Genomic DNA, 112,658 nt, shown 5'->3' with positions numbered 1-112,658 from the left:
GGCCTTTCCCGTGTGCGGTTGTTCACGCCGCGAACGGCAGTGGTTGGTGGAGGTTGTTGCGCCTGGGTCTTCGGCGTTTGTCCAGGAAGGCCGGTGGCAGGAATTCGGGGAGGCCGTCGGCGGCGATGCGGACTTGCCAGCCCGAGCGGTGCAGCAGCCGGTGATGGTGAGCGCACATCAGGACCAGGTTGCCCAGCTCGGTGGGGCCACCGTCGGCCCAGTGGCGGATGTGGTGACCCTGGCAATGCCGAGGCGGGCGGTGGCAGCCTGGGAAGGCGCAGCCGCGGTCGCGTAGGTAGAGCGCTCGCCGGAGTGGGGTTGAGACCAGGCGGCGTTGGCGGCCGATGTCGAGAGGCTCGCTCTTGGTGCCCAGCACCGCGGGGATGAGCATGCAGTCGCAGGCGTGGATCCGGGCTTCGGCTGCGGAGATCGTGCCGAGGTCGCCGAGGGCGGCCCGACCGGCACCGGCCTTGGGCATGGTGCCGGTGCCGCCGAGGGCACTCCGACCGCCGCTGGCCTTGGGTACAGCGCCGAGGTCACCGAGAGTGCTCCAGCCGCCGGTCTTGGGCATAGTGCCGGCGCTGCCGAGGGCGTGCTGACCGACAGCCGGCTCGGGTGGGGTGCCGGTGTCGCCGGTGCCTGACTTCAAGTCCGCCAACGAAACTGCGATCATCACGTGGGCTCGTTCGCCGGCCTGCATCGGCAGGTCCGGGGAGTTGAAGGCCAGGTCGATCGCGTCAGAGAACGCGTCGCCGTAGCGTTCCTGCGGCGAACGCAAGTCCGGGCCCTCGTCGGTTGTGCGGCGTTGGGCCAACGAGTCCAGCAGGGCGCTGGCTCTGGCGCCGGTTTCATCGTCGAAGCGGCCGTTCAACTCCCAGAATCCGGTTCTCTTGCGACGCAACGACAGTTCGCGGCTGGGGGTGGCCGGTTCGGCCTCGTCGGGCTCGGCGCCGTCGGGATCGAGGTGGGCCACAATGCGCGCGCCCAATGCGGCGACCTGCTTGTGCCCAGCATCTTCGGCGAAGGTCAGGAGGTGCTGCTCGGCCTCGTCGCGATGCTCGGGCGAAAGTTGAGTCACTACACCAACGATCGTGTCGATCATCGGGGTGCTCAACCGACCATCCGCGGCGGCGACACCGGTGACGGGAGCAACTGCGGGGATGGGACTACCGTCGAGGTTGCAAGCAGGAGTGAGGGCCCGGGCTCGCTTCACCACAGCCTCGGCGGCGGGCTTGGGAATATCGGCGAGGTGCTCGAAGAGTCGTGCTACAGACCGGTATCCGAACAACTCCATCACACCGCGCGACTCGATTTCCACCAGCAGCGAACCGATCTCGGCCTCGGCAGACCGCACAACAGTGAGCAGCGCGGAGACACGGTCAGCCAAGGCCACCGCATCTGCTTTCCACACCGTTTCGCTGTCCACGCACCAAGATTACCGGCAGTCGAACGCACGGTCATCACACGACAGGGTGATCCACTATGAGTTCGGCAGGGGCACCGTTGCGTGGGGAATCGGCGCTCCCGCACCGAGCGGCAAGCAACAACAAGAAGCGCCGATTTCCCACGCCCCGGCGAAGCCGTATCTTGAAAACTGAGGGACCTGAAAGCCCTAAAGCGCCGTGAGCGTAGCAAGTTTCCAGTGACCATCCATCCGCTTGGCCGTCACGGCAAGCTGAGCCACGGAAGACGACGGCGCTCCCCCGCCCTGAGTGACAGTCTGCTGATCCAGGAACAACAACAGCGAAGCGTCGTCACCCACCAAAGTCCGCACCCCCACAGCCCGCACAGTCGTCGTCCGCACCAGCTTCTCCGCCGTAGCCCGCGTACGCGCCGAAGCGAACTGGGCCTGATACTGCCGGACCGCATCGCCGGTCAACACCTCGGAAGCCGCCCGCTCAGTGCGGGCCAGGTTCCCGTAGTCGTACGAGAAAACCGCCTTCACCGCGTCACTCACTTCGGACGAAACAGAAGCAGTCGCCGCAGTGTCGACCAACGCCTGGTTGTCGCCCGGGGAAAGGGAAGCCGTCTCGATGCCGAACCACACCGCGCAGCCCAGGGCCAGCGCCACGACCAAAGCCAGCACCCGGGTCATGAGCCCGCCGCCTGGACTCCTGCGATCTTCCAGCCGGAGTCGGCGCGCGAAACGTCGACCGTCAACCGGTTCAGGCGAGGCGAAACCGCTCCTCCGCTCGTCGAGACCCGCACGTCCAGCACCGCCAGCAGACGCGCCGTCCCGCGTGAAACGTCGATCTCCGTCACCGCGGCCTGGACCAACGAGGCGGAGGAAACAGTGCGCGCCGTAGTGGCCCGGTCGATCTGCACCTGACGATCGCCCGCGAGGTCCTTGCCGTACTGCCCGGCCGTTGCCGCGATCCAGCGGTCCACGTCCGCGCCCGCCGAGCGGTAGTCGATCGTGTTCAACGTGACCAGCTCCGGGCCCGCCGCCGCCAGCACCGCGTCGCGCTCCCGGCCACGAGCGGCCGAGTCGTCCGAAGCGGCCCGCCACCACGAGTAGCCCGTGAAACCGGCCGCCAGCAAGGAAAGCACCGCGGCCACGATCAGAACCTTCACGGCGCGCCCAGCAGCTTGCCCAGCCCACCCGCCGACGGCCCGGTCAGGAGGCTCAGCATCCCCGGCAGCTGGGCCTGCGCGGGCGCCGACGTGCTCTGCGAAGGCGCGGCCGGAATCGCCGGCGGCTTGCCCGCGTACGGCGCGTTCTGCGACCCGCGCACCCCGGTCGGGCTGCCCGGCGGCTCGGCGCAGTACGCGCTCATGTTCACCGGCGCCTCGGTCTCGTCGTTCGCCGGACGCTGCTTCGTCCCTTCGTAGCCCTTCGTGCACGAAGCCGGGTCGAAGAAGTTCAGCACCACGCCCAGGTGCCCGGTGCCGTCCGGGGACGTCGACGGCGAGAACGCCGAGATGATCGGGTACGCCACCAGCAGTTCCTCGATCGCGTCCTTGCGCGACGTCGTGATCTGCGCGGTCGTCAGCAGGTTCGCGAACAGCACGCCCAGGTCGGTCCCCGAAGCCGCGAGCACGTCGCTGATCTGCCGGCTCAGCTGCGGCGCCTGCGCGATCACCCGCCGCAGGTCCGGGTCGGACGTCTTGAGCTGACCCGCGATCGTCTTCAACCCGGAAGCGAAGTCGGTGATGTTCGCGGCCTGGCGTTCCTGCGTGTCCAGCACGACCCGCGAATTCGCCAGCAGGCCTTGCGTTTCCGGGATGTACTGCGTGGCCACGGATGTCAGCGAACTCGTGCTGTCCAGGAGCTGCTGCAGTTCCGGCCCCGCGCCGGCGAACGCGTTGTACGTCTCGTCGACGACCGTCCGCAGAGAATCCGGGTGCACGCTCGCGACCAGGTCGTCGAGGTGCGTGAGCACGGTGTCCGGCGACGGCGGCAGCGACGTCTTGTCCGCCGTGATCACGGACCCGTCCGCCAAGAACGGACCGCCGTTGTGCAAGGGCAGGAGGTCGACGAACTGCTCCCCCACCGCCGACCGGTTCGCCACCTGCGCGTGCGCGTCGGCCGGGATGTCCGGGGCGCCGGAGTCGATGTCGAGCGCGACGTCGACGCCGTGCTCGGTCAGCGTCAAGCCGGTCACGCGGCCGACCGTGACCCCGCGGTAGGCGACCTCGGAGTTGACGAAGATGCCGCCGGAGTCGGTCAGCTGCGCGGTGACGACGTACCCGCGGTTGCCGAAGAGCCGGTCCAGCCCGGCGTACCGGCCGCCCGCGTAAACGACCGACACCACCGCGATGACGACGAACGCGAGCAGCTGGATGCGGATCTTGCGCGTGGTCACTTGCCGCCCCCGATCAGGCCGAGCAGGCCGCCCAGCAGCCCGGTGCCGCCGGTCTGCCCGGAGGAACCCAGGTCCGGCAACGGCAAGGGCGGCGCGACGGTGGACGACTGGCCGCCGATGCCGGAAGGCAGCGCGATCGGCGGCTGGGAAGAGTTCGTGAAGTTCTGGATCAGCGTGTCCAGGTCGAGGTTCACGTTCGCTTCGACGTTCGCGTAGTCGCCCTTGATCACGTTGCCCGCATAGTCCGGGAACGGGTACGTGAGCAGGATCTGCAGCGCGTTCGGCAGGTCGGAACCGGCCTCGCCGAGCTTGGTCAGCGTCGGCTGCAACGCCTTGAGGTTCGCGACGAGCTGGTCGCGGCTCTTCGTGACCGTGTCCACCGCGACGCCGGAAAGCGTGTTCAGCGCGTTCAGCATGCCGACGAGCTGGTCACGCTGGTCGGTGACGATCTTCAGACCCGGCGCGAGGTTGTCGAGCGCGTTGGAAAGATTCTGCGTCTGGCCGGTCAAGGTATGGGACAGCTTCCCGAGCCCGTCGATCGCGCGCAGGATCTCGGTCCGGTGCCCGTCGAGCTGGGTCGCCAGTTCGTCCACTCGCGACAGCAGGGCGCGGATCTCCGGCTCGTTGCCCGACAGCGCGTCGTTCAGCTCGTGGCTGATCTTCTGGATCTGCTCGACGCCGCCGCCGTTGAGCAGCAGGGAAAGCGCGCCGAGAACCTCCTCGACCTCGGGGTTGCGGTTGGTGCGCCCGAGCGGGATCTGCGCGCCGTCGCCCAGCTTCCCGGTGGCCTGCTCGGCGGTCGGCACGCTCAGCTCGACGAACTTCTCGCCCAGCAGTGAAGACTGCTTCAGCTCGGCACGGGCGTTCGCGGGCAGTGCGATGTCGCCGTTGACGGTCATCGCGACCAGCGCGGACCGCGTGTCCGGCGTCAGCGTGATCTTGTCGACCCGCCCGACCGCGACGTCGTTGACCTTGACGCTGGACTGCGGCACCAGGTCGAGCACGTCGGTGAACAGCGCGCTGACGTGGTACGGGTGGTCGCCGACGTCCGCGCCGCCCGGCAGCGGCGTGCCGTAGAGGCCGTTGAACCCGCCGTCGCTGCAGGCCGCCAGCACGAGCACCCCGGCGAGCACTCCCGCGAGCCGCTTCACTTCGCACCCCCCGCGAGCTGCTCCATCACGTCGACGAGCGGGAGCGGCAGCGGCGGGAGCTCGCCGTTCTGCAGGGAGTTGAGCACCTGCGGGATCGTCGGCAGCTTCAGCACGCCGTCCAGCACCGGCGCGAGCTGCTTGCAGATGTTCCCCAGCGTGTCCGGGATTTCCTTCGGCGTGCCCGCGCTGATCAGCCGACACACGGTGAGGATCGGCGGGTTGGTCAGCTCGTTCAGGTTGTCGCGGACGGCGATCGTGCCCGACGCGGCGTCGTAGGAGTTGATGAAGTTGGTCGCGCCGGTCGGCGCGATGTCGAGGACCTCGGCGAGCGAGGCCCGCTGGTCGACCAGGACCTTCGACAGCGACGCCAGCTTGTCCACATTGGACTCCAGCGCGCCCTTGTTGTCGTTGACGAACTGCTGGACGTCGCCGAGTGCCCCGCCGAGCGACTGCAGCGCGGCCCCGACGTCGGAAGAGTCGGCGGCGAGGAACTGGCTGACGTCGGCAACGCGCCCGTAGAACTCGTTGAGCTGCTGGTCGCTCTGGGCCAGCGCACCGGTGAAGGAGTTCAGGTTCTGGACGGTCGAGAACAGGTCGTCCTTCGAGCCGTCGAGGGTCTTGGCGAGGTCGGCGAGCTGCCCGACCGTCGAGTTCAGCGAAGCACCGTTGCCCTTCAACGCGTCGGCGGCGGTGTCCAGGACGCCGGACAGCGCGCCGTCCTTGTTGGCCCCGTTGGGTCCCAGCGCCGTAGACAGCTTGTCCAGGCTGGAGTACAGGTCGTCCAGCTCCACCGGTGTCGCCGTCCGGTCCTTCGCCAGCACCGTGCCGGTGGCCAGCGTCGGTCCGCTGTCGTAGGCCGGGGTCAGCTGGACGTACCGGTCGCTGACCAGGCTCGGCGCGACGACGACCGCGCCGACGCCGGCCGGCAGCTGCACCTCGTCGACCTGCATGTCGACGCGCACCGCGTCACCTTGCGGCGTGACGTCGGTGACCCGCCCGACCGGCACGCCGAGCACCCGCACCGACGAGCCCGCGTAGAGCCCGACGGTCTTGCCGAAGTACGCCGAAAACGTCGTGCCGGTAGAGGCGCGGAACACCAGCCACAGCCCGGCGGTGACGACCAGCGCGACGATGCAGGCGAAGGCCAGCCACGTCACCAGGCTGCGCCCGCGATAGGTCCGGATGGTCATCGGCCGCCCACCCCCTGGTTCGGCGCCGCGATCGGCGGGGTGCAGCCTTCGGGGTTGATGTGCAGCCCGCCGGCGGTGATCGTCGGCGGCAGCAGCCCGCACAGGTAGCCCTCGAACCAGCGGCCGTTGCCGGTGGCGTTCGCGCCGACGCGGGCGAACGGCGCCATCAGCTTGAGGCTCTGGTCGAGGTTGCCCTGGTTGCGCTGCAGGATGTCGGTCACCTTGCTCAGTTTGTCCAGCGTCGGCTTGAGCTGCGCGCGGTTGTCCGCGACGAGCCCGGACAGCTGCTGTGAGAGCTGCTGGGTGCCGGTGAGCAGCGCGTGGATCGCGGTCTTGCGGTTCTGCAGCTCGGTGAGCAGCAGGTTGCCGTCGCTGATCACGCGTTGCAGCTGCGCGTTGCGGTCGGACAGCGTCTTCGACACCTGGCTCGTGTTGGCCAGCAGCGTGTGCAGGTCGTTGTCGCGGGAGGACACGGTCTTGGCCAGCGAAGACAGGCCGGTCAGCGTGTCCTTGAGGTACTGCGGGCTGTCCTTGAGGCTGTCGGACAACGCGGTGAAGCTGTCCGCGAGCTGCTTCGTGTCGATGTCGCCGACGGTCGTCGACAGCTGTTCGAAGGCGTCCTGCAGCTGGAACGGCGTGCGCGTGCGGGCCTGCGGGATCGTCGCGTCCGGTTCCTGGGCGCCGCCGCCCTTCGGGTCGAGCGCGAGGTACTTCTCCCCCAGCAGCGTCTTGATCTCGATCGACGCCGTCGTCGCGTCGCCGACCCGGACGTCCTTGACGCGGAAGCGCACGAGCACCTGCTTGCCGGCCAGCGCCACCGAGGACACCGTGCCGACCTTGACGCCGGCGACCTCGACCTCGTTGTCCGGCGCGAGCCCGGCGGACTCGCCGAAGTACGCCGAGTACGTCGTGCCGTTGCCGAAGAACGGGAGCTGGTCGGAGAAGTACGTCGTGGCTGTGACGAGCACGATCAGCACGAGCGTCACCGCGCCGACCGCGGCCTGGTTGCGATCCTTCAGCCGTTTCACGGACCACACCTCTCCGCGCGTTGCGTGCCGGGGATCGGGATGATCGGCAGGGTGATGTCGAGCGAGGAAATGCCGATGGTGCCGGTGATCCCGCACAGGTAGTAGTTGAACCAGCTGCCGTAGGACAGGGTCCGGGTGAACTTCTGCAGGTTGCCCGGCAGCACTTCGAGCAGGTGGTTGAGCAGCACGCCGGAGTCGCCGAGGTTCTGCGACAGCACACCGAGCTGCGCGACGTCGTCCTTCAGCGCCGGGCGCGCGTCGGCGAGCAGGCCCGTCGTGGACACCGCGAGGTCGCCGAGCGCGCTGACCGCGTCGCCGATCGGTTTGCGCTGCTCGGCCAGCCCGCTGACGAGCTTCTGCGTCTGCTCGATGAGGTCGCCGAGCTGCGGGCCGTGGGCGTTGACCGTGCCGAGCACGGTGTTGAGGTTCGCGATGACCTGCCCGATCACCTGGTCCTTGCTCGCGATCGCGGTGGTGAGCGACGCGGTGTGCTGCAGCAGGCTGGTGATCGTGCCGCCCTCGCCCTGGAAGACGCTGATGATCTCGGCCGAGAGCTGGTTGACGTCCTTCGGGCTCAGTGCCTTGAACAGCGGCTTGAACCCGTTGAACAGCACGGTGAGGTTCAGCGCGGGCTTGGTGCGCTCGGGCGGGATCGTGCCGCCCTCGGCGAGCGTCTTCTGGCCCGGGACGTCGGTGCCGAGCGCGAGGTAGCGCTGGCCGACGAGGTTGCGGTACTTGATCGTCGCGGTCACCGTCTCCGGCAGCCGGTAGGCGTGCTCGACGTCGAAGCGCACCTCGGCGAGGTTCCGCTCGCCCTCGACGACCTCGATGGCGTCGACCTGGCCGACCTTGACCCCGGCGATGCGGACGTCGTCGCCTTCCTTGAGGCCGGACGCGTCGGTGAACTTCGCCAGGTAACCGGACGTGTCGCCGAAGTTGGTGTTCGCGATGGTGGCCGCGAGGACGCCGGTGAGCAGCACGGTGACGACGGCGAACACGCCGAGCTTGATCAACGACGGGAGGAAGCTCCTCATTTCAGCTCCACCTCCGCTCCGCGGTAGAGCGGCCCGACGAGCAGGCCCGCCCAGCCGGGCACGTCGCCGGGCGACGTTCCGAGCGCGGGCGAGGCGAGCAGGTCGATCAGGTCCCGCTCGTAGGACGAGCCGACGATCGAGCCGTCGCCGCCGATGGCACCACCACCGGCGGGCAGCTCACCGGACGGCGACTTCGGCGGCGCGGGCTTGCTGGACCCGTCCTTGATCGCGCCGTCCGGCGGGTACTGCGGCCAGATCCCGGGCTTCGGGACCTGCGGGTAGCACCGCGGCCCGCGCTTGTCCTCGTACTTCGGCTCGTCGACGCCGGGCAGGTACTTGCCGCGGCTGGCGGCGAACTCGATGGTGACCCGGCTGACCTCGGGGTGCGCGGTGCCCTTGCCGAACGCCAGCTCGGCCGGCGCGACCTCGCCGGCGAGCTGTTCGAGCAGGCACGGGTACTCGGGCGCGTACTTGGCGAGCACGTCCAGCGTCGGCTGGACCGCCGTGGTGAGCCGGATCAGGTTGTCCTTGTTGACCTGCAGGAAGCTCGTCAGGTCCACCGAAGCCGCGGTGACGGTGGCGTAGAGGTCGGTCAGCTGGGCGCGCTGGTCGACGATCGTCCGGCTCGTCGTCGTCAGGTCGGACAGCGCCTGCAGCAGGTCCGGCGCCGCCTTGTCGTAGGTGTTCGCGACGTTCGCGAGCCCGGTGATGTCGGCCTTGACGTCCGGCAGCGACGGGTTGAGCTTGCCGAGGTAGTCGCTCAGCTGCACGAGGGTCTGGCCGAGCTGCTTTCCGCGGCCCTCGAGCGCGGTCGACACCGCGGTCAGCGTGCTCGACAGCTTTTCCGGCTGGACGGCCTGCAGCAGCGGCATCACGTCGTCGAGCACCTTCTGCAGCTCGATCGCGGTGCTGCTGCGGTCCTGCGGGATGACGTCGCCTGCCTCGATCGGGCCCTGCGACGACTCGGGCAGCTGCAGTGAGACGTACCGCTCGCCGAACAGCGTCTTCGGCAGCAGCCGCGCCGAGACGTTCCTCGGGATCACGTGCGTCAGGTCCGGGTCGAGGGCCAGCTCCAGCTCGGCGTGGTCGCCCTTCGCCAGCACCGACCGGACCTCGCCGACGAGCATGCCGCGGACCTTGACGTCGCCGCCGGTGCGCAGTTGGCTGCCGACGCGGTCGGTCTCCAGCTTCACCAGCGTCACCGGCGTGAAGGCCTTGTTGTAGACCGCGAGCGTGAACGCGATGAACAACGCGGCGACGAGCAGGAAAGCGAGCCCCAGCACCTGGTACCGGAGCCGCTGCCAGAGTGCCTTCCTCATCCGGAGATCCTCACCGTGGTGTTGGCGCCCCAGATCGCCAGGCTGAGGAAGAAGTCCAGCACCGAGATCAGCACGATCGACGTCCGCACCGCGCGCCCGACCGCCACGCCGACCCCGGCCGGGCCGCCGCTGGCGTTGAAGCCGTAATAACAATGGGACAGGATCACGAGCACGCTGAACACGATCACCTTCCCGAACGACCACAGGACGTCGCCGGGAGGCAAGAAGAGCGTGAAGTAGTGGTCGTAGGTGCCCGCGGACTGGCCGTAGAGCCAGATGGTGATCTGCCGGGACGCGAGGTAGCTCGAGAGCAGGCCGACCGCGTACAGCGGGATCACCGCGGCGACGCCGGCGAGCACCCGCGTCGTCACCAGGTACGGCATGCTCGGCACGCCCATGACTTCGAGCGCGTCGATCTCCTCGGAGATCCGCATCGCGCCGAGCTGCGCGGTGAACCCGCAGCCGACGGTCGCGCTCAGGGCGAGCCCGGCCGAGAGCGGCGCGACCTCGCGGGTGTTGAAGTAGGCGGAGATGAACCCGGTGAGCGCGGCCGTGCCGAGCTGGTTCAGCGCGGAGTAGCCCTGGAGGCCGACGATGAGACCGGTGAACAGCGTCATCCCGATCATCACGCCGAGCGTGCCGCCGATGACGGCGAGGCCGCCGGTGCCGAAGCAGACCTCGGTGAGCAGCCGCAGCGTTTCCCGGCCGTAGCGGCGGATCGTGCGCGGCGACCAGGCGAGCGCTTTCGCGGCGAAGGCGAGCTGCTTGCCCAGCCCCTCCAGGCTCTGGCCCGGACGCGCGATGTACTCGAGCGTCCGGTCGTGGTCCACGGGTTCCGCCGTCATCACATGGCCTTCGGCGGGACGATGCGCAGGTAGATCGCGGTCAGCACGACGTTGATCAGGAACAGCAGCAGGAACGTGATGACGACGGCCTGGTTGACGGCGTCGCCGACGCCCTTCGGCCCGGGCGGCGGGTTCAGCCCGCGGAACGCCGCGACCACCCCGGCGACGAAGCCGTAGAGGAGCGCCTTGATCTCGCTGACCCAGAGGTCCGGCACCTGCGCCAGCGCGTTGAAGCTGGCCAGGTACGCGCCGGGCGTGCCACCTTGCAGGACGACGTTGAAGAAGTAGCCGCCCAGCACGCCGACGACGCTGACCAAGCCGTTGAGCAGCACCGAAACGACCATCGCGGCGAGCACGCGCGGCACGATGAGGCGCTGGATCGGGTTGACGCCGAGGACCTCCATGGCGTCGATCTCTTCGCGGATCTTGCGTGCGCCGATGTCCGCGCAGACCGCGCTGCCGCCGGCGCCCGCGACCAGCAACGCGGTGATCAGCGGGCTGGCCTGCTGCACGATGGCCAGCGCGCTGGCCGCGCCGGTGAAGGACTGCGCGCCGATCTGCGCGGTCAGCGAGCCGAGCTGCAACGCGATCACCGCGCCGAACGGGATGGCCACCAGCGCGGTCGGCAGGATCGTGACGCTCGCGAAGAACCAGCACTGCTGGATCCACTCGCGGGTCTGGAAGGGGCGCTTGAAGATCGCGCGCAGGACCTCCCACGAGAGCGTCGCGAGACGCCCGACCTGGGTCAGGGCCGCGGTTCCCGGGAGCGTGCCCGTGCTCTCGCTCACCACACCTCCCAGTACGTCGTCACCAACCCCCGAGTCTTCTCCACACCCGGTGTCCGCTTTTCGTTAGCGGTGTTAACTGATCTCGGTCAGAAGCTTCAGAAGCTGAGGTTGAGGGCGTGCGACGCCGTGGCGCCGCCGTCCGCGACGAACTCCGCTCCCGTGCAGTAGGCGCTTTCGTCACTGGCGAGGAACAGCACCAGTTTCGCGACGTCCTCGGGTTGTCCGACGCGCCCGAGCGCGACCTTCTTCCCGACGTACGACATGTCGACTTTCTGCCCGCCGGCGGCGGTCTCGACCATCTGCGTGTCGATCGCGCCGGGGTGGACCGAGTTGACCCGGATGTGCTTCTTGCCGAGCTCCATCGCCGCGACCTTGGTCATCCCGCGGATCGCGAACTTGCTCGCGGTGTAGGCGACGAGGTAGGGCATCCCGGCCAGACCCTCCACAGAGGACACGTTGACGATGGAGCCACCGCCGGCGGCGGTCATCGGTTCAACGACCGAGCGCATCCCGAGAAACGCCCCGATCTGGTTCACCCGGATCACGCGCTCGTAATCGGCCAGCTTCGTCTTGCCCAGTTCCGAGAAATGGAGGATCCCCGCGTTGTTGACCAGCACGTTCGGCGCGCCGAACTCGGCGGTGACCCGCTCGAGGGCGATGACCCAGCCGTCCTCGTCGCCGACGTCGAGGTGCTGGTAGACGGCCTGCTCCCCGAGCTCGGCGGCGAGCTGCTTGCCCTCGTCGTCGAGGATGTCGGCGACCAGCACCTTCGCGCCCTCGGCGACGAACGCGCGCGCGGCGGCCGCGCCCTGTCCGCGGGCGGCCCCGGTGATCAGGGCGATCTTCCCGTCCAGCCTCATGACTCTCCCAGGATCTCGGTGGCGGCGAACATCCGGCCGGGGTCGCGCTCGGCGAAGAACGCGCTGACCGACGTCTCGAGCTCGTCGAGGGACCACCGCTGCTCGATCCGCGGCGCTTCGACGAGGGCGACCGTGCCGCCGTGGACCACGAACACCTGGCCGTTGACGTGCTCGGCCGCGGGCGAGGCGAGGTAGGCGACGAAGGGGGCGACGTGCTCGACCGAGAGCGGGTCGGCGCCCTCGGCGGGAGCCGCGCCGAACACGCCCTCGGTCATCGCCGTCCGCGCGCGAGGGCAGATCGCGTTGGCGCGGACGCCGTACTTGGCCAGGCCGCGGGCGGCCGACATGGTGAGCGCGGTGATGCCGGCCTTCGCCGCGGCGTAGTTGGGCTGGCCGGGCGAGCCGATGAGGAAGGCTTCGGACGCCGTGTTGACCAGGCGCCCGTACACCGGCTTCCCGTCCGCTTTGGACTGGTCCCGCCAGTACTTCGCCGCGTTGCGGGACAACAGGAAGTGACCGCGCAGGTGGACGCGGAGCACGGTGTCCCAGTCGTCGTCGGACATCGAGAAGAGCATCTTGTCGCGCAGCACGCCCGCGTTGTTCACGACGATGTCGAGCCCGCCGAGGTCGAGCGCGGCGGCCAGGAGGGCGTCCGCGGTGGCCCGCTCCCCCACGTCGCCGGCGACCGCGACGGCCTTGCCACCAGCGGCTTCGATCTCTTCGACGACGTCCTTCGGCTCACCGATGTCGTTGACGACGACAGTGGCACCCTGCCCGGCCAGGGCGAGCGCTTCGGCCCGTCCCAAGCCCGCGGCGGCGCCCGTGACGATCGCTGTCCTGCCGGTCAGGCTCACGCGCGGCCTCCTCATCGAGTCCTGTGATCGGGCCTACACTAGAATCTGTTCTCGTCGAGAGCAAGCCTTTGAGTGAACACCGCTAACTGGCGATGAACAGGGCGTTCTTCGGGCAACCTTTCACAGCATCTGTAACATGTTCTACCCGATCGTCCGGAACCGGTCCCGACTGGATGACGAGCTCTTCGTCGTCGTCCAGGTCGAAGACGTCCGGCGCGAACCCCACGCACACCGCGTTCGCCTCGCAGAGCGAGCGATCGACGCCGATCTCCATGCTTCCTCCGCCGCGTGAGTCCTGGTACAACTAGAACAGGTTCTACTATAACGCCGGATCGAGGTGACGGGTGCGGATCGACTACACACCGGAGCAGCGGGCACTGGCCGCGGAGCTCCGGGAGTACTTCGCCGAGCTGATGACGCCCGAGCGGCGGGGAAGCCTCCGCGCGGGCGACGAGTACGGCGACGGCTTGGCGTACAAGGAGATCGTCCGGCAGCTGGGCAAGGACGGCTGGCTGGCGCTCGGCTGGCCGGAGGAGTACGGCGGGCAGGGCCGGCCGATGCTCGACCAGCTCATCTTCACCGACGAAGCGGCCGTCGCCGGGGTCCCGGTCCCGTTCCTCACGGTGAACACCGTCGGGCCGACCATCATGCGGTACGGCACCGACGAGCAGAAGGCGTTCTACCTGCCGAAGATCGCCGCCGGCGAGCTGCACTTCTCGATCGGCTACTCCGAACCCGAGGCCGGCACCGACCTCGCGTCCCTGCGGACGCGGGCGGTGCGCGACGGCGACGAGTACGTCGTCACCGGGCAGAAGATGTGGACCAGCCTGATCGAGTACGCCGACTACGTCTGGCTCGCCGTCCGGACCGACCCCGACGCGAAGAAGCACCGCGGCCTGTCGATGCTGATCGTGCCGACGTCGGCTCCCGGGTTTTCGTGGACCAAGGTGCGCACGGTCGCGGGCGCCGGCACCAGCGCGACGTACTACGACGGCGTGCGCGTGCCGGTGTCCGCGCGCGTCGCCGAGGAGAACGCGGGCTGGCCGCTGATCACCAACCAGCTCAACCACGAGCGCGTCGCGCTGACGTCGTCGGCGCCCGTCCGCAAGGCGCTCGCCGACGTCCTGGCGTGGGCGAAGGAGACCGGCGCCATCGACCAGGAATGGGTGCGGCTGCACCTCGCGCGGGTGCACGCCGGCGCGGAGTACCTGAAGCTGCGGAACTGGCGGATCGCCTGGGCGGCCGCGGCGAGCGAGCTGGGCCCGGCCGACGCGTCGGCGACGAAGGTGTACGGCACGGAGTTCGCGATCGAGGCCTACCGGCTGCTGATGGAGGTGCTGGGCGCGGCCGCCGTCGTCCGCGACGGCTCGCCGGGCGCGCTGCTGGCCGGGCGGATCGAGCGGCTGCACCGCTCCGCGCTGATCCTCACCTTCGGCGGCGGCACCAACGAGATCCAGCGGGACATGATCGCCGCGACCGCCCTCGGCCTGCCCGTCACGCGCTAGGAGCCAGCCCATGGACTTCACCCTTTCCGAGGCGTCGGCCGACCTGGCCGCGCTGACCCGGCGGATCCTCACCGACAAGGTCACCCACGACCCGCACGGCACCGGCGGCTTCGACGCTCCACTGTGGACGGCCCTCGGGCAGGCGGGCGTGCTCGACGCGGCCCTGCCGTCTTCGCTGGGCGGCGGCGGGTTCGGCCTGCTGGAGCAGTGCGCGGTGCTGACCGAGATCGGCCGCGCGGTGGCGGCGGTCCCCTACCTGCCGTCGATCACGATGGCGGCGTCGGCGGTGGCCGAGTTCGGCACGCCGGAGCTGGTGGACCGCTGGGTGCTGCCGGTGCTGCGAGGAGAACGCGTTCTAGCGGTGGCCCTGTCCGGCTTCACCGCTTCGGCGGGAGTGCTCTCGGGCTCCCAGTCCGCGGTCGCCTTCGGCGCGTTCGCCCACGGCTTCCTCGTGGCCGCTTCCGACGAGGTCTTCCTGGTCGACGCTTCGGCGCCCGGAGTGACGGTGCGGCCGCAGCAGACGACCGACCACGCGGACGCCGGTCTGCTGGAACTGTCCGAGGTGCCCGGCGTTTCGCTGGGCGACATCGGCGAATGGCTGCGCCTGCGCGGGACTGCCGGGGCGTGCGCGCAGCAGCTCGGCGTCCTCGATCGGGCGCTGGAGCTGACCGCGGCGTACGCGGCGGAGCGGAAGCAGTTCGACCACGTCATCGGCGGGTTCCAGGCGGTCCGCCAGCGCCTCGCGGACGCGTACGTCGACGTGGAAGCGGTGCGGCTGACGTCGCTGCAGGCGGCGTGGCGGCTGGCGTCGGGCCTCCCGTCGGCGGAAGCGGTGGCGACGGCCAAGTTCTGGGCGGCGGAGGCGGGCCACCGGGTGGCCCACACGACGGTCCACGTCCACGGCGGCGTCGGCATCGACGTCGACCACGTCGTGCACCGGTACTTCACGGCGGCGAAACGCCTGGAGTTCCTGCTGGGCTCGGCGACCCCGCAGCTCCTGGCCCTCGGCGACCTCCTCGCGGTCGAACCCTGACAGTCGGCTCGCGTACCCGGACAGTCGGCTCGCTGGCCGACCCTCCAGGTACGCGAACCGACCCTTCAGGTACGTGAGCCGACCCTCCAGGTACGTGAGCCGACCCTCCGGGTCAGGCCGTGTGGGCCCAGAACTCGCGCATAAGGCGGGTCGGCTCCGGGCTCGTCATCTCGACCTGCGTCAGCAGGACCGTGACCGTGCCCGTCGCCGGGAGCACGTGCCAGGCCGTTCCCGCGCCGCCGATCCAGCCGTACCGGCCGGGCACGTGCCACGGATCCCTCGCCTCGACGTCGACCGAACCGCCGTAGCCCCAGCCCTGGCCGTCCAGGAACATCCGGCCGGCCTCGCGCTGAGCCGGCGTCAGGTGGTCGGTGGTCATCCGGCGCACCGACTCCGGCGTCAGCAGCCGGTGGTCGCCCACCGCGCCCTCGGCCAGCAGGAACCGCCCGAACGCGAGCAGGTCGTCGGCCGTCGAAACCAGGCCTGCCGCGCCGGACGGGAACTGCGGCGGGACGCTCCACTGGCCCTCCGGCGCGTCGATCAGCCGCAGCCCCGCCTCGCCGGGCCGGTACGCGCTGGTGAACCGGCCCAGCGCCGGGGTCGGCACGGAGAACCCGGTGTCGGCCATGCCCAGCGGCTCGAACAGCCGCTCCGCCAGGAACTCCGGCAGCGGCCGGCCCGACACCCGCGCGATCAGCACGCCCTGGATGCTCGAACCGGTGCCGTAGAGCCACCCCTCCCCCGGCTGGTGCAGCAGCGGCACCTGCGCCAGCGCGGCCATCCACTCGTCCGGCGACAGGTTCCGCGGCGGCGCCACCGGGTGGCCCAGCACCTGCAGCAGCAGGTCGACCGCGGGCAGCGTCATGTCCGCCGCGAAACCGTACCCGCAGCGGAAGGTGAGCAGGTCGGCCACCGTGATCGGGCGGACGGCGGGCACGACGTCGTCGACCGGCCCGGCCGGCGTCCGCACGACCATCGGCGCCGCCAGCTCCGGCAGCCACCGCGCGATCGGGTCGTCCAGCGCGAGCTCGCCGTCGTCGACGAGCAGCATGACCGCCGCGGCGACGATCGGCTTGGTCAGCGACGCGATGCGGAACAGCGAGTCCCGCGCCATCGGCACGGTGCCCCCGACGTCGGCCGAGCCCACCACGGCCACCTCGACCTGGTCGCCGCGCGCGACGAGGGCGACCGCGCCGGGCAGGTCGGCGGCGTGCCGGGTCAGCAGTTCAGTCAGCAAGGTTCAGTCCTGGGGGTTGATGGCGCGCAGGCGCCGCGGGCCGGTGTCGGGCCGCGACGGCGGCGGCCCCAGTACGAGACGGGCGTTGGCGACGAAGGCGCCGTCCGGCGACGCCAGGATCGGGTCGAGCACCAGCGACCGCACCTCCGGGTTGTCCTCGGCCAGCGCGGCGACGCGCAGCACCATGTCCTGCAGGGCGGCGAGGTCGGCGGGCTCGTCGCCGCGGTAGCCGGTGAGCAGCGGCGCCGTCCGCGGCTCACGCAGCAGCGTGGCCGCGTCCATGTCGGTGAGCGGCACCGCCCGGTAGGCACGATCGCCCAGCAGCGTGCTGACCAGCCCGGACAGCCCGAACGACACGAGCGTGCCGAACGACGGGTCGTCCTGCAGCCCGATCACGCACGACAGACCCTTCGGGGCCATCCGCTGGACGTACACGTCGTCGTCGCCGGAGATCTCGCGCAGCGTTTCGTAGGCGGTGCGCACAGCGTCCTCGGACGACAGGTCGAGCCGCACCCCGGCCAGGTCGGGCCGGCCGCGCAGCCGCTCGTCGACGGCCTTGAGCGTCACCGGGTGGCCCAGCTCGGCCGCCGCCGCGACGGCTTCGTCCACAGTGGACGCGACGCGGAACGGGACGACGTCGATGCCGTAGCAGCCCAGCAACCGCACGACGTCGGTGTCCGAGAGCAGCGTCGTCCGGCCGTTCTCGCTTTCCAGGAGCTCGCGGACGATCACCTGCGCCTGCTCGGTGTGGATCCCGCCCGGCGTCACGAGCGTGCCCTGCGGGCGCTGCCGCCACGCCGCGTACCGGATGACCCGGGCAAGAGCGGTCACCGCGCGTTCCGGGCTCGGGTACGACGGGATCGAGCCGCGCGTCGGGACGCCGTCTTCGGAGAGGACGGCCAGCTCGTCCGGCACGCCCTCGGCGGCGAGGAACGTCGAGACGATCGGCTTGCGCTGCCCCAGTTCGACCACGGTTTCGCGCAAGGCACGCGCGTACGACGTGCCGGGGATCGCCACCGGCGGCGCGAACACGACGACCAGCGCGTCGGTGTCCGGCGAGGTGAGCGCCTCGCCGACCGCCTTGGCGAAGTCGTCCGGCCCGGCCTGCGGGCCGACGTCCACCGGGTCGAACGCCAGCCGCAGGCCCTGCATCCGCGCGGTGTCGGCGGCCAGCAGCCCGATCGCGCTGGAGTTGCCGACGATCGCGACCCGCGGCCCGGCGGGCAGCGGCTGGTGGGCGAACACGAGCGCGGTGTCGAACAGCTGAGCCAGCGACTCGACCCGGACGACACCGGCCTGCTCGAACAGCGCCTGGACGCTGGCCTCGTCGATCTCCGTCGACGTCGCAGCCAGCTGCGGGCGGACCGCGTGCCGCCCCGACTTCACCGCGACGATTGGCTTCGTCCGCGCCAGCCTCCTGGCCAGCCGCGCGAACTTGCGCGGGTTGCCGAAGGACTCCAGGTACAGCAGGACGAGGTCGGTGTCCGGGTCGGTTTCCCAGTACTGGAGCAGGTCGTTGCCCGAGACGTCGGCGCGGTTGCCGGCCGAGACGAACGTCGACAGCCCGAGGCCGCGCGACTCGGCGTCGGCCAGGATCGCGGTGCCGAGCGCACCGGACTGGCAGAAGAACCCAGTGCGCCCGCGTACGGGCAGGCGCGGGGCGAGGGTGGCGTTGAGCCGGACGCCGGGCGCGGTGTTCAGCACGCCGAGCGCGTTCGGGCCGACGACGCGCATGCCGTGCGCCCGCGCCTCGCCGACCAGCCGCAGCTCGGCGTGCAGACCGTGCGGACCGGCCTCGCCGAACCCGCCGGAGACGATCAGCAGCGTCTTGACGCCCTTCGCCAGGCAAGCGTCCAAAACGGACTCGACGGCCTCGGCGGGCACCGCGACCAGCGCCAGGTCGACCTGGTCCGGGATCTCGAGCACCGACGGGTACGCGCGGACGCCGCGGATCGAGTGGTGCTCCGGGTTGACCGGGTAGACGGTGCCGGTGAACGCGGCGGCCAGCAGGTTCACGAAGGCGACGTGGCCGACCTTGCCCGGCTCGGCGGACGCGCCGATCACCGCGACCGACGTCGGGTGCAGCAGGTTGTGCACGCTGCGCGCCTCGGCGGCCTGCTCCCGGGAGCGCGCGACCGCGAGGGACTCCTCGGTCGGGTCGATGTCGAACTCCAGGTGCAGCACGCCTTCCTCGAACTCGCGGCTGACCTGGTAGCCGGCGTCGCGGAAGACCCGCACCATGGCGGCGTTCTCGGCGAGCACCTCGGCGACGAATCGGCGCAGCCCGCACTCCGCCGCGGCCGCGGCGAGGTGTTCCAGGAGGATCGAGCCGACGCCGCGGCCCTGGTGCGCGTCGCTGACGACGAAGGCGACCTCCGCCGACGGCCCGTGGTCGAGCCGTTCGTACCGGCCGACCGCGACGATGTCGTCGCCCAGGAAGGCGGCGAACGCGACCCGGTCGTGGTGGTCGACCGTGGAGAACCGCTTCAGGTCCTTCTCGGGGATCCGCGGGTAGGCGCCGAAGTAGCGGAAGTACCGCGTGCGCTCGGACAGCTTGCCGTGGAAGGCGACGAGGCCGTCGGCGTCGGTGGGGACGACCGGGCGCAGGTGGACGGTGCCGCCGTCGGACAGCACGACGTCGGCCTCCCAGTCACGGGGGTAGTCGAAGGGGTCCCGGCCGGCCATCGTCAGTCCCTGGGGTCGTCCGGGTCGAGGCCGTGCAAGGGGAAGACGGCCCGGCGGGTGTCCCGGACGGCGACGTCGACCGGGTCGTCCTCGCCGTCGCCCCACGGCTTGAACTCGGTTTCGCGGTCGTCGGTCATCGCCGTGGGCAGCTCGGCGTGCGGCGCGGCCTTGCTGACAGTGGAGACCCAGCCGGGCGGTAGCGGCGTCGAGGGGGCGACGTCCCGGTCGAGGACGGTGGCGATCAGGTGCGTCCACGACCGCGGGACGACCCGGATCAGCTGGTACCCGCCCCCGCCGACGGCGATCCACTTGCCGCCCGCGTAGGTCTCGGCGAGGTCGCGGAGGGTGGCGTAGATGGTGCGGTGCCCGTCGACGGACAGCGAGAGGTCCGCGAGGGGGTCTTCCTCGTGCGAGTCGACGCCGCACTGGGTGAACAGCAGCTGCGGCTCGAAGTCGGCCAGGAGCGAAGGGACGACGGCGGTGAAGGCGCGCAGCCAGCCGGGGTCCCGCGTGCGCGGCGGCAGCGGCACGTTGACCGCGGTGCCGTCGGCCTTCCCGCGGCCCGTCTCGGCGGAGTAGCCGGTGCCCGGCCAGAGCGTGAAGGGGTGCTGGTGCATCGAGATGGTGAGGACGCGCGGGTCGTCGTAGAAGGCGGCCTGGACGCCGTCGCCGTGGTGGACGTCGGTGTCGATGTAGGCGATCCGCTCGAAGCCGTGGTCCAGCAGCCACGAGATGGCGACCGCGCAGTCGTTGTAGACGCAGAACCCGGACGCCTGGTCCCGCATGGCGTGGTGCAGGCCGCCGGCGATGTTGACGGCCCGCGTCGCCTCGCCTTCGGCGATCTTCCGGGCGGCCAGCAGCGTCGAGCCGACGACCAGCGCGGAGGCGTCGTGCATGTCGGTGAAGACGGGGTTGTCGGCGGTGCCCAGCCCGTGCCCGACGTCCCACCCGACGAGCGGCGCCTCCCGCACGGCGGCGAGGTACTCGGGAGCGTGGATCCGGAGCAGCTCTTCGTCGCCGGCGCTGGTGGGGACGAGCAGCTCGACGTCGTCGAGCACGCCGAGCTCGGTGGCCAGCCGGACGGTGAGCTCCAGCCGGACGGGGTTGAACGGATGGTCCCCGCCCAGGTCGTAACCCAGCAGGGCGGAGTCCCAAACAACAGCCGGCGACATGCGACCGACTCTAGTGCCGATCCCGGAAATCCGTGGACCGGAAGCGGCGTGCCTGTTTCGCTGCGCGAGTGATCTCCTCGCCTCTTCACGTGACCGACCACGGCGGTTCCGGGCCCGCGGTGGTCCTCCTCCACGGCGGCGGCCGCGACAGCTCCGACTGGGACCCCGTGGTCGCCCGGCTCCGCGCGCTGGGCGCCCGCCCGGTGACGGCCGACCTGCGCGGCCACGGCTCGACCCCCGCGGCACCCTGGACGTGGGACCTGGCCCTCGCCGACGTCGCCGGGGTCGTCTCCGGCCTGTCGCTGGACCGGCCGGTGGTGGTGGGCCATTCACTGGGCGGCATGGTGGCGACGCTCTGGTCCGGGATCGCCGACTGCCCGCTGGCGATCAACCTGGACGGCCACGGCAACCCGACGTCCCCGGCCCACTACGCGGGCTTGGCTGACCCTTTGGCGGGCCACGTGGCGGTCCGGACGGCGTTGGACACCATGGCCGCCGGCCTCGACGAGGACTTCCGGGGCGTGCTGCGGGCGATCGACGCACTGGACCTGTTCGCGGCGTACCGGCGCGCCCGAGGTCCGCTGGTGGTCACCCGCGGGACGCACTCGATGGCGGGCTTGCTGCCGGAGGACGCGCAGGAGCCGTGGCGCGCGTACGAGAGGTGGACGCTCGCCGAGCTGCGCCGGACCGCCACGGAGGTGCCGACGTTCCGGTTGCAGGAGACCGACACGGGCCACGACGTGCATCTGGAGGACCCGGACCTGGTGGTCTCGCTCCTGGCGCCGGTTTTGGGCGGCTGATCGGGCGCCCGGCCCGGCTTCCCGCCGCTTGGGTGCGCCCGGGTGCCGGACCGAGGGCGAGGCCTGCGACCACCGGTGCCCGGCTGGCTCCCTCGGCTCCCGCTCAGCCGGGAAAGGCTGCTGCGCACCCCGAGGCAACCCGGGTTGCGAAGCCGGGCCAGATCACCAGGGCCCGGCTTGGCTCCCTCGACTCAGCCGGGGAGGGCGCTGCTCACCCCTAGACAACCCGGGTTGCGAAGCCGGGCCAGACCCACCAGCCCCCAGCGACTCCCCGGCTCAGCCGAAAGGCTGCTACTCACCCGAGACAACCCGGGTTCCGAAGCCGGACCAGACCCCAGCCCTCGGCGGCTCCGTCGGCTCAGCCGGGGAGGGTGCCCGTCGCCGCCGGGCGGTGTGGGTCTCGGGACCAGTGGGACCACGAGCCCGCGTACAGCCCCGCGCCCGGGTGGCCTGCCAGCTCCAGCGCCAGCACCACCGAGCTCGCCGTGACCCCCGAGCCGCAGTACGCGCCGACCGGCTCGCCCGGGCGCAGGCCCAGGTCCGCGAACCGGGCAGCCAGCTCGTCGGGCGCGTGCCAGCGGCCGTCGTCGGCCGTGTGGCCCGCGAACGGCGCGTTCACCGCGCCCGGGATGTGCCCGGCCCGCGGGTCGACCGGCTCGGTCTCGCCCGCGTAGCGCGGCGTGGCGCGGGCGTCGAGCAGCAGGCCGTCGCGGGCCAGCGCCGCCGCCTCGTCCGCGTCGAGCACCGGCATGCCGCCCGGGCGGACCGTGAGGTCGCCCGGCTCCGGCCGCGCCGCTTCCGTGCTCACCGGGTGGCCGCCGGCGGTCCACGCAGCGTAACCACCGTCGAGCACGGCCACCTCGTCGTGGCCGGCCCAGCGCAGCAGCCACCACGCCCGCGCGGCCACCGAACCGTCGGCGTCGTCGTAGACCACCACCGGCGCGCCCGCCCGCACGCCGGCCGCGCGCAGGTCGCGCTGCAGGTCGGCGGGGTCGGGCAGCGGGTGCCGGCCGCCTTCGCCCGGCTCGCCCGCGAGCGCGCGGTCGAGGTCGACGAACACCGCGCCGGGCACGTGGCCCTCCTGGTAGGACTCGGCGCCGGGCGGGCCGGCGAGCCGCCAGCGGACGTCGAGGACGGCGGGCCGGTCCCCCGCCGGGCCGCCGAGCGCGGCGGCGAGGTCGGTGGTGCTGATCAGCGGACGCATGCCTCCCATCTTCCAGCGGCCGCCCGCCCGGCCGCGGCGGGGTGCGGACATATCCGTCACCGGCGAGTTTTACCGATCCGGCCGAAAGCAGGCGGAGACGGACCGCAGCGGACCCGCCCGTGGTGCCGGGTTCCGCCGTGGCTGCCGGTCTGATCGGTAACCATCGGCGCGGTATCCCCAAGGGCCGCCGCCGCTGTCGGGGTCAACGACTACGATGAGCAACGCGGACGAAGGGGACAGCGTGAACGATCTCATCGACACCACCGAGATGTACTTGCGTACGATCTACGAGCTTGAAGAAGAAGGCGTCGTCCCGCTGCGCGCCCGCATCGCCGAGCGACTGCAGCAGAGCGGCCCGACCGTCAGCCAGACCGTCGCCCGCATGGAGCGCGACGGGCTGGTCGTGGTCGCCGACGACCGGCACCTCCAGCTGACCGACCACGGCCGCGAACTGGCCATCGCCGTCATGCGCAAGCACCGCCTGGCCGAGCGCCTCCTCGTCGACGTCATCGGCCTCGAGTGGGAACACGTCCACAACGAGGCGTGCCGCTGGGAGCACGTGATGAGCGAGGCCGTCGAGCGCAAGCTGGTCAAGCTGCTCGACCACCCGACCACCTCGCCCTACGGCAACCCGATCCCCGGCCTGGACAAGCTGGGCGACGGCGACCCGGCCCCGCCCGCGGAGGCCGACCTCGTCCGGCTCGACGAGTTCGCCCGCACCGGCGGCGGCCGCGTCGAGATCCGGCGCATCGCCGAGCACGTCCAGCTGGACGAGTCGCTGATGACCGAGCTCAAGTCCGTCGGCATCGTGCCGGGCGGCACGGTCACCATCGGCCGGGCCAACGGCAGCACCATCGAGGTCACCGGCGGGGACACCACCGCCCAGGTCGCCAGCTCCGCGCTGCACGCCGTCCTGGCGCAGGCCAGGTGAGCCCGGCCTCGGAGGCCAAGGCGGCGTTCCGCACGGTGCACGGCGTCGAGCCGGCCGGTGTCTGGTCCGCCCCGGGGCGGGTCAACCTGATCGGCGAGCACACCGACTACAACGACGGCTTCGTGCTGCCGTTCGCGCTGCCGCACCGCCTGGCCGCGGCGGCGTCACCCCGCGACGACGGTGTCCTGTCGGTGGCCACCCTGGGCGACGACGGCCAGCTCCAGCGCTCCGGCGAGCTCAAGATCGCCGACCTGGCGCCGGGCACGGTCGACGGGTGGGCCGCGTACCCGGCGGGGGTCGCGTGGGTGTTGCGCGACCAGGGCTTCACGGCCGGTGCCGACCTCGTGATCGCCGGGGACGTGCCGTCGGGGGCGGGACTCTCCTCCTCCCACGCGCTCGAGTGCGCGGTGTCGCTGGCGCTGCTGGGCCTGGCCGGGCTGGAGCTGGACACGCCCGGCGACCGCGTCCCGACCCGGCCCGAGGTCGCGCGGTGGGTCCAGCGCTCGGAAAACGACTTCGTCGGCGCGCCCACCGGCCTGCTCGACCAGACGGCGTCCCTCTGCTGCGCCGAGTCCCACGTCCTGTTCCTCGACGTCCGGTCGGGCGAGCAGGAGCAGGTGCCGTTCGGCCTGGCCGACGCCGGGCTGCAGGTGCTGATCATGGACACCCGCACGAAGCACTCGCACGCCGAGGGCGGGTACGGCGAGCGTCGCCGCGGCACCGAATGGGCCGCCGAGCTGCTCGGCGTCAAGGCCCTGCGCGACATCACCGTCGACGGGCTGTCGGCGGCCCTCGACCGGCTGCCCGACGACCTGGTGCCGCTCGTGCGGCACGTCGTCACCGAGAACCAGCGGGTCCTCGAAGTGGTCGAACTGCTGCGTGCGGGCCGCTTGGCCGACATCGGCCCGTACCTGGACGCCTCGCACGTCAGCATGCGCGACGACTACCGGATCTCCACGGCCGAGCTGGACCTCGCGGTCGACTCGGCGGGGCAGGCCGGCGCCCTCGGCTCCCGGATGACCGGCGGCGGTTTCGGCGGCTCGGCGATCGCGCTGGTCCGCGACGCCGACCTGGACGGGGTCAAGGCAGCCGTCGAAGCGGCGTACGAAAAGGCCGGCTACCGGCGGCCGCGGATGTTCACCGCGGTGCCCTCCCGCGGCGCCGGGCGCGACGAGCTCTGAGGCCGCGCGGGTCCGCTCGGGGCAACCCCCGCGCGGACCCGCGCGTCGCCTGGAGGGAAGACTGTGGCGCACAGTCACCACCCTCGACAGGAAGGCCTGGACGTGTCGGAGCAGAGCAACGCCCTGAAACTGGTCGTGACGGGCGGAGCCGGGTACGTCGGCAGTGTCTGCGCCGCCCGGCTGATCGAGGCCGGGCACCAGGTCACCGTCGTCGACGACCTGTCCACCGGCCACGCCGACGCCGTCCACCCGGACGCGCGGTTCATCGAGGGTGACGCCGCCGAGGTGGCGGGCAGCCTGCTGCGCGAGGGCTTCGACGGCGTGCTGCACTTCGCGGCCAAGTCGCTGGTCGGCGAGTCGATGCTGGAGCCGGCGAAGTACTGGGAAGGCAACGTCGTCACGTCGCTGCGGCTGCTCGAGGCCATGCGCGAGCACGGCACGCCGCGCCTGGTGTTCTCCTCGACGGCGGCGACCTACGGCGAGCCGGACCAGTCGCCGATCCCGGAGTCCGCGCCGGCCCGGCCGACCAACACCTACGGCGCGACGAAGCTCGCCATCGACCACGCGATCACCAGCTTCGCCGTGGCGCACGGGCTGGCGGCGGTGAGCCTGCGGTACTTCAACGTCGCGGGTGCGTACGGCGCGTTCGGGGAGCGCCACACCACGGAAACCCATCTGATTCCCCTCGTCCTCCAGGTCGCCACGGGCGACCGCGAACAGATCAAGATCTTCGGCGACGACTACCCGACGCCGGACCACACGGCGATCCGCGACTACATCCACGTCGTGGACCTCGCGGATGCGCACCTGCTGGCGCTGAAGCACGCCACGGCGGGCGAGCACCGCATCTACAACCTGGGCAGTGGCACGGGGTTCTCCGTGCTCGAGGTGATCGAGGCGTGCCGCGAGGTCACCGGCCACCCGATCCCGGCCGAGGTGGCGCCGCGGCGGGCGGGCGACCCGTCGGTGCTCGTGGCGGCCAGTGACCGGGCTCGGGAAGAGCTGGGCTGGAAGCCGGAGCGGACCGAGCTGACCGGGATCGTGCGGGACGCCTGGGAGTTCACCCGGGCCCGTCAGGGCTGAGGCCGCCGGCCGCGCCAGGCAGCGGCAGTCCGCCACCTGGCGCGGGAAGGGCGAAGCCGGTCGGATGCACGCGCCCGGTCACCCCGGCTTTGCGGCGAACTCCGAGCGTCCACACGCGACACCCGCCGGCAGCCATGCGTCGGGCTCCTCGAGATCCGCCGGCTCCAGGCCGAAGCCGGACAAACCCGTCGGGTCCGCGGTCAGCGCCAGGCCCAGCAGCTGGTCCGGGGGCAGGCCCTGGTTCAGCACCGTCTTCAGCAGCCCGGCCAGCACGTGGTCCGGCTTGGCCGCCAGCGCGTTCTCCAGTGCCATGCCCGCGAACGTGCCGTCGCCGCGCATGAACGCCGTGTAGCCCAGCAAGGTCGCCGCCTCCGCGCGTTCCGGGGCCGGCAGCTCCTGGACCAGCGTCAGCCACAAGCGCTCCGCCTCGCGCGCGGCCGGGGTGTGGGGTGGGACCGCCATCCCCAGGCACACGTCCCGGATCTCCGGGAGCGTCAGGGCCCTCGCGAGGGCGACCGCTTCCTCGTCCGTCGGCGGTCCCGCGCCGCGCAGCTGACGCTCGAACGCCGCCCGGATCGCCGATGCCGCCTCGGAGACGCACCTCGCGTCCGGCCAAGGCAAAGTCGGCAGCCGGGCCAGCGATTCGGCCCGGCGGGCGAGTGCTTCCGGGGATCGCGGGGCGAGCAGCGCCGCCAGCTCGTCGCGGCTGTCGAACGCCACCGAGCCGCCGCCCGTCGCGACCGCCGCCGCCACGGTCGCGCGGGGGTCCGGCAGCTCGCCGCCGCAGTCCGGGTCCGCGTAACAACCCCACGGTGCGCCTTCGCTGATGTCCGCCGCCCACATCGCGTGCAGCACCGGGAGGCCGAACTCGCCCAGGGCGTCCGCCAGCAGCTCGACGAAGCCCGCGTGCGGCGGCGGGCTGCCGGGTCTTCGCCGGCCGCCGACCACCACCAGCGTCACGCCCGTGTGCGGGGCCAGCGCGAAGCGCGGGGCTAGCGCCCGGGCCTGGTGGGCCCGGTCCGCCCGAGGCGGGAGGTCACCACGCAGCACCAGGCCCAGCCGGTTGCCCGCGGGTGCCCGGTGCCCGAGCAGGACGACGGAGTTCGCGGGCCGGAACCCGATCAGGTAAGGGAGCGCGGCCAGCAGCTGCGCGGGGCTTCGGAGGTCGACCGGCCGGCCGGTCGGGGTGGAAGTGGTCATGCCTCCACCGTGGGGCAAGACGGGGCCCGATGGGGCGGTGGCGGCAAATCTGTGGATCGGCGGGGCCGATGTGGACGAAACCGGCCGGCGGGCGGCCGGACGGCGGTTTCCTGTCGGTGGGGCGGGCTAGGCTGCCCGGCCCCACCGACCGGCCCGGCTCAGCCGCAGTGCTCGAAACCGCTCGTGTAGGTGTTGCTGCCGACCGAGCCGCCCCACTTCACGCAGGTCGCGCCGGCGGCCTTCTTCACCGGCCCGGCGTAGTAGGTGAAGCTGCCGGAGTCGGTCACCCGCGCCGAGCCCTGGACCTCGAGGAACGCCGAGACCGGGCTCGCCGTGCCGAGCGACGTCGCCTTCAGCGTCGTCACGCAGTTCGCCTTGGTCGAGGCGTTGTACAGCAGGTACGTCGTGCCGGACGACGCGGCCAGCGCCTGCTGGTCGACGACGGAGAAGCCCGAGCCGCAGACCTCTTCGGCGGAGTACGGGTTGCCGCCGCAGTTGTTCTTGCTCGTGAAGTTCGTGTGCCCGTAGTACGGCACGGCGACGCCGTTCAGCTTCGCCTTTTGCACCACGCTGTTCAGCCGCTCTTCGAAGTGCAGGTGCGGGCCGGTGACCCCGCCGGTCGCGCCCGCCTTGCCGATTTCCTTGCCGCCGGCGACCGACTGCCCGACCGAGACCTCCTGGGCCGACAGGTGCGCGTACCGGGTGCGCCAGCCGCTGCCGTGGTCCACCTCGATCCACTTGCCGTAGCTCGTGTTGCCCTCGTCGGCGACCCGCGTCACCGTGCCGGACGCCGCGGCCAGCACCGGCATGCCCGTGATGCCCGACTTCTGGAAGTCGACCGAGTACTCCGGGCTGTGGCCGCTGAACGTCGCCGCGGTCACGGTGACCCCGCACTTGAACGGCACCTGGAAGTTGGGCGCGGCCGACGCGGTCGCCGACCCGGCGAGGGTGAGGCCGAGCGCGGGCAGCGCCGCGGCGGCGGCGAACACGGCGAGCCGTCGCAACCTGGACATGGGGAAACCTCCTGACGAAGGGGACATCTCGACACCGCACAGCGAAGCCCTCGTCGGTACATTTTCCGTACAAGCACCCAGCGGAGGACGCGAAGATGATCACCAGACGGCTCGGGCGCCCCCAGGCCCAGGACTGGGTGCGCTGGGGGTTCGTCGCCGTGCCGATGTTCGCCGCGATGCCCCGGGCGAACACGCTCTCGTGGATCCTGATCGGGATCACCCTGGCCCTGTCGCTCCCGCTGCTGTGGATCTTCGGCACCGGCGGCCGCCGCTGGCTGCCGGTCGTGACGGTCACCGTGATCGCGGCCGCGGGCACCCTGTGGGCGATCGTGCCGAACAGCTGGGCGTCGGTGACGATGTTCAGCACCACGTTCTTCGTCGTGCTCTGGCTCTCGAAGCTGCCGATCATCCTCGCGGTCGGCATCGACCTGGCCGCGATCTCGTTCTGGGCGGGCTACCACCACGCCTGGGAAGGCGCGCTGCCGACGTACGCGATCGTCGCCGTGATCGTGCTGCTCGGGCTGAACCGGCGGACCCGGCTGGCCCGGATCGAGCAGACCGAGCTGGCCCTGGCCCGCGCGCAGACGGCGACCGAGGAGCACGCGCGCGCGGCCGCCCTCGCCGAACGCGCCCGCATCGCCCGTGAGCTGCACGACGTCCTGGCGCACTCGCTGGCCGGGCTGTCGCTGAACCTGCAGGGCGCGCGGCTCATGCTGGTGCGTGACGGGGCGAGCCCGGACGCCGTCACGCAGATCGAACGGGCGCAGAAGCTGGCGTCGGAAGGCCTCGCCGAAGCTCGCAAGGCCGTCGCCGCGCTGCGGGAAGACGCCGTCCCGGTCGAACGGACGATCGCGGACCTCCTGACCGCCTACCGGCTCGACAGCGGAGCCCGAGCGGACCTGACGATCGAGGGCGAGCCGCGCGAGCTCGACCCGGCGGTCGGCACCGCGCTGGTCCGCGCGGTGCAGGAGGCGCTGGCCAACACGCGCAAGCACGCGGCGCAGGCCGAGGTCGACGTCACCCTGGACTACGGGGGCGGGAGCGTCGCGCTGACCGTCGCCGACCGGCAGGGCAGGCGGCCGCCGGACGCGCCGGCGGCAGGCTACGGTTTGCGCGGGATGAGCGAACGGGTCGCGCTGCTCGACGGGCGGTTCGAGAGCGGGCCGGGGGAGGACGGATGGCGGATTCACCTGACGGTGCCGGCGTGAGCCTGCGCGTCGTGCTGGCCGACGACCAGGCGGTGGTCCGGGAAGGCCTGGTCACGCTGCTCGGGCTGCTCCCGGGCGTCGAGGTGGTCGGCGCCGCCGCCGACGGCCTGGCCGCCCTCGACCTCGTCGCCGAGCACCATCCCGACGTCGTGCTCGTGGACCTGCGGATGCCGCGCTGCGACGGCGTGGAGACCACCGAGCGGATCCGCGCCGAGCACCCGGGCACCGAGGTCGTCGTGCTGACCACGTACGCCGACGACGAGTCGCTGCTGGCCGCGTTGCGCGCCGGCGCCCGCGGGTTCCTCACGAAGGACGCCGACGCCGAGGCGATCGCCCGGGCGCTGCGCTCGGCGGCCGCCGGGCAGTCCACAGTGGACGGCGAGCTGCAGCGGCGGCTCGTCGAGGCCGCCACCCGCAGCACACCCAAGCGGGTCAAGGAGATCGAAGGCCTGACCGCCCGCGAGATCGAGGTGCTGCGGCTGATCGCGGCGGGCCTGTCGAACACGGAGATCGCGCGCACGCTGGTGGTGAGCGAAGCGACCGTGAAGACCCACGTGAACCACCTGTTCACCAAGGCCGGGCTGCGGGACCGCGCACAGGCGGTCGCCTTCGCCTACCGGGCGGGCATCGCGGACTGACTCACGGCAGCATTCGCTGGGTGAAGCCCGCCGCGGCCAGCCGGCCGGACGCCCGCGCCACCCCGGCCGGGACGTCCTGCGGGATCACGAAGCCGCGCGCGGCGTACGCGGTGATCCGCTGCGTCTCGCCGACCAGCATGCTGATCACCCGGTCCGCGTCCTCTTCGCCGGTGAGGTGGTCCTCGAACGACACCGCTTTCGACGCGCACACGATGTCGACGCCGGGCCAGAGCCGCTTCGCCGTCGCGTAGGCCCGTCGCTGCTGGTAGGGCCGCGCCACCAGCGTCACGGACCGGATCTCCCGCTCGGCGAGCAGCCGGCGGGTGAACTCGACGTTCTCCCCCGTGTTGCGTGCCGCGGGCTCGACCAGGATCACGTCGCCGGGCACGCCGAGCTCCAGCGCGATCTCGCGGTAGTGGACCGCTTCGCCACGCGGAAAGCGCTCCACCGTCGTCGGTGCGTTGGCCCCGGTGAACACCACGAGCGGGAACCACCCGGCGTGGAACAGCTCGGCCGTGTGGACGGCGACGCCGGGATCGCGGCTGCCCAGCCCGATCCCGACGTCGCAGCGCCGTGGCTCGTGCCGCAGGTCGTGGTAGTCCCACAACGTGCGGACGTCGTCCAGGTGCGCCGGCAGCATCAGCCGAACGCGGCTCGCAGGGCCGGCTTGCCGCCCGTGACCGGGAGCGTCACCGACGTCTTGGTCAGGTCGAGCGCCAGCCCCGCGCCCGGCTTCGGCCGCAGCGTGTAGTCGTGGTCGCTGGAGGCCAGCAGGAACTCCAGCCGGTGGCCCGCCGCGAGGACGTAGTCCTTCGGCATCAGCTCGACGCCGATCCGGTAGGTCTGACCGGGCGTGATCGGCTCGGTCCGGGCGGGTGACGTGCGGTTCTGCGGGTCGGTCCAGCCGCGGCTGATCACGTGGGACGTGCCGTCGGGGGCGCGGTCGAGCAGGATCGCGGAGACGTTCGCCGCGGGCCGGTCGAACGCCAGCGCCAGGTCGGCCCGCGCGGTGCCCGAGAGCCGGACGGACTGCTTCGCCGCCGAAGTCGCGTACAGCAGCCGGTTGCCCGACGATGCCAGGCCGGCGAGCTGCTCGATCGTCTTCGACGAGTCGTCGGCGAGGGTTTCGACGGCCGCCCTGCCCGGCACCGGGTTGCGGGTGTCGATGGTGCCCTTCGCCTTGCCGCCGGGCCACGGGTACACGCGCACGTCGGCCGTCGTGGGCGCCGGCCAGTCGGCTTCGTCGACCCACGAGAGGTCTTCGCGCTGGATCGTCGCCTTCGGCTCGTTCTGGATGCCGTTGTCGACGCCGTAGAGGTAGTGCGACATCCACTTGTTCAGCGTCGCGAGCCAGACGTCGCGCCGCAGCGAGTACGGGTCCGCGTGCCCGGACTGGTGCAGCCAGATCTTGTGCTCGACGCCGTGGGCCTTCAGCGCCTCGTACCACTCGCCGACCTGGTCGGTCTTGACGTTCCAGTCGTTGAGGCCGTGCACCGCGAGCACCGACGCGTGCACCTTCGCGACGTCGTTGCGGTAGTTGCGGACGTCCCAGAACGGCGTGTAGTCGCCGGTGACGCGGTCCTGGTCGCGGGCCAGCCCGTCGATCACCGAACGGCAGACCTGCCGGTCTTCGCGGGTGTAGACGTACTCGGCGAGCACGTCGGCGTCCTCGCCCTGGAACCCGCCGGCCGCGACGACGGCGCCGTCGTTGCGGTAGTACTGGTACCAGCTGGAGATGGCGGCGATCGGCACGATCGTCTCGAGGCCTTCGACGCCGGTGCTCGCGACGGCGTTGGGCAGCGTCCCGTTGTAGGACACGCCCATCATGCCGGTCTTGCCGGTGCTCCAGTCCGCCTTCGCCGCGGCGCCGGCGGCGTCACGGGCGGGCGTCCGGCCGTTGAGCCAGTCGACGACCGAACGCGCGCCGATCGTCTCGTTGACGTCACCCGTGGTCGGGCAGCCGGTGGAAAGCCCGCTGCCGAGCGACTCGCCGTACACGACGGCGAACCCGCGCGCGGTGAAGTAGTCCTGGTAGCGCCAGGTGATCGGGGTGGCCGGGCCGACGCCGTGCGCGGCGACGCGCGGGCCCTCCGGGGCGCGGGCGTGACCGGGCGCGTACAGCTCGACGTCGACGTCGTGGTTCGCGACGTCGTTGCCGCCGGCGTAGTACGGGCTGGCCTGGTAGACGACGGGGACCTTGAGGCCCTGCTGCGTCGCGCGCGGGCGCACGACCTGGGCGTGCACGAGGTCGTCCTGGCCGTCGTGGTCGCTGTCGACGGGCGCGGTGACCCAGACGTCCTCGCGGACGACGTCGGCCGGGTCGAACACCGGCTGCGCCTGGCCGCCGGTGAAGACCGGGCCGGGCGGGCCGGCGGCTTCGGCGGTGACCGCCGTGAGCGGCAGGGTCGCCAGTGCGAGGAGCAGGACTGCGGTTCGTGCGGCTTTCACTCAAACCCCCAAAGCCGGGCGAAGCGGACGACTGTCGAGACTTCCGCTCCGGCCGCGGGAGTGTCAAGAGACTAACGTCGGGGGCATGCCGACCGTGGAAGCGCCGATCGACGCCGTGACCGTCTACCCGCAGCAGGCCCGGATCACCCGCCGGGGCAAGGCACCGCTCGACGGCGGGCCGCGCCTGACCATCGCCGGGCTCCCCCTGTCCCTCGACCCGGCCTCGGTGCGCGTCACCGGGACCGGTCCCGCGCTGATCACGGGCGTCGACGTGCGCACCGAGCGGCACGCGGCGCCGGCCGATGCGGCGTTGCGGGCGCTCGTCGAGCAACGCCGTGCCGACCAGGCCACGCTCGACGGCGTCGTGGACGACGAAGCGGCCGAAGCGATGAAGGTGGATCTGCTGACTTCGCTCGCGAAGCGCAGCGGCGGCAGCTTCGCGAAGGCGCTGGCGGCCGGGACCGCCGAGCCGTCGCGCGTCGCCGAGGTGACGGACGCGCTGAGCTCGCGGCTGGCCGCGGCGTTGAAGTCCCGGCGGGTTCTCTCCGACCGGATCGCCCGGCTGCGCGAGGACCTCGCGGCGCTCGACCGCCGGATCGAGTCGCACAGCGCACGGTCCGAAGAGGACAGTACGTCGGTGGTGGTGGAACTGGAGATCTCCGATCCGTCGGGATCGGCGGAGCTGGAACTGTCCTATGTGGTCCCCGGCGCGAGCTGGGAGCCGGGCTACGACATCCGGGTCCGCGGCACGGACGTGACGGTGATGTCGTACGGCCTGGTCAGCCAGCACACGGGCGAGGACTGGCCGGAGTGCGAGCTGGCGCTGTCGACGGCCCGGCCGGCGGTCTCGGTGGTGGTGCCGGAGCTTTCGCCGTGGTACCTGGACCGCGTCCACCCGGCCCCGCCGACCCCCGCGGCGGCTTACGGTGGGTCCGGTGGTGGCGTTCCGGAAGTCTCGCGGATGCGGTTCGCGGCGGCGGCTCCCGCGATGGCGCCGAAGTTCGCCGCGGTCGAGCAGGGGACGACGGCGGTGACGTACCGGCCGTCACGTCCGGTGGCGGTGCCGTCGGGGGCCCAGGGGCACCGGACGACGTTGGCGCAGCTTTCGCTTGCGGCTGTGTTGGGTTACGTGACCGCGCCGGTTTTGGCGGAAGAGGCTTACTTGCGGGCCACAGTCGTGAACACGTCTTCCTCCGCTTTGCGGCCGGGGCGGGCTTCCGTGTTCCACGACGCGGAGTTCGTAGGGACGACTCGGTTGGAGCCTTGGGCCCCGGGTGAGGAGCTCGAGTTGGCACTGGGGGTCGACGACCGGATCCGGGTCGAGCGGGAGCTGGTCCGGCGGACCGCTTCGAAGGCGACTTTGTCGGGGCAGAAGCGGCGTGAGGCCGAGTATCGGATTTCGGTGGGGAACCATGGGCCTCGGGAGGCGGTGGTCACGGTGCTGGATCAGGCGCCGGTTTCGCGGGACGACACGGTCACGGTGAAGGACGTGAAGACGTCGCCGGAGCCGGTGGAGACGTCGGCGCTGGGCGAGTTCACGTGGAAGCTGACTTTGGCTGCGGGTGAGACCAAGACGGTGACGTTGTCTTACCGGGTCGATGTGGCGAAGGGCGTGGAACTCTCCGGCTGGCGGGAGTAAACGCCCCACTGAAAAGGGTGGCGGCCCGGTCCGGCCGCCACCCTTTCGTCAGCCCTGGGAGATGTACGCCTCCAGTTGTTCCTGGCTCTTCTCCAGCTCCTCCATCCGGTTCTTCACCACGTCACCGATGGAGATGATCCCTGCGAGACGGCCATCAGCCAGGACCGGGACGTGCCGGATGCGGCGCTCGGTCATCAGGATCGACAGCTGGTCCACCGAGTCCTCCGGTGAACAGCTCGCCACCAGCTTCGTCATGATCTCCGACACCGGCCCGTCCAACAGGCCGGGGCCGTGCTCGTTCAACCGGCGTACCACGTCGCGCTCCGAGACGATGCCCGCTATCGAGCCCTCCGGGGACACCACCACCATCGCGCCCACGTTGTTCTCGGCCAAGCCGGCCAGCAGCGCTGTCACCGTGGTCTCCGGGGTGACCGTCGCGACTGCCGACCCCTTCTTGCGCAGCAGATCCGCAATCCGCATGGCGATCCTTCCCGTCGGTGAGCTGGATCACCACAGGGTAAGGGCGGCGGGACGTGCGCGAAAGTCCGGCAAACGGGGCTTGTTCGTGGTATTCAAACCGATTCAGCCGAGACGTTCGGCCAGCCCGTCCAGCGCGAGGCGGATTCCGGCCGCGTAGTCGTCGTCGCCCAGGGCGTCGAGGCGGGTGCGGGCCAGCGCCAGCTGCTCGCGGGCCGCCGGGATGTCACCCAGTTTGCGGTAGTCCTCACCCAGGTTGAGGTGCAGTGACGGGTAGAACCCGCGCACGGCCAGCGACGAGTGGTACTCCTGCGCCCGCGAGTCGGTCAGGGAATCCGCCGCCGCCAGGGCTCGCAGGTCCCACTCGAGCTCCTCGGCCGGGTCGTCGCAGACGTCGGCCAGGTGGTGCGCCAGCGCGACGCGGTGCAGCGGGTCGCCGTCCGGTCCGATCGACGCCCACAACTGCGTGAAGGTCGCGTGCGCGCCCGCGCGGTCGCCGCCGATGTGCTGCCGCAGACCGGCGTCGATCGCCACCATCACGTCGTCGGTCATGCCGCTCCTTCGTCCGCCAGTGCCCGCAGCCGGGCCAGCCCCGGCCCGATCCGCTCGGTCGCGACCGCACCGTAACCGAACACGAGCCCGTGCCGCCGCTCCCCCATGGCGAAGTCTCCCAGTGAATACAGCCGGACGCCGTCGTGCCGGGCGCGGCGAACCAGGGACGAAAGATCCGCCGAAGAAGCGGCGCTCAGGTGCAGACCCGCGGAAGACGGCAACGGCGTCAAGAAATCCGCGAACAGATCGGCGAGCAACCCCGACAGCAGCTCGTGCCGCGCGCGGTAGACCTTCCGCATCCGCCGGATGTGCCGCGCGAAGCCGCCCTCGGCCATGAACGCCGCCAGCGCCGCCTGCTCGACGTTCGGCGCGTGCCAGTCGGTCAGGTACCGGGCCTTCACCAGCGACGGCACCAGCGACGGCGGCGCGACGAGGAACCCCAGCCGCAGCGCGGGCGAAAGCACCTTCGAGAACGAGCCGACGTACACGACCCGGCCGCGCGAATCCAAGCTGTGCAACGGTTCCAGGGGTCGTCCGGTGTAGCGGAACTCGGTGTCGTAGTCGTCCTCGACGACCACGGCGTCGTTCCGCTCGGCCCAGTCCAGCAGTTCGAGCCGCCGCTCCAGCGACATCGACAGCCCCAGCGGGTACTGGTGCGACGGCGTCACGTACACCAGCCGCGTCGCCGCCGGGATGGCGCTGACGACGATCCCGGAAGCGTCCACCGGCACCGGCGCGACCCGCACGCCGCGGGCGGCCAGCACCAGCCGCGGCGGCGGGTAGCCGGGGTCCTCGACCGCGGCCACGTCACCCGGCCGGAGCAGCACCCGCCCGACCAGGTCCGTCGTCTGCTGGGCCCCCGCGGTGACGACGACCTGGGCCGCGCTCGCCCGCACGTCCCGCGAGACACCGACGTGCCGCGCGATCTCGTCACGCAACTCAGCGAGGCCCTGTGGGTCGCCGTAGGTCATCAGGTCGGCCTGGCCGGCGCGCAGCCGCTGCGTGACGAGCCGGCGCCAGGTGTCGAACGGGAACCGGGTGAGGTCCGGGACGCCCGGCCGGAAGTCGAACTCCGGCGCCGGGGCGAACGGCGCGGGCGGCGACGGCATCGCGTCCCACTCCGGCAGCGGGCGGACACCCGAAACCAAGGACGGCGCGGGCCGGGTCAGGGAAGAAGCCGTGACGAACGTGCCCGCGCCGACGCGTCCGGCGAGGAACCCCTCGGCGGTGAGCCGGTCGTAGGCCGCGCTGACCGTCGTCCGGGAGACCGACAGCCGCTGGGCCAGCTCACGCGTGGGCGGCAGCGCCTCCCCGGAGCGGATCCGGCCGTCCAGGATCGCCGCGCGCAGCTGCCGGTAAATCGCGTCGCGGTGCCCGCGCGTCCCGGTCAGGTCGATGTGAACGTCCACGACTCCAGATTGGCACACCTGAAGTGGCGTGGAGTTGGCACTGTTCGTGGTCCGCTCCCCCGCCTAGCGTGCGAAGCATGGATCTCCGCGAACTCGACCGCCGCAGCCTGCTCGTGCTCGACAAGATCGTCGCCGCCGCCACGCCCGCCGACCTCGCGCGCCCCACGCCGTGCGCCGGCTGGACCCTGGCCGACCTGCTCCGCCACCAGGTCAGCGAGAACCACGCCTTCGCCACCGCGGCCCGCGAAGGCTCGGCCCCGGACTGGGAAGCCGGCGATCTCGGTGACGACGCCTACGCCGCGTATAAGGCTTCCGTCGACGACTTCCTGGCCGCCATGGCCGACGACGCCGTGCTGGACCGGCAGCTCACGATCAACCACTTCGGCACGTTCCCCGGCACGATCGCCGCGCACATGCACCTCGTCGACACCGTCGCGCACGGCTGGGACCTGGCCCGCACGCTCGGCCTGCCCTACGAGCCGGACGCCGAATCCGTGCACGCCGCCCTGCAGCTGGCCGGGCACATCCCGGACGAAGGCCGCGAGAAGAACGGCTCGTTCGCCCACAGCGTCGACGTCCCGGCGGACGCGAGCGAGCTCGACCGGTTCCTCGCCATCCTCGGCCGCGACCCGGCCTGGACCGTCAGCTGACCTCGGCGACCGGCGCGCTCCACGTGTTGCACGCCTTCGTGGTCTTGGCGTCGTAGCCGGCCTTCGCCCAGGACAGCTGGTGCTCGCGCGAGCCGTGGGTGTCGCTGTCGTTGGCGCGGCCGTAGTCGGCGACGGCGGCGTTCGCCAGCGACCGGCTGACCGAACCCGAGCCGGCGACCGCCGCCAGGAACAGCGCGCCGAAGCAGTTCGCCTGCAGCTCGATCCGGCGGACGACCTCCTTGTCGGCCGCGCTGTCCTCGTCCGGCGAGGTCATGTTGTCCGCCGCCGCGGACAGGATGCCGCTCTCGCGCTGCACGTGGTGGCCGTATTCGTGGGCGAGCGTCGCGACGTGCCGGGCCTTGTTGAGCCCGGCGTCCGACAGCATCCAGTCGGTCGGGGCGTAGATCGTGGTGTCGCCGCCGCAGTAGTAGGCGACGGCTTCGTTCTCCGTCGGCGCTTCGCCGCACGCGCTGTGCTCGGGCAGGGTCACCGAAACGGTCGCGGTCAGCGTCGGCTCTTTCGCCTTCTCCAGCGCCGGGCGCCAGGACTGCTCCAGGCACTCGACGAGCGCCCCGTAATAGGCCTTCAGCTGCGCGGCGGCCCGGCCCAGGTCGGGCAGTGAGCAGGTCGCCGGCCCGGGCGTGATGCCGTCGCCGAGCAGCGGGTTGCGGGCCAACTCCGGCACGGGTTTCGCGTCCGAGCCGCCGCTGAACGCGCGGCCGGTGTCGACGCCCTGCGCCACGACCGCGTGGCCGTCGACCCGGTGCGGGATGGTGGCCGCGATCAGCGAGATCGCCAGCACGACGATCATGACCCCGGCGACGGCGCCCCAGAGCCGGCTGCGCGGCGGGGCGATCGGGACGGGCGGCGCGGCGGCCCAGTTCGGCGCCCACGGGTTCGGCTCGGGTACCCACGCGGGTTCCGGGGACCGGGCCACCATCGGCGGCGGTGGTGGCGGCCCGGAGCGCCCCGGCGGAGCCGGTCCGTCGGTGTCGGTCACGTTCTCCCCCTGCTCAATGCGACCAGCATACGGACCCCCGCAGAGGGAAGGATCACGAAACGAAAACGCCGCCCGGTGGCCAGCGGGACCTGGAGCAGGCGAAACTGTGGTCATGAGTGTCGAGGACCCGTACCTGTGGCTGGAAGACGTGACCGGCGATGACGCGCTCGGCTGGGTGCGCGCCCGCAACGACGAGACGCTGGCCGAGCTGACCGCCGGCGCGCGGTTCGCCGAGCTGCGTGACGAGCTGCGCGAGGTGCTCGACGCCGACGACCGGATCCCGTACGTGCGCCGCCGCGGCGAGCTCCTCTACAACTTCTGGCAGGACGCGACCCACCCCCGCGGCCTGTGGCGGCGGACGACGCTGGAGTCCTACCGGCAGGCCGAGCCCGAGTGGGAACTCCTGCTCGACGTCGACGCGCTGGCCGAGGCCGAGGGCGAGAACTGGGTCTGGCAGGGCGCGACCGTGCTGCGGCCGGACTACCGCCTCGGCCTGGTCGAGCTTTCCCGCGGGGGCGCGGACGCCACGGTCGTGCGCGAGTTCGACCTCGACGCGCACGAGTTCGTCGAGGGCGGTTTCACCGTGCCGGAGGCGAAGACGCGGATCGGCTGGATCGACGAAGACCGCGTCTACCTCGGCACCGACTTCGGCGAAGGCACGCTGACCAGCTCGGGCTACCCGCGGCTGGCGAAGGAGTGGCGCCGCGGCACCCCGATCGAGGCCGCGACCGTGGTCTACGAGGGCAAGCCCGACGACGTCTCGATCGGCGCGTCCCACGACCCGACCGAAGGCTTCGAACGTGACTACGTCAGCCGCGCCGTCGACTTCTACCGCTCCGAGCTGTACCTGCGGACGCCCGCCGGGCTGGTCAAGATCGACGTCCCGGACGACGCGAGCGCGTCCGTCCACCGCGAGTGGCTGCTGGTGCGGCCGCGGACGGCGTGGACCGTCGGCGGCACCGAGCACCCGGCCGGATCGCTGGTCGCGATCCCGTTCGACGACTTCATGGCCGGCGACCGGGCGTTCACCACGCTCTTCACGCCCGACGAGCACACATCGCTCGACTATTGGGCCTGGACGCGCACCCACCTGCTGCTCGGCACGCTGCGCGACGTCCGCACCGAGCTGCGGACCCTGACGCCGGGACCGGACGGCTGGCGGGAGGAGCCGCTGTCCGGCGGGCCGGAGTTCGGCAGCGCGGACATCTTCGACACCGATCCCGACGTCAGCGACGAGTACCTGCTGAACTCCAGCGGCTTCCTCCAGCCGTCGACGCTGAGCTACGGCCACGTCGGCGAAGAGGTCGAAGTGCTGAAGCAGGCTCCGGCGTTCTTCGACGCTTCAGGAATGGACGTCGCGCAGTACTTCGCGACGTCGGAGGACGGCACGAAGATCCCGTACTTCGTCGTCCGGCCCGCCGGCGCCGAAGGCGGGCCGACGCTGCTGACCGGCTACGGCGGCTTCGAGGTCTCGCTGACGCCGTCCTACAGCGGGATGATCGGCCGCGGCTGGCTCGCGCGCGGCGGCACGTACGTCGTCGCGAACATCCGCGGCGGCGGCGAGTACGGGCCGAGCTGGCACACGCAGGCGATCAAGGCGCGGCGCCACCGCGTCTACGAGGACTTCGCCGCGGTGGCCGCGGATCTGGTGGAACGCGGCATCACGACGCCGGCGCGGCTCGGCATCCAGGGCGGCAGCAACGGCGGCCTGCTGATGGGCGTCATGCTGACGCGCTACCCGGACCGGTTCGGCGCGATCGTCAGCCAGGTGCCGCTGCTGGACATGCGCCGCTACCACCTGCTGCTGGCCGGCGCGTCGTGGATGGCCGAGTACGGCGACCCCGACGAGACCGCGGAATGGGACTACATCTCGAAGTACTCGCCGTACCAGAACGTCCACAGTGGACGCGCGTACCCGCCGTCGCTGTTCGTGACGTCCACGCGCGACGACCGCGTGCACCCCGCCCACGCCCGCAAGATGGTGGCGCGCATGCGTGAGCAGGGGCACGACGTCCGCTACCACGAGAACATCGAAGGCGGCCACGGCGCCGCGGCCGACAACGAGCAGCTGGCGTTCAAGTGGGCGCTGGTGTTCGAGTTCCTGTGGGAGCAGCTCACGAAGTGACGCGCGCGAGCACGACGCCGCCGACGATCAGGGCGAGCGCGGCCACCCGGCCGAGGCTCAGCGGGTCCTTGGCCACGACGACGCCGAGCACGATCGCGCCGACGGCGCCGATCCCGGTGAACACCGCGTAGGCGGTGCCCACCGGGACGGTGTCCATCGCGCGCGAGAGCAGGTAGACAGCGGCGGCGCCGAGCACGAAGCACAGGAGCGTCGGCCACGGCCGCGTGAAGCTCTCCGTCGGCTTGATGCTCTGCGACCAGGCTATTTCGACGAGCCCGGCGCAGACCAGTGTCACCCACCCCATCAGATGCTCTCGAGGGCCTGACGACGAGAAGCCGCGCGGTCGGCTTCTCGCGCGGCGAGGTGCGGGTCGACCAGGGCGTTGGTCAGCTCGGCGTGCACGAACCGGACGTCGTCGACGTCGTAGTGCCCGGCGATGAAGTCCCGCAGGTAGCGCTCGTGGTGGTCGAACGGCGCTCGCGGCGTCCCCGGCGCGTACGTCCCGCCGCGGGCGCCGGCGATGACGAACGCCTTGCCCTGCAAGGACATCCGCGGGAACGTCACCTGGTCGATCCACGTCTTGAGCGCGGCCGGGATCGAGAAGTTGTACATCGGCGCGCCGATCAGGACGACGTCCGCCTCGAGCAGCTCGGCCAGCAGCGGTTCGACGATCGCCCAGGCTTTCCGCTGCTCCGGCGTCTCGACGACGCCGGCGTAGTGCGCGGGATCGGTGATGCCGGCGGTCAGGAGCGCGTCGCAGATCTCGGTCCACGCCTCCCCGATCACCGGGACCGGATCGGCGGCGAGGTCGCGGTAGGTGCGGGTGCCCTCCCACATCGAGGCGTAGCGCGCGGACAGCTCGCGCGAGAACGACGTGCGGCGGGCGCTGGAGTCGAGGTGCAGCAGGTGGCTCACGGTTTCCTCCTCAAGTGGACACGGCGTCCGGTTGAGTCAACTGGACGCCGCGTCCGCTTATTCCCTAGGCTCCCGACATGCCCGAACGCGCCGACGCGGCCCGCAACCGCGCGAAGATCCTCGCGGCGGCCGACGAGCTGTTCACCGCCCACGGCGCGGCCGACGTGACGATGGAGGACATCGCGCGCACGGCCGGCGTCGGCCGCGGCACGCTCTACCGCCGCTACCCCGACCGCGCGTCGATCGCCGTCGCCCTGCTGGACGAGCACGAACGCCAACTACAGGAGTCGCTGCTGCGCGGCGACCCGCCACTGGGCCCGGGCGCGCCGCCGGCCGAGCGAATGGCGGCGTTCTACGCGGCGATGGTGGACCTGCTGGAGCGGCACGCGCACCTGGTGCTGGGCACGGAGGTCGGCCATTCCCGCTTCACGACGGGCGCGTACGGCTTCTGGCGCACGCACGTCCGGGTGCTGGCGGCGGGCGGGCCGGATCCCGACGTCCTGGCCGACATCCTGCTGGCGCCGCTCGCGCCGGAGCTGTACCTGCACCAGCGGGCGCGGGGCGTGTCGCCGGAGCGGATCACGGCGTCGCTGCGGGAGCTGGCCGGTCTCCTCTAGTCGAGCCCCCGCGGCCGGGCCCGCTTCGGGACGTACCGCGGCTTCGGTTTCGGTTCCTCGCCGCGGATCCGCGCGAGGGCGTCTTCGAAGGCCGTGAGCACGTCGACGACGAAGACGAGCCGTCCGACGCCGAGCCGGTGCAGCGCCGGGCCGTGATCGGCGGCCACGGTGACCGCGACGCCGAGCAGCAGCACCCGCCAGGCGCCGAACACCGCCGCGCGCGCCGGTTTGGCCAAGCCGGCGAACCCGGTCCGCAGCCGGTGGCAGTGGAAGGGCACGTGCCGCTCCTCGTCGGCGAGGATCCGGGCGGCGACCTGCGTGACGAGCGGGTCGCCGGCGCCGTCGCGCAGGGCGCGGTAGTACCGCAGCGCGACGACCTCGGCGATGAGCAGCACCATCAGCTCCAGCCGCAGCCCGAGGGCTCGCCGCAGCCGGACGAACACGGTGTCGGACCAGTGCGTCGCGATGGTGGGCACCCTGGCCGCCCCGAGGAGCTCGGCGAGCATCCGCGCGTGGTTCTGTTCCTCGGCGACGAAGAGCTTGACGGCGGCGAGGTACTCACCGCCGCCGGCCTTCGCGATGAGGTTGGCGCCGTCCCCGGCTTCGCCGACCTGGAACCGCTGCACGCTCTTGGCCACATCGGGGTGCAACCGGGCCCCGCGCTCCCAGGGCGGGTCCTCCCGGCCGCGACGGCGTTCGGCTTCCGCTTCGAATTCCCGCAACCAGTTCATCGAGCCCGATGATGCCGCGCGGCCGTGGATTTCGTGAGCGGCTCCGGTGGAGATCCAGTGAAGCTTGACGGGCTACCAAGTTAGAATGCTAGCATTCTGTCATGGCGGACAAGGACGTCAAGCAGTTCAACGTGTACCTCCCCGTGGACCTGATCCGGGAGGTCAAGCACCACGCCGTCGACACCGGACAGTCACTGTCGGCGCTCGTCACCGAGGCGCTTCGCCAGTACCTCGCCACCGAAGGAGACCAGGGATGACCACCACCGGGATCGACGCCGTGTACCTCGAGACGCACAACTGGGGGAAGGCCGCCAAGTTCTTCCAGACCCTCGGCTACGAAATCGACTTCACGACCGACCACAACTCGGGGCTGCTGCGCAACGGCGACGGGCCGTACCTGTTCATCGCCGAAGTACCCGAGAGCCAGCCGACCGGGATGAAGCTCGTCCTGAAGACCCCGAGCGACGCGACGCCCGACGTCGAGGTCGTCTCCCCCTTCGAGGACACCCACTTCGGGACCCGCGAGATGACCGTCCGCGATCCCGACGGACGGGAGTGGATCCTCCAGGCCGGGAGCTGACGCGCAGTCCGCTCGCCGTCGGCTGACGCCTCAGCGTCCGGACTGCGCGTCGATCGGGTTGGGGGCGAAGCGGAGCCGGCTGCGGCCGAAGGAGTGGACGAGGTTGTCCCAGAACCGCCCGAACGTCAGCGGCGCCCGCACCGAGTCGAGCATCTCGCGGATCTCCGGCCGGGCAAGGGACTTCCTCGCCGCCCCGATCGCCTCCGCGGAGACGACGCCGTTCCCCGCGCTCCCCGCGGCCGCGAGCTCCTCGGGCGAACCGGCCCCGGCGTCCGCGATCATCCACGCCACCGAGAGCTCCTTCTGGTGCCCCGCCGGCCGGCTGGCGATCGGGAGGCTGTGCGCGGCGAGCGGGCTGGCGAGCCCCAGGTCGTCGACCACGGTTTCGGTCCGGGGCAGGAGAAGTCCCGGGAACCCGAGCGCGCCGGGGCTGGAGATCACCGTGCGCGTCGCCGGGTACACCACCCACGTCCCGAACAGGGACACCACGACGACCGGCCCGGGCACCCGCGCCCGCGCCGCCGCGAGCTCGGGCAGGTAGCCGGGGATGAGCGCGGCGTCGTCCGCGGTGACCGGGTGTTCCTTGCCGGTCGAGTCCACCCAGAACACGCGCGCGTCGCTGATGCCGTACGCGCCGATCTTGTGCTGCTCGGCGGAGACCGGCCGCAGGCCGACGGCGCTGGTGACGGTCCAGGCCACGACGGCCAGCACGAGCGGCGTGGTCCACCGGGTCAGCGGGGCGACCATGACCGGCAGGAGCAGGCAGGTGAGCACGGGCAGGAGCATCCGGGCGTGCATGTAGTCGCCGCCGACCCGGGTGACGTACAGCCCGAGCACGATTCCGGCGACCACCGGGGTCAGCACGACCACGAGCCTCGTCCGGTCACGGTCGCGCAGGACGAGCACGGCGACGACGAGCAGCAGCGCGACCGGGACCAGCAGCCAGTAGGCGGCGAACAGCTCGACGAGGTAGAGCCACCCACGGTCCCAGCGGGCCTGCGTGGCTTCCTTGGCCAGCGCGGTGTTGGGCGTGATCAGCCCGTAGTAGCCCATCCGGAACACCTGGTACGCCACCGGAATCAGGCCGGTGAGCGCGAGCCAGCCGAGCACCCGGCGCCAGCCCGGCCGGACGACGAGCACCAGCGCGGCGAACGTGATCGCGGAGACCAGCGCGAACTCGGGGCGGACCAGCGGGCCGCAGCCGAGCAGCAGCAGGGTGGGCCAGATCCGGACCGGGCCGCCGGTCGCGTGCCGGACCAGCTGCCACCACACGAGCGACAGCCACAGCGTGACGAGCCCCGTCTCCAGCCCAGACGTCGCGTAGTCCCAGAAGGGCGGCAGCGCCAGCACCACGAGGGCGCCGGCCGGCACGATCCGCCGGTCCGGGAACAGGCGCCGGGCGCCGTCGAGCCCGAAGAACAGGCCGCCGAGGGCGGACAGCAGCCCGAGGACGACCGCCACCCACTCCAGCCGCAGCCACGGCTGCAACCCGCCGAGCGCCAAGACGTAGGTCCACAGCGTGCTCGTGTTGGCTTCGACCCGCTCGCCGGCGTTGAACACCGGCCCGTTCCCGTCGAGCAGGTTCTGCACGGTGCGCAGGACGATCAGGCCGTCGTCGCACACCCAGCGGCGTTGCCAGGCGAGGAAGGAGAAGATCGCGAGAACAATCCCGATCGACCACCAGTGTGAAAATGCCTTACCGCGCGAGGGTCTGTCGGTTTTCTGCGCAGGCTGATCGACGACGAGTGAGGCCATCGGCGGGTTCCCTCCCCGGTTTCCGCACGAAAAGTGCATCACGAAGGGGTCCGACGTTCGATCCCCCTGCCGGGAAGATTAACTCGAACGAGTGAATTCCCGGCGGGTGGGGGTCCAGACCACTCGCAGGAGCGACGCAATCCGCGAAAAATCAGCGAAAATAAACCCGAAAACGTGTGGGATGGCCGCGCGGAATGTGTTTTCCGCTCAGCGCGACGCTCGGGCCGCGATGCCATCCAGCACGCAGCCCAGGCCGAACTCGAAGACCTCCTCCGCGCTCCGGTCCACCCCCTCGATCACCCGGCGCGAGAACTGCGGGTACTCGCCGCTCTCGATGACTTCGCGGATGTACGGGCCGACGCTCGCCTGCCACTGCTCCTTCGTCAGCCCCGACCGGCGCTGGGCCTGCAGCTCCGCCAGCTCCTGCGTCACCGTCCCGAAGACGTACGCCAGCACCGCGTCCACCACCCCCGCCACGAACGTGATGTCGCCGGTCAGCGGCGCCGCCGCCGCGAGGGCGGCTTCGTGGCGACGCAGCGAGTTCGCCCCCAGCGCCGGGCGGCCGGGGATCGCCCCGCTCAGCCAGGGGTGCCGCAGCAGCGTCGTGCGGACCTGGCGGGCGACGCTCATCAGGTCGGCGCGCCAGTCACCCGTGACCTCGGCGTCCTCGGCGCCCTTGACCTCGTCGATCATCAGGTCCAGCAGGTCGTCGCGGCTCGCGACGTAGCGGTAGAGCGACGCCGTGCCCGAGCCGAGCTCGGCCGCGACCCGGCGCATCGAGAGCGCGGGCAGGCCTTCGGTGTCGGCGATCGTGATCGCCGTCCGCACGATCCGCTCGACGCTCGGGGCCTGGCGCCGCGGACTGCGCCGCTCCTTCGCCCAGACCAGCGTCGGCTCGTCCGCCATCGTCGTCCTCCCGAGGTTCGTTGCGAACAGCGTACCTGAGTGGCTACGGTGTATCCGTAGTGAGAACACTGTAGCCATAACCTGGGGGAACCATGACTCGCGTGCTCATCGCCGGCGGCGGCACCGTCGGCCTGTCCGCCGCCCTCTTCCTCGCCCACCACGGCGTGCCCGCGCTCGTCGCCGAACGCGCCGACAGCCCGTCCGCGCACCCGCGCGCCACCGGCCTGAGCTTCCGCACCCTGGAGTTCTTCCGCCAGGCGGGGATCGCCGACGCCGTCGAGGCGGTCGCCGTCCGGCGCACCGCCACCCTCGGCAAGATCTACGCCGCCACCCTGGCCACCGCGGACGTGCCGGACACGCCGCCCGCCGTGCCGAACAGCCCGAACGTCGCCGCGTCCCGGCACAGCCCGAGCGTGCTGCGCGGCACCTGCCCGCAGGACCGGCTCGACTCGGTGCTCCTCACCGCGGCCCGCGAACGCGGCGCGACCGTCGCGTACTCGACGTCGCTCGTCTCGTTCGAGCAGGACGCCACCGGCGTCACCGCGGTCCTCGACGGCCCGGACGGCCGGCGCACCGAACGCGCGGACTACCTGATCGCGGCCGACGGCGGCCGCAGCGAGGTGCGGGCCGCGCTCGGCATCGGCACGACAGGCCCGGGCGCGCTCGGGCAGCCCCTGCTCAACATCCTGTTCCGCGCCGACCTGACGCCGTACACGAAGGGCCACCACTTCGCGAACTGCACGATCACGACCCCCGACTCCCCCGGGATGCTGGTGACCGTCGATGCCGAGAAGGACTGGATCTTCCACACCGAGCTCGGCGACGAGCCGGTGGACGCCTTCCCGCCGGCGCGCTGTGCCGCGCTGATCCGGGCCGCGGTCGGCGTTCCGGACCTGGCCGTCGAGGTGCTGAGCGTGCTGCCGTGGCGAGTGCGCGGGCAGCTGGCCGACCGGTTCCGCGCCGGGCGGGTGTTCCTCGCCGGCGACGCGGCGCACACGGTGCCGCCGCTCGGGGCGTTCGGCGCGAACACCGGCATGGCCGACGCGCACAACCTGGCGTGGAAGCTGGCCGCGGTCCCCGGCGGCGCGGCGGGTCCGGCGCTGCTGGACACCTACGAAGCCGAACGCCGTCCGGTGGCCGCGCTCGCGCTCGACCAGGCGTTGCGGCGGCTCGAGGATCCCCGGCTGCACTGGGAGCAGGGCCCCGCCGCCGCGGCGGCCCGCGCGGCCGCCGGCGTCGTCAACGCCCCGGTCATCCACCTCGGCTACCGCTACGACTCGGCGGCGGTGCTCGACGCGCGGCCCGGGCTGCCGTCCACCGAGGACGTCGTGCTCGACGGGACGCCCGGGTCGCGGCTCCCCCACGCCTGGCTCGCCGACGATCTGTCCACTTTGGATCTCGTCGGCGACCGGCTGACCCTGCTCACCGGCCCCGGTGGTGGCGGAGTACCGGCCGGTGACTTCGACATCCACGTCGTCGAGGACGAAGAATGGCTGCGCGACACGGGAATCGCGGACGGCGGCGCGGTACTGGTGCGCCCGGACCACTTCATCGCGTGGCGAGGGCGCCCGGACGAGGCGGCCGGGGCGGCGGCGCGGGTGTTGGCCCGCTGACCGTTGTCCGCCGGCCTTCGCGGCGACGAATTCCGGGCGCTGCACGAGCGGCCCGGGCGGAGGTCCTCGCCAACGTACGGAAGATCGCCGAGGCGACGCCGCTGCCCGTGACGCGCCGATTTCCGAGCTGCAGCAGGCGTTCCGCTGACCCGGGTGGCGCCCACCCGGGTCAGCGGCAGCCGTCAGCTACAACCGGACGTCGCTCCGCAGCCTTCGCAGGCGTAGCACGACCCTGCCGGGCGCATCTTCGTTCCGCACGTCATGCACAGCGGGGCGTCCGCCGCCTTGCCGAGGCGGAGCTCCATCAGCTCCGTCGTCGTCTGGGCTTCGCGGTGCGGGTGCTCGGTCTCCTCCGCGTGCGGCTCCGGCGATGAGTCCACTGTGGACCGTAGGCCCACGACGTCGACGCTCGGGCCGCCGTAGTTCGCTTCGACCTCGGCCGAGCGCTCGTCCGCGGACAGAATGCCCAGCTGCGCGCGCTTTTCCTCCGGCAGGTAGTCCAGCGCCAGCCGGCGGAACAGGTAGTCCAGCACGCTGGTGGCGATCCGGATGTCCGGGTCGTCGGTCATCCCGGCCGGCTCGAAGCGCAGGTTGGAGAACTTCGAGACGTAGAACTCGAGCGGGATGCCGTACTGCAGGCCCACCGAGATCGACATCGAGAACGCGTCCATCACACCGGCCAGCGTCGACCCCTGCTTGCCGAGCTTGACGAAGATCTCGCCGAGGCCGTCGTCCGGGTACGAGCCCGCCGTCAGGTAGCCCTCCGCGCCGCCGACGGTGAACGACACCGTCTGGCTCGGGCGCTTCTTCGGCAGGCGCTTGCGCACCGGCCGGTACTCGACGACCTTCTCCGGCTCGGCCGCCGCCGTGCTCTTCTTGCCGGTGGACAGCGGCTGGCCGACCTTGCAGTTGTCGCGGTAGATCGCGAGGGCCTTGAGGCCGAGCTTCCAGCCCTGGAAGTAGATCTCCTCGACCTCTTCGACCGTCGCCGACTCCGGCATGTTGACCGTCTTCGAGATCGCACCCGACAGGAACGGCTGCACCGCGGCCATCATCCGGACGTGCCCGATCGGCGCGATCGACCGCTCGCCGACCGCGCAGTCGAACACCTCGTAGTGCTCGGGACGCAGCCCCGGCGCGTCGACGACGTGGCCGTTCTGCGCCACGAACTCGACGATCGCCTCGACCTGCTCGGCCTGGTAGCCCAGCGCCTCGAGCGCGCGCGGCACCGTCTGGTTGACGATCTGCATCGAGCCGCCGCCGACGAGCTTCTTGAACTTCACCAGCGAGAAGTCCGGCTCGATCCCGGTGGTGTCGCAGTCCATCATGAAGCCGATGGTGCCGGTGGGCGCGAGCACCGACGCCTGCGCGTTGCGCCAGCCGTGCTTCGTCCCGATGTCGATGCCCTGCTTCCACTCCTCCGTCGCCAGCTTGCGGACCGCGGCGTCGTTGGCGTGGTAAGTGCGGACGAGCTCGTTCGCCGCCGCGTGCTTGCGCATCACGCGCTGGTGCGATTCGGCGTTGCGCGCGTAACCCTCGTACGCGCCGACAGCCCGGGCCAGCTCGGCCGAGCGCCGGTAGGACACGCCGGTCATCAGCGACGTGATCGACGCCGCGAGCGCGCGGCCGCCGTCGGAGTCGTACGCGTGGCCCAGGGCCATCAGCAGCGCGCCCAGGTTCGCGTAGCCGATGCCGAGCTGGCGGAACTTCCGCGTCGTGTCGGCGATCGGCTCGGTCGGGAAGTCCGCGAAGCAGATGGAGACGTCCATCGCCGTGATGACGAACTCGACGGCGCGCGCGAACAGCGGCGCGTCGAACGTGCCCTCGGGCGTGACGAACTTGAGCAGGTTCAGCGAAGCCAGGTTGCAGCTCGAGTTGTCGAGGTGCATGTACTCGCTGCACGGGTTGGACGCGGTGATCCGGCCGGACTCCGGGCAGGTGTGCCAGTCGTTGATCGTGCCGTCGTACTGGATGCCGGGGTCGGCGCACTCCCACGCGGCCTGGGCGACGTCGCGGAACAGCGTCTTCGCGTCGGTCCGGTCGATCACCTCGCCGGTGAGCCGGGCGCGCAGGCCGAAGTCGGTGCCGTTCTCGACCGCCTGCATGAACTCGTCGGACACGCGGACCGAGTTGTTCGCGTTCTGGTACTGCACCGACGAGATGTCCGCGCCGGAGAGGTCCATGTCGAACCCGGCGTCGCGCAGGACCTTGATCTTCTCCTCTTCGCGCGCCTTCGTCCGGACGAACTCCCCGATGTCCGGGTGGTCGATGTCGAGCACGACCATCTTCGCCGCGCGCCGGGTGGCGCCGCCGGACTTGATGGTGCCCGCGGACGCGTCGGCGCCGCGCATGAACGAGACCGGGCCGGACGCGGTGCCGCCGGAGGTCAGCAGCTCCTTCGAGGAGCGGATGCGGGAGAGGTTCAGGCCGGCACCGGAGCCGCCCTTGAAGATCAGCCCCTCCTCGCGGTACCAGTTGAGGATCGACTCCATGGTGTCGTCGACGGCGAGGATGAAGCAGTTGTGGACCCGGAGGTTCCCGGAGAGGTACTCACCGGATTCCGTCTGGATGTCGTAGACGGGCATTTCGCCCCGGCTCCGGATCTCGGCGATCTCGAGCCGCTTCGTGTCCTTGGCCGCCAAACCCGGCTTTTCGAACGACGCTTCCAGCTTCGCGGTCTTCACGGGATCGATGAAGCCGATCTCGTCCGCGAAGATCCGCCGGTCACCGGCGTTCTGGATCCGGATGCCCCAGAGATCGTGCCGATCCGGGCGGCTCTCCTTCTTGCGGGCGACGCGGGCGAAGATGCCGAACCGCGCCAGCAGTTGCTGCAGGCCGCGGCTCAGTTCCTCGCCGATCATGTCCAGCGCGACCAAGGTGGACCGCTCGCGCTCCGAGACGTAGCCCTCGGCCTGGAAGATGCTCCGCAGGTACGCGGCCACGACCGGGAGGGGCGCCGTGTGCAGGTGCGCCGGCACCTCCATGTCGGTCCCCCGGGCGCGCAGCCCCCAGGCGTCGACGAAGTTTTCGAGAACGGTGCCGTAGAGCCGGGTGCGGCGGCAGTCGAGCGTTTCGTCCTGCGTTTCGACGGTGCGTTCCTTGCGGTGGACGTCCGGGAAGACCCGGTCGAGCGCAGTGCGCACCCAGGCCAGTTCCGCGTCGTTCACCGTCATCGCTTCGATGGTCAGCGAGCGGTTCGTCCCCTGGTACTGGCCGACGAATCCGTCCGACTGCAGCCAGCCGGCGAGCGCGGCCTCGGCCACGTCGATGTCACGGATTTCCTCTTCGCCGAAGGCACTCCGGCGGTGCCATTCGAGCTGGTCGCCCACGCGGAGGTCCCCGGCGGGCACGAACTTGCCGCCGCTCGAGCTCGCACGCCACACGAGGTGGTCCGCCGTCACGTCGAGGACGTGACCCGACTTGGTCGTGACCCGCAGGACCTCCTTCACGCCGTTCGCCTTGGTGGCGACGACCTTGGTCAGCCCGTGCGCGTCGTAGACCTTGGCGCCCACCGCGTTCAGCTCGACGAACCGGCCGATCGGCACGGCACCCCCGGGGGTGCTCACCAGCGCGTCGTAGGGCTGGCACGCGCTGACCTGCTGCTTCGACGGCGTGCCGACGTTGAACCAGACCGGGGAGTTGAAGCTGAAGACCTGGTGCAGCAGCATCCAGGTGAGCTCGTGCTCGAAGATCTCGAGGTCCTGCGGCGCGGCGAAGTAGCCGTGGTCGCGCGCGGCCTTGACGTAGGTCTTCACGACGCGGTCGATGAGCTGCTTGAGGCTGCGCTCGCGCTGCGGGCTGCCGACGGCGCCGCGGAAGTACTTGCTGGTGACGATGTTGGTGGCGTTGACCGACCAGGACTCGGGGAACTCCACGCCGCGCTGCTCGAAGTTGACCGAGCCGTCGCGCCAGTTCGTCATCACGACGTCGCGCTGTTCCCAGGTCACCTCGTCATAGGGGTGCTTCCCCTCGGTGGTGAAGACGCGCTTCACGCTCAGCCCGCCGGCGGTCTTGCTCTTCTTGCCGGCGGCCGCGCCGGTTCCGGTTCCCACGGTTTCGGTCATCGGTCGAACCCTCACTCCCGCAGCGGGACGGTCAATCGCCGTCTTCGCGCTGATCGCTCTCCTCCGGGGCAGCAGAACCCGCCATGGCCTCACGAAGATCGGCTATCTCCTTCTCGAAGTCCTCGACCGAGGAGAAGGAGCGGTAGACACTGGCGAACCGGAGGTAGGCGACCCCGTCGAGCTCACGCAGCGGGCCCAGGATGGCCAGGCCGACCTCGTGACTCGGGATCTCCGCCAGACCGGCGGAGCGGATCGACTCCTCCACGCGCTGCGCGAGCTGCTGCAGCGCGTCGTCGTCGACCGGCCTGCCCTGGCAGGCGCGGCGGACGCCGCTCACCACCTTGTCTCGGCTGAACTGTTCGGTGACCCCGGACCGCTTGACGACGGCGAGCACCATCGTCTCCGAGGTCGTGAACCGCCGTCCGCAGGACGCGCACGAGCGCCGCCTGCGGATCGCCTGGCCTTCATCCACCTCTCGGGAGTCGACGACCCGGGAGTCCGCATGCCGGCAGAACGGGCACCTCATCCGCCGATCACCTTCCCCTCATGGCCGGCCGCCCCGGTCGACGTCCCGCGGCCACCATGCACCCCTGCACCTGGTGATCGTTTTGTGGACATCCGGTGGGTAAGAGCCGACCAGCTGTGGACAACTGCTGTCCAGTCTACCCCAACCTGTGGACCAACTACAGCGGTGTAACTACTACATATAGCGGGCGAGCGTAGAACTCGGCGGGGGCGTGCGCAAGCGGCACGGCCGGGGCGGAACCCGCCCGGGTGAGGGCGAGCCGGCTCCGGTGGCGAGGCCGGGTCTGCTTCTTACGGGCTTGGGGCAGCGTCGACGGGGAGACTGTGGCGCCCCCTCCCTGGTGCGTGAGGGGACGCTCGTTCCGCGTGGCGCCTTCGGCCGCCGTCGCGAGCCGGGCGGCCGACGGTTCTATCGGGTCGGCGGGTTCACTGAGGCGGGTGATTCACGTCGGCCGTTCGCCAGGCTCGACCCCTGAGCCGACTCATGCCGGAGTTCCGCACTGCTCCATTCGTGTCACCTGGCCCACGGTCGAGCCGTCCCGGTTGGCGCATCGTGCGCGATGGTCGACCGCGCCCGGACGTCACCGCCGACTCCGCCCCCTTGCCGCAGGACCAAGCCGATGGGCGGACCGTTTCGTGCGCCGCCATCGCGTGGCCGGGCCGGCGGACAGCCCGTCACCGGTCGTCGGCAGCGTGCGCCGAGATCGCCTCGCGGCCGGACCTGGCGGACCGAGGCCGCTCCGGCCGAACCGCGGTTTCGCACCGGCACCGCCGAGGCGGGCGGGCGTCACGGCGTGGCGTCGGCGACCGGGACCGTCAGCGGCAGCCCGGGCACCAGGACGGCCTCGTCCAGGCGGTTGAGCTCCTTGATCCGGGCGACGACCGCGCTCGCGTCGCTCTCCGGCGCGAACCGCGCGGCCAGCGAAGACAGCGTCTCGCCCTGGCCTACCGACACCGTCGCCGTCCGTTCCGGCACCGGGGCGTTCGCGGCGCCGCCGCCGCCCAACAGGCCCAGCCCGGCGACCACGAGACAGGTCGCGACGGCGAGCCCGGCGAGCCACGGCCACCGCACCGGCACCCGGCGCGGCGCCGCGCACGGGGCACCGGCCGGGCGGCGGCCCGCGACGACCCGCGCGCGTGTCGGCGGCCGCTGCACCTCGCCGCGACGCCCGCGCAAAACGCGCACGGGACGGGGTGGTGCCGGGACCGGCGTCGCCGGGCGGGCGTGCCCGCGTTCGGCCAGAATGGACATCCGAACCTCCTCGAAACCCTGGTGTTCGCCTGTTTCCCCGGCCGGTGCCGGCCCGTGGATCAAGGTCGAACAAGCGTTCTATCGAACGCCCGTGCGAAGGTCTACCACCTACCACCGACAAAATCGAGCGGACACGGCGTGTCGATCGAACAGATGTTTGAAATCGTCGTGCCCGGGGGCTAACGTCGGTGACCAGGGCATCTGCCGGGCAGATGCCGCCGGCGAGGCTGCCCGCACCCGGCGGGCGGCAGCCGGCGCGCGATACGTGCAGCGAACGTCTGGGAGGCGACGCAGTGGCAAAGGAGAACAAGGCGGGCAGGACCAGTGGGTCCCCCGGGGGCAGTGTGCACTCCATGCCGGAGGTGTACGACGTGGATGAGACCCTCACCGTCCGCCAGCAGCAGGTTCTCGACGTGATCCGCGGCTGGGTGAGCCGCTTCGGCTACCCGCCCAGCGTGCGCGAGATCGGGGAAGCGGTCGGGCTGACGTCGACGTCGTCGGTGTCGCACCAGCTGCGTGCCCTGCAGCGCAAGGGTTATCTGCGCCGGGACGCGAACCGTCCCCGCGCGGTCGGCGTGCTCTCGGCGACCGACGACAACCCCATGGGCATCGAGATGGACCAGCAGCCGGTCATGCCGAAGGCGGCGTACGTGCCGCTGGTCGGCCGGATCGCCGCCGGTGGCCCGGTGCTGGCCGAGCAGTCCATCGAAGACGTGTTCCCGCTGCCGCGGGAGATCGTCGGCGAGGGCGAGCTGTTCCTGCTCAAGGTCACGGGCGACTCGATGATCGACGCGGCCATCACCGACGGCGACTGGGTCGTGGTCCGGCAGCAGCCGGACGCCGACAACGGCGAGATCGTCGCGGCGATGATCGACGGCGAGGCGACGGTCAAGACGTTCAAGCGCAAGGGCGGCCACATCTGGCTGATGCCGCACAACGAGGCGTACGAGCCGATCCCCGGCGACGACGCGACGGTGCTCGGCAAGGTCGTGGCGGTGCTGCGACGCCTCTGAGCGGGCGGACCCGGGCTTTCGCACAGCCCGGGAGGTTCACCAGATCGGATGATCTCGGCCGTGGGGAGCCGAGATCGGCAGTGGAGCCACCGCGGGCGTGATCCCGCCGGCGGGCAGGACGGGAAGCCCGGCCCGTCCCCCGCCGAGCCGGACGACGTGCTCGTGTTCGCCCCTCCGCTCGATGCGCAGGACGCGCGGCCGACAGGGCCGCGCCCCGCACCGCGCGGAGGGGTTGGTGATTTCGCTGCCGGATCGCGAGGGACTGCGAGCGGCGAGGACATCGACCTTGCAGCGCGTGAATCAGCCAAGCGCTCGGCAACGCAACGCCGGAATCAGCTCAGCCGCAGCCAAGCACCCGGCGATCGCAGCGCGAGAATCCGGGTGGCTCTTGCCCGGATCCCCCTCAGCCGCGGCGGCGGCGCAACCGGCTGAACCCGAACCACCCCAGGCCCACCACGGCGACCGCGATCCCCGCCGCGGGCAGGATCGGCACTCCCCCGCCGTCCGAGGGCCCACCACCGCTCGCGCTCGAAGCGGGGCTTCCATCCGTCGAAGCCGCGGCCGAGTCGGCCGCCAAAGCCGCCGCGCCCTTCACCGCGCGAAGCGGCTCGCCGACCCCTTCACTGCCCGACAGCAACGTCCCGTCGGGGTCGAACGCGATCGCCTCGCCCTGCTTCTCCCCCGGCAACGGGATGCGGACCGGCGTCCGCTGCAACGCCGCCAGCACGTCTCCGTCCGGGGCCGCGTACACGTAAGCGTCGGTGTAAGTCCGCAACGCGACCACGCTGCCGTCGGCTGAAGTCGCGCCGCCTGTCACGAGCACCGAACCGATCGATCCGACCGGGCCGCCCTGGGTGTCCGTCGTGGCGATCTTCACCGTGCCGACCTTCTCCAGGTTGGTCGGCCCGGGGCTGGCCAGCGGCCCCGAGGGCCGGTACACGCGAGCCTCGCCGAGGATGTCCTTGGTGATCAGGTACGGCGTCCCCGCCTTGTCCATGATCAGCGCTTCGGTGTCGTGCTGGCCGTCCGGGTACGTGAGCCGGTGCAGCGTGACCTTGCCCTGCGGATTCATCTCCAGCAGGGCGACCGTCAGCCGGCCCTTCTGGTTGTCCCCCGTGTCGGACAGCCACAGCCGGCCGTCCGGGGTGCGAGCCAGGTCTTCGACGTCGAACGGGTCCGTCTTGTCGGTCAGGACCTTCTGCACCTTGCAGTCCCGGCCGAGGACGAACACCTGGACCTTGGTGCCGCCGTCGTTGATCGCGTAGAGCTTCGAACCGTCGGAGACCAGGCCGGACAGCTCGCCGATCCGGGAGTCCTTCATCGTGCACAACGGCTCCGGGGCGGCCGGAGCCGCGGAAGCCGGGACAGGCCCGCCGAGAACGCCCAAAGAAACTGCCGCGAAAGCGACCACCCAGCGCACCCAGCCACCTCCGTAGTGTGCGATCCCCGTGGACCGCACACTACGGAGACGTCTCAGGCCCTGGTCGAGTTGGTCTCGTACTCGCGCAAAGCCGCGGCGAGGTCCGGGCGGACCCGCACCAGCAGGCGCGTGCCGTCCTCGGCGTGCTCCTCTTCGAGCACCTCGCCCTCCGCGTGCGCCCGCGCGACCAGCTCGCCGCGCGTGTAGGGCACGAGGACCTCGACCGTGACCTCCAGCCGCGGCAGGCGATCGGCGATCACCTCGACGAGCTCCGGGATGCCCGCCCCGGTCCGCGCCGAGACCGGCACCGAGCCGGCCAGCGCGTGCCGCAGCCGGGCGAGGCTGACCTCGTCGGACGCGTCGATCTTGTTGATCACCAGCAGCTCCGGCGGGAGCGGCTCCTTGCGCTTGCGGGTGATCTCGCCGAGCACCTCGCGCACGGCGCTGACCTGCTCCTCCGGCGCCGGGTCGGACCCGTCGACCACGTGCACCAGCAGGTCCGCGTCCGCGGCCTCTTCGAGCGTCGAGCGGAACGCGTCCACCAGCTGGTGCGGCAGGTGCCGCACGAACCCGACGGTGTCGGTCAGCGTGTAGGTGCGCCCGTCCGCGGTCTGCGTGCGCCGCGTGGTCGGGTCGAGGGTGGCGAACAGCGCGTCCTCCACCAGCACCCCGGCCCCGGTCAGCGCGTTGAGCAGGCTCGACTTGCCGGCGTTGGTGTAGCCGACGATCGCCACGCTGGGCACCTCGTTGGCCAGCCGCCGCCCGCGCTTGGTCTCGCGGATCGTGTCCATGGCGGCGATCTCCCGGCGCAGCTTCGCCACGCGCTTGTTGATCCGCCGCCGGTCGGTCTCGAGCTTGGTCTCACCGGGACCACGCAGGCCCACGCCGCCGTTCGCGCCACCCGCGCGGCCACCGGCCTGCCGGGACAGCGACGCACCCCACCCGCGCAGCCGCGGGATCAGGTACTGCAGCTGGGCCAGCTCGACCTGCGCCTTGCCCTCCTTGGACCGGGCGTGCTGGGCGAAGATGTCGAGGATCAGGGCGGTCCGGTCGATGACCTTGACCTTGACCTTCTCCTCGAGCTGCCGCAGCTGGCCCGGCGAGAGCTCGCCGTCGCAGATCACGGTGTCGGCGCCGGTGGACCCGACGATCTCGCGTACTTCCCGCACCTTGCCCGAGCCGATGTAGGTGGCCGGGTCCGGCTTGGTCCGCCGCTGGATGAGACCTTCGAGGACTTCCGAGCCCGCCGTCTCGGCCAGGCGCGCCAGCTCGGCCAGCGACGCCTCGGACTGCAGGGCGGTGCCCTCGGTCCACACGCCGACCAGCACGACGCGTTCGAGCCGCAGTTGCCGGTACTCGACCTCGGTGACGTCGTCGAGCTCGGTGGAGAGCCCCGCGACCCGGCGGAGCGACGCCCGGTCCTCGAGCTCCATTTCGCCGGTCGACAGGTCTGCGTCGTACCGGTCGTCGTCGTGGTCTTCGGTGTGTGTCAGTTCTGTCATCGTGCCTCCATGGTCCCACGATTCGCCGCGGGAACCGAACTTTTACGTGCTGGGATAGGTGGCGAGGTAGATCGCGGTGCGCTCGGCACCGGGACGGAGCGGGCGCGCGCGGAACTCCTCGAGCAGGGCGTTGAGCCGGGTTTCCAGCTCCGCTCGCTCCTCAGGGGCCACCTGGACGACCAGGCGCGACTGGTGCACGCCCTCGAATCCGGTTTCGGCGATCTCGGCCAGATAGGCCTCGAGCACCGCCTGTTCCACGTCCTTGTCACCGCATGAGTCGAGTGTCCACGAAAGGCCGGTCGAGAGATACGGAATTTCCTTCGCGCCCCGGGCTCCGCGGCGCGGCGGCTGCGCGGCCAGGAAGCCGGTCTCGACGAGCTTGCGCACGTGGTGCAGGGTCGTCGCGGGGTCCCGCCCGAGCCGCTCGGCGAGCTCCTTGTTCGTCAGCGCCTCCGAAAAGGTCAGCCTGATGATGCGCAGCCGTATTCCGGAGGCCAGCGCGGCGGCCTCGGCTTCGGTCGCGGCACGTCGTTTCGCAGAGAGCACGCGCACAGCCTAGAGCGAACAGTGATTGACACTTTCCAATCACTCGCGGCACACTCTTCGCCATGCGCAGGGGGTCACTGTTCTCGCACGCCGACTTCAGACGGCTCTGGGCCGGCGACGTCGCCAGCCAGCTCGGCACGTTCGTCGGGACCACGGCCGTCCCGCTGCTCGCGGTCGTGACCCTGGCCGCGACGCCGTTCCAGATGGGCCTGCTGACCGCGGCGGAGACGCTCGCGTTCCTGGTGCTCGGGCTGCCCGCCGGGGTGTGGGTCGACCGGCTGAGCCGCCGCCGGGTCATGCTCACCGCCGACTTCACCCGCTTCCTCATGCTGCTCAGCGTGCCGCTCGCCTGGTGGGCCGGGGTGCTGACGCTCGCCCAGCTGCTGGTGGTCGTGCTGATCGTGGGTACCGCGACGGTGTTCTTCGACGTCGCCTACCAGTCGTACCTGCCCGCGCTCGTCGGCCGGGAGCGCCTGCTCGAGGGCAACGCCAAGCTCCAGGCCGTCCAGTCGACCGCGCAGATCGCCGGGCCGAGCGCCGCCGGCGTGCTCGTCCAGCTGGTGACCGCGGCGAACACCGTGCTCGTCACCAGTGTGGGCTACCTGACGTCGGCGCTGTTCCTGCTGCGCATCCGCACGAAAGAACCCGAGCCGGACCGCGGCCGCCATGCCCGGCTGCTCCCGCAGATCGCCGAGGGGCTGCGGTTCGTCTTCTCCGACAAGCCGTTGCGCGCGATCGTCGCGACGACGTCGACGGCGAACCTCTTCGGTGGCGCGTTCGGCGCCGTGCAGGTGCTGTTCCTGACGCGCACGGTCGGGCTGCCCCCGGCCGCCGTCGGCGCGCTGATGGCCATCGGCGGCGTGGGCGGGATCGTCGGCGCGGTCTTCTCCGGCGCGCTCACCCGGCGGATCGGCCAGTCCCGCGCGATCTGGCTGGTCCCGCTGCTCACCTGGCCCTTCCACCTGCTGGTCCCGCTCGCCGCGCCGGGCTGGCGGTTCGGCCTCGCCGCGTTCGGCCTGGTCATCGGCGGCTTCGGGCTCATCACCTACAACGTCGCGCAGGTCTCCTACCGGCAGGCGATCTGCCCGGACCGGCTGCTCGGCCGGATGAACGCGAGCGTGCGGTTCGTCGTCTGGGGCACGATCCCGTTCGGCGGGCTGCTGGGCGGCGCCCTCGGCGAAGGGCTCGGGCTGCGCGGCGCGGCGTGGGTCGCGATCACCGGCGAGGTCGCCGCGGCGCTCTGGGTGGTGTGCTCGCCGTTGCGGCACCTGCGCGATCTGCCGACCGCGGCGAAATCCGGTTCCGGGGCCGCTTAGAGTTGCTTCATGAGTAGCCCATACGAGCGCCCGAGAGTCCCGGACAAGGTCGGTGTCGACGGTCTGGAGACCAAGTGGGTACCCGTATGGGAGTCCACCGGCGTCCACCGCTTCGACCGCACCAAGACCCGCGACGAGATCTACTCGATCGACACCCCGCCGCCGACGGTCAGCGGGTCGCTGCACATCGGGCACGTCTTCTCCTTCACCCACACCGACGTCCTCGCGCGGTTCAAGCGGATGCGCGGGCTCGAGGTGTTCTACCCGATGGGGTGGGACGACAACGGCCTGCCGACCGAACGCCGGGTGCAGAACCACTTCGGCGTCCGCTGCGAGCCGTCGCTGCCCTACGACCCGGAGTTCCGGCCGCCGGAAAAGCCCGGCAAAGATGTCGTCGCGATCTCGCGGCGCAACTTCGTCGAGCTGTGCGAATCCCTGACGGTGACCGACGAGAAGGCCTTCGAACAGCTGTGGCGGCAGCTCGGGCTGTCGGTCGACTGGACGATGACCTACCAGACGATCGGGCGCGACTCGCGGCTGATCTCGCAGCGCGCGTTCCTGCGCAACCTCGCCCGCGGCGAGGCCTACCAGGCCGAAGCGCCGACGCTCTGGGACGTCAGCTTCCGTACCGCGGTGGCGCAGGCCGAACTGGAGGACCGCGAACGCCCGGGCGCGTTCCACGACCTCGCGTTCACCGGGCCCGACGGCTCCGACGTCGTGATCGCGACGACCCGGCCGGAGCTGCTGCCCGCGTGCGTCGCGCTGGTCGCGCACCCGGACGACGAACGCTTCAAGCCGCTCTTCGGGAAAACCGTGCGGACGCCGGTGTTCGGCGTCGAGGTGCCCGTGGTGGCGCACCACCTGGCGGACCCGGAGAAGGGCCGCGGCATCGCGATGGTGTGCACCTTCGGCGACACCACCGACGTCACGTGGTGGCGGGAGCTGCGGCTGGCGACACGGGTGGTGCTGGGCCGCGACGGCCGTTTCCTGCCCGACGCGCCCCAGGGCGTGCCGGCCGAGGCGTACGCGCCGCTCGTCGGCAAGACCGTCCACACAGGACGAGAGATCCTGGTGCGCCTCCTGCGCGAAGCCGGTGCCCTGCACGGGGAACCGCGGCCGATCACGCACTCGGTGAAGTTCTACGAAAAGGGCGACAAGCCCCTGGAGATCGTCGCCAGCCGGCAGTGGTACCTGCGCAACGGCGGGAACGACGAGGCGTTCCGGGCCCGCATGCTGGCTCGGGGCGAGGAACTGAACTGGGTGCCGAAGCACATGAAGGTGCGCTACTCGTCGTGGGTCGAGAACCTGGCCGGCGACTGGCTGGTCAGCCGCCAGCGGTTCTTCGGCGTGCCGATCCCGTTGTGGTACCGGCTCGATTCCGCCGGCGAACCCGACTACGACGCGCGTCTGCTGCCGGACGACGCGGCGCTGCCCGTCGACCCGAGCAGCGACGTCCCACCCGGCTTCACCGAGGACCAGCGTGGGGTCCCCGGCGGGTTCGTCGCCGAAGCCGACGTGATGGACACGTGGGCGACGTCCTCGCTCACGCCGCAGATCGTCGGCCGCTGGAGCCTCGACGACGACCTGTTCGAGCGGGTCTTCCCGATGGACCTGCGGCCTCAGGCGCACGAGATCATCCGCACCTGGCTGTTCTCGACGGCGGTGCGCGCGGAGCTGGAGCACGGCGTGCTGCCGTGGCGGGCGGCGTCGATCGCGGGCTGGGTGCTCGACCCGGACCGCAAGAAGATGTCGAAGTCCAAGGGCAACGCGACGACGCCGGTGGACCTGCTGGAGCGCTTCGGCTCGGACGCGGTCCGCTACTGGGCGGCGAGCGCGCGCCCCGGCGTCGACACGGCGGTGGACGAAGGCCAGATGAAGGTCGGCCGCCGCCTGGCGACGAAGCTGCTCAACGCGAGCCGGTTCGTGCTGGGCCTCGGCGTGCCGTCCCCGGACGCGGTCGTCACCGAACCGCTCGACCGGGCACTGCTGGCCTCGCTGGCTGTCGTCGTCGAGCAGGCGACCGCGGCGCTGGAGGCGCTGGACTACGCGCGGGCGTTGCAGGTGACGGAGACGTTCTTCTGGACGTTCTGCGACGACTACGTCGAGCTGGTGAAGGGCCGCGCGTACGGCGACAGCGGTCTTTCGGGAGCGCAGTCGGCCCAGGCGGCGCTGGTGACGGCGTTGTCGGCGGTGCTGCGGCTGTTCGCGCCGTTCCTGCCGTTCGCGACCGAGGAAGTCTGGTCGTGGTGGCAGGAGGGATCGGTGCACCGGGCGCCGTGGCCCGCCGCGGTTGCGGTGGAAGGTGACCCGCAGCTGCTTTCCCTCGCCGGAGAAGTCATCGCGGCGGTGCGCCGGGCGAAGACGGACGCGAAGGTGTCGATGCGCACGGCGGTGGAGACGCTGACGGTGACCGGCCCGGCGGACGTGCTGACGCGGTTCGGCGGCATCGAGCCGGACATCCGCATCGCAGGCGCGATCGCGGAGGTCAAGACGAGCGAAGGCGACTTCGCGGTGAAAGCCGAGATCGGCTGACGCCGGTGGGTCGCCGTCAGGAACCGGCGGCGGCCCACCAGGCTTCGTCGATTTCGCCGCGCGCCACGATCTCCGCGGGGCCCGACAACGTCGAAGCGCCCCGCGACACCGTCACCTCGACGCGGCCGCCCGGGATGTCCACCGTGGACGCTCCCGTATCCGTGCCCGCGAGGTGCAGCGCCGCCGCCACCGCGGCCACCGTGCCCGTTCCGCACGCCCGGGTCTCCCCCACCCCGCGCTCGTGCACGCGCATCCGCAGCGCGCCTTCGCCGAGGCGGTTGACGAACTCGAGGTTGACCCCGTGCGGGAAGACGTCGTGGTCGAAGTCGGGCTGGTCGCGCAGGTCGAGGTCCGCGACGTCGTCGTCGATCAGCGACACCAGGTGCGGGTTGCCGACGTTCACCGCCACGCCCGAAAACGGCCGGCCCGCCACCACCGTCACGGAGGTGCCGGTGATCGTCGCCGGCCCCATCCCGACGGTCACCGAGCGGTCCGGGTGCACCACCAGCGGGCGGTCGCCGGCGCGGGTGCCGATGACGAACTCGCCCTCGGTCTCCAGGCCCGACTCGACGAGGTAGCGGGCGAAGACGCGGGTGCCGTTGCCGCACATCTCGGCGATCGACCCGTCGGCGTTGCGGTAGTCCATGAACCACTCGCCCTCGGACGCCTCGCCGAGCGCGGCGGCGCGGACGATGCGCAGCACGCCGTCGGCCCCGAGGCCGCGGTGGCGGTCGCACAGCGCGGCGACCCTCGCCTCGGTCAGGTCCAGGCGGCCCGCCGGGTCGGGGAGCAGCACGAAGTCGTTCTGCGTGCCATGCCCCTTGAGGAACTCGATTCCGCCCATAGGGGCAAGATTACCGCCCCAGGGTATCCAGGACGCGTGCGGCCAGCCCGGTCTCCGCGCCGTCGAACCAGTGGATCCGCTTGTCCCGCCGGAACCAGGACCGTTGCTTCCGGACGAAGCGCCGGGTGGCCTGCGCCGTCGCCGCGGCGGCCGCCTCGAAGTCGCCTTCGCCGTCCAGCTCGGCGAGCACCTGCTGGTAGCCCAGCGCCCGCGATGCCGTCTTCCCTTCGCGCAGGCCGTCCTTCACGAGCCCGCGGACCTCGTCGGCCAATCCGGCCTCGAACATCCGCCGGACGCGCTCGTTCACGCGCTCGTCGAGCTCCCCCGGTTCCCGGTCGACGCCGATCACGACGGTCCCGTAGCGGGCCGGACCGGGCTTCGGCAGGTTCGCCGAGAACGGCTCGCCGGTGATCTCGATGACCTCGAGGGCGCGCACGATCCGGCGCGTGTTGGTCGGCAGGATCGCGGCCGCGGCGGCCGGATCCCGTTCACCCAGCCGGGTGTACAACGCGGGGGTGCCGAGCGAAACCGCCTCCGCGTCCAGCCGGGCGCGCACAGCCGGGTCGGTGCCCGGGAACCGCAGGTCGTCGAGCACGGCCTGGACGTAGAGGCCGGACCCGCCGGCCAGCACCGGTACCCGGCCCGCGGCCAGGAGCCGCTCGATCTCGGCCCGCGCGTCACGCTGGTAGGCCGCGACGGACGCCGTCTCGGTCACCTCGAGCACGTCGAGCAGGTGGTGCGGGACGCCGCGCCGCTCGGCCTCGGTCGCCTTGGCCGTGCCGATGTCCATCCCCCGGTAGAGCTGCAACGCGTCGGCGTTCACGACCTCGCCGCCCAGCTCCAGCGCCAGCTCCACGGCCAGCGCGGTCTTGCCGGTGGCCGTCGGCCCGACCACCGCCACGGGACGGATTCCGGGCGGGGCGGCGGGGCTGGTCACGGCGGCTGACGATACCGGCGGGCCGCCACGGAGCGTCCACCGGAAGTAGGATCACGAGCTTCGAGTGGCCCATCCAGTACCACGGTGCGCGCTGAGCTGCTTGAATGCCGCGTGGGGCCGTAGCATCCGAGCACGGCCCGTGACGACCGCACTACCCGGCCCCGCTTCCGCGGCGGGGCGCCCGCACCAGCGGGCGTACAGGCGATAAGGAGCCTGCGATGGCCCAGGAGAACACTTCCACCGGTACCCCGGCCCCGCACCCGGTGCCGCACGCGCTGCACGCCGGGCACGCCGCCCCGCCCGTGCCGCTCGCCGAGACCACCCCGTCCACCTGGGGCCGCATCGACGACGAGGGCACCGTCTACGTCATCACCGCCGAGGGTGAACGCGCGGTCGGCGTCTGGCAGGCAGGCAGTCCCGACGAGGGCCTGGTGCACTACGCCCGCCGCTTCGACGACGTGCGCACCGAGGTCGAGCTGCTGGAGACCCGGCTGGCCTCCGGTGCAGGCGACCCGAAGCACGCCCTCTCGAGCGCCACCCAGATCCGGGACGGGCTGCCCGAGGCCGCGGTGGTCGGCGACCTGGCCGCGCTCGCCGCGCGGCTGGAGTACGTCATCGGGCACGCCGAGAAGGCACTGGCCAGCGCGAAGCAGGAGCGCGAGGTGGCCCGCGCGGCCGCCGTCGCCCGGAAGCAGGAGCTGGCCGAAGAAGCCGAGAAGATCGCCGCCGACTCCACCCAGTGGAAGGCGGCGGGCGACCGGCTGCGCGCGATCCTCGACGAGTGGAAGACGGTCAAGGGCGTCGACCGCAAGACCGACGACGAGCTGTGGAAGCGGTTCTCCAAGGCCCGCGAGGGCTTCAACCGTCGTCGCGGGTCGCACTTCGCCGAGCTCGACAAGCAGCGCGCCTCGGCCAAGACGCGCAAGGAAGAGCTCATCGCCGAGGCCGAGGCCATCAGCGAGTCCGAGGACTGGGGCGAGACCGCGGGCCGCTACAAGGACCTGATGACCGAGTGGAAGGCCGCCGGCCGCGCGCCCAAGGACAGCGACGAGGCGCTGTGGCAGCGGTTCCGCGCGGCGCAGGACAAGTTCTTCGCCCGCCGGTCCGCGGTGTTCTCCGAGCGCGACGCGGAGTTCACGCAGAACGCGACCCGCAAGGAAGAGCTGCTGGTCGAGGCCGAGAAGATCGACGCGGCGGCGAACTTCGAAGCCGCCAAGAACGCCCTGCGCAAGATCCAGGAGCAGTGGGACGAGATCGGCAAGGTCCCGCGCGAGCGCATCCGCGAGCTGGACGGCCGGCTGAAGGCGGTCCAGGACACGGTGAAGTCGGCCGAGGACTCCCGCTGGCGCCGCACGGACCCGGAGGCGCAGGCCCGGGCCGCGCAGTTCCGCGAGCGCGTCGAGCAGTTCGAGTCCCAGGCAGCGAAGGCGCGGGCCGCGGGCGACGAGCGCCGGGCCAAGAAGGCCGACGACCAGGCGGCCCAGTGGCGCGAGTGGCTCCAGGCCGCGGAGGCCGCGGTCGCCGACCGCTGAGGTTCGCCGGCCGGCTCGTCCACAGCGCCGCCGTGATGTCTTGAAAGACCCTTTCACCTCGTCGGACGAGGTGAAAGGGTCTTTCACAACGCTGCAAGCGGACGGTTAACTCGTCACCCGAAGCGGTGTGACGCACTGCACGACCGGGGGTCTTCCGGCGCTTTCCGCGGCCCCCGGTGCTCCACTTCGATCATGAGCAAGCCATCGAACCTCGTGTCCGCGCTGGTCATCGCCTGCACCGTCGCGCTCGCCGCCCCCACCGTCGCGCTGGCGGCCACCGGCCCCGCTCCCGCCGCCGTCCAAGGCAAGAAGAAGCACAAGGCCAAGCTCGAAGCGAAGGCCGAGAAGAACCGCGTCAAGGTCGGCGAAGAGACGAAGATCAAGGGCTCGTTCGCCGACCTGGGCGGGCAGGAGAGCGTCTCCGGCGGCGAGCCGGTGATCGTCCAGCAGCTCAAGGCCGGCGTCTGGGTCGACCTGACCACCGGCACCTGCAAGCCCAACGGCGTGTTCAAGTTCAGCGTGAGCTTCCGGATCCGCGCGAACGTCACGCTGCGGGTCTTCCACCCGGAGACCGAGCTCTACGTGGGCGTCGTGTCCAGCCTGATCGGCATCGTGGTGGTCTAGGACCGCGAGAACGCTGTCCGCATCCACGACACCGCGAGGCAGATCATCGCGATCCAGGCGATGATCAGGCCGTACCCGGGTCCGCCGCCCGCGGCGCCGCTGGCGTGCGACGACTGCTGCGACCAGATGGCCAGCAGCCCGTCCACCGAGGCGAACCAGCCGCCGGCGGCGCACACCCAGGCCAGCCACCACTGGCGCGTCACCAGCGCCAGCGCCGAGGCGAGGATGCCGACGGCGGTCGACGTCACCGCGAACAGCTGCGGGATGCCGCCGCCCTCGCCGGCCAGCACCTGCCAGCCCGCGTGCTCGCCGACCCACGGCAGGGCCAGACAGATCAGCAGCACGAACGTGAACAAGGCGATGGTGAACCCGCGGCGGCCCAGCTCGACCGTGCGCGACGCGCGGTCGCCCGCCTCGTCGATCTCGGCGGCCAGTTCGGCCAGCTCACCGTTGCCCTTGGACTCCGTCACAGCGCACACCCGCTCACCGGCTCAGGCTGGGCGGCCGGGGCACCGAAGCCCGGCAAGCCCAGCGTGACACCGCTCGTCTTCGGCCGGAGCCCCGCCTCCGCGTTGTCGCCGGCCCGCGTCCGCCGGTGGGACAGCAGGTCGCCGTCGGCGACCAGGTGGTGGGGGGCGCCGTAGGTCACGACCGTCTCGACGACGTCGCCGGGCCGGACCGCCCGGTCCACCGCCGCGCCGGCCGGCGTGAAGTGCACCAGGCGGCCGTCGCGGGCGCGGCCGCTCATCCGGTGCGTCTCGGCGTCCTTGCGGCCTTCGCCCGCGGCGACGAGCAGCTCGACCCGGCGGCCGACGATCTTCTTGTTCTCTTCCCAGGAGATCGTGTTCTGCAGCTCGACTAGCCGCTCGTAGCGCTCCTGCACGACCGCCTTGGGCAGCTGGTCCGGCATCGTCGCGGCCGGCGTGCCGGGGCGGATCGAGTACTGGAAGGTGAAGGCGCTGGAGAAGCGGGCCTGCGCCACGACGTCCAGGGTCGCCTGGAAGTCCTCCTCGGTCTCGCCGGGGAAGCCGACGATGATGTCGGTGGTGATCGCCGCGTCCGGCATCGCCCCGCGGACCTCGTCGAGGATCTTCAGGAACCGCGCCGAGCGGTAGGACCGCTTCATCTCGCGCAGCACCCGGTCGGACCCGGACTGCAGCGGCATGTGCAGCTGGTGGCAGACGTTGGACGTCTCGGCCATGGCCTCGATGACGTCGGAGGTGAACGACGCCGGGTGCGGCGAGGTGAAGCGCACGCGCTCCAGGCCGTCGAGGGTGCCGGTCGCGCGCAGCAGCTTCCCGAAGGCCAGCCGGTCGCCGAACTCGACGCCGTAGGAGTTCACGTTCTGGCCGAGCAGCGTGACCTCGAGCACGCCCTCGGCGACGAGCGCCTCGACCTCGGCGAGGATCTCGCCGGGCCGCCGGTCGCGTTCCTTGCCGCGCAGGGCGGGGACGATGCAGAAGGTGCAGGTGTTGTTGCACCCGACCGAAACGGACACCCAGCTCGCGTAGGAAGATTCCCGGCGCGCGGGCAGCGTCGAGGGGAAGGTCTCGAGGGACTCGAGGATCTCGACCTCGGCCTCGGCGTTGTGCCGGGCGCGCTCCAGCAGCGTCGGCAGCGACCCGATGTTGTGGGTGCCGAAAACGACGTCGACCCACGGAGCCCGCTTGACGATCTCCCCGCGGTCCTTCTGCGCGAGACACCCCCCGACGGCGATCTGCAGGTCGGGGTTGGCGATCTTGTCCGGCCGCAGGTGCCCGAGGGTGCCGTAGAGCTTGTTGTCCGCGTTTTCCCGGACGGCACAGGTGTTGAACACGATCAGGTCGGGCTTGGCCCCGGCTTCGACCGGCGCGTACCCGGCGTCCTCGAGCTGCCCGGCGAGGCGCTCGGAGTCGTGGACGTTCATCTGGCAGCCGAAGGTCCGGATCTGGTACGCCCTGGGTGCCTGCATCTCGGTCATCGGCTTCCAGGGTAGACCGCCTCCACCTGCTACTTCGTGGTGCCCTCGGCAGCGCGGCCGGGCGGTGGGGGTGTGGCGGCCCGGGAGCCGCCACACCGGGCGCGGTCACCAGCCGACCGCGACCACCAGCCACTGCGGGTCTCCGTGGGAGACGAACGACGACTGGGCCGCCACGTCGTCGTACGGGAAGCCGTACGCGAGGTGGTTGATGCCGTGGTCGTGCCAGTACTTCGCGTAGTAGTTCGCCGGCGCCGCCTGGTAGTAGTTCGCCGGGTCCTGCTGCTGGGACTGCGGCAGCTGCGCGGTGTGCCGGTTGAGCGCCGCGCACATGTTCGGGTTCCCGGCCAGCGAGCCGGCGCACCCGGTGATGTTCGACGTCGGTTCGTTGACGCCCACCGACTGCGCGTACGCGGTGAAGTAGTTCGCGTACCGGCCGCCCTCGCGGAAGTCCGGCGCGCTGCCCGGCGCCGGGATCCGGTACGGCGCGTTCACCGTCGCCAGGCCCTTGAACTCGGCCGGCACCTCGGCCTGGAACTTGGCGAAGGTGGCCGCCCGGTCCTCCTGGAAGGTCCCGTAGTCGTCCCCGACCTGGACGTCGTACCCGTCGTGCGCGTGCAGCCGCATGGCCAGCTTCAACGCGAACGCGTCCACCCGGGTGGTGTTGCCGTTGAACACGTCCGGCCCGACGGTGAACTCGATGAAGTCCGCGTACTGGCCGTTCGGCGTGCCGAGGTAGAAGTACATCCGGCCGGCGGAGTTGGCCGGCATGTCGAGGTAAGGCTGCTCGGCGATCGAGTGGGTCTGGCCGCCGAAGTTCCAGTACACCTGGCTGTCCGGGTACTTGCCGTTGGTCCGGTTGAGCACCTTCACCGTCAGCACGTTCCGCGCGGCCGGGATGCTCGCGGTGTCACCCCAGAACGAGTCGGGCGGCACGCCCGCGCCGGGCTGGGTGGTCCCGCCGCCGGTGCCGAAGACCTGGAACTCCCACAGCGAGACGCCGTACGGGGTGGCTCGCGCGGTCGTGGCGAGGCGCACGTACCGCCCGGACCCGGCCACGGTCAGCGTCTGCGTGCCGCCGGTTCCGGTCGTCGTCTGGTACACAGTGGACCAAGCGGAACCGTTGTCGGACAGCTGGACCTGGTAGGCCGTGGCGTAGGCGGCCTCCCAGTTCAGCACGACCCGGCTGACGGTCGCGGCCCCGCCGAGGTCGACCTGGATCCACTGTGGATCGCTGAACTGCGAGGACCAGCGGGTGCCGGTGTTGCCGTCCACCGCGGCGGAAGCGGGCGTTCCGCCGTTCTCCACGGAGGACGCCGTGGCGGCTTTTCCTTGCGAGATAAGACTGTCCGCGGCGTTCGCCGCAGGTGGGGCGAAGCCGAGCACGGCGACCGCGAGGGCCGCCGCGAGGGTCGCCAAGCGGGTACCGGATCCGCGGCGACGGCGCCGCGGCAGGGCGTTCGAGGGCATGGGTTCCTCCCTGGCCGGGAAAGGGGCGGACCCGCCGCCGGTCAGGGGACGGCGTCGTCCGGCTCGTCCCCTGAGCGCCGGGCGGATGCCTCGGAGGGCCGGCCAGGGACGATCCTGAAAAGGTTCATACCACTGGCCCGGCCATGTCAACCCTTGACAGTCCGGGGCCGCGGAGCGATATTCGGAACCGGTTCCATCCACCCTCTGCGTGGCACCGCCACCCGCCCAGGGGCCGGCTCACCTGGAGTCAGCCATGCCCGACGGCACCCTTCGGACGACCGGCGCGTTCCCGATGCCGTCGCGAGGTGCCGGCCGCCCTCGACCTGCCCGCCCGGCTCCGTCCTTTATGGACTCGGAGGACTCACGCCACGAGGTCGGCCAGCACCGCGGCGGCCGCCCGCTGGCCCGACACGAGGGCGCCCTGCACCGACGGCGTGTCTCGGTGGTCGCCGCAGACGTACCGGCCGGGAGCGACCCGCACCGGACGCCGCAGCGGGGCGCCGGGGCCGAACACCGGCAGCGCCTTCGGTACCGCGTACGTCTTCAGCAGCTCCCACCCGCGCGTGTCCACGTCGTAGATGCGGGCCAGCCGCTGCCGCACCCGCGGTTCGAGACCGGGATCGGCGCGGTCGGGCACCGAAGCCGCGATCAGCGCGGAGCCGGCCGGGGCGTACCCCGCCGCGACCTCGCTGAGCACCGCGGTGTTGAGCAGCAGGTCGTCGAGGCCGTCGACCAGCAGCGTCGGTGACCGCAGCGGGCTCACGCCGGCGCGGTAGTAGAAGGTCGTCACCGCGTGCCAGCCCGGGGCTTCGACGCCGGGCAGCAGCCGCGTGGCCGTGTCGCCGTCGGTCGCCACCACCACGGCCCGCGCGCGGACGTCTTCGCCGTCGCGGGTGCGTACGCCGTCCGCGGTGACCTCCGCGACCTCGACACCCGTGCGGACCGGCAACCCCTCGGCGAGCTGCCGCGGCAGGGCCTGCATGCCTTCGGCCGGCAGTACGCCCCCGCCGCGCAGGAAGCTGCGCCAGATCAGGTGGAACAGCCGGCCCGACGTCGCCAGCTCCCGGTCGAGGAACACCCCGGCGAGGAACGGCCGCAGCACCTCTTCGACCGTGGACCGCGTCAGCCCCCAGCGCCGCAGCTCCTCGGCGGTGCTGCGGCCGCGGTCGGTGCGGTCGGCGGTCAGCACGTCCCGGGCCGCGAGTGCCGCGATCCGCGCGCTGTCCCCCGGCCGGCCCGCGACGAACCCCGCGGCCCCGCGCACCGCGGGCAGGCCGTGCCACGGGGCGGCGAGCCAGCGGCGCCCGGAGCCGGTCATCGCGATGGTGCCCCGCGTGAACGGGCGGGGCCGCAGCGCGCCGACGTCGGCCAGCCGCCGCAGCGCCGGGTACGCGGGCAGCAGCACCTGGAACCCGCGGTCGAGGCGGAACCCGCCGACGACGTCGGTGCGCACCCGGCCGCCGACGTCGTCGCCCGCCTCCAGCACCGTGACCTCGGCCCCGGCCCGGCTCAGCCGCCGTGCCGCGCTCAACCCCGCCAGCCCGCCACCCACGACGACGACGTCCATGCCGCACTCCCTCCGTCCTCCGGGGAGTGCCCGGATCGCCCGTCACCAACCACCGGGCCGCCGGATCTGGCACGATCGGGCCGTGGCCAGGACGCGGCGGGGGCGAGCGCTCGCGATGGCGGCCGCCCTGCTCCTGGTGCTCGCCTCGTGCAGCTCCGGCTTCGGCGACCTGAAGCTGCGGATCGCCGCGGGCAACCCCGGCGGGGTCTACGACAAGCTCGCCCAGACCCTCGCCACCGCGTGGGCCGCGGGCCTGGACATCGAGCGGCCCGCCGTCTTGCAGACCCAGGGCTCGCCCGACAACCTCGACAAGGTGCTCGCGGGCCAGGCCGACGTCGCGTTCGTCGCGGCCGACGTCGCCGCCGACCGGTACAAGCGCGACCCGCGGCTGGCCACCCTCGCCCGGATCCACGACGACTACCTGCACATCGTCGTGCGCACCGACTCCCCCATCCGGACCGTCGAGCAGTTGCGGGGCCGCAAGATCGCGATCGGCTCGCCGTCGTCGGGCGTCGAGTACATCGCCAGCCGGCTGCTGGAGGCGACCGGGCTCGCCGGCTCGGTCACCACCAGCGCGCGCGGGCTCGACGACTCCGTCAAGGCCCTGCTGAACGGCGACATCGACGCGTTCTTCTGGTCCGGCGGCCTGCCGACGCCCGTGCTGGCCTCGTACAACGAGACGCAGTCCCTGCGCCTGCTCGACATCGCCGACGTGATGCCGAAGATGCAGGAGGTCAACCAGGTCTACGGCACGGCGTCCATCCCGGCCAGCACGTACAACCAGCCGGGCCCGGTGACGACGCTGCTGGTGCCGAACTTCCTGGTCGTCCCGAAGTCGATGCGCGACGACGTCGCCGAGGCCCTGGTCCAAGGCCTGTTCGACGCCCGCCAGCAGCTGGCCGGGGCCAACCCCGCGGCCCTGTCGATCGACGTCCACCCGGGCATCGAGACCCAGCCGATCCCCCTGCACCCCGGCGCGATGCGGTACTACCGGGCGAAGAAGACCTAAGCCGCCGGGAAGGTCATCGCGATCCGCAGGCCGCCGCCCTCGGGCAGGTCCAGCGTCAGCTCACCGTCGGAATGCGCGGTCAGCTCGCTGACGATCGCCAGGCCCAGCCCCGAACCCGGGACGTTCTGGTGCGCCGGGCTGCGCCAGAACCGGTCCAGCGCGCGGTCGAGCTCTTCCGGCGGCAGCCCCGGCCCGTGGTCGCGGACCGACAAGCGGACCCGGTCGCCGTCGCGCTCGACCGCGATCCGGATCTCGGTGCCGGACGCGGTGAACTTCAACGCGTTGTCCAGCAGCGCGTCCAGGATCGTCTCGGCGCCGCGCGGTGGCACGCGCACCCGGGCGCCGTCGCCCGCCGTGTCGACGACCAGCCGCACGTCGCGGGCCTCGCCGACCACCGACCAGTCCGCGACCCGCTCGGCGACGACCTCGTCCAGCACCACCGGGTCCAGCTCGCCGCCGGACGCCTCGGCGCGGGCCATCGAGAGCAGGCCGTCCAGGATCTGGTGCAGCCGCCCGGCGTCGACGCGCGCGGCCTCGAGGTCGGCGGCGGCCGGCTCGTCGTCGACGTGGCCGTCGAGGTTCCCGAGCCGGATCTTCAGCGCAGTCAGCGGATTGCGCAGTTGGTGCGAAGCGTCCGCGACGAACGCGCGCTGCGCGGCCAGCGCGCCCGACACGCTCTCGGCCATGCGGTCGAAGGAGCGCCCGAGCTGCCGCAGCTCCGGCGGGCCGCCGCCCTCCCCGACCGGCTCGGCCTCCCGCCCGCTGACCACCGAGGCCACCAGCGCGCCGGTCGCGTCGTCGAGCCGCTTCACCGGCTTCAGGATCCACCGGACCACCGGGATCGCCACGGCCAGCGCGACCACGAAGGCGAGGATCCCGCCCGCGGCGAGCAGCAGCCACCACCACAGCACGGCGGCGCGCTCGGAATCGGTGGCGGACACGGTGAGCACCGCCCCACGCACCTCCCCGTCGGCGAGCACCGGTTCGGCGAGCACCAGCGGCGTCGAGTCCCACGGCATCAGCACGCCGGCCGGCTGCGACCGGCGGCCGGCCAGCGCCTCGTCGACGGGGTCGCTGATCCGCTCGTCCTGGAGGTCGATCCGCGCGGCGGCCGGGCCGAGCGCGGTGACGACCGGCTTGCCGTCCTGGTCCACGACGACCACCTGGACGCCGTACACCTCGGTGTAGCGGCGCACGTCGGGCTCGATCAGGTACGGCTTGTTGTCCAGCAGCGGGCGCTGCGCCAGCGACGCGAAGCGGGCGGTGTCGGTGAGCCGGTCGAGGAAGAGGTCCTGCTGCGCGCCGGCGGCGATCGAGATGGCCAGCGGGATGCCGAGGCCGAACACGAGCAGCGCGACCAGGGTCAGCACGATGCCCTGCAGCCGGACGCGCACGCCGTCAGCTCCGGGCGGCCTGGCCGCCGAGCCGGTAGCCGACCCCGCGCACCGTCTCGATCAGCGCCGGGCGGCCCAGCTTCGTCCGCAGCGTCGCGACGTGGACGTCCAGCGACCGGCTCTCCGCCGGACCCCGGTGCCCCCACACCTCGGTGAGCACGTGCTCGCGCGAACACACCGCGCCACGCGCGCCCGCCACGAGGGCGAGCACCTGGAACTCCTTGCGGGACAACGCGATCGCGTGCCCGTCGACCAGCACCTCGTGCCGGGCCAGGTCGACGCTGACGTCCCCCACCTTGATGACGGCCGGCTCGGCGACCGCGTGCTCCGGGCGCCGCCGGCGCACCGCCTCGACCCGGGCGAGCAGCTCCTCGACGTCGTAGGGCTTGACCAGGTAGTCGTCGGCGCCCGCGCGCAGGCCCCGGATCCGGTCGTCGACCTCGCCGCGGGCCGACACCACGATGATCGCGACGTCGCTGACCGCGCGGATCTGGGTGCACAGGGTCACGCCGTCGATGTCCGGCAGCCCGAGGTCGAGCAGGATGACGTCGACCTCGTGGACGCGTTCGAGCACGCCCGCGCCGGTCGCCAGCCGCGCGATCGCCAGGCCACGGCGGGCCAGCGCCGGGATGAGCGCACCCGCGACCCGGTCGTCGTCCTCCACCAGCAGCACCCGCACCCGTCCGCCTCCCATGGTGACCTGCTCCACCGGCCGGTAGCGCCGAACTCTAGGACCTCCCGGCGCCGGACGCACGAGCCACCCGGGCGGTCACGCTCGGTGATCATCCGGCGACATGGGAGGCGGCCACCCCTATACCCCCCAAAATGGACATCGATACGCAGTTGAAACCCTAAGTATTGCTCAAGCGGCCTTGCCAGCCGGTAAAGCAACGGTAGGTTCTCGCCATCGCGTGGTGACCCACGCCGCATTTCGAACGACCCTGGAGGCCAGATGACCGCGGAAGTGGCGGCGCCGATGATCAAGGCGTCCGCCGTGAACAAGTACTTCGGCGACCTGCACGTGCTCAGGGAGATCACGCTCGAGGTACCTCGCGGCCAGGTCGTGGTGGTGCTGGGACCGTCGGGGTCGGGCAAGTCGACCCTGTGCCGGGCGATCAACCGGCTCGAACCGATCAACTCGGGCGAGATCGCCGTCGACGGCACCCCGCTGCCCGCCGAGGGCAAGGCGCTGGCGGCGCTGCGGGCCGACGTCGGCATGGTGTTCCAGTCGTTCAACCTGTTCGCGCACAAGACGATCGTCGAGAACGTCATGCTCGCGCCGGTGAAGGTCCGCAAGACCTCGCAGGCCGAAGCGCGCAAGCTGGCGATGGAACTGCTGGAGCGCGTCGGCATCGCCAACCAGGCCGACAAGTACCCGGCGCAGCTTTCGGGCGGCCAGCAGCAGCGCGTCGCGATCGCGCGTGCGCTGGCGATGCGGCCCAAGGTCATGCTGTTCGACGAGCCGACCTCGGCGCTGGACCCGGAGATGGTCCAGGAGGTCCTCGACGTCATGACCGGCCTGGCCAAGGACGGCATGACGATGCTGGTCGTCACCCACGAGATGGGTTTCGCCCGCAGGGCAGCCGATCGGGTGATCTTCATGGCCGACGGCGAGATCGTCGAGGACACGACGCCGGAAGAGTTCTTCACCGCGCCGAAGAGCGAGCGCGCGAAGGACTTCCTCGGCAAGATCCTGACCCACTGAGAACACCACTGAGAGAACGTTCCGCGACGCCGTTCGCGTCACGGGTGACGACACACAGGAGAGATTCACATGAGGATCCGCACCCTCGCGGTGGGACTGCTCGTCGGTGGTCTGACGTTGACCACCATGACCGCCTGCGGCAAGGAAGGCACGCCGGCCACGCCGGGCTCGGGTGACCAGAGCGGCACGAACGCCGCCGCGCTGCCGACCTACCCGGTCGCGACCGGCGTCGACCTGGCCGGCTCCCCGGTGTTCGCGAAGATGAAGTCGGCGGGCGCGCTGACCGTCGGCGCCAAGGACGACCAGCCGGGCCTGGGCCAGAAGGACCCGACGACCGGCAAGTTCGGCGGCTTCGACATCGAGATCGCGAAGCTCGTCTCGGCCGGCCTCGGCTTCGACCCGGAGAAGATCACCTTCCGCACGGTCGACTCCGGCGCCCGCGAGCAGACGATCGCGAACGGCGACGTGAACTACTACGTCGGCACCTACTCGATCACCGACAAGCGCAAGGCGCTGGTCTCCTTCGCCGGGCCGTACTTCGTCGCCGGCCAGGACCTGCTGGTCCGCAAGGACGACACCTCGATCACCGGCAAGGACGCCCTCAAGGGCAAGAAGGTCTGCTCGGTCACCGGCTCGACCCCGATCCAGAAGGTCCGCTCGGACAACCTGACCGAGGCCGGCAACATCGTCGAGTTCCAGAAGTACTCGCAGTGCGTCGAGAAGCTGCTGTCGAAGGACATCGACGCCGTCACGACCGACGACGCGATCCTCAAGGGCTACGCGGCCCAGGACCCGGACAACCTGAAGGTCGTCGGCCAGACGTTCTCCACGGAGAAGTACGGCATCGGCCTGAACAAGGACGACAAGGTCCTGCGCGACAAGGTCAACGAGATCCTGCAGAAGTCGCTGGACGACGGCACCTGGGACAAGATCTACGCCGCGACGCTCGGCAAGTCCGGTTCGCCGGCCAAGAAGCCGACCCTCGAGAAGTACTGACCTGACACGAGGCCGGTGGATCGGGTGCTCCCGATCCACCGGCCTTCCCACATCCACCACCGGACCACGGCCGCGGGGAAGGCTCCATGGACGTCCTGCTCAACAACCTGGACCTGTTCGGTCCGTTCTTCCTCCGCACGATCGAACTGTTCGTGCTCTCCGCCGTCGGCAGCCTGATCTGGGGCACCATCCTGGCGATGCTGCGGGTGAGCCCGGTGCCCGTCTTCCGCGCCATCGGTACGGCGTACGTGACGATCGCCCGGAACACCCCGCTCACGCTGGTGTTCGCGTTCTTCGTGTTCGCCTACCCGCTGCTCGACATCGTCAAGGTCGACTACTTCCCCGCCGCCGTCATCGCGCTGACCGTGTACACCTCGGCGTTCATCTGCGAGGTCGTGCGCTCGGGCATCAACACCGTGCCGGTCGGCCAGGCCGAGGCGGGCCGCGCGCTGGGACTGACGTTCAACCAGATCCTCGGCCAGGTCGTGCTGCCGCAGGCGCTGCGCTCGGTCGTCCCGCCGCTGATCAGCACCCTGATCGCGCTGCTGAAGAACACCACCATCGCCGCCGGTTTCTCCGTCGCCGAGGCCGGCGCGATCCGCTCGTACCTGTCCGAACGTGGTGACAACCAGCTGGTCGGCCTGCTGTGGGTGGCCCTCGGCTTCATCATCCTGGTCACCGTGCTGTCGTTCGTCCAACGCAGCCTGGAGAAGCGCTGGAGCGTGGCCCGATGAGCAACGTCCTGTTCGATGTCCCGGGCCCCCGCGCCCGCGTGCGGTACCGGACCTACGCGGTCATCGGCACCGTCGTCGTCCTCGCCTTCATCGCCTACATCGGCTGGCGCTTCTACGACAGCGGGCAGTTCACCGCCCGCAAGTGGGAGTGGCTGCAGTACGCGCAGGTCCAGAGCGACCTCGCCAACGCGGTGCTCCAGACCCTCGAGGCGTTCGCGGCCGCGGCCGTGCTCGCGCTGGTCTTCGGCGCGATCTTCGCGGCCGGCCGGCTGTCCGACCACGCGTGGATCCGCGGGATCGCCGGGTTCGTCGTGGAGTTCTTCCGCGCCATCCCCGCCCTGATCCTGATGTTCCTGTTCTACTTCGGCCTGCCGACGGTCGGCGTGCCGATGACGCCGTTCCTGGGTGTCGTCCTCGGCCTGACGCTGTACAACGGCTCGGTGCTCGCCGAGATCTTCCGCGCGGGCATCCAGTCGCTGCCGAAGGGCCAGAGCGAAGCCGCGTACGCCCTGGGCATGCGCAAGACGCAGGTGATGTTCCTGGTGCTGCTGCCCCAGGCGATCCGGGCGATGCTGCCGACGATCATCAGCCAGCTGGTCGTGCTGCTCAAGGACACCGCGCTCGGCTTCATCATCACGTTCCAGGAGCTGCTGTACTACGCGCGGTACATCGGCTCGCAGGGCTCGTTCGGGCGGCCGATCGTGCCGTCGACGATCGTGGCGACCGGCATCTACGTCGTGATGTGCCTGCTGCTGACGGCGCTGGCGACGTACCTGGAGCGGCGCAACCGGCGCAACAAGAAGGTCGTGGGCATCCCCCCGGCCGCGGGGGAGGCGGCCCTCGTCTCCGCCGCCTGAGTCACCCGTTCGAGGCCCCCGGGATCCGTCCCGGGGGCCTTGTCCTGTTCCGGGCTCTCCCCTAGCGTCAGGCCCATGGGTGTCGCACTGGTGACCGGAAGTTCCCGAGGGCTGGGCCGGACGATCGCCCGGCGGCTGGCCCGCGACGGGTTCGCGGTGGCGGTGAACGGCCGGCACGACGATCCCGACCTCGAGACCGCCGCCGAGGAGGTTCTCGCCGAGGGCGGCAAGGCCGCCGCCTTCGCCGCCGACGTGACCGACCGGCACCAGGTCGGCGAGCTGGTCGACGCCGTGACGGCGTTGCTGGGCTCGATCACCGTGCTGGTGCTCAACGCGACGGGCCCGCAGCCGGACGTCTTCCTGTCCGAAGTGGACTGGCCGGACCACCTCGGGCACCTGGACTTCTTCGTGCGGTCGCCGGTGTTGCTGGGCCACGCGGTGCTCCCGGGCATGCGCGCCCGCGGCTACGGCCGGATCATCCACATCGACTCGGAGGTCGCCGAGTTCCCGCCCCCCGGCCGTTCGGCGTACGCGACGGCCAAGGCGGCCCAGGTCGGCCTGGCCCGGTCGTGGGCCCGCGAACTGGCCCCGGACGGCATCACGGTCAACTCGGTGGCCCCGGGTTTCGTCCCGGTGGAGCGCCACGCGAACGTCCCGGAAGCCGAGCGCGAGGCCTACCTGGCCGGAGTCCCGGTGGGCCGGCTGGGCACCCCGGAGGACGTGGCGGCGGCGGTGAGCTTCTTCGCCTCCAAGGACACGGGCTTCATCACGGGCCAGCGCCTCCTGGTCGACGGCGGTCGCGCGCTCGGCTAGCTCTCAGCCCGCCACCGTCCGCCGGTTCCGGCCCAGGTGCAGCGCCACCAGCACGCCGAGGACGAGCACCAACGCCAGCGCGAGCGCCGTCCACATCGCGACGTGCAGCTGGAGCAGGCCACCCGCGAAGGCGCCCACCAGCATCGCGCCTACGGCGACCACCTTCCGCAGCGGGTGCGATCCCTCGCCGCCCGCCGCCTTCGAGTCCGCCGCGAAGCCCGTCAGCGTCATCGTCAGGACCGTCGTCGTCAGGTCGGGCGCGCCGATCCGGCGGACCGCCGCGTTCTGCAGGCCCATCGCCACGCCCAGCACGACGATCAGCAGTTCGCTGCCGAGCCGCGTGCCGCTGCCGAGGGTCGCCGACAGCACGACCGCCACCGCGACCAGCGCCGCCTGGACCGCGGTCGCCTGGCGGAGGGCGTCGTAGTCGTCCTCGCGGCGGGCCAGCCGCCCGCCGGCGAGCGCGCCCGCCAGGAACGCCAGCACCGCGGTCAGCGACGCGAGCACCGACAGCGTCGCCTCCCCCGCCGCCGCGAACCCGAGGAAGACGACGTTCCCGGTCATGTTGGCCACGAACACCCGGCCCAGCCCGAGGAAGCTGACGGCGTCGACCACCCCGGTGACGACGGTCAGCGTCAGCAGCAGGACGGCCAGGTCCCGCGGTTTCGGTTCAGCCATGAGCGCAGTCAACCACCGCGCGGGTCAGCGCGCGGTGACCCAGCGCGTCGGTGCTGTCGACGAACTGGTCGATCGCCCCGACGGGGGACGACCACCCGGTGAGCAGCGGCGCCACGAACCGTCCGGCGTCGATCACCTGGAACGGCCGGTCGAAGAACGGCCTGGTCCGCGGGTCCACCCGGCCGGTGAGGCCGAGCGCGTTGTGCAGCTCGGCGACGTGCTCGTAAGCCGCGACGAGGTGCCGTTCGCGCTCCGGCCACGCCGTCGCCGCGAGGGCACCGGTGAGGTGCGGCGACAGCGTCGCGGCCGCGGGCAGCCGCCCGAACGCGCTGCCGAGCCACTTGCCGTACGGCGGGTACCGGCGAGCCATGAGCAGGCACAGCCGCATGAGGTCCCGCACGAGCCGCGCCGCGACGACGGCCGACCCGAGCTCGTCGCCGACCTCCCCGCACCGGCCGACGAACGCCTCCTCCTGGCCGATCCGCCGCCACTGGCAGGCGAGGACGTACCGCCAGACGTCGTCCGGGTACCAGGCGACGCGCTGCCTGAGCGTCTCGAGCCCGAGGTCGTCGCGGAAGACGGCGCCGCCGGTGAACTCGGCGAAGACCTGGGTCGGCGTGGCGAGCCAGTCGCGCGGCCGGGGGTGCCGCGGATCGAAGCCGAGGAACCCGCGCACCCACTCGCCGAGCGTCGCGACGACGAGTTTCGCCGGGTGCCCGAGAAAAGTGGCCGGCACGTCCACGGCGCGGACCTCGGGGAGGAAGAGGAAGACGCGGGCCGTCCAGTCGTGGTCGGCCGAGCGTGCGGTGTCGAAGCCGAGCACCTCCGAACCGGGCCCGACCAGCGCGGCGCTGTGCGGGCCGCCGACCGCCGGCGCGACCGCTTCGGCGTAGAACCGGCGGCTCAGGTCGATTCCGGAAAGGAACGTCATGAATGCCAGTCTGGCTTACAAACACGCGAAGCGCGCTTCATTATGCGAAGCTGCTTCGCAGCGCTTCACGCGCGAATTCTGTTGTCACACAGGCAGAACAGCAACATCCCTTCCGGTGAACCGCCGCGCGGCAAGAGCTGTTTTGTCGGTACTTGCCCTTAGCGTTCGGGCATGACCGAAAAGAGCACGGTGCGCACCCGGGAGATGGGTGCCGAGCTGAAGATCCAGCGCGAGGCGAAGCAGATGTCGCTGCGCGAAGTGGCCCGGCGCGCCCACTGGTCGGCATCGAAGGTGTCCGGCTGGGAGAACGGCCGCCGGATCTCGCCGGTCGACGCGGCGATCTACCTCGCGCACTGCGGCACCGAGGCCTCCGAACGCGACCGGCTGCTGCACCTGACCCGGCCACCCAGCGAGCTGTACTGGGTGCGGCCGTACTTCGACGAGCTCGTCGACCCGATGAAGTCCCTCATCATCCAGGAAAACCTGGCGACGTCGGTGATCTCGAACAGCCCGATGGCCCTGCCCGGCATGCTCCAGACCGAAGACTACGTGCGCACCGTCTACGAACTGTCCGGCCGGTACACCACGGACCGGCTCAAGCTGCTGGTCCAGGCGAGGATCGATCGGCAACAGCTGCTGCAGCGCCGCAACCCGCCCCAGTGCCTCTACTTCGTCCACGAGCACACCCTCAGATCGATCCTGCGCGACCCGGCGCTGATGCACGAACAGCTGCAGTACCTGGTGCTGGCCACCAACCTCCCGCACTGCACCATCCGCGTCGTCCCCGCCTCCGCGCCGCCGTACCACCTGGTCGGCAGCCGGTTCACGATCCTCGAGTTCGCCGAACACCCGCCGGTGGCCTACGAAGAGACCTTCGCCGCCGGGCTGTTCATCGACGAGCGCGTGGCGGTCGAAGCGTTCTACATCCTCCGCACGCGTCTGGAGCAGGCAGCCTTGTCCGAGCGGGAGTCCCGGGACTTCCTGGTCCGGCTGGCCGGCGAGTTCGACCTCATGGCGAAGTGAACTGCTTCCCGTCGTGCCAGACGGCGCGGATCCTGCCGGGCAGGTCCGTCACGTCCAGGTCCGTGCCGTCGAGCAGCACGAGGTCGGCGCGCAGGCCCGGCTCGACGCGGCCCCGGTCGTCGTCGAGCCGGAGCAGGCGGGCCGCCTCGGACGTGGCTGCCTTCAGGGCCGCCGCGTCGCCGAGGACCGCGGCCAGCAACCGCAGCTCGGTCGTCAAGTCGACATGGGGACGCGGGGCGAGGTCGGACCCCGCCGCGATCCGGACGCCCGCCTCCACCGCGAGGCGCAGCGAACCCCGGTGCGGGCCGGCGAACTCGGTGTCGCTCAACGGCGACAGCGTCGGCACGTACCAAGCGTTCGCCAGGGCCGCAACAGCGTCGTCGTCGAGGAACGTGCCGTGCTCGATGCTGCGCGCGCCGGCGCGGGCCGCCGACACCACCGCGGCCGACGTGTGCGCGTGCGCCAGGACGTCACGGCCGCAGCGGCCGGCTTCGTCGACCACCGCGGCGAGCTCGTCGTCGGTCGGGCGGACGTCCACACCCGCGCGGACCGCCCGCATCGACCCGCTCGCGCCGACCTTGATCCAGTCGGCGTCCGCACGCACCATCCGGCGGACGGCCGCGCGGGCGGCGTCCGGCCCGTCGAACAGCGGGTCCGGCAGCGACGGGTCGCCGTAGTTGTCGACGGCGCCCGCGGCCGGGTCCCACGGGTCGCCGAGCCCGCCGGTCGGGCCGAGCTGACGCAGGCTCACCAGCAGGTCCGGCCCGGTGATCCAGCCTTCGCGCAGCGCGTGCTTGAACCCGGCGTCGGCGCCCCAGGCGTCCCGCACGGTCGTGATCCCGCGGGCCAGCAACCGGCGCAGCACCGGCACGGCTTCGAGGATCCGGGCGCTGCGCGGCAGGGATTCGGGCCGCCAGAACGCGACGTGCACGTGACAGTCGATGAGCCCGGGAATGAGCAGCCCGCCGGAACAGTCGACCCGCTCGTCGCCGTCGAGGCCCGGCCCGACCTCGGCGATCCGCGAGCCGGCCAGCCGGACGTCCGCGCGGGTCGTCTCGCCGGTTTCGGGGTCGAACACGCGCGCGCCGACGAGCAGCGTCACGCGAGATCCTTGCGGTAGACGAGGAAATCGCACGGCGTGGCCAGCAACGGCGCGAGGTGCGGGTAGTCCTCGGCGACGCCGGTGCGGTGCGTCACGCGGTAGCCGAGCCGGTCGTACCACTCGGCGAGGAACTGTTTCGCCGGATGCGTCCACTCGCGGGGCACGAGCAGCTCCAGCTGCATCTCGCGGCAGCCCGCGTCCCGGCTCGCCCGCTCGGCGAACGTCACGAGGTCCCGGCCGAGGCCGAGCCCGCGCCGCGCCGGGTCCGCCGCGAGCATGCCGAACTCACCGGTCGTCTCGTCGAGCCGCCGGACCCGCACGGATCCGGCGACCTCACCGTCCACCCCAGCGACGGCGATCTCCCCCGCGCGCACGAACCCGGCCACCTGCTCGGTGGTCGTCCGGTCGGCGCTTCCCCGCCACAGCCCCTTGTCGGACTCGGCGTAGACCTGGTTGACGAGAGCGGTGATCCGGGCGATCACCGCGGGGCCGGCGGACGGCGGCAGCAGCTCGATCTCCATGCCCCCACCCTGTCACGCGAGGGCGACGATCTCCGCCGCGTACCCCGCCAGTCCCGGCTCGCGCCGTACGCACACCGCCGCCAGCCGGGCGATGTCGTCGGCCCACTCACCGGTCGCGCGGCCAGCCGAACCGACCCGTCCGAAGCCCCGATCGAGCAGCCCTCGCGCGTCGTCGAACCGGCCGCGCCCGACGGCCTTCACCGCGCCGAGCGCGTTGGCGAGAGCACTGGCGGGACGAGACCACTCGTCGTCGCCCGCCGGCACGGGGACGTCGTCTGTAGGCGTCCGCGGTCCCCCGCGCGAGCGAACCCCGCAACGACGCTCGCGAACCGGCAACCGCCGCCTCGAGGGCGGCCAGCACACGGTTCGCGAGCGTCGAACGGGAGAGCGTCACTTGTCCCGGCGGAAGAGCTTGTTACCCAGCCACACGATGGGGTCGTACTTCTGGTCCGCGACGCGCTCCTTCATCGGGATGAGCGCGTTGTCGGTGATGTGGATGCCTTCCGGGCAGACCTCGCTGCAGCACTTGGTGATGTTGCAGAGGCCGAGGCCGTGCTCGTCCTGGGCCGCCTCCCGGCGATCCGCGACGTCGAGCGGGTGCATCTCCAGCTCGGCGATGCGCATCAGGTACCGCGGCCCGGCGAAGGACTCCTTGTTCTCCTCGTGGTCACGCACCACGTGGCAGGTGTTCTGGCACAGGAAGCACTCGATGCACTTGCGGAACTCCTGCGACCGCTCGACGTCCACCTGCTGCATCCGGTACTCACCGGGCTTCAGGTCCGCGGGCGGGGTGAACGACGGGATCTCCCGCGCCTTCGTGTAGTTGAAGGACACGTCGGTGACGAGGTCGCGGATCACCGGGAACGTCCGCATCGGCGTCACCGTGATCACCTCTTCCTCGGTGAACGTCGACATCCGCGTCATGCACAGCAGGCGCGGCTTGCCGTTGATCTCCGCCGAGCACGAACCGCACTTGCCCGCCTTGCAGTTCCACCGCACGGCGAGGTCCGACGCCTGGGTGGCCTGCAGCCGGTGGATGATGTCGAGGACGACCTCGCCCTCGTTCACCTCCACCGTGAAGTCCTGCAGCTCGCCGCCCGTGTCGTCGCCGCGCCAGACCCGGAAACTCGCCTTGTAACTCATGCGCACACCTCGCTGGCGCTCAGTGCCGCCTGAGCCGGAAGCGCTGTGTCGAATGATTCACTCGCAAGCTCGCTCATGCCTTGCTCCCGGGGTGTGCCTCGAGCTCGTCGTCGGTGTAGTACTTCCCGAGCTCGCCGAACTCGAACAGCTCCAGCAGGTCCTGCCGCAGCGGCACCTGCTCCTTCACCACGACGCCGATGTCCGGGACGACCGGGTTGTCACCCTCCGACGACGAGCACACCAGCAGCTTGTGGCGCCAGTCTGCGTCCATGCCCGGGAAGTCGTCCCGCGTGTGCCCGCCCCGGCTCTCGGTCCGCGTCAGCGCGGCCTTCGCCACGCACTCGCTGACCATCAGCATGTTGCGCAGGTCGATCGCGAGGTGCCAGCCGGGGTTGAACTGCCGGTGCCCCTCCACGGTGACGCGCAGGATCCGCTGCCGCAGCTCGCCGAGCTTCTCCAGCGCCTGCTCGATCTCCCCGGCCTTGCGGATGATGCCGACCAGGTCGTTCATCGACTGCTGCAGCTCGGTGTGCAGGGTGTACGGGTTCTCCGCCGTCGCGCCCTCCGGCGGGTCGAACGGCGCGAGCGCCATCTTCGCCGCGGCGTCCACATCGGACTGCGCGGCCGCGGGCCGCTCGGTCAGGCCGTCCACGTACTCGGCGGCGCCGAGCCCGGCGCGACGGCCGAACACCAGCAGGTCCGACAGCGAGTTGCCGCCGAGCCGGTTGGAGCCGTGCATGCCGCCCGAGCACTCGCCGGCGGCGAACAGGCCGGGCACGCTCGCCGCGGCCGTGTCCGGGTCGACCTCGATGCCACCCATGACGTAGTGGCAGGTCGGGCCGACCTCCATCGGCTCCGCGGTGATGTCGACGTCCGCCAGCTCCTTGAACTGGTGGTACATCGACGGCAGCCGCTTCTTGATCTCCTCGGTCGGCAGCCGGCTCGCGATGTCGAGGAACACGCCGCCGTGCGGGGAGCCGCGCCCCTCCTTGACCTCGGAGTTGATCGCGCGGGCCACTTCGTCGCGGGGCAGCAGGTCCGGCGTGCGCCGGTTGTTGTCCGCGTCGGCGTACCAGCGGTCGGCTTCCTCTTCGCTTTCCGCGTACTGGCCCTTGAAGACCTCGGGCACGTACTCGAACATGAACCGCTTGCCCTCGGAGTTCTTCAGCACGCCGCCGTCACCGCGCACGCCCTCGGTGACGAGGATGCCCTTGACGCTCGGCGGCCAGACCATCCCGGTCGGGTGGAACTGGACGAACTCCATGTTGATCAGCTTCGCGCCCGCCCGCAGGGCCAGCGCGTGGCCGTCACCGGTGTACTCCCACGAGTTCGACGTCACCTTGAACGACTTGCCGATGCCGCCGGTGGCGAGCACGACCGCCGGCGCGTCGAACAGGATGAACCGGCCGCTCTCGCGCCAGTAGCCGAACGCGCCGGCGATGGCGCCATCGGCGGTGAGCAGCTCGGTGACCGTGCACTCGGCGTAGACCTTGATCTTCGCCTCGTAGTCCCCGGTCTCGGCGAAGTCCTCCTGCTGCAGCGAAACGATCTTCTGCTGCATCGTGCGGATGAGCTCGAGGCCGGTGCGGTCACCGACGTGCGCCAGCCGCGGGTAGGTGTGCCCGCCGAAGTTGCGCTGGCTGATCCGGCCGTCGGCGGTGCGGTCGAACAGGGCGCCGTAGGTCTCCAGCTCCCAGACGCGGTCGGGCGCCTCCTTGGCGTGCAGCTCGGCCATCCGCCAGTTGTTGAGGAACTTCCCGCCGCGCATGGTGTCGCGGAAGTGGACCTGCCAGTTGTCGTTCGAGTTCGCGTTGCCCATCGACGCCGCGCAGCCGCCCTCGGCCATCACCGTGTGCGCCTTGCCGAACAGGGACTTGCACACGACCGCCACGCGGAAGCCGCGTTCTCTGGCTTCGATCACCGCGCGCAGACCGGCACCACCGGCACCGATCACCACCACGTCGTAGCTGTGCCGTTCGACCTCGGTCATGTAGGTATTCCACCTCGGAAATGGGGACGTCGTTGTCGGGAGGGGCGGAGGCTAGTTCACGAATCTCAGGTCCGTGATCGCCCCGCTGGCCACGAGCATGACGTAGAAGTCGGTCAGCACCAGCGTGCCGAGCGTCGTCCAGGCCAGCGCCATGTGGCGGGTGTTGAGCTTCGTCACCTGGGTCCAGATCCAGTACCGCACCGGGTGCTTGGAGAAGTGCTTCAGCCTGCCCCCGGTGACGTGCCGGCACGAGTGGCAGGAAAGCGTGTAGGCCCAGAGCAGGATGACGTTGGCGAGCAGGACGATGTTGCCCAGCCCGAAGCCGAAGCCGCCGGTCTTCCCGTGGAACGCGGTGATCGCGTCGTAGGTGTTGACCAGCGAAACGACCAGCGCGACGTAGAAGAAGTAGCGGTGGACGTTCTGGATGATCAGCGGCAGCCGCGTCTCGCCGGTGTACTTCGCCTTCGGTTCCGCGACGGCGCAGGCGGGCGGGGAGAACCACACCGCCCGGTAGTAGGCCTTGCGGTAGTAGTAGCAGGTCAGGCGGAACCCGAGCAGGAACGGCAGCACGACGAAGCCGAGCGGGATGATCCCCGGCAGGTCGCCGAACCAGTGGCCGAAGTGGCTCGAGCCCTCGACGCAGGACGTGGACAGGCAGGGTGAGTAGAACGGCGTCAGGTAGTGGTAGTCCGGCACCCAGTAGGCGGTGCGCACGAACGACCGGACCGTCGCGTAGATGATGAAGGCGCTCAGCCCGAGCACGGTGAGCAGGGGCTGGAGCCACCATCGGTCGGTACGCAGGGTGCGTTCGGCGATCCTGGCCCGCTTGGGGGACCGGACGCCGGTGCCGACGCCGTTGTCAGCCGGAGCGCTCACCGCTGGTCGCGCTTGTAGCCGCCGACGCCTTCGTCGTCCGCGCCGTGCCACAGCGCCGGGTCGTACGGCGTGTCGGGCACCTGCACACGATCGGCGGGCTTCGCCTGCGACGGCACCGCGAGCGGCGTGCCGTCGAGGTCCGCGGTGTCGATGTCGAGGCGCTCCACATCGTTGGCGAGCCGGCGTACAGCCGACGCGTCGCCGTAACGAGAGCGCAGTGCGCCGACGCACTGCCTGAGCTGGCCGATGGTTCGCCGCAGCTCGGCGATCTCGGAGGTGGACATCATTCCTCCCGGGTGGTGGTGGGGCTGGCAGGGAACCGGCCGGGCGATCGCTCGCCCCTACGGCTTTGCCACGCGTCGTGCAGTGTGACAACTAGCACACTAACGGTTCTCCGGGTGATCGGGGTCACGCGGGTGGATCTTCTGAATCGATTTTGATTCGGCGTTTTCCCGAGGTACTGTGGCCAGTGTCACGACCCAGAGGCGCCAGCGCTGCCGTCCCGCGGACCACCACACACCAGTGATCCGGAGCCGGACATGAGCCAGACCTCCACCACGCACCCCGTCATCGCGGAAGTCACCGCCCGCATCGCCGCGCGCAGTGCCGCGACCCGGACCGCTTACCTCGACCGCATGGCCGCCGCGTACGCGGACGGCCCGGTCCGCCGCGGCCTCGCGTGCAGCAACCTCGCCCACGGTTTTGCCGCGATGGACGGCGTCGACAAGGAGGCGCTGCGAGCCGCGCGCGCTCCGGGTGTCGCGATCGTTTCCTCGTACAACGACATGCTCTCGGCGCACCAGCCCATGCAGGAGTACCCGGCCTGGCTGAAGAAGTCCGTGCGCTCCGCCGGGGGTGTCGCCCAGTTCGCCGGCGGTGTCCCCGCGATGTGCGACGGCATCACCCAGGGCCGCGCCGGCATGGAGCTGTCCCTGTTCAGCCGCGAGGTCATCGCGATGTCGACGGCGATCGCGCTCTCGCACGACATGTTCGACGCGGCCCTGCTGCTGGGCGTCTGCGACAAGATCGTGCCGGGCCTGCTGATCGGCGCGCTGTCCTTCGGGCACCTGCCGGCGATCCTCGTCCCCGCCGGGCCGATGAACTCCGGGCTACCGAACAAGGAGAAGGCGCGCGTCCGCCAGCTCTACGCCGAGGGCCTCGCGACCCGCGAAGACCTCCTCGACGCCGAAGCGGCGTCGTACCACTCGGCCGGCACCTGCACGTTCTACGGCACGGCCAACTCCAACCAGATGGTCGTCGAGGTGATGGGCCTGCACCTGCCGGGCGCCAGCTTCGTCCAGCCCGGCTCGGCGCTGCGTCAGGCGCTGACCGAGGAGGCGGGCCGCCGCGTCGTCGCGATCTCGCGCGGCGAGGAGTACACACCGGTCTCGCGGATCCTCGACGAGAAGGCGTTCGTCAACGGCGTCATCGCGCTGCTCGCGACCGGCGGGTCGACGAACCACACGATGCACCTGGTCGCCGTCGCCGCGGCCGCCGGCATCCAGCTGACCTGGGACGACTTCTCCGACCTCTCGGCCGTCGTGCCGCTGCTGGCGCGGGTGTACCCGAACGGCAGCGCCGACATCAACCACTTCCACGCCGCCGGCGGCATCCAGTTCCTGGTCGGCACGCTGCTCGACGCCGGGCTGCTGCACGAGGACGTGCACACGGTCGCCGGGTTCGGGCTGCACCGCTACCGGGCCGAGCCGATCCTGTCCGACGGCGAGCTGGTCTGGCGCGACGTCCCCACCCGCAGCCTCGACGAAGAGGTGCTGCGCCCCGCGTGGCGGCCCTTCGCCGCGGACGGCGGGCTGCGGATGGTCGAGGGCAACCTCGGCCGCGCGGTGGTCAAGGTGTCCGCGGTGGCGCCCGAGCACCGGGTCGTCCAGGCGCCGGCCCGGGTGTTCACGACGCAGGAGGCGTTCACGGCCGCCTTCGAGGCCGGCGAGCTGGACCGCGACGTCGTCGTGGTCGTCCGGCAGCAGGGCCCGCAGGCCAACGGCATGCCGGAGCTGCACGGGCTCACCCCGGCGCTGGGCGTGCTGATGGACCGCGGGCACGCCGTGGCGTTGCTCACCGACGGCCGGATGTCCGGCGCGTCGGGCAAGATCCCGGCCGCCATCCAGGTGACGCCGGAAGCCGCGGCGGGCGGCCCGATCGCCCGCGTCGCGGACGGCGACGTCATCCGGCTCGACGCGTCCACCGGCAGCCTCGACGTGCTGGTCGGTGACGAAGAACTCGCCCGCCGTGAGCTTGTGGACGGACCGCCGTCCGAAGCATCCTGGACCGGCACCGGCCGAGAGCTGTTCGCCGCGTTGCGCCGTGCCGTCGGACCCGCCGACCAGGGCGCTTCGGTCTTCGGCGGCTTGACGCCGGAGCACTTCGGAACGCCCGCTTTCGCAACCCAGGAGGTCGGTCAGTGACCACCGGTCAGGACCTGCTCGAGCTGTCCCCCGTGATGCCCGTCGTGGTGATCGACGACGCCGCCGACGCGGTGCCCACGGCCCGGGCCCTGCTCGCCGGTGGGATCGGGGTCATCGAGCTGACCCTGCGCACCCCGGCAGCCTTGTCGGCGATCGAGCGCGTCGCGGCCGAGGTACCGGACATCGTCATCGGCGCCGGCACAGTCACTTCGCCGGACCAGGCGAAGCAGGCGGCGGACGCGGGCGCGAAGTTCCTCGTGACACCGGGCTGCACGGACGCCGTCGTCGACGCGTGCTTCGAGACCGGGCTGCCGTTCCTGCCCGGCGCGAGCACCGTGTCCGAGGCGATGAAGCTGGCCGAACGCGGGCTGACGGCGCTGAAGTTCTTCCCGGCGGAGGCGTCCGGTGGCGTCGCGTACCTGAAGTCGATCGCGGGCCCGCTGCCCTCGCTGAAGTTCTGCCCGACCGGCGGGATCACGGTGGCTTCGGCGCCTTCGTACCTCGCACTGCCGAACGTCGGCTGCATCGGCGGCTCGTGGCTGACGGCCTCGCTCGATGTCGCGACGATCGAGAAGCTGGCCGCGGAAGCCGCGAAGCTGTAGCCGAGATCACCCCGCGGAATTACGGACCCGAACGGCGGAATCGGCGTCCGGATTCCGGGAGCACCGTTCCCAAGCAATGGAACGGTGCTCCTAACGGGTGTGGCGGCGGTCATGCGTTCGCCCGTTCGTTCCAGTGAACGGTCCATTTGCCTGACGGTCCGTGATTCACCCCCTGTTATCGTTCCTCCTCGCTGTTTCGAGCGAGGAGATCCGTTGTCCCTGACCGATGTGGTCGCGCCCAGCCCTGCCCCCGAGAACGTCGCCGCACTCATCGGCGAACGGCTTTCCCTGTCCGCCCTCCACCAGCTGGGCGGCACCCTCGGCGGCTATTCCTTCGTCAAGGTCGTGGTGGACCGCGAAAACGCGGTCATCCACTTCCTGAACGACGCGCGCCATTCCTTTCACGCGATCTATATCGGGGAAGAGATCCTCGGCGTCTCCGAAGACCGGGTGCGCGCCGAGATCGACTCCTACAACCAGGACTTCTACCACGCGCCGGACCGCCGGTTCCTGCTCGGCATCCTCGCCCGGCACCCGCAGATGCTGTCGTTGGAGACGGTCGAGGTCGACACCATGCCGGCCGCGCTGATCCGGGAGTTCCACGCCTTCGTCGCGCGGTACGTCGACCCGGCGCTGCCGCTGGTGTTCAAGCCGGCCAACCAGCTGCAGGAGCGGATCGTCCGGGAGATCCCGGCGAGCGAGCTGCCTCGCGTGTTCGCACACGAGCTGTTCTCGACGGCGCCGTTCGTCGCGCTGAACCCCGGCACGGCCACGGGCCGGCTGCGCGCGTTCCGCACCGAGGCCGAGTACCGGGCCGCCACGCTGGACTGGTCGGACATCATCGTGATGGACCGCGTGCCCGACGACATCCCGCGGCTGTCGGGCATCGTCAATGCCCGGCACACGACGCCGTTGTCGCACACCAACGTGCTGGCCACCGGCTGGCAGATCCCGAACGCCGTCCAGCTCGGCGCCCTCGCCGACATCGAGCTCCGCGGGCTCGACGGCAAGTGGGTCGAGTACACAGTGGACGCCCAGGCCCTCTTGCTGCGGGAGATTCCCGAGCCGGCCTCGGCGGCGCCGCCGAGCTGGTACGCCCAGCGCGTCACGCTGGAGGAGCCGGAGTCCGCGCACAGCCCGATCGTGAACCTGGCGCGGCTGCGCGCGTCCGACCGGTACCGCTACGGCACCAAGGCGGCCAACCTCGGCGAGCTGCACCACGTGCTGGCGCACGGTTCTCAGCGCCTGCTCGGCTTCTACCAAGTGCCGCGGCCGCCCCGGGAGAACCTGCTGCCGTACCTGGCGCGGCTGCTGGACGTCCCCGCCGGTGCCGACTTGGCTGCCGCGGCGCAGCGGCTGTTCGACGACCACGTCCGCGTGCCCCGCGGCATCGCGCTGCCGTTCTCGCTGCAGCGGCGGTTCCTGGAGTCGTCGCCGCGGATCCAGCAGGCCATCGGCAAGCTGAAGATGGCGTGCGAGCTGGACGCGCGGGAGATCGAGCCGCTGTGCGTGGAGCTGCAGAGCCTGATCCGGTCCGCCCGGCTGCCGGGCGCGCTGGCCGGGGAGATCGACTCCGCGCTGGTGTCGCAGCTGGCCGGCGTGCGGACGTTCGTCGTGCGCAGCTCGTCGAACGCCGAAGACCTGGCCGGGTTCTCGGCGGCCGGGATCTACGAGTCGCTCAACCACGTCACCACGGCCGAGCGGATCTTCGCCAGTGTCAAGGAAGTCTGGGCCTCGCTGGTGTCCGTGCGCAGCGTCCGGCTGCGGCGGCAGGCCGGGATCTCCCTCGACGAGTGTTACATGGGCGTGGTGATCCAGGAGCAGGTCGCGGCCGACTTCGGCGGTGTGCTGGTGACGACGAACCCGATGAACCGCGCGGACTTCCGCACGGTGTACGTCAATGTGTCACCTCGCGTGACCGACGTCGTCGACGGCTCGGCGTTGCCCATGCAGTACCTGTACTCGACGGTCGAGGGCGGCGGCCGCACGGTGTCGCTCGGCGACGCGGCGTCGGACCTCGACGAGCGGGCCCACGCGCAGCTGCAGCGGCTCGCGATCGCCGGCCGCCTGCTGCAGGGGCACTTCTCGCCCGACTACACGTTCGACTCGCCGGTGGACGTCGAGTGGCTCGCCGACGGCGACCACCTCCACCTCGTGCAGCTGCGTCCTTATTCTGTTTGAGCTTCCGGGAGACACGACCATGCTGGGCCTTCGCCTGCCCGCGAACCCCGCCGTCCGCCGGACCGTCCGGCTGACCTACGGGTTCCAGTTCTTCTTCGGCCTGCTGCTGTGGGTGCCGATCTTCTACCAGTACCAGAAGCTCGCCGGCCTCTCCGACGGCGAGATCTTCGGCATCCAGAGCATCTACTACATCGTGTTCTGCCTGCTGGAGATCCCGACCGGGATGATCGCCGACCGGTTCGACTACCGCACCTCGCTGACGGCCGGCGCCGGCGTGCTCGTGGCGGCGAACCTGGTGCCGGTGTTCCTCGGCTCGTACTCGGGGTTCTTGCTGCACTTCATCCTGATCGCGCTGGCGCGGTCGCTGGTGTCCGGCGCGCAGAGCGCGTACCTGTACGAGTACCTGCACGCTTCCGGTTCAGGGGACCACTACCTGCGGGTCGAAGGCGTCGGCCGCGCGTTCAGCCTGATCGGCAAGATCGTGTACTGGCCGGTGATCGGCCTCCTGATGACGTGGAACCTCCCCTCCCCGTACTGGCTGACGGCGATCAACGCCGCGGTGGCCTTGGTGTTCGCTTTGAAGCTCCCCGCGATCCCCGGCGGCCGCCGCGTCAAGGACAAGACGGCCTCGCTGCTCGCGGGCGTCGGCGGCGCGTTGTCGGCCCTGCGCTCGTCGCGGTGGCTGATGCTGCTGATGGTGCAGGGCATCGCGATGTTCACACTGGTCCGGATCTGCCAGGTGAACCTGTTCCAGCCGATCCTGGAGTCGAAGTCGCTGTCGGTGAACTGGTACGGCGCGGTGCTGGCCGCGATGACGGTCTTCGAAGCCCTGGGCGCGGCCCGCCCGCACCGGCTCCGCCGCGCGATCGGCCCGGTGGGTTCAGTGTTCACGCTGACGATCGTGATGGCGCTCTGCCTCGGCGTGGTGGTGTTCGTCGGCTCCTTCCCGACGGTGGTCGTGTTGTGCGTCTTCGCGGTGGCGACGGGGATCTCGTTCCCGGTGCAGAAGCAGCTGCTGAACGACTCCATCCCGGACTCCCGCTACCGCGCGACACTCCTGTCGATGGAGTCCATTGTGGATCGGGCAGTGTGCGCGTTGGTCGCGGTGACCCTGGGCGCGTACCTGTCGGCCGGGCAGCTGGACGAGTTCCTGGTGCTGTCGGCCGTGGTCACCTGCGTGGTGATGGGGCTGCTCGCGGTGCTGTTGCTCGCGGTCCGCAAGCACCGCTCGGACCGCCGTCGCCCGACCGAACGGGAGGCGGTGTCCGCGAACTCCGCCTGACGAACGGACCGGTACCCGCGCCGCAGGGCCGGCCGCCGCGTCAGTCGATGTAGGCGTCGTCGAGGAGGGTGGACTCCGCGCCGTACTCGCGGAGCTCCTCCTTGATCACCGTGTACGCCAGCCCCTGCGGATATCCCTTGCGGGCCAGGAAGCCGAGCAGCCGGCGCAGCGCCGTCTGCTCGTCGACGTTGCCCAGGGACCCGAGGCGCTTGCGCACCAATTCCCTGGCCATCTGCTCCTCGGACTCGCGATCGACCTCCCCCGCCGCCTGCGCCGCGACCTCGTCGTCGACGCCCTTGCGCCGCAACTCGGCCAGCAACGCGGTGCGGGAGAGCCCCTGCGTCTCGTGCCGGGACTTCACCCACAGCTCCGCGAACTCCGCGTCGTTGACCAGCCCCGCCCGGTCGAGCTTGCCGAGCAGGGTCTCGCTGGTCTCCTCGTCGAACCCCTTGCGGTGCAACGCCTGCCGGAGCTCCTCCTGAGTACGCGCACGCACGGCCAGGAGGTCGTAACAGATCTCCTTGGCCTTCTTGTACCGCTCCTCGGGAGGCAGCTCGGCCGGCGGAATCTTCGGCGCCCTCGCCACCTGTGGAACTCCTTCGATCAGAAGTCGACCGGCGCCGGCACGGCTTCGACGGCTTCGGCGTCGACCGTCGCGCCGATGCCGAGCTTCTCCTTGATGCGCTTCTCGATCTCGTTGGCGATGTCCGGGTTGTCGCGCAGGAACTTACGCGCGTTCTCCTTGCCCTGCCCGAGCTGGTCGCCTTCGTAGGTGTACCAGGCACCGGACTTGCGCAGGATCGCCTGGTCGACACCCATGTCGATGAGCGAACCTTCGCGGGAGATGCCGTGGCCGTACAGGATGTCGAACTCGGCCTGCTTGAAGGGCGGGGCCATCTTGTTCTTCACGACCTTGACGCGGGTGCGGTTGCCGACCGGCTCGCCGCCGTCCTTGAGCGTCTCGATGCGGCGCACGTCGAGCCGGATCGAGGCGTAGAACTTCAGCGCCTTGCCACCGGTCGTGGTCTCCGGGGAGCCGAACATGACGCCGATCTTCTCGCGCAGCTGGTTGATGAAGATCGCGGTGGTGCCGGAGTTGTTCATGGCACCGGTGATCTTGCGCAGCGCCTGGCTCATCAGGCGGGCCTGGAGGCCGACGTGCGAGTCGCCCATCTCGCCCTCGATCTCGGCGCGCGGCACGAGCGCGGCCACGGAGTCGATGACCAGGATGTCGAGCGCGCCGGAGCGGATCAGCATGTCCGCGATCTCCAGCGCCTGCTCACCGGTGTCCGGCTGGGACACGAGCAGCGCGTCGGTGTCCACGCCGAGCTTCTTGGCGTAGTCGGGGTCCAGCGCGTGCTCCGCGTCGATGAACGCCGCGATGCCGCCGTTGCGCTGCGCGTTCGCCACCGCGTGCAGGGCGACCGTGGTCTTACCGGAGGACTCCGGGCCGTAGACCTCGATGACCCGGCCGCGGGGCAGGCCGCCGATGCCGAGCGCGACGTCGAGGGCGATCGCCCCGGTGGGGATCACGGCGATGGGCGCGCGGCCCTCTTCGCCGAGGCGCATCACCGAGCCCTTGCCGTACTGCTTGTCGATCTGCGCAAGCGCGAGCTCGAGCGCCTTGTCCTTGTCGGGTGCTGCAGGCATGGAAGTCCACCTCGCTGGTCCGAGCCCCGTCGAGGGCTCTCTGTGTCTGTTCTTCAGCTGTCCGGTCCGACGCTAGCGGCGGGTACCGACAATTCCAGGCGCGGCGCCCAATCTGTGGATCGCTGGACCCGATGTGGACAACACCTTAGACGAACACCTGTTCGAGGTCGGCAACGACACACCCTTGCGCTAGGATTTTCGCCCGCCCGGGTCACGACCGGCCGGATCCGCGCAGGTCAGCGCCGTTCACGGGGGACGTCGAAGGCGTCGCAGACCTCTCGCCAGATGTCCTTGGCCGGGATTCCCGCGGTCAGCGCCTGGTCGACGGTGCGCCCGCCGAGCGCGCCGAGCACGTGGTCCCTGGCCAGCACCTGGGCCCGCCCGGGACCGAACTCGTCGGCCATCAGCCGCCGGAAAACCGTGATTCGCATCGAGCCCACTCTATCCGGACGGCGCGAACGGTCCGTTCGCGCCCGGTGCGCTACTCCCCGGGCTGGACGCTCGCTTCGAAGTAGTTGGCCAGCGTGCCCGGCGTGGTCGCCTCGGCCTGGTCGCTCGAGTTCAGCTGGTAGATGAACCCGACCAGCGGCCGGTCCGCCACCGTGAACACGAGCACGGCCGACGTCTTGCCCGCGGCCGACGAGTAGTGGCCCTCGAGTCCGTTGCCGCCCCAGTCGGCCTCGGTGCGGTCGCCGCCGGCCGAGGTGAGCAGGCCGTCGGTGTACTGCTTGAGCGCGTCGGCGCTGTCGCCCTGGACGTAGGTCACCTGCGTGCCCGCCCGGCCCGGCGCGGAGCAGGTCGAGGCCACCCCGAGGCTCTTCGCCGGCGCGGCCGGGCCGTTGCCCATGCCCGGCTTGCAGTCGCCGGTGTCGGCGATCTTCCCGGCGAGCTGGCGCAGGCAGCCGGTGAGGCCCTTGTCGTCGGCCTGCCCCGGCGTCTTGCACTGGTCGGCGGTGTAGGTCGTCGCCGAGGACGTCTGCGTCAGGAAGTAGGTCAGCCCCGCCGCCAGCACCACCACGACGGCGACCGCGATGCCGATGAGCAGCTTCTTCTTCCCGCCGGACTTCGGCTCCGCCTTCTCCGCGGAGGCGGCGGGCGAGTACGCGGGGAAGTTCGACGGCACCGGCTGTGGGCCGCTCGGCGGGAAGTTCGCCGGCGCGTAGCCCTGGTACTGCGGCGGAGGCGGCGGCGCGTACTGCGGGCGGTGCGGGGCGCCCGCGGCCACCGCCCCTTCGACGTTCTGGGTGCGCGCGCCCAGCCCGTCCCGGGCGACGTGCTGGGCACCCAGCGCGACGGCGGTCTCCGGCTGGTCGAGGCTGCCCGGCACGACGCCGAGCTTCTCCGCGATCATCGCGCCGACCAGCGGCAGCCGGCTCGACCCGCCGACGAGGTAGATGCCGGCCAGCCGGTCCGGGGTCAGCCCGGACGAGCGCAGCGTCCGCGAAAGCAGTTCGACGCTGCGCAGCATCGCCGGCCGGACCAGGCCCTCCAGCTCGCCGCGCGTGACGAGGACGTCCTTGAACGGCTCGGGCATCGGCACCTCGGTCTGCGGGTGCCGCGACAGCGCCTCCTTGGCCGCCTTGACGTCCTCCTGCAGCGCGCGCCGGGTGCGCCGGTCGGCGGTCGACTCGGGCCGGAGCAGCCGCTGCCAGCGCTGCGGGTCGGAGTGCGAGACCTCGCGCCCGACGTGCACCATCAGCGCCTGGTCGACGTCGAGGCCGCCGAGGTCGGGCAGGCCGTCCTCGGCGAGCACGGTGAAGCCGTTCTGCGTGGCGCCGACGACGGCGACGTCGAAGGTGCCCGCCCCGAGGTCGTAGACCGCGAGCGCCTGGCCGGGGGCCAGCGACTTGCCGGGGAACGACGCGAAGTGCGCCGCCGCGGCGACGGGTTCGGGCACCAGCAGGATGTTCTGGCCCACCCCGGCGAGCCGGGCGGCCGACATCAGGACGTTGCGGCGGGTCTGGCCCCACTGCGCGGGGTGGGTCAGCCGGACCTCGTCGGGCTGGTCGCCGCCGAGCTGGCGGGAGGTCTCTTCGAGCACGCGGCGCAGGATGGCGGCCAGCGCGTCGGTCACCGGGACGACGTCGGTGCCGAGCAGCAGGGTCTGCTCGTCGATGCGGCGCTTGGGGTTCGGCTCGAAGCGCGTCGGGTCGAGGCGGGCGCGGCGCTCGGCGTCGCGGCCGACCATGATCGTGCCGTCTTCGGCGGCGAAGACCGCCGACGGCATGTTGGCCGAGCCGTCCACCTCGACGACCCGGGGCGGCATGCCGTGCGCCGAAAGGACGGCGACGGTGTTGGACGTCCCGAGGTCCACCGACAGGATCCGCACTGCACTCCCCTTCACGAAAAACACGCCTTGACGGCGTTCGCCGTGATGCTGCCATGTGCGCGGTCACCGTGCGTGCGGACCCGCGAAAGTCACCGCTCCTTGACTTCGGCGGTGATCACGGTGCACGATAGTTGCGCAGTTCGGTCAACCGAGTTGCATGGATCGCGCAAGGGAGCGGGGAATGCCGAAGCTGCTCGTCCTCGGGGACGACCTGACCGGCAGCAACGCGACCGGAGCGCTGTACGCCCGCTTCGGGCTGCGCGCGGTTTCCGTCAACGCGCCGCTCGAACCGGACGCGCCCTGCTTCCGCGCGGAGAGCAGGATCGACGCCCTCGTGATGAACCTGGGTACCCGCCACGCCTCGCCACCACACGCCGCGCAGGCGGTGCGGACGGCGATCGAGCTGGCCGGGCCCGTCGAGCTGACGGTGAAGCGCGTGGACACGACCCTGCGCGGCAACGTCGGCGTCGAGACCGAGGCCGTCCTGGCCTCCGCACCGGGCGCCCGCGCCCTGGTCGTGCCCGCGTTCCCGGACGCCGTCCGCGTCACGCTCGGCGGCCTGCACCTGGTCGACGGCGTGCCACTGGCCGAAAGCCCCGCGGCGCGCGATCCGCTGGCCCCGGTGAAGTCCTCGCGGATCCGCACGCTCCTGCAGCCCACCGGCCGGGAGATCGCCGAGCTGCCGCTGGACGTCGTCGAGGAGGGCGTGGACGCGGTCGTGGCGGCGCTGCGCGGGCCGGCCGGGATCGTCGTCTGCGACGCCACGACGAACCGGCACCTCACCACCGTCGCCAAGGCCGCGGCCCTGCTGGCGGCCGAGGGCACGCGGTGGATCTCGGTCGACTCCGGCCCGTTCGGCGTCCGGCTGGCGGCCGCGCTGGGCCTCGCACCCGGCCACGGCACCGTCCCGCCGGTGCTCGCCGTGGTCGGCAGCATCACCGGGCAGACGCACGACCAGGTGCTGGAAACCGAGCTGGTGCTGGACGCGCGGTACGTCGACGTCGACCCGGAGCGGCCCGACCCGGTGACGACGGCCGCCGCGGCCGGGGAACTCCTGGAAGCCGGGCATCGTGTCGTGGGCATCCGGACCCGCGCACCCGCCCCGGGCACGCCGGTCGACCCGGCGGTCGCCGCGCGGATCCCGCCGGCGCTCGGCGAAGCGGCCCGGCTCGTGCTCGGCACGCACCGGATCGGCGGGCTCTACGCCACCGGCGGCGACATCGCCGTCGAGGTCACGAAAGCCCTTGGCGCTGAAGGTTTCGAGATCGACGCCGAGGTGCTGCCGCTGGCCGTTGCCGGGCGGCTTTCCGGCGGCCCGCACACCGGGCTGCCCTTCGCCACGAAGGGCGGGCTGATCGGCGGGCGCGACGCCGCGGTCGCCTGCCTGGAACACCTGAACCACGTGCTGGCCACCGGAAGGAAGAACCCGTGAGCGACCTCCCCATCCTCGCCGTCACCCTCGGCGACCCCGTGGGCATCGGCCCCGAGATCACCCTCAAGACGCTCGCCGAGCCCGAGTCCCTGCAGATGGCGCGCGGGGTGGCGGTCGGCGACGCGATCGTGCTGGAACGCCTGGTCCGGCACCTGGGCCTGCACCTGGAGATCAACCCGATCGCCACGGTCGCCGACGCGCGCTTCACCACCGGCGTGATCGACATCCTCAACCTCGGTGTGGTCCGGGAGGACCTGCCGTGGGGCGAGGTGAACGCGACCGCGGGCGCCGCCGCCGTGGGCGCGATCGAGGTCGCCACCCGGCTCGCGCTGGCCGGCGAGGTCGACGCGGTCGTCACCGCGCCGATCAACAAAGAGGCGATCTGGGCGGCCGGCTCGAAGCACCTCGGGCACACCGAGATGCTCGGCGAGCTCACCGGCTCGACCCGGTACAACACGATGTTCTGGGTGTCGGGCCTGAAGATCTTCTTCGCCACCCGGCATCTGTCGCTGCGCGAGGCGATCGACCAGATCACGCGGGAGAACATCGAGCACGCGATCCGCGAGGCGTACACCGCGCTCGAGGTGTTCGGCACGGAGAAACCGAGACTGGCCGTGGCGGCGCTGAACCCGCACGGCGGCGAGAACGGCAAGTTCGGCGACGAGGAGATCATCGCGATCGCCCCGGCGGTGGCCGCCGCGCGGGTCGCCGGGCTGGACGTGGTCGGCCCGATCCCCGCGGACTCCGTGTTCCACCAAGGGATCCAGGGCCGGTTCGACGGCGTGCTCTCGCTCTACCACGACCAGGGGCACATCGCGTCGAAGACGTACGACTTCGACGGCACGGTCTCGGTGACGGTCGGCCTGCCGATCCTGCGCACGTCGGTCGACCACGGCACGGCGTTCGACATCGCCGGCACTGGCCGGGCGTCGCACGGCACGATGGTCGCGGCGTTCAAGGCGGCGGCGACCCTGGCGCCGTACGCGCGGAAACTGCCCGCCATCTATCCACCGAGCCGATGACGGCGGCGGTGCAGGCGGGGGTGCCCCGCAAGCGCTGGGCGTACGTCATCCCGGTCGCGGTGGTCATGTACATGCTGGCCTACCTCGACCGCACGAACGTCGCGGTGATCCTGCCCTACATCGGCGACGACTTCCCGTTGTCCGCCAGCGCGAAGGGGCTGGCGAGCGGCATCTTCTTCATCGGCTACCTGATCCTGCAGATCCCGGCGGCCGTGCTGGCGGTGAAGTGGAGCGCCCGCAAGACGGTGCTGCTGCTGATGATCGCGTGGGCGGTCGCGGCGGTCCTGTGCGGACTGGTGCGGAACGAGACCCAGCTGCACCTGGCCCGGCTGCTCCTCGGGCTCTTCGAAGGCGGCGTCTGGCCGGCGGTGCTGATCCTGCTGGCGTCGTGGTTCCCGCAGGCGGAACGCGCCCGGGCGAACGCGCTGTGGATGACGTGCCTGCCGATCTCGGCGATCATCATGTCGCCGCTGTCCGGGCTGATGCTCGACCACATGTCGTGGCGCTGGGTGTTCGTGATCCAGGGCCTGCCGCCGCTGCTGTGGGCGGTCGTCTGGTGGTTCGCGGTGGCGGACCGGCCGGCGAAGGCCCGCTGGATCTCCGCGGAAGAACGCGAGTACCTCGAAAGCACCTTGAAGGCCGAGGAAGACGCGAAGCCGGCGTTCGCCAAGCAGGGCTACCGGCAGGCGCTGGCGAACCGGCAGGTGCTGTTGCTGATCGGCGTCTACTTCTTCTGGATCACCGGGTTCTACGGCTTCTCCTTGTGGCTGCCGTCGGTCGTGAAGACGATGACCGGCGGGTCGGCGACCGCCGTGGGGTTCCTGTCGGCCGTGCCGTACGTCCTCGCGCTGGCCGGGATGGTCGCGTGCGCGCACTGGTCGGACCGGACCGGCAACCGGCGGCTCGCCGTCGCGGTGCCGCTGGTCGTCGCCATCGCCGGGCTGCTGCTCGGCAACCTCGTGCACTGGCCCGCGGCGGTGCAGCTGGTGCTGCTCTGCGTCGTCGCGACCGGCGTCTACATGCCGTACGGGCCGTTCTGGGCCATCCCCAGCCGGCTCCTCGGCATCGAGGTCGTCGCCGTGGCGATGGGCCTGATCAACGCGCTGGGCAACCTCGGCGGGTTCGCCGGGCCCTACCTGGTCGGCTGGCTCACCGACGTCACCGGCAGCGCGACCACCGGATTCGTCGTGCTGGCCGCGTTCCTCGCCGTGGCCGCCGGGCTGGCGTTCTTCGGGCTGAAACCGGCCGTCGTGGAAGACTCGGCGCATGTCCCAGCCGCGTCCAGGAACCCGTGACCGGCGCGCGATGCTGCTCGAAGCCGTCCGCGACGGCTCGGGTGGCATCGCGGAGCTGGCCGAGGAGTTCGGCGTTTCGGAGTCGACGATCCGCCGCGACCTCGCCTCGCTCGCCGGGGCCGGGCACGTCGTCCGCACCTACGGCGGCGCGCTCGACACCGAACGCAGTCCGCACGAGAAAGACCGCGAGCACGCGGCGGCGAAAGACGCCATCGCCCGGCAAGCCGCCGCGCTGGTGCGCGACGGCGAGGTCGTGCTGCTCGACGCCGGCACGACCACCGGCAGACTGGCCCGCCACCTCGCCCACCGCGAGGGGCTGACCGTCGTCACGAACGGCGTCAACGCCATCCGCGAGCTGGCGGGCTTCGCCGGGATCGACCTGATCGTCCTCGGCGGCCGCCTGCGGCACCCGAACGAAGCGATCCTGGGCGAGAGCGTGCTGGCCCAGCTGCGGCACATCTCACCCGATCGGGTTTTCCTGGGCGCGGACGGCCTGGTGGCCGACCGGGGCTTGTGCTGCCCGTCACTGGAGCAGTCGGTGGTCAAGCACGCGATGCTGCACGCGGGCGGCGAGGCGTACGTGCTGGCCGACCACTCCAAGCTGGACCAGGCGCCTTTCTCCTACTGGGCACCGCTCGACCGTGAATACCGGCTGATCACCGACGAACCGAAGGTCGACGTCACGTATCCGCAGTTCGCCGAGAGCGTGATCCTGGCCGGGACCCCCGAACCGAAGCCGGAAACTGTCGGTGGTGCCGCGCATGATGGACGACGTGGCAGCTGACGCGCTCGACCTCTTCTCCCCCGCGACCCGGGACTGGTTCGCGGGGGCCTTCGCCGCGCCCACCGCGGCGCAGGAAGGAGCCTGGCGGGCGGCGCACGCGGGCGAGCACGCCCTCGTCGTCGCGCCGACCGGGTCCGGCAAGACGCTGTCCGCGTTCCTCTGGGCACTGGACCGGCTGTCGGTGGAGCCGCCACCCGCCGAAGCGACGAAACGCTGCCGGATCCTCTACGTCTCCCCGCTGAAGGCTCTCGCCGTCGACGTCCAGCGGAACCTGCGCGCGCCGCTCGCCGGCATCTCGCAGGCCTCCCGGCGGCTCGGGCTCCCGGTGCCCGACATCGAGGTCGGCATGCGCACGGGTGACACCACCGCGGCCGAGCGCCGCTCGTTCGGCAAGACCCCGCCGGACGTGCTGGTGACCACCCCGGAGTCGCTGTTCCTGATCCTCACGTCCTCGGCGCGGGAGTCGCTGCGCGGCGTCGAGACCGTGATCGTCGACGAGGTCCACGCGGTCGCCGGCGGCAAGCGCGGCGCGCACCTCGCGCTGTCGCTGGAGCGGCTGGACTCGCTGCTCCCGAAGCCGGCGCAGCGGATCGGCCTGTCGGCGACCGTCCGCCCGGTCGACGAGGTGAGCGCCTTCCTGGCCGGCGGCCGGCCGGTGCGGGTGGTCCAGCCGAAGCTGGCGAAGACCATCGAGGTCCGCGTCGAAGTCCCGGTGGACGACATGAGCAACCTCGACGCGCCGCGCAGCGGCCCCGCGCCGAGCCCGCTCGACGAGCTGGAGTCGCTGACCGAGGCTTTCCCGCCCGGTGACATCGCCCCCGGCGGCCTGGGCACGCTGGAGGAAATCGCCGGCAACCCGGTGCAGCGGCCGTCGATCTGGCCCGCGGTCGAGGAGCGGGTGCTGAGCCTCATCCGGTCCCACCGCTCGACCATCGTGTTCGCCAACTCGCGCCGGCTCACCGAGCGGATGACCGCCCGGCTCAACGAGCTGGCCGCCGAGCAGACCGAGCTCACCCCGGCCGACGCGTTCCCGGCCGAAGCCGTCGGGCAGTCCGGGGTGAGCACCGGCGCGCCGCCGGTGATCGCCCGGGCGCACCACGGGTCGATGTCGCGGGAGCAGCGCACCCACGTCGAGGAAGACCTCAAGTCCGGGCGGCTGCCGTGTGTGGTGGCGACGTCGTCACTGGAGCTGGGCATCGACATGGGCGCGGTCGACCTGGTGGTGCAGATCGAGGCGCCGCCGACGGTGGCGTCCGGGCTGCAGCGCGTCGGCCGGGCCGGGCACCAGGTCGGCGCGGTGTCGTCCGGCGTGATGTTCCCCAAGTTCCGCGGCGACCTCGTCTCCTGCGCGGTGGTCGCCGAACGGATGGCGAGCGGCGCGATCGAGGCGGTCCGCTACCCGCGCAACCCCCTGGACGTCCTGGCGCAGCACGTGGTCGCGATGGTGGCGCTGGAACCGTGGACCGTGACGGACCTCGCGAGCCTCGTGCGGCGGGCGGCGCCGTTCGCGTCCCTGCCGGACGACGCGCTGCACGCGGTGCTCGACATGCTCGCCGGCCGGTACCCGAGCGAGGAGTTCGGCGAGCTGCGGGCCCGGATCACCTGGGACCGCATCGCCGGCGAGCTGCGCGGGCGGCCGGGCTCGCAGCGGCTGGCCGTCACGTCCGGCGGCACCATCCCCGACCGCGGCCTGTTCACCGTGATGACGCCGGGCGGGGACGACAAGCCCGGCTCCCGCGTCGGCGAGTTCGACGAGGAGATGGTGTACGAGTCGCGCGTCGGCGACACCATCCTGCTCGGCACGTCCTCGTGGCGGATCACCGACATCACGCACGACCGGGTCATCGTGGTTCCCGCGCCAGGCGAACCGGCGCGGATGCCGTTCTGGAAGGGCGACGCGCCGGGCCGTCCGCTGGAACTCGGCCGGGCACTGGGGAAGTTCGTCCGCGAACTGTCCACATCGGACGACGAGAAGGCGCGGGCACGGGCCACCGCGGCGGGCCTGGACGAGCGGGCGTGCGACAACCTGCTGGCCTACCTGAACGAACAGAAGTCCGCCACCCGGCACGTGCCGAACGACCGGACGATCCTGCTGGAGCGCTACCGCGACGAGCTGGGCGACTGGCGGATCATCGTGCACTCCCCGTTCGGCGCGCAGGTGAACGCGCCGTGGGCGCTCGCCATCGCCGCGCGGCTGCGCGAAAACCGCGGGGTCGACGCGCAGGTCGCGCACTCCGACGACGGCATCGTGCTGCGCCTTCCGGACGCCCTCGACGCCGAGGGCGCCGACGTCACGATCGGCGCGGACGACATCCTGCTCGATCCCGAGGAGGTCGAGCAGCTGATCGTCGCGGAAGTCGGCGGCTCGGCGGTGTTCGCGGCGCGGTTCCGGGAGTGCGCGGCGCGGTCGCTGCTGCTGCCGCGCCGGGACCCGCGGCGCCGCACCCCGCTGTGGCAGCAACGGCAACGCGCGTCGCAGCTGCTGTCGGTCGCGTCGAAGTACGAACGGTTCCCCGTCGTGCTGGAGGCGATGCGGGAGGTCCTGCAGGACGTCTACGACGTGAGCGGGCTGCGCGAGCTGATGGCCGACGTCCGGGCCCGCAAGGTCCGGCTGGTGGAAGTCGAAACCCCGGCGGCGTCGCCGTTCGCGCGCAGCCTGCTCTTCGGCTACGTCGGGATGTTCCTGTACGAGACCGACGCGCCGCTGGCCGAGCGGCGGGCGGCGGCACTGTCCCTTGACTCGGGGCTGCTGGCCGAGCTCCTGGGCACCGAAGCGATCCGGGAGCTGCTCGATCCCGAAGCCTTGGCCGAGGTCGAGCGGTCGTTGCAGCGCCTCGAACCCGACCGGCACGCGCGCTCCGCCGAGGACGCCGCCGACCTGCTGCGGTTCCTCGGCGACATGACCGTCGAAGAAGCGGCGGAGCGCGGGATCCAGCCGGAGTGGCTCACCGAGCTGGAATCGGCGCGGCGCGCGATCCGGGTGCGGATCGGCGGCGAGGAACGGTTCCTGGCGATCGAGGACGCCGGCAAGGTGCGGGACGCGCTGGGCACCGCGCTACCGGTGGGGGTGCCCGAGGCGTTCACCGAACCGGTCGCGGACCCGCTTGGCGACCTGCTGTTCCGCTACGCCCGGAGCCGGGGGCCGTTCGCCGCGGCGAACGCGGCCGCCCGGTTCGGCCTCGGCACGGCGGTCGTCACCGGGGTCCTCGACCGGATGACCGGGGAAGGCCGCCTGGTCCGGGGTGAACTGAGCCCGGTGGGGCATCCGGACACCCACGGCGCCGGGATCGAGTACTGCGATTCCGCGGTGCTGCGGCGGCTGCGGCGGGCGTCGCTGGCGAAGCTGCGGGCCGAGGTGGAGCCGGTCGAACCAGCGGCACTGGGCCGGTTCCTGCCGTCGTGGCACGGGTTCGGCGGCCGCGTCCGGGCGGCGCCGACGGCGGACGACGTGCTGTCGGTGGTCGAGCAGCTCGCCGGGGCACCGTTGCCGGCGAGCGCGGTGGAGTCGCTGATCCTGCCCGGGCGGCTGCCGGGCTACTCCCCAGCGTTGCTGGACGAGCTGACGACCGCGGGCGAGGTCACGTGGGCGGGCTGCGGCGCGCTGTCCGGCGGAGACGGCTGGATCGCGCTCGCCCCCACCGACGTCGCCGACCTGCTGCTGCCGGAAGTCGTCGAGGACATCCCGACCGGCCCGCTGCACGACGCCCTCGTGTCCACTTTGGAGGGTGGCGCGCTGTTCTTCCGCCAGCTGGTGGACCGCGCGACCGTGCTGGTGGACAAGGCACCGAACGACGCCGAAGCCGTGGCCGCGCTGTGGGACCTGGTGTGGGCCGGGCTGGTCACGGGCGACACGCTGGGGCCGTTGCGGGCCCAGGTGGCCGGGCACGGCGCACACAAACCCCGGCGGCAGGCACCCCGCGGCCGGTACGCGCGGCTGCGGGCCGGGCGGCCGCAGATGCCGTCGCGGTCGGGGCCCCCGACGGTCGCCGGGCGCTGGGCGCTGACGCCGGCCCGCGAAACCGACGCGACCCGGCGCGCCCACGCGCGGACGGAGGCGTTCCTGGAGCGCCACGGCGTCCTGACCCGCGGCGCGCTGGACACCGAACGCGTCACCGGCGGGTTCTCGGGGATCTACAAGGTGCTTCGCGGCATGGAGGACACCGGCCAGGTGATCCGCGGCTACGTCGTCGAAGGACTGGGGGCGGCCCAGTTCGCGGCGAAGGGCGCGGTGGACCGGCTGCGCGCGCTGTCGGGCCCGGGCCGCCCGGCGCCCGGCCGCGCGGTGGTGCTGGCGGCGGCGGACCCGGCCCAGCCGTACGGCGCGGCCCTGCCCTGGCCGGCCGCGACGGGCGACACGAAGCACCGTCCGGCCCGCAAGGCCGGTGCGCTGGCAGTGCTGGTGGACGGGGTTCCGGCGCTGTACGTCGAGCGAGGAGGCAGGTCACTGCTGAGCTTCACCGAGGATCGGCAACACTTGGCGGACGCGGCGCAGGCGCTGTCGGCCGCGGTCCGCGAGGGCTGGCTGGGCCAGCTGGCGGTCCAGCGCGCGGACGGCGAGCAGGCGTTGACGTCGGAGCTGGCGGAGGTCCTGCGGGAGGCGGGTTTCCGGGCCACGCCCTCGGGTCTGCGCCTCCGGGCCTAAGCTGCCAGTCCGACACCGCACGAAGGATGTTCTGCTCATGGCCATGCGCGAGCTGCGCTATTTCGGGGACCCGATCCTCAAGTCCGTCTGCGATCCGGTCACCGTGTTCGACGAGAAGCTCGAGGCGCTCGTGCGGGACCTGGTCGACTCGGTGAAGCCGGCGGGGCGCGCCGGGCTGGCCGCACCGCAGATCGGGGTCGGGCTGCGCATCTTCAGCTACGACGTCGCCGGGCTCGCCGGGTACGTCGTCAACCCGGAGATCGTCGACCTGTCCGAGGAGACGCACGAGATCCACGAGGGCTGCCTGTCGGTGCCGGAGCTGTGGTTCCCCACGAAGCGGGCGATGCACGCGAAGGTCCGCGGCGTCGACATCCACAACGAGCCGATCGAGGTCGAGGGTGAGGACGTGCTGGCCCAGTGCCTCCAGCACGAAACCGACCACCTCGACGGAGTGCTGTACCTGGATCGCCTCACGCCCGAGCGCAAGAAGACGGCGCTGCGCGAAGCGCGCGACAAGGACTGGTTCTGGAAGCGCTGACCAGCGAAGACAGGCAATGAGGGCCGCACCGGGCACCGCCGCCTGAGCCGACCTCACGCGGCCGGCTGCAAGCTGTCACCGCCTCCGACGGCATCGGGTACGCGGGCAGCACCAGCCGCACCGAGCATCACCGCCGCAGCCGAACCGGCTCGTGCGGGCCGTAGCAGCCGGCCACCGCCCGAGCAGTCGTCCCGCTCAGGCCGGCAGGAACATCCGCAGCTGGGTGCCGTCCTCGGTGGGGTGTTCCGTGCGCAGGCCCGCTCGGGCCGCCGTGCGAGCCAGCACCTCGTCGCCGGGGAGGCAGTCGGCCCGCAGCTCCGCGATGCCCGCGGCCTCCGCGAGCACCGCCACTCTGCTCAGCAGGGCCGTGCCAATGCCCTGGCGCTGCCAGTCGTCCTCCACCAGCAGGGAGATCTCGGCGCCGCCAGCCGCGGAGGGGATCAGCTGGGCCAGGCCGATCACCTCGCGGCCGAAGACTGCGAGCACGCTCGTGCCGCGGGGTGGCACCAGCAACCGGTGCAGCCAGCGACGCGGGACCGTCCGGACTCCCGTGTGGTAGCGCCGGAAGAGCGTCGCCGTCGAGCAGCGGCGATGCAGTCCGGACACCGCTTCCGCGTCGGCGGGGATGCCCTTGCGCAGGACGATCGCCGCACCGTCCGGGCGGTTCAGCACCACCGGGCCCGAGGCGTTCCGGGCCGCCGCGGTCAGCAACGTCACCAGCGCTTCGGCGCGGGTGAGCTCCAGCTGCACGAACGGCGCCCACCGGCGCCGCGCCACCAGCGCCTCGCCACCGCCCAGCCCGAACACCGCCCGGTGCCCGCTCTCGGTGCGGGCCGGGTTCGCCTCGGCCGCCGGGACGCGCGTGACCACGTCCGCGGCCAGCACGCCCTTCAGCACCTCGGCGAGGCGGGCCGGGTCGTCGATCGCCCGGCGGGCGGCGAGCATCGTCGACGACGACGGGTCGACCAGCTCGTGGACGTCCGCGTCGATGATCGCCGTGCATTCGCACCCCTCGGCACGGATGGCGTCGGCCAGGTGCCGCCGGGGCAGGCCGGTCGCCGGGCGCAGGACGATCTCGTCGAGCACACCGCCGGGCACGGGCAGCACGGTCAACCCGAGGATGTTGCACTCGAGGTCGGCGAGCCGGATCGCGATGCGGGCCAGGGTGCCGGGGTGGTCGTGCATCCGGATCCGCACCCGCCACGCGGACGGCGCGTCCGCCACCTCGGCAGCAACCGCCGGGCCGTGCTGGGGCAACGCTCGGGAGGTCTCCATGCCCCCACGGTCCCCCGCGCTTGTTGCCGTCCCAGTACGCGGGTGTTTCGCGCAGATCAGCGTTCCCCGCCGCTCGGCAACCCGGCCGAAACAGCACGTGCCGGCCGGGTTCGGCAGGTCAGCGCGGGGTCAGTACGCAGAACTCGTTGCCTTCCGGGTCCATCAGCACGCGCCACGGCAGGTCCGGCCCGCCGAGGTCCGCGGGCGCCGCACCCGCCGCCACGACCTCCGACACCGCCTCCGCGTGATCGGCACCCGACGGCGGCGCGACGTCGAGGTGGACCCGGTTCTTGACCCGCTTCACGTCGTCGTTGCGGAGGAACTCCAGCCACGGACCGCGGCCCGACGGCGCGCGCAGCCCCACCAGGACGTCGTCCTCGCGGGCGCCGACCGGCCGGCCCGTGACCCGCGCCCAGAAGTCCGCCATGCGCTCCGGGTCGTGGGCGTCGACCACGATCGAGGCCACCGCGCCCGCCGACGCGTACCGGTCGCGGGGCTCGAGGACGCAGAACTCGTTGCCCTCCGGGTCCGCCAGCACGACCCACGGCACCGCGCCCTGCCCGAGGTCGACCCGGCGCCCGCCGAGCTCCACGGCGCGCGACACCAGCTCCGCCTGGTGCGAGAGCGTCTCGCTCGCCAGGTCCAGGTGGATCCGGTTCTTGATCTCCTTGGGCTCGGGCACCGGCACGAAGACGAGGTCCAGGTCCCAGCCGTCGGTGTCCGGGGCGCGCACGTCGACCTCGTCCGGCTCGTCGATCGCGACGCGCCAGCCGAGCAGCGCGGCCCAGAAGTCCGCCAGGACCCTCGGCCGCGCCGCGTCGATCACCAGGTTCACCAGGCGCGTGTCCATGCGCCGCAGGCTAACCGCCACCTCCGACAGTTCCGGTTCGGCTTCCCCACCGGCCGGGTCATCGGGTCGCGAGCCGCAGCAACGCCCAGAGCTGGGCCGCCTGGTCGTGCACTCCCCGCACGGTCACCGAGGTCAGGGACGCCCGGCCCCACAACCACAGGTAGATCCGCCCGGGTTCGGCGGCCGTGACGACGTCGTCCGCGGCCTCGGCCTCCTCGGCCGAACAGCGCCAGGCCTCCGTCCTCTCGGGTCCGGCCCGCGCGATCCAGCTGTGCGCGCCGGCGCGCACGCCGACCGAGCCCGCCTTCGTGCCGGTCAGCCCCAGCATCGGCAGCTTCTGCCCGAACCAGAGGGTCAGGGCCTCGTCGATGCCGTCGACCGCCAGGTCCTCGGCGACGCCGCGCGGCTCCGCGCCCGCCGCCTGCTCGACGTCGACGCGGTGGACCAGCGTCTCGTGCAGCATCCGCCGCCGCCAGAACCCGTAGGTCGGGTCCGCCGGCCACCACGTGTCGGCGAGCTCCTCCGAGTCGTGCGCGGCGAGCTCGTCGAGCAGCTCGGCCAGGCCGGTCTCCAGGTACGCCGCCAGGCTCTGGCCCGGCTCGGGGTCGCGCTGCCAGTCTTCGGGGTTGCGGCCTTCGGCCAGCCGGCGCCGGACCATCCGGTAGAGGCTCCCGACGTGCCGGGCCACCTCGCCGAGCGACCAGCCCGGGCAGGCGGGCACCGGCGCTTCGACGGGCGCCGCGTGGACGGCCTCGGCCAGCACCCGGCCTTCGATTCCCAACGCCGTGAGCAGCCGCCCCGGGTCGACCGGGCCGTGCTCACGCGACATGGGCTTCCCCGGTGATCGGGAGGCCGTGCACCAGGCGGCGGACCAGCTCGAGGAAGGGAGTGGCGGCACGCACCAGCTCGGCGGCCGACTCCGCGGTGACCTTCCCGGTGATCCCGGCCTGCGCGGCGGCGCGCGCGGCCGAGTTGCTCGCGAAGAAGGCAGACCACTCCCGCAGTTCGGGGGCGACGGAGTCGAGCAGCACCCAGGTGCTGGCCGGCCGCGCGCGGCCCCGGTGCGGCCGCCCCCGGGCGGCGAGCACGGCGGCGGCGCCCCGCAGCGCCGCGAGGTAGGCGCCGATGAACCGCTCGGCGGGAGCGGTCTCCCGCTCGGCATCGGCGAGCCCCCGCCGAGCTTGGGCAAGCAGCCCGGCGGCGGCAGGAAGCGCGGGCGGACGCAGCGCCATGGGCAGCTCGGACTGGCTGCGCTCGACATCGGCGGCCGGCGGACGCAGCCGGGACTGCTCGAGCTCCGCATCAGCCGCGGCCGGCGGGCGCAGCGCGACCGGCAACTGGGCCTGTTCGAGCTCCGCACCAGCGGCCGGCGACATCGGCAGCTGGGCCCGTTCGAAGTCCGCACCATCCGCCGCGGGCGGGCGCGGCGGGGCCGGTGGCTCAGCGTCCGGTGCCGACGAGCGCAGCACGAGCTGTCCCTCCGAGCCGGCCGCCGGTCGGGTCGACGGGTGCCGCCGGGGTCGTCCGTGGTGGGTGCCGGCCGCCGCCGGGGTGACCGGCGGGCGCAGCGACATGGGCAGCTGCGGCTGCCCGGAATCCGTGGGGGACACGACCTTGACGGACATGACGACCCTCCTCCTGCGCGGGTGAGCCCGATCGAGCACCCGGCGCCGAGACGCTTCCCCCGCCCCGCCGCCGGGCACCTGACCGGTGCGCGCTCACCAATGTCGAACGTCTGTTCGAACAATTTCCAGAGTAACCCCGACCCGGTGTCCGCTCAACCCCACGGGTGGAATCCCCGGACGTGGTGCGGGACACCAGGTCGATGGCGTGATCTCATAGGTTCATGAGTTCGCTGGACCACCCCGCCGTCGCCAAGGTGGCGGCCGCGCTGGCCGAAGCCGGGCAGCACGCCGCCGCCGAGGGCATCCGCGTGCTGCCCGCCGAGGTCCGGACCGCCGCTCAGGCGGCCGAAGCGCTCGGCGTGCCCGTGGGGGCCATCGCCAACAGCCTCATCTTCCGCCTGGGGTCCGACAAAAAAGCGCTCCTCGCGCTCACGTCGGGCGCTCACCGCGCGGATCCGGCGACCCTCGAGCGGCTGGCCGGGGCCGAAATCGGCAAGGCCGACGCCGACTTCGTGCGGGCGCACACCGGGCAGCCGATCGGTGGCGTCGCCCCGGTCGGGCACCCCGAGCCGCTGCCGACGCTCGTCGACGCCGCGCTGCGCGCCCACGACGTCGTGTGGGCCGCGGCCGGGCACCCGAAGACGGTGTTCCCGACGACCTTCGCCGGGCTGGTGGCGTTGACCGGGGGCACCCCGGGCGCGCTCGCCGGCGCGGAGGAGAATGGCCAGCCGTGACCGCGATGCCCGCCGGCTGCTCCCGCTACGTCCAGCTCTCCTCGGACGAGTTCCGCGCCCGCCTGCCCGAGGCACTGGACATCTACGTCCGCGCGATGCGGTACCCGACCGGCACCGCCGAGCAGCGCGCGCCGATGTGGCTCACCCACGCGCTGCGTGAGGGCTGGCGCTGCATGGCCGCGCTCGACGCCGACGACGTCCTGCTCGGGCTCGCCTACGGTTACCGCGGCCGGGCCGGGCAGTGGTGGCACGAGCAGGTGCGTCACGGCCTGAGCCGCCGGTTCGGGCCGGAAGAGGCCGAGCGCTGGCTGTCGGACTACTTCGAGCTGACCGAGATCCACGTCCGGCCGGAGAACCAGGGGCACCAGATCGGCGAGGACCTGCTGCGGGCCCTGCTGGACGGCGTGCCGAGCGCGAACGTCCTGCTGTCGACGCCGGAGGGCACCAGCCGGGCGTGGAAGCTCTACCGCCGGACCGGGTTCGTCGACGTCCTGCGCGACTACCACTTCGCCGGCGACCCGCGGCCGTTCGCGATCCTCGGGCGGGCGCTGCCCCTCGACCGGCGCTGAGCCGAGGGGCAGCGTCGGTCAGCGCGGTTCGGGGCGCCAGTACCCGACCGCCAGGGCCACGACCAGGACAGCGGCGCCGCACCAGGCTGTGCCGCCGAGCCGTTCCCCGAAGAGCGCGGCGGACAGGACCGCGGCCGTCAGCGGCTCGAGCACCGCCGACAGCGCACCCAGGACGGGGTGCGCCGTCGCCAGGCCGCGCAGGTAGGCGGCGTAGGCGAGCGCGGTCGGCACCGCGCCGAGGTAGCAGACCGTCGCGAGGACGTCCGCGTGCAGCGGCAGCGCCATGCCCGTCCAGCTCGCCACGGGGGTGAGCAGGAGGCCGCCGGTCAGGCAGCCGAACGCCGTCGTGGCCAGCGGGTCCAGGCCGTCGACCGGTTTCGCGGTGAGCAGCGTCAGGGTCGCGAAGCCCGCCGCGGCGAGAAGCGCGAAGCCGAGGCCTCCGAGGAGGTGGGCGGGTTCGTCCGGTGACCAGCGCAGCAGCACCAGGCCGGCGAGGGTGCCGGCGAGGGAGACCACCGTCCAGCGGTGGGGCCTGCGCACCGAGGCGAGCGTGACGACGACGGGCGCCGCGCCGATGGTGGTCATCGTGGCGATGCTGACCGAGCTGAGCGCGACGGCGGCGAAGTAGCTCGCCTGGAAGAGGGCGAACAACGCACCGACGGCGAGGAGCCGCTTCGCTGCTTCGGCCGTGCGCGGGAAGGTGCCGCCTTTCAGGAGGACGAAGAGGGTCGCGACGCCGCCGCCGACGAGCAGCCGGTACGCGGCGACGGCGAGCGGGTGGAGGCCGGCGAGCTGGCCGAGCAGCGAGCCGGCGAGGCCGCCGGTGCCCCAGAGGACACCGGCGAGGACGAGCGCGGCCGAGGACCGGGCGCGCGTGGACAGGGTTGTCAAAGGAACGCTCCTGCGTCGAAGGAATCGGGAATCGACGACGCGGGGCGGCGCAAGAAGAATCAGCCGCGGGCATCGGAGGCCACGCGGCTGGGAACCACCCCGCTCAGACGCGGGGCGGCGGGGTGACGAAGAGAATTCGCTGCACGAGGGGAACCTAGCGGTGCGGCCTCAGCCGCGCGACGGGTTTTCCACAGGGTGGCGGCATTGTGGACAGTCGGGCCCGGGGGCGGCGTTCCGGGAGGTTTTGTCGGGTACGGCCGATAAACTGGACGTGGGACGCCCCCTTGGGAGGGCGGGTCTGGCGAAGCCGGGTCTGCGTGGCCGGCTTGAGGGGCCGGCGATGGTCGGGTGTGCCGGTCAGACGCGGCGCGATCGCGCGGTTGTGGTGTCGTGGGTCTGCCTGGACCTGGTCGTCGGCGACGGCGGGGTGTTCATCGCGGGCCCGGACACGGCGGCGTGGTCGTCGGTGACCCGGCCGC

Annotated in this window: 102 protein-coding genes; 39 read left to right on the top strand and 63 right to left on the bottom strand. The window is 71.6% G+C overall.

What is annotated here, in order from left to right:
• Positions 1-22: 22 nt before the first annotated feature.
• From AB0C38_RS34920 to AB0C38_RS34855, 14 genes are all read right to left on the bottom strand, one after another.
• The gene (locus AB0C38_RS34920; RefSeq protein WP_360681766.1) at positions 23-1,426 is read right to left on the bottom strand and encodes a DUF222 domain-containing protein; all 1,404 of its coding nucleotides are present in this window, start codon (positions 1,424-1,426) and stop codon (positions 23-25) included.
• Positions 1,427-1,612: 186 nt separating this feature from the next.
• Positions 1,613-2,095, bottom strand: a complete 483-nt coding sequence (locus AB0C38_RS34915; protein ID WP_360681765.1) for a hypothetical protein — start codon at positions 2,093-2,095, stop codon at positions 1,613-1,615.
• Positions 2,092-2,574 carry a hypothetical protein gene (locus AB0C38_RS34910; protein ID WP_360681763.1) on the bottom strand — a complete coding sequence of 161 codons (483 nt, stop codon included), beginning with the start codon at positions 2,572-2,574 and terminating at the stop codon, positions 2,092-2,094. The genes AB0C38_RS34915 and AB0C38_RS34910 overlap by 4 nt, the downstream gene beginning before the upstream one ends.
• Complete coding sequence (locus AB0C38_RS34905; RefSeq protein WP_360681761.1) at positions 2,571-3,806, bottom strand: MCE family protein; 1,236 nt, start codon at positions 3,804-3,806, stop codon at positions 2,571-2,573. Before AB0C38_RS34905 ends, AB0C38_RS34910 begins: the two co-directional genes overlap by 4 nt.
• Positions 3,803-4,957: an MCE family protein gene (locus tag AB0C38_RS34900; protein ID WP_360681759.1), complete on the bottom strand. Its 1,155-nt coding sequence runs from the start codon at positions 4,955-4,957 to the stop codon at positions 3,803-3,805. The genes AB0C38_RS34905 and AB0C38_RS34900 overlap by 4 nt, the downstream gene beginning before the upstream one ends.
• Positions 4,954-6,147, bottom strand: a complete 1,194-nt coding sequence (locus AB0C38_RS34895) for an MCE family protein (RefSeq protein WP_360681757.1) — start codon at positions 6,145-6,147, stop codon at positions 4,954-4,956. The genes AB0C38_RS34900 and AB0C38_RS34895 overlap by 4 nt, the downstream gene beginning before the upstream one ends.
• A complete protein-coding gene (locus AB0C38_RS34890) occupies positions 6,144-7,175 on the bottom strand; it encodes an MCE family protein (protein ID WP_360681755.1) in 1,032 nt (343 codons plus the stop codon). The genes AB0C38_RS34895 and AB0C38_RS34890 overlap by 4 nt, the downstream gene beginning before the upstream one ends.
• On the bottom strand, positions 7,172-8,209 hold the full coding sequence (locus tag AB0C38_RS34885) for an MlaD family protein (RefSeq protein WP_360681753.1): 1,038 nt from the start codon (positions 8,207-8,209) through the stop codon (positions 7,172-7,174). The genes AB0C38_RS34890 and AB0C38_RS34885 overlap by 4 nt, the downstream gene beginning before the upstream one ends.
• On the bottom strand, positions 8,206-9,528 hold the full coding sequence (locus tag AB0C38_RS34880) for an MCE family protein (RefSeq protein ID WP_360681748.1): 1,323 nt from the start codon (positions 9,526-9,528) through the stop codon (positions 8,206-8,208). Before AB0C38_RS34880 ends, AB0C38_RS34885 begins: the two co-directional genes overlap by 4 nt.
• Entirely contained in the window at positions 9,525-10,373 is an 849-nt protein-coding gene (locus AB0C38_RS34875) for an ABC transporter permease (protein ID WP_360681747.1), read from the bottom strand. Before AB0C38_RS34875 ends, AB0C38_RS34880 begins: the two co-directional genes overlap by 4 nt.
• Positions 10,373-11,161: an ABC transporter permease gene (locus AB0C38_RS34870; RefSeq protein ID WP_155542112.1), complete on the bottom strand. Its 789-nt coding sequence runs from the start codon at positions 11,159-11,161 to the stop codon at positions 10,373-10,375. Before AB0C38_RS34870 ends, AB0C38_RS34875 begins: the two co-directional genes overlap by 1 nt.
• A 95-nt stretch (positions 11,162-11,256) precedes the next feature.
• Positions 11,257-12,021: a glucose 1-dehydrogenase gene (locus AB0C38_RS34865; RefSeq protein WP_360681745.1), complete on the bottom strand. Its 765-nt coding sequence runs from the start codon at positions 12,019-12,021 to the stop codon at positions 11,257-11,259.
• Complete coding sequence (locus AB0C38_RS34860; protein WP_360681744.1) at positions 12,018-12,875, bottom strand: 3-oxoacyl-ACP reductase; 858 nt, start codon at positions 12,873-12,875, stop codon at positions 12,018-12,020. The genes AB0C38_RS34865 and AB0C38_RS34860 overlap by 4 nt, the downstream gene beginning before the upstream one ends.
• 82 nt (positions 12,876-12,957) lie before the next feature.
• Positions 12,958-13,149 (bottom strand): ferredoxin, encoded by a 192-nt coding sequence (locus tag AB0C38_RS34855; RefSeq protein WP_360681742.1) that lies wholly within the window; start codon positions 13,147-13,149, stop codon positions 12,958-12,960.
• Positions 13,150-13,219: 70 nt separating this feature from the next.
• Between AB0C38_RS34855 and AB0C38_RS34850 the strand changes: the two genes are divergently transcribed.
• Entirely contained in the window at positions 13,220-14,380 is a 1,161-nt protein-coding gene (locus tag AB0C38_RS34850) for an acyl-CoA dehydrogenase family protein (RefSeq protein WP_360681741.1), read from the top strand.
• 10 nt (positions 14,381-14,390) lie between these two features.
• Positions 14,391-15,413: an acyl-CoA dehydrogenase family protein gene (locus AB0C38_RS34845; protein ID WP_360681739.1), complete on the top strand. Its 1,023-nt coding sequence runs from the start codon at positions 14,391-14,393 to the stop codon at positions 15,411-15,413.
• A 112-nt stretch (positions 15,414-15,525) separates the two neighbouring features.
• Here the strand turns inward: AB0C38_RS34845 and AB0C38_RS34840 are convergent, their stop codons facing one another.
• From AB0C38_RS34840 to AB0C38_RS34830, 3 genes are read right to left on the bottom strand one after another with little or no spacing between them, the layout of a single operon-like run.
• Entirely contained in the window at positions 15,526-16,650 is a 1,125-nt protein-coding gene (locus AB0C38_RS34840; protein WP_360681737.1) for a serine hydrolase domain-containing protein, read from the bottom strand.
• A 3-nt stretch (positions 16,651-16,653) separates the two neighbouring features.
• Positions 16,654-19,335 carry a GNAT family N-acetyltransferase gene (locus AB0C38_RS34835; protein ID WP_360681735.1) on the bottom strand — a complete coding sequence of 894 codons (2,682 nt, stop codon included), beginning with the start codon at positions 19,333-19,335 and terminating at the stop codon, positions 16,654-16,656.
• Between the two features lie 2 nt (positions 19,336-19,337).
• Entirely contained in the window at positions 19,338-20,507 is a 1,170-nt protein-coding gene (locus AB0C38_RS34830; RefSeq protein WP_360681733.1) for an acetoin utilization protein AcuC, read from the bottom strand.
• 89 nt (positions 20,508-20,596) lie between these two features.
• Here AB0C38_RS34830 and AB0C38_RS34825 point away from each other — a divergent pair, with 89 nt between their 5' ends.
• Positions 20,597-21,307, top strand: coding sequence for an alpha/beta hydrolase (locus AB0C38_RS34825; RefSeq protein WP_360681732.1), 711 nt, complete (start codon positions 20,597-20,599; stop codon positions 21,305-21,307).
• Positions 21,308-21,665: 358 nt separating this feature from the next.
• Here AB0C38_RS34825 and AB0C38_RS34820 read toward each other — a convergent pair whose 3' ends face one another.
• Positions 21,666-22,511: a sulfurtransferase gene (locus AB0C38_RS34820; RefSeq protein WP_360681730.1), complete on the bottom strand. Its 846-nt coding sequence runs from the start codon at positions 22,509-22,511 to the stop codon at positions 21,666-21,668.
• Positions 22,512-22,725: 214 nt separating this feature from the next.
• Between AB0C38_RS34820 and AB0C38_RS34815 the strand changes: the two genes are divergently transcribed.
• From AB0C38_RS34815 to galE, 3 genes are all read left to right on the top strand, one after another.
• Positions 22,726-23,442, top strand: a complete 717-nt coding sequence (locus tag AB0C38_RS34815; protein WP_360681729.1) for a metal-dependent transcriptional regulator — start codon at positions 22,726-22,728, stop codon at positions 23,440-23,442.
• Positions 23,439-24,623, top strand: a complete 1,185-nt coding sequence (gene galK / locus AB0C38_RS34810) for a galactokinase (protein WP_360681728.1) — start codon at positions 23,439-23,441, stop codon at positions 24,621-24,623. The genes AB0C38_RS34815 and galK overlap by 4 nt, the downstream gene beginning before the upstream one ends.
• Positions 24,624-24,725: 102 nt before the next feature.
• On the top strand, positions 24,726-25,706 hold the full coding sequence (gene galE, locus AB0C38_RS34805; RefSeq protein ID WP_360681726.1) for a UDP-glucose 4-epimerase GalE: 981 nt from the start codon (positions 24,726-24,728) through the stop codon (positions 25,704-25,706).
• 78 nt (positions 25,707-25,784) lie between these two features.
• Here galE and AB0C38_RS34800 read toward each other — a convergent pair whose 3' ends face one another.
• Both AB0C38_RS34800 and AB0C38_RS34795 read right to left on the bottom strand, forming a co-directional pair.
• A complete protein-coding gene (locus AB0C38_RS34800; protein ID WP_360681724.1) occupies positions 25,785-26,906 on the bottom strand; it encodes a DUF4192 domain-containing protein in 1,122 nt (373 codons plus the stop codon).
• 158 nt (positions 26,907-27,064) lie between these two features.
• Entirely contained in the window at positions 27,065-27,919 is an 855-nt protein-coding gene (locus AB0C38_RS34795) for a M23 family metallopeptidase (RefSeq protein ID WP_360681722.1), read from the bottom strand.
• 95 nt (positions 27,920-28,014) lie between these two features.
• On the opposite strand from AB0C38_RS34795, the gene AB0C38_RS34790 reads away from it, so the two are divergent.
• Both AB0C38_RS34790 and AB0C38_RS34785 read left to right on the top strand, forming a co-directional pair.
• The gene (locus AB0C38_RS34790; protein ID WP_360681720.1) at positions 28,015-29,127 is read left to right on the top strand and encodes a histidine kinase; all 1,113 of its coding nucleotides are present in this window, start codon (positions 28,015-28,017) and stop codon (positions 29,125-29,127) included.
• A complete protein-coding gene (locus tag AB0C38_RS34785) occupies positions 29,124-29,765 on the top strand; it encodes a response regulator transcription factor (protein ID WP_360681832.1) in 642 nt (213 codons plus the stop codon). Before AB0C38_RS34790 ends, AB0C38_RS34785 begins: the two co-directional genes overlap by 4 nt.
• A 1-nt stretch (position 29,766) precedes the next feature.
• On the opposite strand, the gene AB0C38_RS34780 is transcribed toward AB0C38_RS34785, so the two are convergent.
• Positions 29,767-30,405, bottom strand: a complete 639-nt coding sequence (locus tag AB0C38_RS34780) for a YdcF family protein (protein WP_360681718.1) — start codon at positions 30,403-30,405, stop codon at positions 29,767-29,769.
• Entirely contained in the window at positions 30,405-32,213 is a 1,809-nt protein-coding gene (locus AB0C38_RS34775; RefSeq protein WP_360681716.1) for a Xaa-Pro dipeptidyl-peptidase, read from the bottom strand. Before AB0C38_RS34775 ends, AB0C38_RS34780 begins: the two co-directional genes overlap by 1 nt.
• Positions 32,214-32,298: 85 nt before the next feature.
• On the opposite strand from AB0C38_RS34775, the gene AB0C38_RS34770 reads away from it, so the two are divergent.
• A complete protein-coding gene (locus AB0C38_RS34770; protein WP_360681714.1) occupies positions 32,299-33,852 on the top strand; it encodes a DUF4139 domain-containing protein in 1,554 nt (517 codons plus the stop codon).
• Between the two features lie 48 nt (positions 33,853-33,900).
• Here AB0C38_RS34770 and AB0C38_RS34765 read toward each other — a convergent pair whose 3' ends face one another.
• From AB0C38_RS34765 to AB0C38_RS34755, 3 genes are all read right to left on the bottom strand, one after another.
• Positions 33,901-34,332: a CBS domain-containing protein gene (locus tag AB0C38_RS34765; RefSeq protein ID WP_360681712.1), complete on the bottom strand. Its 432-nt coding sequence runs from the start codon at positions 34,330-34,332 to the stop codon at positions 33,901-33,903.
• A 102-nt stretch (positions 34,333-34,434) separates the two neighbouring features.
• Positions 34,435-34,881, bottom strand: a complete 447-nt coding sequence (locus AB0C38_RS34760) for a hypothetical protein (RefSeq protein ID WP_360681710.1) — start codon at positions 34,879-34,881, stop codon at positions 34,435-34,437.
• Complete coding sequence (locus tag AB0C38_RS34755) at positions 34,878-36,290, bottom strand: PLP-dependent aminotransferase family protein (protein WP_360681708.1); 1,413 nt, start codon at positions 36,288-36,290, stop codon at positions 34,878-34,880. Before AB0C38_RS34755 ends, AB0C38_RS34760 begins: the two co-directional genes overlap by 4 nt.
• Positions 36,291-36,367: 77 nt before the next feature.
• Here AB0C38_RS34755 and AB0C38_RS34750 point away from each other — a divergent pair, with 77 nt between their 5' ends.
• Positions 36,368-36,940, top strand: coding sequence for a TIGR03086 family metal-binding protein (locus AB0C38_RS34750; RefSeq protein WP_360681707.1), 573 nt, complete (start codon positions 36,368-36,370; stop codon positions 36,938-36,940).
• Here the strand turns inward: AB0C38_RS34750 and AB0C38_RS34745 are convergent.
• The gene (locus AB0C38_RS34745; protein ID WP_360681830.1) at positions 36,933-37,880 is read right to left on the bottom strand and encodes a neutral zinc metallopeptidase; all 948 of its coding nucleotides are present in this window, start codon (positions 37,878-37,880) and stop codon (positions 36,933-36,935) included. The genes AB0C38_RS34750 and AB0C38_RS34745 overlap by 8 nt on opposite strands.
• A gap of 172 nt (positions 37,881-38,052) precedes the next feature.
• Here AB0C38_RS34745 and AB0C38_RS34740 point away from each other — a divergent pair, with 172 nt between their 5' ends.
• A complete protein-coding gene (locus AB0C38_RS34740) occupies positions 38,053-40,065 on the top strand; it encodes a prolyl oligopeptidase family serine peptidase (RefSeq protein WP_360681705.1) in 2,013 nt (670 codons plus the stop codon).
• Here AB0C38_RS34740 and AB0C38_RS34735 read toward each other — a convergent pair.
• Together AB0C38_RS34735 and AB0C38_RS34730 are read right to left on the bottom strand one after the other, a co-directional pair.
• Positions 40,055-40,369, bottom strand: coding sequence for a multidrug efflux SMR transporter (locus tag AB0C38_RS34735; RefSeq protein ID WP_360681702.1), 315 nt, complete (start codon positions 40,367-40,369; stop codon positions 40,055-40,057). The genes AB0C38_RS34740 and AB0C38_RS34735 overlap by 11 nt on opposite strands.
• Positions 40,369-40,980, bottom strand: coding sequence for an NAD(P)H-dependent oxidoreductase (locus tag AB0C38_RS34730; RefSeq protein WP_360681700.1), 612 nt, complete (start codon positions 40,978-40,980; stop codon positions 40,369-40,371). The genes AB0C38_RS34735 and AB0C38_RS34730 overlap by 1 nt, the downstream gene beginning before the upstream one ends.
• Before the next feature lie 77 nt (positions 40,981-41,057).
• Between AB0C38_RS34730 and AB0C38_RS34725 the strand changes: the two genes are divergently transcribed.
• A complete protein-coding gene (locus AB0C38_RS34725; protein ID WP_360681699.1) occupies positions 41,058-41,597 on the top strand; it encodes a helix-turn-helix domain-containing protein in 540 nt (179 codons plus the stop codon).
• Here the strand turns inward: AB0C38_RS34725 and AB0C38_RS34720 are convergent.
• Positions 41,594-42,328 carry a ferritin-like domain-containing protein gene (locus AB0C38_RS34720; protein WP_360681697.1) on the bottom strand — a complete coding sequence of 245 codons (735 nt, stop codon included), beginning with the start codon at positions 42,326-42,328 and terminating at the stop codon, positions 41,594-41,596. The genes AB0C38_RS34725 and AB0C38_RS34720 overlap by 4 nt on opposite strands.
• A 101-nt stretch (positions 42,329-42,429) precedes the next feature.
• Between AB0C38_RS34720 and AB0C38_RS34715 the strand changes: the two genes are divergently transcribed.
• On the top strand, positions 42,430-42,585 hold the full coding sequence (locus AB0C38_RS34715; RefSeq protein ID WP_284741118.1) for a ribbon-helix-helix domain-containing protein: 156 nt from the start codon (positions 42,430-42,432) through the stop codon (positions 42,583-42,585).
• Positions 42,582-42,908: a VOC family protein gene (locus tag AB0C38_RS34710; protein ID WP_360681695.1), complete on the top strand. Its 327-nt coding sequence runs from the start codon at positions 42,582-42,584 to the stop codon at positions 42,906-42,908. Before AB0C38_RS34715 ends, AB0C38_RS34710 begins: the two co-directional genes overlap by 4 nt.
• A gap of 30 nt (positions 42,909-42,938) precedes the next feature.
• Here the strand turns inward: AB0C38_RS34710 and AB0C38_RS34705 are convergent, their stop codons facing one another.
• Positions 42,939-44,531: an arabinofuranosyltransferase gene (locus AB0C38_RS34705; protein WP_360681693.1), complete on the bottom strand. Its 1,593-nt coding sequence runs from the start codon at positions 44,529-44,531 to the stop codon at positions 42,939-42,941.
• Positions 44,532-44,870: 339 nt separating this feature from the next.
• Positions 44,871-45,569 (bottom strand): TetR/AcrR family transcriptional regulator, encoded by a 699-nt coding sequence (locus tag AB0C38_RS34700; protein WP_360681691.1) that lies wholly within the window; start codon positions 45,567-45,569, stop codon positions 44,871-44,873.
• A gap of 92 nt (positions 45,570-45,661) precedes the next feature.
• Between AB0C38_RS34700 and AB0C38_RS34695 the strand changes: the two genes are divergently transcribed.
• On the top strand, positions 45,662-47,182 hold the full coding sequence (locus tag AB0C38_RS34695; RefSeq protein ID WP_360681689.1) for an FAD-dependent monooxygenase: 1,521 nt from the start codon (positions 45,662-45,664) through the stop codon (positions 47,180-47,182).
• Between the two features lie 182 nt (positions 47,183-47,364).
• Here AB0C38_RS34695 and AB0C38_RS34690 read toward each other — a convergent pair whose 3' ends face one another.
• The 3 genes from AB0C38_RS34690 to AB0C38_RS34680 all read right to left on the bottom strand — a co-directional run bounded on the left by AB0C38_RS34690 (position 47,365) and on the right by AB0C38_RS34680 (position 53,023).
• Positions 47,365-51,246, bottom strand: a complete 3,882-nt coding sequence (locus AB0C38_RS34690; protein ID WP_360681687.1) for a vitamin B12-dependent ribonucleotide reductase — start codon at positions 51,244-51,246, stop codon at positions 47,365-47,367.
• A gap of 31 nt (positions 51,247-51,277) precedes the next feature.
• The gene (gene nrdR, locus AB0C38_RS34685) at positions 51,278-51,772 is read right to left on the bottom strand and encodes a transcriptional regulator NrdR (RefSeq protein ID WP_086676168.1); all 495 of its coding nucleotides are present in this window, start codon (positions 51,770-51,772) and stop codon (positions 51,278-51,280) included.
• 786 nt (positions 51,773-52,558) lie between these two features.
• On the bottom strand, positions 52,559-53,023 hold the full coding sequence (locus AB0C38_RS34680; protein WP_360681685.1) for a LysM peptidoglycan-binding domain-containing protein: 465 nt from the start codon (positions 53,021-53,023) through the stop codon (positions 52,559-52,561).
• 353 nt (positions 53,024-53,376) lie between these two features.
• On the opposite strand from AB0C38_RS34680, the gene lexA reads away from it, so the two are divergent.
• A complete protein-coding gene (gene lexA / locus AB0C38_RS34675) occupies positions 53,377-54,036 on the top strand; it encodes a transcriptional repressor LexA (protein WP_360681684.1) in 660 nt (219 codons plus the stop codon).
• Between the two features lie 403 nt (positions 54,037-54,439).
• Here lexA and AB0C38_RS34670 read toward each other — a convergent pair whose 3' ends face one another.
• The 3 genes from AB0C38_RS34670 to AB0C38_RS34660 are packed head-to-tail and all read right to left on the bottom strand — an operon-like array spanning position 54,440 to position 57,504.
• On the bottom strand, positions 54,440-55,456 hold the full coding sequence (locus AB0C38_RS34670) for a hypothetical protein (RefSeq protein WP_360681682.1): 1,017 nt from the start codon (positions 55,454-55,456) through the stop codon (positions 54,440-54,442).
• Positions 55,457-55,509: 53 nt separating this feature from the next.
• Complete coding sequence (hflX, locus tag AB0C38_RS34665) at positions 55,510-56,958, bottom strand: GTPase HflX (protein ID WP_360681680.1); 1,449 nt, start codon at positions 56,956-56,958, stop codon at positions 55,510-55,512.
• Positions 56,959-57,000: 42 nt separating this feature from the next.
• Positions 57,001-57,504 (bottom strand): winged helix-turn-helix domain-containing protein, encoded by a 504-nt coding sequence (locus AB0C38_RS34660; protein ID WP_360681678.1) that lies wholly within the window; start codon positions 57,502-57,504, stop codon positions 57,001-57,003.
• Between the two features lie 62 nt (positions 57,505-57,566).
• Between AB0C38_RS34660 and AB0C38_RS34655 the strand changes: the two genes are divergently transcribed.
• The gene (locus tag AB0C38_RS34655; RefSeq protein WP_360681676.1) at positions 57,567-58,820 is read left to right on the top strand and encodes an MFS transporter; all 1,254 of its coding nucleotides are present in this window, start codon (positions 57,567-57,569) and stop codon (positions 58,818-58,820) included.
• Positions 58,821-58,829: 9 nt separating this feature from the next.
• Positions 58,830-61,352 (top strand): valine--tRNA ligase, encoded by a 2,523-nt coding sequence (gene valS / locus AB0C38_RS34650; protein WP_360681675.1) that lies wholly within the window; start codon positions 58,830-58,832, stop codon positions 61,350-61,352.
• 16 nt (positions 61,353-61,368) lie between these two features.
• Here the strand turns inward: valS and dapF are convergent, their stop codons facing one another.
• Together dapF and miaA are read right to left on the bottom strand one after the other, a co-directional pair.
• On the bottom strand, positions 61,369-62,196 hold the full coding sequence (dapF, locus tag AB0C38_RS34645; RefSeq protein ID WP_360681673.1) for a diaminopimelate epimerase: 828 nt from the start codon (positions 62,194-62,196) through the stop codon (positions 61,369-61,371).
• A gap of 10 nt (positions 62,197-62,206) precedes the next feature.
• Positions 62,207-63,133 (bottom strand): tRNA (adenosine(37)-N6)-dimethylallyltransferase MiaA, encoded by a 927-nt coding sequence (gene miaA, locus AB0C38_RS34640; RefSeq protein WP_360681671.1) that lies wholly within the window; start codon positions 63,131-63,133, stop codon positions 62,207-62,209.
• Between the two features lie 218 nt (positions 63,134-63,351).
• Here miaA and AB0C38_RS34635 point away from each other — a divergent pair, with 218 nt between their 5' ends.
• Positions 63,352-64,665, top strand: coding sequence for a DUF349 domain-containing protein (locus tag AB0C38_RS34635; protein ID WP_360681669.1), 1,314 nt, complete (start codon positions 63,352-63,354; stop codon positions 64,663-64,665).
• A 192-nt stretch (positions 64,666-64,857) separates the two neighbouring features.
• On the top strand, positions 64,858-65,289 hold the full coding sequence (locus AB0C38_RS34630; protein WP_360681667.1) for a hypothetical protein: 432 nt from the start codon (positions 64,858-64,860) through the stop codon (positions 65,287-65,289).
• Here AB0C38_RS34630 and AB0C38_RS34625 read toward each other — a convergent pair.
• From AB0C38_RS34625 to AB0C38_RS34610, 4 genes are all read right to left on the bottom strand, one after another.
• Positions 65,286-65,759, bottom strand: a complete 474-nt coding sequence (locus AB0C38_RS34625; protein WP_360681665.1) for a hypothetical protein — start codon at positions 65,757-65,759, stop codon at positions 65,286-65,288. The two genes, AB0C38_RS34630 and AB0C38_RS34625, sit on opposite strands and share 4 nt — an antisense overlap.
• The gene (gene miaB, locus AB0C38_RS34620) at positions 65,756-67,249 is read right to left on the bottom strand and encodes a tRNA (N6-isopentenyl adenosine(37)-C2)-methylthiotransferase MiaB (protein WP_360681664.1); all 1,494 of its coding nucleotides are present in this window, start codon (positions 67,247-67,249) and stop codon (positions 65,756-65,758) included. The genes AB0C38_RS34625 and miaB overlap by 4 nt, the downstream gene beginning before the upstream one ends.
• 105 nt (positions 67,250-67,354) lie before the next feature.
• The gene (locus tag AB0C38_RS34615; RefSeq protein WP_360681662.1) at positions 67,355-68,716 is read right to left on the bottom strand and encodes a beta-1,3-glucanase family protein; all 1,362 of its coding nucleotides are present in this window, start codon (positions 68,714-68,716) and stop codon (positions 67,355-67,357) included.
• Positions 68,717-69,077: 361 nt separating this feature from the next.
• Positions 69,078-70,283, bottom strand: coding sequence for an NAD(P)/FAD-dependent oxidoreductase (locus AB0C38_RS34610; protein WP_360681660.1), 1,206 nt, complete (start codon positions 70,281-70,283; stop codon positions 69,078-69,080).
• Between the two features lie 82 nt (positions 70,284-70,365).
• On the opposite strand from AB0C38_RS34610, the gene AB0C38_RS34605 reads away from it, so the two are divergent.
• Complete coding sequence (locus AB0C38_RS34605; RefSeq protein WP_360681659.1) at positions 70,366-71,292, top strand: TAXI family TRAP transporter solute-binding subunit; 927 nt, start codon at positions 70,366-70,368, stop codon at positions 71,290-71,292.
• On the opposite strand, the gene AB0C38_RS34600 is transcribed toward AB0C38_RS34605, so the two are convergent.
• Together AB0C38_RS34600 and AB0C38_RS34595 are read right to left on the bottom strand one after the other, a co-directional pair.
• Complete coding sequence (locus AB0C38_RS34600; protein ID WP_360681657.1) at positions 71,289-72,686, bottom strand: HAMP domain-containing sensor histidine kinase; 1,398 nt, start codon at positions 72,684-72,686, stop codon at positions 71,289-71,291. The two genes, AB0C38_RS34605 and AB0C38_RS34600, sit on opposite strands and share 4 nt — an antisense overlap.
• Before the next feature lie 4 nt (positions 72,687-72,690).
• A complete protein-coding gene (locus tag AB0C38_RS34595) occupies positions 72,691-73,365 on the bottom strand; it encodes a response regulator transcription factor (protein WP_360681828.1) in 675 nt (224 codons plus the stop codon).
• Between the two features lie 297 nt (positions 73,366-73,662).
• Here AB0C38_RS34595 and AB0C38_RS34590 point away from each other — a divergent pair, with 297 nt between their 5' ends.
• The 5 genes from AB0C38_RS34590 (at position 73,663) to AB0C38_RS34570 (ending at position 77,791) form a co-directional block, all read left to right on the top strand.
• Positions 73,663-74,391 carry an amino acid ABC transporter ATP-binding protein gene (locus AB0C38_RS34590; protein WP_360681826.1) on the top strand — a complete coding sequence of 243 codons (729 nt, stop codon included), beginning with the start codon at positions 73,663-73,665 and terminating at the stop codon, positions 74,389-74,391.
• Between the two features lie 69 nt (positions 74,392-74,460).
• A complete protein-coding gene (locus AB0C38_RS34585) occupies positions 74,461-75,387 on the top strand; it encodes a glutamate ABC transporter substrate-binding protein (RefSeq protein ID WP_360681655.1) in 927 nt (308 codons plus the stop codon).
• Between the two features lie 86 nt (positions 75,388-75,473).
• Positions 75,474-76,121 carry an amino acid ABC transporter permease gene (locus AB0C38_RS34580; protein ID WP_360681653.1) on the top strand — a complete coding sequence of 216 codons (648 nt, stop codon included), beginning with the start codon at positions 75,474-75,476 and terminating at the stop codon, positions 76,119-76,121.
• Positions 76,118-76,978: an amino acid ABC transporter permease gene (locus AB0C38_RS34575; RefSeq protein ID WP_360681651.1), complete on the top strand. Its 861-nt coding sequence runs from the start codon at positions 76,118-76,120 to the stop codon at positions 76,976-76,978. The genes AB0C38_RS34580 and AB0C38_RS34575 overlap by 4 nt, the downstream gene beginning before the upstream one ends.
• A gap of 75 nt (positions 76,979-77,053) precedes the next feature.
• A complete protein-coding gene (locus AB0C38_RS34570; protein ID WP_360681649.1) occupies positions 77,054-77,791 on the top strand; it encodes an SDR family oxidoreductase in 738 nt (245 codons plus the stop codon).
• 3 nt (positions 77,792-77,794) lie between these two features.
• Here the strand turns inward: AB0C38_RS34570 and AB0C38_RS34565 are convergent, their stop codons facing one another.
• Together AB0C38_RS34565 and AB0C38_RS34560 are read right to left on the bottom strand one after the other, a co-directional pair.
• On the bottom strand, positions 77,795-78,469 hold the full coding sequence (locus AB0C38_RS34565; protein WP_360681647.1) for a YoaK family protein: 675 nt from the start codon (positions 78,467-78,469) through the stop codon (positions 77,795-77,797).
• On the bottom strand, positions 78,462-79,400 hold the full coding sequence (locus tag AB0C38_RS34560) for a DUF4037 domain-containing protein (protein WP_360681645.1): 939 nt from the start codon (positions 79,398-79,400) through the stop codon (positions 78,462-78,464). The genes AB0C38_RS34565 and AB0C38_RS34560 overlap by 8 nt, the downstream gene beginning before the upstream one ends.
• Before the next feature lie 171 nt (positions 79,401-79,571).
• Between AB0C38_RS34560 and AB0C38_RS34555 the strand changes: the two genes are divergently transcribed.
• Positions 79,572-80,423, top strand: coding sequence for a helix-turn-helix transcriptional regulator (locus tag AB0C38_RS34555; protein WP_360681644.1), 852 nt, complete (start codon positions 79,572-79,574; stop codon positions 80,421-80,423).
• Here the strand turns inward: AB0C38_RS34555 and AB0C38_RS34550 are convergent.
• The 7 genes from AB0C38_RS34550 to AB0C38_RS34520 all read right to left on the bottom strand — a co-directional run bounded on the left by AB0C38_RS34550 (position 80,410) and on the right by AB0C38_RS34520 (position 86,339).
• A complete protein-coding gene (locus tag AB0C38_RS34550; protein ID WP_360681642.1) occupies positions 80,410-81,525 on the bottom strand; it encodes an amidohydrolase family protein in 1,116 nt (371 codons plus the stop codon). The two genes, AB0C38_RS34555 and AB0C38_RS34550, sit on opposite strands and share 14 nt — an antisense overlap.
• On the bottom strand, positions 81,522-82,046 hold the full coding sequence (locus tag AB0C38_RS34545) for a GNAT family N-acetyltransferase (RefSeq protein WP_360681640.1): 525 nt from the start codon (positions 82,044-82,046) through the stop codon (positions 81,522-81,524). Before AB0C38_RS34545 ends, AB0C38_RS34550 begins: the two co-directional genes overlap by 4 nt.
• Before the next feature lie 12 nt (positions 82,047-82,058).
• The gene (locus tag AB0C38_RS34540; protein ID WP_360681639.1) at positions 82,059-82,310 is read right to left on the bottom strand and encodes a hypothetical protein; all 252 of its coding nucleotides are present in this window, start codon (positions 82,308-82,310) and stop codon (positions 82,059-82,061) included.
• Positions 82,311-82,436: 126 nt separating this feature from the next.
• Positions 82,437-83,189, bottom strand: a complete 753-nt coding sequence (locus AB0C38_RS34535) for a succinate dehydrogenase/fumarate reductase iron-sulfur subunit (protein ID WP_360681637.1) — start codon at positions 83,187-83,189, stop codon at positions 82,437-82,439.
• 73 nt (positions 83,190-83,262) lie between these two features.
• Positions 83,263-85,179, bottom strand: coding sequence for a fumarate reductase/succinate dehydrogenase flavoprotein subunit (locus AB0C38_RS34530; protein ID WP_360681635.1), 1,917 nt, complete (start codon positions 85,177-85,179; stop codon positions 83,263-83,265).
• Between the two features lie 51 nt (positions 85,180-85,230).
• The gene (locus AB0C38_RS34525; protein ID WP_360681633.1) at positions 85,231-86,055 is read right to left on the bottom strand and encodes a hypothetical protein; all 825 of its coding nucleotides are present in this window, start codon (positions 86,053-86,055) and stop codon (positions 85,231-85,233) included.
• Entirely contained in the window at positions 86,052-86,339 is a 288-nt protein-coding gene (locus tag AB0C38_RS34520) for a hypothetical protein (RefSeq protein ID WP_360681632.1), read from the bottom strand. The genes AB0C38_RS34525 and AB0C38_RS34520 overlap by 4 nt, the downstream gene beginning before the upstream one ends.
• Before the next feature lie 255 nt (positions 86,340-86,594).
• Between AB0C38_RS34520 and edd the strand changes: the two genes are divergently transcribed.
• The 4 genes from edd (at position 86,595) to AB0C38_RS34500 (ending at position 92,543) form a co-directional block, all read left to right on the top strand.
• On the top strand, positions 86,595-88,478 hold the full coding sequence (edd, locus tag AB0C38_RS34515) for a phosphogluconate dehydratase (protein ID WP_360681630.1): 1,884 nt from the start codon (positions 86,595-86,597) through the stop codon (positions 88,476-88,478).
• Positions 88,475-89,080, top strand: a complete 606-nt coding sequence (eda, locus tag AB0C38_RS34510) for a bifunctional 4-hydroxy-2-oxoglutarate aldolase/2-dehydro-3-deoxy-phosphogluconate aldolase (protein WP_360681628.1) — start codon at positions 88,475-88,477, stop codon at positions 89,078-89,080. Before edd ends, eda begins: the two co-directional genes overlap by 4 nt.
• A 213-nt stretch (positions 89,081-89,293) precedes the next feature.
• Entirely contained in the window at positions 89,294-91,261 is a 1,968-nt protein-coding gene (locus AB0C38_RS34505) for a PEP/pyruvate-binding domain-containing protein (protein WP_360681625.1), read from the top strand.
• A 19-nt stretch (positions 91,262-91,280) separates the two neighbouring features.
• Positions 91,281-92,543 (top strand): MFS transporter, encoded by a 1,263-nt coding sequence (locus tag AB0C38_RS34500; protein ID WP_360681623.1) that lies wholly within the window; start codon positions 91,281-91,283, stop codon positions 92,541-92,543.
• A gap of 40 nt (positions 92,544-92,583) precedes the next feature.
• Here the strand turns inward: AB0C38_RS34500 and AB0C38_RS34495 are convergent, their stop codons facing one another.
• From AB0C38_RS34495 to AB0C38_RS34480, 4 genes are all read right to left on the bottom strand, one after another.
• Entirely contained in the window at positions 92,584-93,111 is a 528-nt protein-coding gene (locus tag AB0C38_RS34495) for a regulatory protein RecX (protein ID WP_284741286.1), read from the bottom strand.
• Positions 93,112-93,146: 35 nt separating this feature from the next.
• Positions 93,147-94,193 carry a recombinase RecA gene (gene recA / locus AB0C38_RS34490; protein ID WP_360681622.1) on the bottom strand — a complete coding sequence of 349 codons (1,047 nt, stop codon included), beginning with the start codon at positions 94,191-94,193 and terminating at the stop codon, positions 93,147-93,149.
• 236 nt (positions 94,194-94,429) lie between these two features.
• Positions 94,430-94,624 carry a DUF3046 domain-containing protein gene (locus AB0C38_RS34485; RefSeq protein ID WP_360681621.1) on the bottom strand — a complete coding sequence of 65 codons (195 nt, stop codon included), beginning with the start codon at positions 94,622-94,624 and terminating at the stop codon, positions 94,430-94,432.
• A gap of 50 nt (positions 94,625-94,674) precedes the next feature.
• Positions 94,675-96,522 carry an Hsp70 family protein gene (locus AB0C38_RS34480; RefSeq protein ID WP_360681620.1) on the bottom strand — a complete coding sequence of 616 codons (1,848 nt, stop codon included), beginning with the start codon at positions 96,520-96,522 and terminating at the stop codon, positions 94,675-94,677.
• Between the two features lie 181 nt (positions 96,523-96,703).
• On the opposite strand from AB0C38_RS34480, the gene AB0C38_RS34475 reads away from it, so the two are divergent.
• From AB0C38_RS34475 to def, 6 genes are read left to right on the top strand one after another with little or no spacing between them, the layout of a single operon-like run.
• Positions 96,704-97,954 carry a four-carbon acid sugar kinase family protein gene (locus AB0C38_RS34475; RefSeq protein WP_360681619.1) on the top strand — a complete coding sequence of 417 codons (1,251 nt, stop codon included), beginning with the start codon at positions 96,704-96,706 and terminating at the stop codon, positions 97,952-97,954.
• On the top strand, positions 97,951-98,976 hold the full coding sequence (pdxA, locus tag AB0C38_RS34470) for a 4-hydroxythreonine-4-phosphate dehydrogenase PdxA (RefSeq protein ID WP_360681617.1): 1,026 nt from the start codon (positions 97,951-97,953) through the stop codon (positions 98,974-98,976). Before AB0C38_RS34475 ends, pdxA begins: the two co-directional genes overlap by 4 nt.
• Positions 98,973-100,271, top strand: a complete 1,299-nt coding sequence (locus tag AB0C38_RS34465) for an MFS transporter (RefSeq protein ID WP_360681615.1) — start codon at positions 98,973-98,975, stop codon at positions 100,269-100,271. Before pdxA ends, AB0C38_RS34465 begins: the two co-directional genes overlap by 4 nt.
• Positions 100,243-101,055 (top strand): DeoR/GlpR family DNA-binding transcription regulator, encoded by an 813-nt coding sequence (locus AB0C38_RS34460; RefSeq protein ID WP_360681613.1) that lies wholly within the window; start codon positions 100,243-100,245, stop codon positions 101,053-101,055. Before AB0C38_RS34465 ends, AB0C38_RS34460 begins: the two co-directional genes overlap by 29 nt.
• On the top strand, positions 101,033-105,697 hold the full coding sequence (locus AB0C38_RS34455) for a DEAD/DEAH box helicase (protein WP_360681612.1): 4,665 nt from the start codon (positions 101,033-101,035) through the stop codon (positions 105,695-105,697). The genes AB0C38_RS34460 and AB0C38_RS34455 overlap by 23 nt, the downstream gene beginning before the upstream one ends.
• Positions 105,698-105,734: 37 nt before the next feature.
• Positions 105,735-106,235 (top strand): peptide deformylase, encoded by a 501-nt coding sequence (gene def / locus AB0C38_RS34450; protein WP_360681610.1) that lies wholly within the window; start codon positions 105,735-105,737, stop codon positions 106,233-106,235.
• Positions 106,236-106,430: 195 nt separating this feature from the next.
• On the opposite strand, the gene AB0C38_RS34445 is transcribed toward def, so the two are convergent.
• The 4 genes from AB0C38_RS34445 to AB0C38_RS34430 all read right to left on the bottom strand — a co-directional run bounded on the left by AB0C38_RS34445 (position 106,431) and on the right by AB0C38_RS34430 (position 109,592).
• Positions 106,431-107,420 carry a GNAT family N-acetyltransferase gene (locus AB0C38_RS34445; protein ID WP_360681824.1) on the bottom strand — a complete coding sequence of 330 codons (990 nt, stop codon included), beginning with the start codon at positions 107,418-107,420 and terminating at the stop codon, positions 106,431-106,433.
• Positions 107,421-107,628: 208 nt separating this feature from the next.
• Positions 107,629-108,360: a VOC family protein gene (locus AB0C38_RS34440; protein WP_360681608.1), complete on the bottom strand. Its 732-nt coding sequence runs from the start codon at positions 108,358-108,360 to the stop codon at positions 107,629-107,631.
• A 58-nt stretch (positions 108,361-108,418) separates the two neighbouring features.
• On the bottom strand, positions 108,419-109,189 hold the full coding sequence (locus AB0C38_RS34435) for a maleylpyruvate isomerase family mycothiol-dependent enzyme (RefSeq protein WP_360681606.1): 771 nt from the start codon (positions 109,187-109,189) through the stop codon (positions 108,419-108,421).
• Complete coding sequence (locus AB0C38_RS34430; protein WP_360681822.1) at positions 109,179-109,592, bottom strand: SAV_6107 family HEPN domain-containing protein; 414 nt, start codon at positions 109,590-109,592, stop codon at positions 109,179-109,181. The genes AB0C38_RS34435 and AB0C38_RS34430 overlap by 11 nt, the downstream gene beginning before the upstream one ends.
• Before the next feature lie 614 nt (positions 109,593-110,206).
• Between AB0C38_RS34430 and AB0C38_RS34425 the strand changes: the two genes are divergently transcribed.
• A complete protein-coding gene (locus AB0C38_RS34425; protein ID WP_360681604.1) occupies positions 110,207-110,719 on the top strand; it encodes a YbaK/EbsC family protein in 513 nt (170 codons plus the stop codon).
• A complete protein-coding gene (locus tag AB0C38_RS34420) occupies positions 110,716-111,288 on the top strand; it encodes a GNAT family N-acetyltransferase (protein WP_360681603.1) in 573 nt (190 codons plus the stop codon). The genes AB0C38_RS34425 and AB0C38_RS34420 overlap by 4 nt, the downstream gene beginning before the upstream one ends.
• Positions 111,289-111,306: 18 nt before the next feature.
• Here the strand turns inward: AB0C38_RS34420 and AB0C38_RS34415 are convergent, their stop codons facing one another.
• Positions 111,307-112,179 carry an EamA family transporter gene (locus tag AB0C38_RS34415; RefSeq protein WP_360681601.1) on the bottom strand — a complete coding sequence of 291 codons (873 nt, stop codon included), beginning with the start codon at positions 112,177-112,179 and terminating at the stop codon, positions 111,307-111,309.
• Between the last annotated feature and the right edge of the window lie 479 nt (positions 112,180-112,658).

The organism is Amycolatopsis sp. NPDC048633 (assembly GCF_040650695.1).
Lineage (GTDB): Bacteria > Actinomycetota > Actinomycetes > Mycobacteriales > Pseudonocardiaceae > Amycolatopsis.
The sequence above is the reverse complement of the archived record's forward strand: the minus strand, read 5'-3'. Positions and strand labels throughout refer to the sequence as shown.

Excerpts from the sequence above, each read along its gene's own strand:
- AB0C38_RS34655 (WP_360681676.1), top strand. The coding sequence starts at position 57,567 with ATGCGCAGGGGGTCACTGTTCTCGCACGCCGACTTCAGACGGCTCTGG.
- AB0C38_RS34750 (WP_360681707.1), top strand. The coding sequence starts at position 36,368 with ATGGATCTCCGCGAACTCGACCGCCGCAGCCTGCTCGTGCTCGACAAG.
- AB0C38_RS34845 (WP_360681739.1), top strand. The coding sequence starts at position 14,391 with ATGGACTTCACCCTTTCCGAGGCGTCGGCCGACCTGGCCGCGCTGACC.
- AB0C38_RS34760 (WP_360681710.1), bottom strand. The coding sequence starts at position 34,881 with ATGACCGACGACGTGATGGTGGCGATCGACGCCGGTCTGCGGCAGCAC.
- AB0C38_RS34895 (WP_360681757.1), bottom strand. The coding sequence starts at position 6,147 with ATGACCATCCGGACCTATCGCGGGCGCAGCCTGGTGACGTGGCTGGCC.
- AB0C38_RS34835 (WP_360681735.1), bottom strand. The coding sequence starts at position 19,335 with ATGGCCGGCCGGGACCCCTTCGACTACCCCCGTGACTGGGAGGCCGAC.
- AB0C38_RS34585 (WP_360681655.1), top strand. The coding sequence starts at position 74,461 with ATGAGGATCCGCACCCTCGCGGTGGGACTGCTCGTCGGTGGTCTGACG.
- AB0C38_RS34695 (WP_360681689.1), top strand. The coding sequence starts at position 45,662 with ATGACTCGCGTGCTCATCGCCGGCGGCGGCACCGTCGGCCTGTCCGCC.
- recA (WP_360681622.1), bottom strand. The coding sequence starts at position 94,193 with ATGCCTGCAGCACCCGACAAGGACAAGGCGCTCGAGCTCGCGCTTGCG.
- AB0C38_RS34680 (WP_360681685.1), bottom strand. The coding sequence starts at position 53,023 with ATGTCCATTCTGGCCGAACGCGGGCACGCCCGCCCGGCGACGCCGGTC.
- AB0C38_RS34795 (WP_360681722.1), bottom strand. The coding sequence starts at position 27,919 with ATGTCCAGGTTGCGACGGCTCGCCGTGTTCGCCGCCGCCGCGGCGCTG.
- AB0C38_RS34820 (WP_360681730.1), bottom strand. The coding sequence starts at position 22,511 with ATGCGTCCGCTGATCAGCACCACCGACCTCGCCGCCGCGCTCGGCGGC.
- AB0C38_RS34465 (WP_360681615.1), top strand. The coding sequence starts at position 98,973 with ATGACGGCGGCGGTGCAGGCGGGGGTGCCCCGCAAGCGCTGGGCGTAC.
- AB0C38_RS34745 (WP_360681830.1), bottom strand. The coding sequence starts at position 37,880 with ATGGTGGCCCGGTCCCCGGAACCCGCGTGGGTACCCGAGCCGAACCCG.
- AB0C38_RS34700 (WP_360681691.1), bottom strand. The coding sequence starts at position 45,569 with ATGGCGGACGAGCCGACGCTGGTCTGGGCGAAGGAGCGGCGCAGTCCG.
- AB0C38_RS34475 (WP_360681619.1), top strand. The coding sequence starts at position 96,704 with ATGCCGAAGCTGCTCGTCCTCGGGGACGACCTGACCGGCAGCAACGCG.
- AB0C38_RS34690 (WP_360681687.1), bottom strand. The coding sequence starts at position 51,246 with ATGACCGAAACCGTGGGAACCGGAACCGGCGCGGCCGCCGGCAAGAAG.
- AB0C38_RS34765 (WP_360681712.1), bottom strand. The coding sequence starts at position 34,332 with ATGCGGATTGCGGATCTGCTGCGCAAGAAGGGGTCGGCAGTCGCGACG.
- AB0C38_RS34720 (WP_360681697.1), bottom strand. The coding sequence starts at position 42,328 with ATGAACTGGTTGCGGGAATTCGAAGCGGAAGCCGAACGCCGTCGCGGC.
- AB0C38_RS34725 (WP_360681699.1), top strand. The coding sequence starts at position 41,058 with ATGCCCGAACGCGCCGACGCGGCCCGCAACCGCGCGAAGATCCTCGCG.
- nrdR (WP_086676168.1), bottom strand. The coding sequence starts at position 51,772 with ATGAGGTGCCCGTTCTGCCGGCATGCGGACTCCCGGGTCGTCGACTCC.
- miaB (WP_360681664.1), bottom strand. The coding sequence starts at position 67,249 with ATGACCGAGATGCAGGCACCCAGGGCGTACCAGATCCGGACCTTCGGC.
- AB0C38_RS34800 (WP_360681724.1), bottom strand. The coding sequence starts at position 26,906 with ATGACCACTTCCACCCCGACCGGCCGGCCGGTCGACCTCCGAAGCCCC.
- AB0C38_RS34545 (WP_360681640.1), bottom strand. The coding sequence starts at position 82,046 with ATGGAGATCGAGCTGCTGCCGCCGTCCGCCGGCCCCGCGGTGATCGCC.
- AB0C38_RS34855 (WP_360681742.1), bottom strand. The coding sequence starts at position 13,149 with ATGGAGATCGGCGTCGATCGCTCGCTCTGCGAGGCGAACGCGGTGTGC.
- AB0C38_RS34630 (WP_360681667.1), top strand. The coding sequence starts at position 64,858 with ATGAGCAAGCCATCGAACCTCGTGTCCGCGCTGGTCATCGCCTGCACC.
- AB0C38_RS34715 (WP_284741118.1), top strand. The coding sequence starts at position 42,430 with ATGGCGGACAAGGACGTCAAGCAGTTCAACGTGTACCTCCCCGTGGAC.
- AB0C38_RS34590 (WP_360681826.1), top strand. The coding sequence starts at position 73,663 with ATGATCAAGGCGTCCGCCGTGAACAAGTACTTCGGCGACCTGCACGTG.
- AB0C38_RS34435 (WP_360681606.1), bottom strand. The coding sequence starts at position 109,189 with ATGTCGCGTGAGCACGGCCCGGTCGACCCGGGGCGGCTGCTCACGGCG.
- AB0C38_RS34460 (WP_360681613.1), top strand. The coding sequence starts at position 100,243 with ATGTCCCAGCCGCGTCCAGGAACCCGTGACCGGCGCGCGATGCTGCTC.
- AB0C38_RS34520 (WP_360681632.1), bottom strand. The coding sequence starts at position 86,339 with ATGTCCACCTCCGAGATCGCCGAGCTGCGGCGAACCATCGGCCAGCTC.
- AB0C38_RS34830 (WP_360681733.1), bottom strand. The coding sequence starts at position 20,507 with ATGTCGCCGGCTGTTGTTTGGGACTCCGCCCTGCTGGGTTACGACCTG.
- hflX (WP_360681680.1), bottom strand. The coding sequence starts at position 56,958 with ATGACAGAACTGACACACACCGAAGACCACGACGACGACCGGTACGAC.
- AB0C38_RS34790 (WP_360681720.1), top strand. The coding sequence starts at position 28,015 with ATGATCACCAGACGGCTCGGGCGCCCCCAGGCCCAGGACTGGGTGCGC.
- AB0C38_RS34555 (WP_360681644.1), top strand. The coding sequence starts at position 79,572 with ATGACCGAAAAGAGCACGGTGCGCACCCGGGAGATGGGTGCCGAGCTG.
- AB0C38_RS34455 (WP_360681612.1), top strand. The coding sequence starts at position 101,033 with ATGATGGACGACGTGGCAGCTGACGCGCTCGACCTCTTCTCCCCCGCG.
- AB0C38_RS34565 (WP_360681647.1), bottom strand. The coding sequence starts at position 78,469 with ATGGCTGAACCGAAACCGCGGGACCTGGCCGTCCTGCTGCTGACGCTG.
- AB0C38_RS34535 (WP_360681637.1), bottom strand. The coding sequence starts at position 83,189 with ATGAGTTACAAGGCGAGTTTCCGGGTCTGGCGCGGCGACGACACGGGC.
- AB0C38_RS34485 (WP_360681621.1), bottom strand. The coding sequence starts at position 94,624 with ATGCGAATCACGGTTTTCCGGCGGCTGATGGCCGACGAGTTCGGTCCC.
- edd (WP_360681630.1), top strand. The coding sequence starts at position 86,595 with ATGAGCCAGACCTCCACCACGCACCCCGTCATCGCGGAAGTCACCGCC.
- AB0C38_RS34710 (WP_360681695.1), top strand. The coding sequence starts at position 42,582 with ATGACCACCACCGGGATCGACGCCGTGTACCTCGAGACGCACAACTGG.
- AB0C38_RS34445 (WP_360681824.1), bottom strand. The coding sequence starts at position 107,420 with ATGCACGACCACCCCGGCACCCTGGCCCGCATCGCGATCCGGCTCGCC.
- AB0C38_RS34500 (WP_360681623.1), top strand. The coding sequence starts at position 91,281 with ATGCTGGGCCTTCGCCTGCCCGCGAACCCCGCCGTCCGCCGGACCGTC.
- AB0C38_RS34560 (WP_360681645.1), bottom strand. The coding sequence starts at position 79,400 with ATGACGTTCCTTTCCGGAATCGACCTGAGCCGCCGGTTCTACGCCGAA.
- AB0C38_RS34425 (WP_360681604.1), top strand. The coding sequence starts at position 110,207 with ATGAGTTCGCTGGACCACCCCGCCGTCGCCAAGGTGGCGGCCGCGCTG.
- AB0C38_RS34570 (WP_360681649.1), top strand. The coding sequence starts at position 77,054 with ATGGGTGTCGCACTGGTGACCGGAAGTTCCCGAGGGCTGGGCCGGACG.
- AB0C38_RS34735 (WP_360681702.1), bottom strand. The coding sequence starts at position 40,369 with ATGGGGTGGGTGACACTGGTCTGCGCCGGGCTCGTCGAAATAGCCTGG.
- AB0C38_RS34610 (WP_360681660.1), bottom strand. The coding sequence starts at position 70,283 with ATGGACGTCGTCGTCGTGGGTGGCGGGCTGGCGGGGTTGAGCGCGGCA.
- AB0C38_RS34530 (WP_360681635.1), bottom strand. The coding sequence starts at position 85,179 with ATGACCGAGGTCGAACGGCACAGCTACGACGTGGTGGTGATCGGTGCC.
- AB0C38_RS34615 (WP_360681662.1), bottom strand. The coding sequence starts at position 68,716 with ATGCCCTCGAACGCCCTGCCGCGGCGCCGTCGCCGCGGATCCGGTACC.
- dapF (WP_360681673.1), bottom strand. The coding sequence starts at position 62,196 with ATGGGCGGAATCGAGTTCCTCAAGGGGCATGGCACGCAGAACGACTTC.
- AB0C38_RS34815 (WP_360681729.1), top strand. The coding sequence starts at position 22,726 with ATGAGCAACGCGGACGAAGGGGACAGCGTGAACGATCTCATCGACACC.
- AB0C38_RS34740 (WP_360681705.1), top strand. The coding sequence starts at position 38,053 with ATGAGTGTCGAGGACCCGTACCTGTGGCTGGAAGACGTGACCGGCGAT.
- AB0C38_RS34580 (WP_360681653.1), top strand. The coding sequence starts at position 75,474 with ATGGACGTCCTGCTCAACAACCTGGACCTGTTCGGTCCGTTCTTCCTC.
- AB0C38_RS34440 (WP_360681608.1), bottom strand. The coding sequence starts at position 108,360 with ATGGACACGCGCCTGGTGAACCTGGTGATCGACGCGGCGCGGCCGAGG.
- AB0C38_RS34915 (WP_360681765.1), bottom strand. The coding sequence starts at position 2,095 with ATGACCCGGGTGCTGGCTTTGGTCGTGGCGCTGGCCCTGGGCTGCGCG.
- AB0C38_RS34430 (WP_360681822.1), bottom strand. The coding sequence starts at position 109,592 with ATGGCGCTGCGTCCGCCCGCGCTTCCTGCCGCCGCCGGGCTGCTTGCC.
- AB0C38_RS34885 (WP_360681753.1), bottom strand. The coding sequence starts at position 8,209 with ATGAGGAGCTTCCTCCCGTCGTTGATCAAGCTCGGCGTGTTCGCCGTC.
- AB0C38_RS34575 (WP_360681651.1), top strand. The coding sequence starts at position 76,118 with ATGAGCAACGTCCTGTTCGATGTCCCGGGCCCCCGCGCCCGCGTGCGG.
- def (WP_360681610.1), top strand. The coding sequence starts at position 105,735 with ATGGCCATGCGCGAGCTGCGCTATTTCGGGGACCCGATCCTCAAGTCC.
- AB0C38_RS34880 (WP_360681748.1), bottom strand. The coding sequence starts at position 9,528 with ATGAGGAAGGCACTCTGGCAGCGGCTCCGGTACCAGGTGCTGGGGCTC.
- AB0C38_RS34635 (WP_360681669.1), top strand. The coding sequence starts at position 63,352 with ATGGCCCAGGAGAACACTTCCACCGGTACCCCGGCCCCGCACCCGGTG.
- AB0C38_RS34875 (WP_360681747.1), bottom strand. The coding sequence starts at position 10,373 with ATGACGGCGGAACCCGTGGACCACGACCGGACGCTCGAGTACATCGCG.
- AB0C38_RS34865 (WP_360681745.1), bottom strand. The coding sequence starts at position 12,021 with ATGAGGCTGGACGGGAAGATCGCCCTGATCACCGGGGCCGCCCGCGGA.
- AB0C38_RS34770 (WP_360681714.1), top strand. The coding sequence starts at position 32,299 with ATGCCGACCGTGGAAGCGCCGATCGACGCCGTGACCGTCTACCCGCAG.
- AB0C38_RS34780 (WP_360681718.1), bottom strand. The coding sequence starts at position 30,405 with ATGCTGCCGGCGCACCTGGACGACGTCCGCACGTTGTGGGACTACCAC.
- lexA (WP_360681684.1), top strand. The coding sequence starts at position 53,377 with ATGCCGGAGGTGTACGACGTGGATGAGACCCTCACCGTCCGCCAGCAG.
- valS (WP_360681675.1), top strand. The coding sequence starts at position 58,830 with ATGAGTAGCCCATACGAGCGCCCGAGAGTCCCGGACAAGGTCGGTGTC.